Source organism: Nocardioides eburneus, from assembly GCF_040838215.1.
Lineage (GTDB): Bacteria > Actinomycetota > Actinomycetes > Propionibacteriales > Nocardioidaceae > Nocardioides > Nocardioides eburneus.
This window is the reverse complement of sequence record NZ_JBFPJR010000008.1, coordinates 1-112,944: the sequence shown is the minus strand read 5'-3', so window position 1 is coordinate 112,944 and position 112,944 is coordinate 1. Positions and strand designations below refer to the sequence as shown.

107 protein-coding genes, 3 tRNA genes and 1 pseudogene (1 of these 111 only partly in view) are annotated in these 112,944 nt (G+C 70.4%); 51 read left to right on the top strand and 60 right to left on the bottom strand.

Features of this window, described 5'->3' with window-relative positions; all coding sequences use genetic code 11:
• Positions 1–467, bottom strand: partial view of an ABC transporter ATP-binding protein gene (locus AB3X52_RS06550; RefSeq protein ID WP_367992489.1) — the 5' portion only. It extends 334 nt beyond the left edge of the window; 467 of the gene's 801 nt are visible here — the first part of the coding sequence; the start codon lies at positions 465–467; the stop codon falls past the left edge of the window.
• On the bottom strand, positions 464–1,264 hold the full coding sequence (locus AB3X52_RS06545; protein WP_367992487.1) for an ABC transporter ATP-binding protein: 801 nt from the start codon (positions 1,262–1,264) through the stop codon (positions 464–466). Before AB3X52_RS06545 ends, AB3X52_RS06550 begins: the two co-directional genes overlap by 4 nt.
• Before the next feature lie 157 nt (positions 1,265–1,421).
• Between AB3X52_RS06545 and AB3X52_RS06540 the strand changes: the two genes are divergently transcribed.
• The 6 genes from AB3X52_RS06540 to AB3X52_RS06515 all read left to right on the top strand — a co-directional run bounded on the left by AB3X52_RS06540 (position 1,422) and on the right by AB3X52_RS06515 (position 7,774).
• Positions 1,422–2,105 (top strand): IclR family transcriptional regulator, encoded by a 684-nt coding sequence (locus tag AB3X52_RS06540; protein ID WP_367992485.1) that lies wholly within the window; start codon positions 1,422–1,424, stop codon positions 2,103–2,105.
• 139 nt (positions 2,106–2,244) lie between these two features.
• Positions 2,245–3,105, top strand: coding sequence for an alpha/beta fold hydrolase (locus tag AB3X52_RS06535; protein ID WP_367992483.1), 861 nt, complete (start codon positions 2,245–2,247; stop codon positions 3,103–3,105).
• Positions 3,106–3,116: 11 nt separating this feature from the next.
• Positions 3,117–4,811: a bifunctional 3-(3-hydroxy-phenyl)propionate/3-hydroxycinnamic acid hydroxylase MhpA gene (gene mhpA, locus AB3X52_RS06530; RefSeq protein ID WP_367992481.1), complete on the top strand. Its 1,695-nt coding sequence runs from the start codon at positions 3,117–3,119 to the stop codon at positions 4,809–4,811.
• A complete protein-coding gene (locus AB3X52_RS06525; RefSeq protein WP_367992480.1) occupies positions 4,808–5,752 on the top strand; it encodes a 3-carboxyethylcatechol 2,3-dioxygenase in 945 nt (314 codons plus the stop codon). Before mhpA ends, AB3X52_RS06525 begins: the two co-directional genes overlap by 4 nt.
• A 119-nt stretch (positions 5,753–5,871) precedes the next feature.
• Entirely contained in the window at positions 5,872–7,050 is a 1,179-nt protein-coding gene (locus AB3X52_RS06520) for an acyl-CoA dehydrogenase family protein (protein ID WP_367992478.1), read from the top strand.
• A 46-nt stretch (positions 7,051–7,096) separates the two neighbouring features.
• Positions 7,097–7,774: a hypothetical protein gene (locus AB3X52_RS06515; RefSeq protein WP_367992476.1), complete on the top strand. Its 678-nt coding sequence runs from the start codon at positions 7,097–7,099 to the stop codon at positions 7,772–7,774.
• Positions 7,775–7,801: 27 nt separating this feature from the next.
• On the opposite strand, the gene AB3X52_RS06510 is transcribed toward AB3X52_RS06515, so the two are convergent.
• Positions 7,802–9,289, bottom strand: coding sequence for an NAD(P)/FAD-dependent oxidoreductase (locus AB3X52_RS06510; RefSeq protein ID WP_367992474.1), 1,488 nt, complete (start codon positions 9,287–9,289; stop codon positions 7,802–7,804).
• Between the two features lie 319 nt (positions 9,290–9,608).
• On the opposite strand from AB3X52_RS06510, the gene AB3X52_RS06505 reads away from it, so the two are divergent.
• From AB3X52_RS06505 to crcB, 4 genes are all read left to right on the top strand, one after another.
• On the top strand, positions 9,609–10,535 hold the full coding sequence (locus tag AB3X52_RS06505) for an ATP-binding protein (RefSeq protein ID WP_367992472.1): 927 nt from the start codon (positions 9,609–9,611) through the stop codon (positions 10,533–10,535).
• Positions 10,536–10,673: 138 nt separating this feature from the next.
• Positions 10,674–11,207, top strand: coding sequence for a fluoride efflux transporter FluC (locus tag AB3X52_RS06500; protein ID WP_367992470.1), 534 nt, complete (start codon positions 10,674–10,676; stop codon positions 11,205–11,207).
• The gene (locus AB3X52_RS06495) at positions 11,207–11,584 is read left to right on the top strand and encodes a DUF190 domain-containing protein (protein ID WP_367992468.1); all 378 of its coding nucleotides are present in this window, start codon (positions 11,207–11,209) and stop codon (positions 11,582–11,584) included. Before AB3X52_RS06500 ends, AB3X52_RS06495 begins: the two co-directional genes overlap by 1 nt.
• A complete protein-coding gene (crcB, locus tag AB3X52_RS06490) occupies positions 11,581–11,949 on the top strand; it encodes a fluoride efflux transporter CrcB (protein WP_367992466.1) in 369 nt (122 codons plus the stop codon). Before AB3X52_RS06495 ends, crcB begins: the two co-directional genes overlap by 4 nt.
• Positions 11,950–11,960: 11 nt before the next feature.
• Here crcB and AB3X52_RS06485 read toward each other — a convergent pair whose 3' ends face one another.
• The 5 genes from AB3X52_RS06485 to AB3X52_RS06465 form a co-directional block, all read right to left on the bottom strand.
• On the bottom strand, positions 11,961–12,311 hold the full coding sequence (locus AB3X52_RS06485) for a metallopeptidase family protein (protein ID WP_367992541.1): 351 nt from the start codon (positions 12,309–12,311) through the stop codon (positions 11,961–11,963).
• A gap of 35 nt (positions 12,312–12,346) precedes the next feature.
• Entirely contained in the window at positions 12,347–12,601 is a 255-nt protein-coding gene (locus AB3X52_RS06480; RefSeq protein WP_367992464.1) for a WhiB family transcriptional regulator, read from the bottom strand.
• 179 nt (positions 12,602–12,780) lie between these two features.
• Positions 12,781–12,854, bottom strand: a tRNA-Asp gene (locus AB3X52_RS06475).
• 113 nt (positions 12,855–12,967) lie between these two features.
• A tRNA-Glu gene (locus AB3X52_RS06470) sits at positions 12,968–13,040 on the bottom strand.
• Positions 13,041–13,096: 56 nt separating this feature from the next.
• The gene (locus tag AB3X52_RS06465) at positions 13,097–13,870 is read right to left on the bottom strand and encodes a sulfotransferase (RefSeq protein WP_367992462.1); all 774 of its coding nucleotides are present in this window, start codon (positions 13,868–13,870) and stop codon (positions 13,097–13,099) included.
• An 84-nt stretch (positions 13,871–13,954) separates the two neighbouring features.
• On the opposite strand from AB3X52_RS06465, the gene AB3X52_RS06460 reads away from it, so the two are divergent.
• Positions 13,955–14,028, top strand: a tRNA-Phe gene (locus tag AB3X52_RS06460).
• A 148-nt stretch (positions 14,029–14,176) separates the two neighbouring features.
• Here the strand turns inward: AB3X52_RS06460 and AB3X52_RS06455 are convergent.
• The 7 genes from AB3X52_RS06455 to AB3X52_RS06425 form a co-directional block, all read right to left on the bottom strand.
• On the bottom strand, positions 14,177–14,359 hold the full coding sequence (locus AB3X52_RS06455) for a hypothetical protein (RefSeq protein WP_367992460.1): 183 nt from the start codon (positions 14,357–14,359) through the stop codon (positions 14,177–14,179).
• A 329-nt stretch (positions 14,360–14,688) separates the two neighbouring features.
• Positions 14,689–16,080 carry a DUF3500 domain-containing protein gene (locus AB3X52_RS06450; RefSeq protein WP_367992458.1) on the bottom strand — a complete coding sequence of 464 codons (1,392 nt, stop codon included), beginning with the start codon at positions 16,078–16,080 and terminating at the stop codon, positions 14,689–14,691.
• A 126-nt stretch (positions 16,081–16,206) separates the two neighbouring features.
• Positions 16,207–17,037 (bottom strand): siderophore-interacting protein, encoded by an 831-nt coding sequence (locus tag AB3X52_RS06445; RefSeq protein WP_367992456.1) that lies wholly within the window; start codon positions 17,035–17,037, stop codon positions 16,207–16,209.
• Positions 17,024–17,824: an HpcH/HpaI aldolase family protein gene (locus tag AB3X52_RS06440; protein WP_367992454.1), complete on the bottom strand. Its 801-nt coding sequence runs from the start codon at positions 17,822–17,824 to the stop codon at positions 17,024–17,026. The genes AB3X52_RS06445 and AB3X52_RS06440 overlap by 14 nt, the downstream gene beginning before the upstream one ends.
• A complete protein-coding gene (locus AB3X52_RS06435) occupies positions 17,809–18,597 on the bottom strand; it encodes an FAA hydrolase family protein (protein WP_367992453.1) in 789 nt (262 codons plus the stop codon). Before AB3X52_RS06435 ends, AB3X52_RS06440 begins: the two co-directional genes overlap by 16 nt.
• A complete protein-coding gene (locus AB3X52_RS06430; protein ID WP_367992451.1) occupies positions 18,594–19,298 on the bottom strand; it encodes a GntR family transcriptional regulator in 705 nt (234 codons plus the stop codon). The genes AB3X52_RS06435 and AB3X52_RS06430 overlap by 4 nt, the downstream gene beginning before the upstream one ends.
• Positions 19,295–20,002 (bottom strand): RraA family protein, encoded by a 708-nt coding sequence (locus tag AB3X52_RS06425; RefSeq protein WP_367992449.1) that lies wholly within the window; start codon positions 20,000–20,002, stop codon positions 19,295–19,297. The genes AB3X52_RS06430 and AB3X52_RS06425 overlap by 4 nt, the downstream gene beginning before the upstream one ends.
• Before the next feature lie 127 nt (positions 20,003–20,129).
• Here AB3X52_RS06425 and AB3X52_RS06420 point away from each other — a divergent pair, with 127 nt between their 5' ends.
• On the top strand, positions 20,130–20,792 hold the full coding sequence (locus AB3X52_RS06420) for a GntR family transcriptional regulator (protein WP_367992448.1): 663 nt from the start codon (positions 20,130–20,132) through the stop codon (positions 20,790–20,792).
• Here AB3X52_RS06420 and AB3X52_RS06415 read toward each other — a convergent pair whose 3' ends face one another.
• The 5 genes from AB3X52_RS06415 to AB3X52_RS06395 form a co-directional block, all read right to left on the bottom strand.
• On the bottom strand, positions 20,793–22,151 hold the full coding sequence (locus AB3X52_RS06415) for a DUF3500 domain-containing protein (protein WP_367992446.1): 1,359 nt from the start codon (positions 22,149–22,151) through the stop codon (positions 20,793–20,795).
• Positions 22,152–22,164: 13 nt separating this feature from the next.
• A complete protein-coding gene (locus AB3X52_RS06410) occupies positions 22,165–23,214 on the bottom strand; it encodes an amidohydrolase family protein (protein WP_367992444.1) in 1,050 nt (349 codons plus the stop codon).
• Positions 23,215–23,238: 24 nt separating this feature from the next.
• Positions 23,239–24,750: a sugar ABC transporter ATP-binding protein gene (locus AB3X52_RS06405; RefSeq protein ID WP_367992442.1), complete on the bottom strand. Its 1,512-nt coding sequence runs from the start codon at positions 24,748–24,750 to the stop codon at positions 23,239–23,241.
• 77 nt (positions 24,751–24,827) lie between these two features.
• Positions 24,828–26,009 carry a sugar ABC transporter substrate-binding protein gene (locus AB3X52_RS06400; RefSeq protein ID WP_367992440.1) on the bottom strand — a complete coding sequence of 394 codons (1,182 nt, stop codon included), beginning with the start codon at positions 26,007–26,009 and terminating at the stop codon, positions 24,828–24,830.
• A 66-nt stretch (positions 26,010–26,075) separates the two neighbouring features.
• The gene (locus tag AB3X52_RS06395; RefSeq protein WP_367992438.1) at positions 26,076–27,119 is read right to left on the bottom strand and encodes an ABC transporter permease; all 1,044 of its coding nucleotides are present in this window, start codon (positions 27,117–27,119) and stop codon (positions 26,076–26,078) included.
• 392 nt (positions 27,120–27,511) lie between these two features.
• Between AB3X52_RS06395 and AB3X52_RS06390 the strand changes: the two genes are divergently transcribed.
• Genes AB3X52_RS06390 through AB3X52_RS06365 form a run of 6 tightly spaced genes read left to right on the top strand, consistent with a single transcriptional unit; the run spans position 27,512 to position 33,203 of the window.
• Complete coding sequence (locus AB3X52_RS06390) at positions 27,512–28,804, top strand: FAD-dependent monooxygenase (RefSeq protein WP_367992436.1); 1,293 nt, start codon at positions 27,512–27,514, stop codon at positions 28,802–28,804.
• The gene (locus tag AB3X52_RS06385; protein WP_367992434.1) at positions 28,804–29,295 is read left to right on the top strand and encodes a YybH family protein; all 492 of its coding nucleotides are present in this window, start codon (positions 28,804–28,806) and stop codon (positions 29,293–29,295) included. Before AB3X52_RS06390 ends, AB3X52_RS06385 begins: the two co-directional genes overlap by 1 nt.
• On the top strand, positions 29,292–30,140 hold the full coding sequence (locus AB3X52_RS06380; RefSeq protein WP_367992432.1) for a fumarylacetoacetate hydrolase family protein: 849 nt from the start codon (positions 29,292–29,294) through the stop codon (positions 30,138–30,140). Before AB3X52_RS06385 ends, AB3X52_RS06380 begins: the two co-directional genes overlap by 4 nt.
• Before the next feature lie 3 nt (positions 30,141–30,143).
• On the top strand, positions 30,144–30,542 hold the full coding sequence (locus tag AB3X52_RS06375; RefSeq protein ID WP_367992430.1) for a RidA family protein: 399 nt from the start codon (positions 30,144–30,146) through the stop codon (positions 30,540–30,542).
• Positions 30,539–32,008 (top strand): NAD-dependent succinate-semialdehyde dehydrogenase, encoded by a 1,470-nt coding sequence (locus AB3X52_RS06370; protein ID WP_367992428.1) that lies wholly within the window; start codon positions 30,539–30,541, stop codon positions 32,006–32,008. The genes AB3X52_RS06375 and AB3X52_RS06370 overlap by 4 nt, the downstream gene beginning before the upstream one ends.
• Before the next feature lie 10 nt (positions 32,009–32,018).
• Positions 32,019–33,203 (top strand): DUF3500 domain-containing protein, encoded by a 1,185-nt coding sequence (locus AB3X52_RS06365; RefSeq protein WP_367992426.1) that lies wholly within the window; start codon positions 32,019–32,021, stop codon positions 33,201–33,203.
• 43 nt (positions 33,204–33,246) lie between these two features.
• Here the strand turns inward: AB3X52_RS06365 and AB3X52_RS06360 are convergent, their stop codons facing one another.
• Positions 33,247–34,167, bottom strand: coding sequence for a LysR family transcriptional regulator (locus AB3X52_RS06360; RefSeq protein WP_367992424.1), 921 nt, complete (start codon positions 34,165–34,167; stop codon positions 33,247–33,249).
• A 236-nt stretch (positions 34,168–34,403) separates the two neighbouring features.
• On the opposite strand from AB3X52_RS06360, the gene AB3X52_RS06355 reads away from it, so the two are divergent.
• On the top strand, positions 34,404–35,324 hold the full coding sequence (locus AB3X52_RS06355) for a LacI family DNA-binding transcriptional regulator (RefSeq protein ID WP_367992422.1): 921 nt from the start codon (positions 34,404–34,406) through the stop codon (positions 35,322–35,324).
• A gap of 77 nt (positions 35,325–35,401) precedes the next feature.
• On the opposite strand, the gene AB3X52_RS19400 is transcribed toward AB3X52_RS06355, so the two are convergent.
• The 6 genes and pseudogenes from AB3X52_RS19400 to AB3X52_RS06325 form a co-directional block, all read right to left on the bottom strand.
• Positions 35,402–35,686 (bottom strand): dihydropteroate synthase, encoded by a 285-nt coding sequence (locus AB3X52_RS19400; protein ID WP_437440538.1) that lies wholly within the window; start codon positions 35,684–35,686, stop codon positions 35,402–35,404.
• A 76-nt stretch (positions 35,687–35,762) separates the two neighbouring features.
• A pseudogene (locus AB3X52_RS06345) lies at positions 35,763–35,990 on the bottom strand (tetrahydrofolate dehydrogenase/cyclohydrolase catalytic domain-containing protein); the annotation flags it as partial.
• A gap of 36 nt (positions 35,991–36,026) precedes the next feature.
• Complete coding sequence (purU, locus tag AB3X52_RS06340) at positions 36,027–36,932, bottom strand: formyltetrahydrofolate deformylase (protein ID WP_367992420.1); 906 nt, start codon at positions 36,930–36,932, stop codon at positions 36,027–36,029.
• Complete coding sequence (locus tag AB3X52_RS06335) at positions 36,929–37,747, bottom strand: methylenetetrahydrofolate reductase (protein ID WP_367992418.1); 819 nt, start codon at positions 37,745–37,747, stop codon at positions 36,929–36,931. The genes purU and AB3X52_RS06335 overlap by 4 nt, the downstream gene beginning before the upstream one ends.
• Positions 37,748–37,902: 155 nt before the next feature.
• On the bottom strand, positions 37,903–39,243 hold the full coding sequence (locus AB3X52_RS06330; protein ID WP_367992416.1) for a hypothetical protein: 1,341 nt from the start codon (positions 39,241–39,243) through the stop codon (positions 37,903–37,905).
• 158 nt (positions 39,244–39,401) lie between these two features.
• Positions 39,402–40,736 carry a hypothetical protein gene (locus AB3X52_RS06325; RefSeq protein ID WP_367992414.1) on the bottom strand — a complete coding sequence of 445 codons (1,335 nt, stop codon included), beginning with the start codon at positions 40,734–40,736 and terminating at the stop codon, positions 39,402–39,404.
• Between the two features lie 106 nt (positions 40,737–40,842).
• Between AB3X52_RS06325 and AB3X52_RS06320 the strand changes: the two genes are divergently transcribed.
• The 4 genes from AB3X52_RS06320 (at position 40,843) to AB3X52_RS06305 (ending at position 44,651) form a co-directional block, all read left to right on the top strand.
• The gene (locus AB3X52_RS06320) at positions 40,843–41,319 is read left to right on the top strand and encodes a MarR family winged helix-turn-helix transcriptional regulator (protein ID WP_367992412.1); all 477 of its coding nucleotides are present in this window, start codon (positions 40,843–40,845) and stop codon (positions 41,317–41,319) included.
• A 238-nt stretch (positions 41,320–41,557) separates the two neighbouring features.
• A complete protein-coding gene (locus tag AB3X52_RS06315) occupies positions 41,558–42,721 on the top strand; it encodes a sugar ABC transporter substrate-binding protein (protein WP_367992410.1) in 1,164 nt (387 codons plus the stop codon).
• A gap of 535 nt (positions 42,722–43,256) precedes the next feature.
• Entirely contained in the window at positions 43,257–44,015 is a 759-nt protein-coding gene (locus AB3X52_RS06310) for a hypothetical protein (RefSeq protein WP_367992408.1), read from the top strand.
• A gap of 201 nt (positions 44,016–44,216) precedes the next feature.
• On the top strand, positions 44,217–44,651 hold the full coding sequence (locus AB3X52_RS06305) for an aromatic-ring hydroxylase C-terminal domain-containing protein (protein ID WP_367992407.1): 435 nt from the start codon (positions 44,217–44,219) through the stop codon (positions 44,649–44,651).
• A gap of 53 nt (positions 44,652–44,704) precedes the next feature.
• On the opposite strand, the gene AB3X52_RS06300 is transcribed toward AB3X52_RS06305, so the two are convergent.
• Positions 44,705–46,246 carry an MFS transporter gene (locus tag AB3X52_RS06300; RefSeq protein WP_367992405.1) on the bottom strand — a complete coding sequence of 514 codons (1,542 nt, stop codon included), beginning with the start codon at positions 46,244–46,246 and terminating at the stop codon, positions 44,705–44,707.
• Between the two features lie 67 nt (positions 46,247–46,313).
• On the opposite strand from AB3X52_RS06300, the gene AB3X52_RS06295 reads away from it, so the two are divergent.
• Positions 46,314–46,757, top strand: coding sequence for a MarR family winged helix-turn-helix transcriptional regulator (locus AB3X52_RS06295; RefSeq protein ID WP_367992404.1), 444 nt, complete (start codon positions 46,314–46,316; stop codon positions 46,755–46,757).
• A 7-nt stretch (positions 46,758–46,764) separates the two neighbouring features.
• Complete coding sequence (locus tag AB3X52_RS06290) at positions 46,765–47,661, top strand: alpha/beta fold hydrolase (RefSeq protein WP_367992402.1); 897 nt, start codon at positions 46,765–46,767, stop codon at positions 47,659–47,661.
• A 190-nt stretch (positions 47,662–47,851) separates the two neighbouring features.
• Here AB3X52_RS06290 and AB3X52_RS06285 read toward each other — a convergent pair whose 3' ends face one another.
• The 4 genes from AB3X52_RS06285 to AB3X52_RS06270 all read right to left on the bottom strand — a co-directional run bounded on the left by AB3X52_RS06285 (position 47,852) and on the right by AB3X52_RS06270 (position 54,656).
• Positions 47,852–49,534 carry an MFS transporter gene (locus tag AB3X52_RS06285; RefSeq protein ID WP_367992400.1) on the bottom strand — a complete coding sequence of 561 codons (1,683 nt, stop codon included), beginning with the start codon at positions 49,532–49,534 and terminating at the stop codon, positions 47,852–47,854.
• A 58-nt stretch (positions 49,535–49,592) separates the two neighbouring features.
• Positions 49,593–51,752, bottom strand: a complete 2,160-nt coding sequence (locus tag AB3X52_RS06280; RefSeq protein ID WP_367992398.1) for a hydantoinase B/oxoprolinase family protein — start codon at positions 51,750–51,752, stop codon at positions 49,593–49,595.
• Position 51,753: 1 nt separating this feature from the next.
• On the bottom strand, positions 51,754–53,865 hold the full coding sequence (locus tag AB3X52_RS06275) for a hydantoinase/oxoprolinase family protein (RefSeq protein WP_367992396.1): 2,112 nt from the start codon (positions 53,863–53,865) through the stop codon (positions 51,754–51,756).
• 197 nt (positions 53,866–54,062) lie between these two features.
• Positions 54,063–54,656: a TetR/AcrR family transcriptional regulator gene (locus AB3X52_RS06270; protein ID WP_367992394.1), complete on the bottom strand. Its 594-nt coding sequence runs from the start codon at positions 54,654–54,656 to the stop codon at positions 54,063–54,065.
• An 85-nt stretch (positions 54,657–54,741) separates the two neighbouring features.
• Between AB3X52_RS06270 and AB3X52_RS06265 the strand changes: the two genes are divergently transcribed.
• The 4 genes from AB3X52_RS06265 (at position 54,742) to AB3X52_RS06250 (ending at position 57,778) form a co-directional block, all read left to right on the top strand.
• Complete coding sequence (locus tag AB3X52_RS06265; protein WP_367992392.1) at positions 54,742–55,569, top strand: DODA-type extradiol aromatic ring-opening family dioxygenase; 828 nt, start codon at positions 54,742–54,744, stop codon at positions 55,567–55,569.
• A 79-nt stretch (positions 55,570–55,648) separates the two neighbouring features.
• Positions 55,649–55,915 (top strand): hypothetical protein, encoded by a 267-nt coding sequence (locus AB3X52_RS06260; RefSeq protein ID WP_367992390.1) that lies wholly within the window; start codon positions 55,649–55,651, stop codon positions 55,913–55,915.
• 1 nt (position 55,916) lies between these two features.
• Complete coding sequence (locus tag AB3X52_RS06255; protein WP_367992388.1) at positions 55,917–56,795, top strand: alpha/beta fold hydrolase; 879 nt, start codon at positions 55,917–55,919, stop codon at positions 56,793–56,795.
• Complete coding sequence (locus AB3X52_RS06250) at positions 56,792–57,778, top strand: substrate-binding domain-containing protein (protein WP_367992386.1); 987 nt, start codon at positions 56,792–56,794, stop codon at positions 57,776–57,778. Before AB3X52_RS06255 ends, AB3X52_RS06250 begins: the two co-directional genes overlap by 4 nt.
• 328 nt (positions 57,779–58,106) lie before the next feature.
• Here the strand turns inward: AB3X52_RS06250 and AB3X52_RS06245 are convergent, their stop codons facing one another.
• Complete coding sequence (locus AB3X52_RS06245; protein ID WP_367992384.1) at positions 58,107–59,552, bottom strand: alpha/beta hydrolase; 1,446 nt, start codon at positions 59,550–59,552, stop codon at positions 58,107–58,109.
• 376 nt (positions 59,553–59,928) lie between these two features.
• On the opposite strand from AB3X52_RS06245, the gene AB3X52_RS06240 reads away from it, so the two are divergent.
• Positions 59,929–61,302: a hypothetical protein gene (locus tag AB3X52_RS06240; protein ID WP_367992382.1), complete on the top strand. Its 1,374-nt coding sequence runs from the start codon at positions 59,929–59,931 to the stop codon at positions 61,300–61,302.
• Positions 61,303–61,345: 43 nt separating this feature from the next.
• Here AB3X52_RS06240 and AB3X52_RS06235 read toward each other — a convergent pair whose 3' ends face one another.
• The 3 genes from AB3X52_RS06235 to purF all read right to left on the bottom strand — a co-directional run bounded on the left by AB3X52_RS06235 (position 61,346) and on the right by purF (position 64,467).
• Complete coding sequence (locus tag AB3X52_RS06235; RefSeq protein ID WP_367992380.1) at positions 61,346–61,522, bottom strand: DUF3073 domain-containing protein; 177 nt, start codon at positions 61,520–61,522, stop codon at positions 61,346–61,348.
• 184 nt (positions 61,523–61,706) lie between these two features.
• The gene (gene purM / locus AB3X52_RS06230) at positions 61,707–62,762 is read right to left on the bottom strand and encodes a phosphoribosylformylglycinamidine cyclo-ligase (RefSeq protein WP_367992378.1); all 1,056 of its coding nucleotides are present in this window, start codon (positions 62,760–62,762) and stop codon (positions 61,707–61,709) included.
• A 172-nt stretch (positions 62,763–62,934) separates the two neighbouring features.
• Entirely contained in the window at positions 62,935–64,467 is a 1,533-nt protein-coding gene (gene purF, locus AB3X52_RS06225; protein ID WP_367992376.1) for an amidophosphoribosyltransferase, read from the bottom strand.
• Positions 64,468–64,573: 106 nt separating this feature from the next.
• Between purF and AB3X52_RS06220 the strand changes: the two genes are divergently transcribed.
• Entirely contained in the window at positions 64,574–66,349 is a 1,776-nt protein-coding gene (locus tag AB3X52_RS06220; RefSeq protein WP_367992375.1) for a sensor histidine kinase, read from the top strand.
• Positions 66,349–68,148: a sensor histidine kinase gene (locus AB3X52_RS06215; RefSeq protein ID WP_367992373.1), complete on the top strand. Its 1,800-nt coding sequence runs from the start codon at positions 66,349–66,351 to the stop codon at positions 68,146–68,148. The genes AB3X52_RS06220 and AB3X52_RS06215 overlap by 1 nt, the downstream gene beginning before the upstream one ends.
• Positions 68,149–68,179: 31 nt before the next feature.
• Here AB3X52_RS06215 and AB3X52_RS06210 read toward each other — a convergent pair whose 3' ends face one another.
• Positions 68,180–69,544, bottom strand: a complete 1,365-nt coding sequence (locus AB3X52_RS06210) for a dipeptidase (protein ID WP_367992371.1) — start codon at positions 69,542–69,544, stop codon at positions 68,180–68,182.
• 54 nt (positions 69,545–69,598) lie between these two features.
• Entirely contained in the window at positions 69,599–69,982 is a 384-nt protein-coding gene (locus AB3X52_RS06205; RefSeq protein WP_367992369.1) for a sterol carrier family protein, read from the bottom strand.
• A gap of 94 nt (positions 69,983–70,076) precedes the next feature.
• On the opposite strand from AB3X52_RS06205, the gene AB3X52_RS06200 reads away from it, so the two are divergent.
• The 4 genes from AB3X52_RS06200 (at position 70,077) to AB3X52_RS06185 (ending at position 73,023) form a co-directional block, all read left to right on the top strand.
• Positions 70,077–70,643 (top strand): hypothetical protein, encoded by a 567-nt coding sequence (locus tag AB3X52_RS06200; RefSeq protein ID WP_367992367.1) that lies wholly within the window; start codon positions 70,077–70,079, stop codon positions 70,641–70,643.
• Between the two features lie 52 nt (positions 70,644–70,695).
• Positions 70,696–71,739, top strand: a complete 1,044-nt coding sequence (locus AB3X52_RS06195; RefSeq protein WP_367992365.1) for a hypothetical protein — start codon at positions 70,696–70,698, stop codon at positions 71,737–71,739.
• Between the two features lie 79 nt (positions 71,740–71,818).
• Complete coding sequence (locus AB3X52_RS06190; protein WP_367992363.1) at positions 71,819–72,568, top strand: hypothetical protein; 750 nt, start codon at positions 71,819–71,821, stop codon at positions 72,566–72,568.
• Positions 72,569–72,612: 44 nt separating this feature from the next.
• Positions 72,613–73,023, top strand: coding sequence for a hypothetical protein (locus tag AB3X52_RS06185; protein ID WP_367992361.1), 411 nt, complete (start codon positions 72,613–72,615; stop codon positions 73,021–73,023).
• A 46-nt stretch (positions 73,024–73,069) separates the two neighbouring features.
• On the opposite strand, the gene AB3X52_RS06180 is transcribed toward AB3X52_RS06185, so the two are convergent.
• The 3 genes from AB3X52_RS06180 to AB3X52_RS06170 form a co-directional block, all read right to left on the bottom strand.
• Entirely contained in the window at positions 73,070–73,612 is a 543-nt protein-coding gene (locus AB3X52_RS06180; protein ID WP_367992359.1) for a Uma2 family endonuclease, read from the bottom strand.
• A 132-nt stretch (positions 73,613–73,744) separates the two neighbouring features.
• Positions 73,745–76,045, bottom strand: a complete 2,301-nt coding sequence (gene purL / locus AB3X52_RS06175) for a phosphoribosylformylglycinamidine synthase subunit PurL (RefSeq protein WP_367992357.1) — start codon at positions 76,043–76,045, stop codon at positions 73,745–73,747.
• Between the two features lie 46 nt (positions 76,046–76,091).
• Positions 76,092–76,640: a TetR/AcrR family transcriptional regulator gene (locus AB3X52_RS06170; protein ID WP_367992355.1), complete on the bottom strand. Its 549-nt coding sequence runs from the start codon at positions 76,638–76,640 to the stop codon at positions 76,092–76,094.
• A 169-nt stretch (positions 76,641–76,809) separates the two neighbouring features.
• Here AB3X52_RS06170 and AB3X52_RS06165 point away from each other — a divergent pair, with 169 nt between their 5' ends.
• The gene (locus tag AB3X52_RS06165; protein ID WP_367992353.1) at positions 76,810–78,261 is read left to right on the top strand and encodes an MFS transporter; all 1,452 of its coding nucleotides are present in this window, start codon (positions 76,810–76,812) and stop codon (positions 78,259–78,261) included.
• A 196-nt stretch (positions 78,262–78,457) separates the two neighbouring features.
• Positions 78,458–79,849, top strand: coding sequence for a glycoside hydrolase domain-containing protein (locus AB3X52_RS06160; RefSeq protein WP_367992351.1), 1,392 nt, complete (start codon positions 78,458–78,460; stop codon positions 79,847–79,849).
• 96 nt (positions 79,850–79,945) lie between these two features.
• Here the strand turns inward: AB3X52_RS06160 and purQ are convergent, their stop codons facing one another.
• Together purQ and purS are read right to left on the bottom strand one after the other, a co-directional pair.
• Entirely contained in the window at positions 79,946–80,614 is a 669-nt protein-coding gene (purQ, locus tag AB3X52_RS06155) for a phosphoribosylformylglycinamidine synthase subunit PurQ (RefSeq protein WP_367992349.1), read from the bottom strand.
• On the bottom strand, positions 80,611–80,856 hold the full coding sequence (gene purS / locus AB3X52_RS06150; RefSeq protein WP_367992347.1) for a phosphoribosylformylglycinamidine synthase subunit PurS: 246 nt from the start codon (positions 80,854–80,856) through the stop codon (positions 80,611–80,613). The genes purQ and purS overlap by 4 nt, the downstream gene beginning before the upstream one ends.
• A gap of 69 nt (positions 80,857–80,925) precedes the next feature.
• Between purS and AB3X52_RS06145 the strand changes: the two genes are divergently transcribed.
• Positions 80,926–81,432: a YflT domain-containing protein gene (locus AB3X52_RS06145; RefSeq protein WP_437440537.1), complete on the top strand. Its 507-nt coding sequence runs from the start codon at positions 80,926–80,928 to the stop codon at positions 81,430–81,432.
• 69 nt (positions 81,433–81,501) lie between these two features.
• Here the strand turns inward: AB3X52_RS06145 and AB3X52_RS06140 are convergent, their stop codons facing one another.
• Positions 81,502–83,106: a long-chain-fatty-acid--CoA ligase gene (locus AB3X52_RS06140; RefSeq protein ID WP_367992345.1), complete on the bottom strand. Its 1,605-nt coding sequence runs from the start codon at positions 83,104–83,106 to the stop codon at positions 81,502–81,504.
• A 99-nt stretch (positions 83,107–83,205) separates the two neighbouring features.
• A complete protein-coding gene (locus AB3X52_RS06135; RefSeq protein ID WP_367992343.1) occupies positions 83,206–84,114 on the bottom strand; it encodes a phosphoribosylaminoimidazolesuccinocarboxamide synthase in 909 nt (302 codons plus the stop codon).
• A gap of 82 nt (positions 84,115–84,196) precedes the next feature.
• Between AB3X52_RS06135 and AB3X52_RS06130 the strand changes: the two genes are divergently transcribed.
• On the top strand, positions 84,197–85,183 hold the full coding sequence (locus tag AB3X52_RS06130) for a sulfotransferase family protein (protein ID WP_367992341.1): 987 nt from the start codon (positions 84,197–84,199) through the stop codon (positions 85,181–85,183).
• Positions 85,184–85,279: 96 nt separating this feature from the next.
• Here AB3X52_RS06130 and AB3X52_RS06125 read toward each other — a convergent pair whose 3' ends face one another.
• Both AB3X52_RS06125 and AB3X52_RS06120 read right to left on the bottom strand, forming a co-directional pair.
• Complete coding sequence (locus tag AB3X52_RS06125; protein ID WP_367992339.1) at positions 85,280–86,176, bottom strand: hypothetical protein; 897 nt, start codon at positions 86,174–86,176, stop codon at positions 85,280–85,282.
• A gap of 128 nt (positions 86,177–86,304) precedes the next feature.
• Positions 86,305–86,802, bottom strand: a complete 498-nt coding sequence (locus AB3X52_RS06120) for a carboxymuconolactone decarboxylase family protein (RefSeq protein ID WP_367992338.1) — start codon at positions 86,800–86,802, stop codon at positions 86,305–86,307.
• A 97-nt stretch (positions 86,803–86,899) separates the two neighbouring features.
• Here AB3X52_RS06120 and sigJ point away from each other — a divergent pair, with 97 nt between their 5' ends.
• Together sigJ and AB3X52_RS06110 are read left to right on the top strand one after the other, a co-directional pair.
• Positions 86,900–87,811 carry an RNA polymerase sigma factor SigJ gene (gene sigJ, locus AB3X52_RS06115; RefSeq protein ID WP_367992336.1) on the top strand — a complete coding sequence of 304 codons (912 nt, stop codon included), beginning with the start codon at positions 86,900–86,902 and terminating at the stop codon, positions 87,809–87,811.
• Between the two features lie 99 nt (positions 87,812–87,910).
• Entirely contained in the window at positions 87,911–89,341 is a 1,431-nt protein-coding gene (locus AB3X52_RS06110) for an MFS transporter (RefSeq protein ID WP_367992334.1), read from the top strand.
• A gap of 56 nt (positions 89,342–89,397) precedes the next feature.
• Here the strand turns inward: AB3X52_RS06110 and AB3X52_RS06105 are convergent, their stop codons facing one another.
• From AB3X52_RS06105 to AB3X52_RS06095, 3 genes are all read right to left on the bottom strand, one after another.
• Positions 89,398–89,784 carry an NUDIX hydrolase gene (locus AB3X52_RS06105; RefSeq protein ID WP_367992332.1) on the bottom strand — a complete coding sequence of 129 codons (387 nt, stop codon included), beginning with the start codon at positions 89,782–89,784 and terminating at the stop codon, positions 89,398–89,400.
• 44 nt (positions 89,785–89,828) lie between these two features.
• Positions 89,829–91,247, bottom strand: coding sequence for an adenylosuccinate lyase (purB, locus tag AB3X52_RS06100; protein WP_367992330.1), 1,419 nt, complete (start codon positions 91,245–91,247; stop codon positions 89,829–89,831).
• Between the two features lie 66 nt (positions 91,248–91,313).
• On the bottom strand, positions 91,314–91,853 hold the full coding sequence (locus AB3X52_RS06095; RefSeq protein WP_367992328.1) for a Uma2 family endonuclease: 540 nt from the start codon (positions 91,851–91,853) through the stop codon (positions 91,314–91,316).
• Positions 91,854–92,071: 218 nt separating this feature from the next.
• On the opposite strand from AB3X52_RS06095, the gene AB3X52_RS06090 reads away from it, so the two are divergent.
• Positions 92,072–92,233 carry a hypothetical protein gene (locus AB3X52_RS06090; protein WP_367992326.1) on the top strand — a complete coding sequence of 54 codons (162 nt, stop codon included), beginning with the start codon at positions 92,072–92,074 and terminating at the stop codon, positions 92,231–92,233.
• A gap of 107 nt (positions 92,234–92,340) precedes the next feature.
• Here AB3X52_RS06090 and purD read toward each other — a convergent pair whose 3' ends face one another.
• Positions 92,341–93,618: a phosphoribosylamine--glycine ligase gene (gene purD / locus AB3X52_RS06085; RefSeq protein WP_367992324.1), complete on the bottom strand. Its 1,278-nt coding sequence runs from the start codon at positions 93,616–93,618 to the stop codon at positions 92,341–92,343.
• An 85-nt stretch (positions 93,619–93,703) separates the two neighbouring features.
• Between purD and AB3X52_RS06080 the strand changes: the two genes are divergently transcribed.
• Complete coding sequence (locus AB3X52_RS06080) at positions 93,704–95,956, top strand: serine/threonine-protein kinase (RefSeq protein ID WP_367992322.1); 2,253 nt, start codon at positions 93,704–93,706, stop codon at positions 95,954–95,956.
• On the top strand, positions 95,953–98,049 hold the full coding sequence (locus AB3X52_RS06075) for a protein kinase domain-containing protein (protein ID WP_367992320.1): 2,097 nt from the start codon (positions 95,953–95,955) through the stop codon (positions 98,047–98,049). The genes AB3X52_RS06080 and AB3X52_RS06075 overlap by 4 nt, the downstream gene beginning before the upstream one ends.
• 84 nt (positions 98,050–98,133) lie before the next feature.
• On the opposite strand, the gene AB3X52_RS06070 is transcribed toward AB3X52_RS06075, so the two are convergent.
• On the bottom strand, positions 98,134–99,420 hold the full coding sequence (locus AB3X52_RS06070; RefSeq protein ID WP_367992318.1) for an adenylosuccinate synthase: 1,287 nt from the start codon (positions 99,418–99,420) through the stop codon (positions 98,134–98,136).
• 199 nt (positions 99,421–99,619) lie between these two features.
• Here AB3X52_RS06070 and AB3X52_RS06065 point away from each other — a divergent pair, with 199 nt between their 5' ends.
• Together AB3X52_RS06065 and AB3X52_RS06060 are read left to right on the top strand one after the other, a co-directional pair.
• Positions 99,620–100,519: a diacylglycerol/lipid kinase family protein gene (locus tag AB3X52_RS06065; RefSeq protein ID WP_367992316.1), complete on the top strand. Its 900-nt coding sequence runs from the start codon at positions 99,620–99,622 to the stop codon at positions 100,517–100,519.
• A 459-nt stretch (positions 100,520–100,978) separates the two neighbouring features.
• Positions 100,979–101,431 carry a hypothetical protein gene (locus tag AB3X52_RS06060; RefSeq protein ID WP_367992314.1) on the top strand — a complete coding sequence of 151 codons (453 nt, stop codon included), beginning with the start codon at positions 100,979–100,981 and terminating at the stop codon, positions 101,429–101,431.
• Between the two features lie 131 nt (positions 101,432–101,562).
• On the opposite strand, the gene AB3X52_RS06055 is transcribed toward AB3X52_RS06060, so the two are convergent.
• The 3 genes from AB3X52_RS06055 to AB3X52_RS06045 all read right to left on the bottom strand — a co-directional run bounded on the left by AB3X52_RS06055 (position 101,563) and on the right by AB3X52_RS06045 (position 104,860).
• The gene (locus AB3X52_RS06055) at positions 101,563–102,555 is read right to left on the bottom strand and encodes a helix-turn-helix transcriptional regulator (RefSeq protein WP_367992312.1); all 993 of its coding nucleotides are present in this window, start codon (positions 102,553–102,555) and stop codon (positions 101,563–101,565) included.
• Positions 102,556–102,837: 282 nt separating this feature from the next.
• The gene (lysS, locus tag AB3X52_RS06050; protein WP_367992310.1) at positions 102,838–104,355 is read right to left on the bottom strand and encodes a lysine--tRNA ligase; all 1,518 of its coding nucleotides are present in this window, start codon (positions 104,353–104,355) and stop codon (positions 102,838–102,840) included.
• Between the two features lie 91 nt (positions 104,356–104,446).
• Positions 104,447–104,860 carry a DUF3151 domain-containing protein gene (locus tag AB3X52_RS06045; RefSeq protein WP_367992308.1) on the bottom strand — a complete coding sequence of 138 codons (414 nt, stop codon included), beginning with the start codon at positions 104,858–104,860 and terminating at the stop codon, positions 104,447–104,449.
• 87 nt (positions 104,861–104,947) lie between these two features.
• Here AB3X52_RS06045 and AB3X52_RS06040 point away from each other — a divergent pair, with 87 nt between their 5' ends.
• Both AB3X52_RS06040 and AB3X52_RS06035 read left to right on the top strand, forming a co-directional pair.
• Positions 104,948–105,823: an MFS transporter gene (locus AB3X52_RS06040; protein ID WP_367992306.1), complete on the top strand. Its 876-nt coding sequence runs from the start codon at positions 104,948–104,950 to the stop codon at positions 105,821–105,823.
• Entirely contained in the window at positions 105,787–106,380 is a 594-nt protein-coding gene (locus tag AB3X52_RS06035; RefSeq protein ID WP_367992304.1) for an MFS transporter, read from the top strand. Before AB3X52_RS06040 ends, AB3X52_RS06035 begins: the two co-directional genes overlap by 37 nt.
• Positions 106,381–106,446: 66 nt before the next feature.
• Here AB3X52_RS06035 and fbaA read toward each other — a convergent pair whose 3' ends face one another.
• Both fbaA and AB3X52_RS06025 read right to left on the bottom strand, forming a co-directional pair.
• Positions 106,447–107,478: a class II fructose-bisphosphate aldolase gene (gene fbaA / locus AB3X52_RS06030; protein ID WP_367992302.1), complete on the bottom strand. Its 1,032-nt coding sequence runs from the start codon at positions 107,476–107,478 to the stop codon at positions 106,447–106,449.
• Positions 107,479–107,709: 231 nt separating this feature from the next.
• A complete protein-coding gene (locus tag AB3X52_RS06025) occupies positions 107,710–108,381 on the bottom strand; it encodes a TrmH family RNA methyltransferase (RefSeq protein WP_367992300.1) in 672 nt (223 codons plus the stop codon).
• Between the two features lie 31 nt (positions 108,382–108,412).
• On the opposite strand from AB3X52_RS06025, the gene AB3X52_RS06020 reads away from it, so the two are divergent.
• Positions 108,413–109,174: a DedA family protein gene (locus AB3X52_RS06020; protein WP_367992298.1), complete on the top strand. Its 762-nt coding sequence runs from the start codon at positions 108,413–108,415 to the stop codon at positions 109,172–109,174.
• 68 nt (positions 109,175–109,242) lie between these two features.
• Here AB3X52_RS06020 and pyrE read toward each other — a convergent pair whose 3' ends face one another.
• Positions 109,243–109,779 (bottom strand): orotate phosphoribosyltransferase, encoded by a 537-nt coding sequence (gene pyrE / locus AB3X52_RS06015; protein ID WP_367992296.1) that lies wholly within the window; start codon positions 109,777–109,779, stop codon positions 109,243–109,245.
• A gap of 33 nt (positions 109,780–109,812) precedes the next feature.
• Between pyrE and AB3X52_RS06010 the strand changes: the two genes are divergently transcribed.
• Positions 109,813–110,988, top strand: a complete 1,176-nt coding sequence (locus AB3X52_RS06010) for a pyridoxal phosphate-dependent aminotransferase (RefSeq protein WP_367992294.1) — start codon at positions 109,813–109,815, stop codon at positions 110,986–110,988.
• Positions 110,989–111,033: 45 nt separating this feature from the next.
• On the opposite strand, the gene AB3X52_RS06005 is transcribed toward AB3X52_RS06010, so the two are convergent.
• A complete protein-coding gene (locus AB3X52_RS06005; RefSeq protein ID WP_367992292.1) occupies positions 111,034–111,702 on the bottom strand; it encodes a hypothetical protein in 669 nt (222 codons plus the stop codon).
• Positions 111,703–111,723: 21 nt separating this feature from the next.
• Positions 111,724–112,818 carry a hypothetical protein gene (locus tag AB3X52_RS06000; RefSeq protein ID WP_367992290.1) on the bottom strand — a complete coding sequence of 365 codons (1,095 nt, stop codon included), beginning with the start codon at positions 112,816–112,818 and terminating at the stop codon, positions 111,724–111,726.
• Positions 112,819–112,944: the final 126 nt, after the last annotated feature.

The window sequence follows — 112,944 nt, the reverse complement described above, 5'->3', positions numbered from 1 at the left end:
AGGCCACCGATGCCGATGAAGCGGGCGATCTCGACGACCCGCTCGCGGTGGCGGCGCTCCTCTCGCCGCGCCGCCGGCAGGCCGAGCGCTGCGGCGACGTATCCCGTCCTCGTCAGGCGGTAGCGCGCGACCATGAGGTTCTCGAGCACCGGGTCCGTCGCCGTGAGGGCGATGTTCTGGAACGTGCGGCCCACGCCCAGCCGGGCGATCGCGTTCGGCTTCATCGTGGTGAGTTCGTGGTCGCCGTACCTCACGGTGCCGGAGGTGGCGCGATAGAGGCCGGAGATGACGTTGAACGTCGAGGACTTCCCGGCGCCGTTCGGCCCGATGACGGCGTGGACGGTCCCGGGCTCCACGGTGAAGGAGACGTCGGCGAGCGCCTTCACGCCACCGAACGCGAGCGTCACGCCCTCGACCTTCAGCGGGAGCGCACGGGTGTGGACCTTCGCCGGAGCAACCTCACTCATGCCGACCACCTCGCCAGGGTCCGCGGCGCGACGGCCGCCGCGTCGGTCGCGATCTCGGCCGCCGACTCGTCGGTGCCCGCGCCGAGGTAGAGGCGGCGTACGTCGTCGCTGGCCTGCAGCTCCGCAGCGGGGCCTTCGAGGACGACCCGGCCGCTCTCGAGGACGTAGGCGTACTCCACCACCGAGAGCGCGACGGCGGCGTTCTGCTCGACGAGCAGCACACCGGTCCCGGATCCGTGGATCTCCTTCACCGACGCAGCGATCTGCTTGACGATCAACGGGGCGAGGCCCAGCGTCGGCTCGTCGAGGATCAGCAGCCGCGGCTTGCTCATCAGGCCACGGCAGATCGCCAGCATCTGCTGCTCACCGCCGGAGAGGAGGCCCGCCGGCTGGCGCCGCCGCTCACCGAGAACCGGGAACCGCTCGTAGGCCTCGGCGATGAGGCGCCGGCGCTCGGCGCGGTCGCGGAGCACGATCCCCGCCGCCTCGAGGTTCTCCTCGACGCTGAGGTTGCCGAAGACCCGTCGGCCCTCGGGCACGTGCGCGATGCCTTCGCGCACGATCTCGGAGGCGCGGCGGTTGTCGATCCGGCCATCGCGCCAGGTGATGTCCCCGCCGACGACGCGACCACCGGCGGCGCGCAGCACGCCCGAGGCAGCGCGCAGCAGGGTCGACTTCCCGGCGCCGTTGCCGCCGATGATCGTGACGGCCTGCCCGTCGGCGACCGACAGCGTGGCGCCGTCAGCCGCGATCACACCGGCGCCGTACGTGATGCGTACGTCGCTGAGCTTCAGCATATGCTGCATTCCTCGTCCGTAGCGTGTATATACTGCACAATGTGATGCAGATAACGAGGATGGTGTCGGGGGTCACATCGTGTTGTCAACCCTCGCGCCGAGATCGCTCGTCAGCCGCACCGAGCCCGCGGCACCCGCTCCCCTACGCTTGGCCGCTATGAGCGCGACCCGCCCCGCCCCCGGGACCCAGACACTGGCTCGAGGCCTGCGCGCGCTCGAACTGGTGGCGTCGGCGTCCGAGGGCATGGCGATCCAGGAGCTCGCCGACGAGCTCGGGATCCACCGCTCGATCGCCTCGCGACTGCTGGCGACCCTGGGCGACTTCAAGCTGGTCGCCAGGGGCACCGACGGCCGCTACCGGATCGGCAGCGGCCTCGCCGCTCTCGCGTCAGGCATCCAGGCGACACTGCGAGCCACCGCCGATCCGATCCTGCGGGACCTGGCCGAGGAGGCCGGCGCCACCGTCACGCTCCTCGTCGCCGAGGGAGACGAGGCAGTCGCGCTCTCGGTCGTCTCGCCGGCCCGCGCGCAATACCACCTCGCCTTCAAGACCGGCGGCCGACACCCGATCAGCCGCGCCTCGGGCGGCGTCGCGCTCCAGGCCGCAATGCCGCCGACCCCGGGCGAGGCCACGCGTGTGACCGAGGCCCGCGAACGCGGCTATGCACGAACGATGGGTGAGGTCGAGCCCGGGGCGTACGGCGTCTCCGTGCCGGTGCCCCAGGTCGCCGGCATGCCGACGGCCTGCCTGAATCTCATCACGCATCGCGCCGAGATCGCGGACGCGGCGGCACCGGCGCTGATGAGGGCCGCCGCCCGGCTCGCAGACGCGCTCTCCTGACAGCGACCACAGCCCTCCAGGCGTCCGCCGGCCCCGCCGTCTTGACTTGCGGGGTGTGCGGGTGTGTCATGGCACACATCGCGACGTGCAGATATCGCCCGTTGCCGTGTAAATAACGCACACCTGCCAAGGAGGCCACGTGACGCCCACCAAGGAGCAGGCCGCCAGGGACATCACCCTCGCGTCCGGCACGCACATCCGCTACTACGAGGCCGGCGAGGCGGACGCGACGCCCGTCGTCCTGCTGCACGGCTCGGGTCCGGGCGCGACCGGCTGGTCCAACTTCTCCGGCAACATCGGCGCGATCGCCGACGCCGGCTTCCACGTCATCGCCCCCGACATGCCGGGCTGGGGCGACTCCGACGCCGTGGCCACCATCGAGATGGACCACGACAAGGACCTGGTCGAGCTCCTCGACGCCCTGGGCCTGGAGAAGGCCGCGCTGGTCGGCAACTCCATGGGGGCCCACACCGCCATCCGCTTCGCGACGCTCCATCCCGAGCGCCTCACCCACCTCGTCACCATGGGCGCGTCCCTCGGTCGCGGTCCGGCCAGCCTCTTCAGCGCCGGTGACGGTCCCAGCGAGGGCCTCAAGATCATCGTCAAGACCTACCGCGACCCGAGCCCGGAGAACATGAAGGCGCTGGTCGAGATCATGACCTACGACAAGGCGCGCTTCGCGACGCCGGAGCTCACCCAGGCCCGCTCCGAGGCCGCGCTCGCCCGCCCGGACCACCTCAAGAACTACGTCGAGGGCCTCGCGCACGGCGCGCCCATCCCGATCAAGGTCGACCGGGCCCAGATCCCCGACATCGCCGTCCCGACGATGCTGATCCACGGCAAGGACGACCGGGTGCTCCACTTCGAGGTGTCGCTCTGGCTGACCGCCAACATCCCGAACTCGCGGATGGTCCTCCTCAACCACTGCGGCCACTGGGCGATGATCGAGCACGCGGACGAGTTCAACCGGCTCGTCACTGATTTCCTCTCGCACAACTGAGGAAAGCACCGATGACCACCACCTCTCTCGACACCGACGTCCTCGTCATCGGCGCCGGCCCGGTCGGCCTGATCACGGCCAACCTGATCGGCATCCGCGGCCACCGCGCCACCGTCCTCGAGGCGCGCACCGGCCTGATCGACTACCCGCGCGGCGTCGGTCTCGACGACGAGTCGATCCGCACCCTCGTGGCGGCCGACCTGTGGCACGCCGTGGAGCAGTTCACCGTCCCGAACCACGTCTCCCGCATGGTGAACGGCGAGGGTCAGGTGCTCGCCACGAACGACCCGCAGACCACGGAGTTCGGCTTCCCGCGCAAGCATGGCTTCAACCAGCCGGTCATCGACGCCGAGCTCGCCCGCGGCCTCGACCGCTTCGAGGGAACCGAGCTGCGGTTCGGCCACCGCGTGGTGGGCATCGAGGACAACGGCGACCACGTCGAGGTCACGGCGGAGCGGGTCGACGAGACCGGCACCGTGACCGGCACGGTGACGCTGACCGCGCGCTACGTCGTGGGCTGCGAGGGCGGCAGCTCCTTCACCCGCAAGCAGATGGGCGTCGAGTTCGAGGGCAAGTCGCCCTCGACCCGCTGGGTCGTCGTCGACGTCGAGGACGACCCGCTCGGGACGCCCAACGTCTACCTCGGGGCCGACCCGAAGCGGCCCTACGTCTCGATCGGCCTGCCCCAGGGCGTGCGCCGCTGGGAGTTCATGCTCCACGACGACGAGCCGACCGAGCTGGTCGACGACCGCGAGTTCATGAACGGTCTGCTCTCTGGGATGGTGCCGGACCCGGCCTCGCTCTCGATCATCAACCAGCGCACCTTCACCCATCACGGCCGGATCGCGTCGACCTTCCGCAAGGGCAACGTCTTCATCGCCGGCGACGCCGCCCACCTGATGCCGGTCTGGCTCGGCCAGGGCTGGAACTCCGGCATGCGCGACGCCACCAACCTCGCCTGGAAGCTGACGGCCGTGCTCTCGGGCCAGGCCGAGGACGCGCTGCTCGACACCTACACGACCGAGCGGCACAAGCACGCCTCGGACATGATCGACGTCAACATGGCCGCCGGGACCGTCATGAAGATGAAGCCGTTCGGCGGCTGGGTCCGCGACCGGCTGGCCTCCGCGCTCAACCTCGTGCCGACGTGGAAGTCCTACTTCACCGAGCTCCGGTTCAAGCCGATGCCGCGGTATGCCGCCGGTGTCGTCGTCGACCAGGTGACGCTCACGCCGGGCAGGGCCGAGGCCACCTTCAAGGGCGGCAGGCTCCAGCCCTACGTCGACTCACCCGGCGAGCTCTCACCCGTCGGCCTGCAGTTCATCCAGCCGCGCGTGAACACGGCGGACACCACGGACGCGTTGCTCGACGACGTCACCGGCCACTGGTGGGTGCTGGCGACCTGGGGCACCAACCCGACGACGTACCTCACCGCCGACGACCTCGCGTTCTGTGCCCGCCACGGCATCACGCTGGTCAGCTTCATCCCCGAGACCCAGCGCGAATGGGCGGAGAAGAAGTACGCCGGCTCCCCCGCCCCGGTCACCGTCGTCGGCGACACCTCGGGCGCGCTCAAGCGCTGGTTCGACGTCCGCGCCTGCGGGGCGATCATCCTCCGCCCCGACCACTTCGTCGCCGCGGCGACGTTCAACCAGCAGGTCTCGGCCGCCCTGGCCGCCGTACGGAAGGCAGGAGCACTTCGATGACGCTCGCTCTGGTCACCATGTCCCACAGCCCTCTGCTGGAGTTCAACGACCCGGCGCCCGAGGTCAAGGCGAAGGTGGAGGGCGCCTTCGCGGCGGCCCGCTCCTTCGTGGCGGAGTACGCCCCGACGCTGGTCGTCTCCTTCGCGCCGGACCACTACAACGGCTTCTTCTATGACCTGATGCCGCCGTTCTGCATCGGCTACCAGGCCGAGGGCGTCGGCGACTACAACACCGCCGAGGGCCCGCTGTCGGTGCCGACCGAGCGGGCCGAGGAGTTGGCCGAGTGGGTCGCCGACCGCGACCTCGACATCGCGATCTCGCGCAAGATGGAGATCGACCACGGCGCCATCCAGCCGCTGGAGATCCTCTTCGGCGGCATCGACACCGTGCCCACCATCCCGATCTTCGTCAACGGCGTCGCCAAGCCGTTCGTGAAGATGAGCCGCGTCCGCCGGCTCGGCGAGGCGGTCGGCTCCTTCCTCGCCACGCTCGAGGACGAGCGGGTCCTCGTGATCGGCTCCGGCGGGCTCTCCCACGACCCGCCGGTGCCGCAGTGGGCGACCGCCGACGACAACGCCCGCACGCTGCTGCTCAACGGCCGCCACCCCACCGAGGAGGCGCGCAACGCCCGCCAGCAGCGGGTCATCGAGACCGGCAAGGCGTTCGCCGCCGGCACCGCCGCCATCCAGGACCTCAATCCGGAGTGGGACCAGGCCCTCATGGCGACGCTGGCCGCGGGCGACCTGTCGCCGATCGACGCGATGACCCCGGAGCAGATGGCGAAGGACGCCGGCAACTCCGCCCACGAGGTCCGCACCTGGGTCGCCGCGTTCAGCGCGCTCGGTGCCGTCGGGCCCTACGACGTCGACTACTCCTTCTACCGCCCCATCAAGGAGTACATCGCCGGCTTCGGCGTCATGACGGCACGCACCCGAGCCTGACCCCGGCTCGCCGCGCCCGCCCCGGCGCCGTCGGAGGACCATCCCCCGGTCCTTTGACGGCGCCGTCCGCGTTCCTCGTCGGCTCGATTAGTAGGACGTCCACGTATTACCGTGGACGCATGCCCTCACGTCACGTCGTCACCGCCGAGGAGACGGTCGAGCTCCTCCGTCTGGTGCGCCGGATCGCCACCGACGAGCTCGCCCCGCGCTCGGCCGCCGCCGAGGCGGACGAGCGCTTCCCCCGCGACATGTTCACGCTCCTGGGACGCACCGGCGTCCTCGGCCTTCCCTACCCCGAGGAGTACGGCGGCGGGGGCGCCGCCTACGCCGACTACCTCCGCGTCCTCGAGGAGCTGGGTTCGGTCTGGGCCTCGGTGGGGGTCGGCGTCTCGGTGCATGCGCTGTCCTGCTTCCCGCTCGTCCACCACGGCACCGAGGAGCAGAAGGGGCGCTGGCTCCCCGACATGCTCGGCGGCGAACTGCTCGGCGCCTACTGCCTCTCCGAGCCGCAGGCCGGCTCCGACCCCGCCGCGATGACGACCCGCGCCGTCCGCGACGGCGATGCGTGGGTCATCACCGGGACGAAGGCCTGGACGACCCACGGTGGGCACGCCGACTTCTACACCGTCATGGCCCGCACCGGCGAGAGTCGCGGCGCCATCTCCTGCTTCCTCGTCCCGGCCGACGCCGACGGACTCTCGGCGGACCCGCCCGAGCGCAAGATGGGGCTCACCGGATCCGTGACCGCCACGATGCGCTTCGACGGCGTACGCGTCGCCGGCGAGCGCCTCATCGGCGGGGAGGGCAACGGACTGCGGATCGCGCTCGCCGCGCTCGACTCCGGGCGGCTCGGCATCGGCGCCGTCGCCACCGGGCTCGCGCAGGGCGCGCTCGACCGAGCAGTCGCCTACGCCCGCGAGCGGGAGACCTTCGGCCGCCGGATCATCGACCACCAGGGCCTGGCGTTCGTGCTCGCCGACATGGAGGCCGCGGTCGTCTCCGCCCGGGCCACGCTGCAGTCCGCGGCGTCGCTGCGCGACCGCGGGCTGCCCTTCTCGACCGAGGCCTCGGTCGCCAAGCTGGTCGCGACCGACAACGCCATGAAGGTCACCACCGACGCCGTGCAGGTGCTCGGCGGCTATGGCTACACCCGCGACTTCCCGGTCGAGCGCTACATGCGCGAGGCCAAGGTCATGCAGATCTTCGAGGGCACCAACCAGATCCAGCGGATGGTCATCGCCCGGGCGTTGGACCGTGGCTCCACGGCGACGGGCGCAGGGACCATCGTCACCTCCTGACCCGAACTTCCTGCGGGCGCGGCGGGGCCGACCTACCCTGCCGATCATGGGGGACCTGTTCGATCGCTGGCTCGAGCATCACCAGAGCGATGACCTGGAGACACCGGCGGACGCGCTGACGGCGCCCCGGCCCGCGATCGCCCCGCAGCCGCCGCACGGCGACGCGCCGGAGGTCGTCGTCCCCGCTCCGCGCGCCGCCGAGCGCCCGGCGCTGGCTCCGCACACGATCTTCTTCCGGCCGCGCAAGCACGCCCGGCGGCTCTACACCCTGCTCCTCGTCGCCGGCCTGATCGCCTGCCTGGTGCTCGCCGCGCTGGCCTGGCGGCAACGCACCAGCACGACCTACGAGCTCGCCGGCCTCGCGCTCGGCCTGACGGCCATCCTGTACGCCGTCCGCGCCGGCTCCGCGACCGCCACGCTCACCGTGACCGGCGGCTCCCTCGAAGTCCGTCGCGGCGGCAGCCGGACCGTGTTCGACCTGACCAGTGCCCACACCGGGATCGAGGTCGTCGGGCGCCCCGGTGGTCGACGCTGGCGGGTCGTGCTCCGGCGACCGTCGCTGCCGGCGTACGTCATCGACGGCTCGATGGTCGAGCCCGCCGAGTTCATGCGGGTGCTGCGCTACTACCGCACGGACCTGCGCTCCGCCGACACCCGGCCGGCGACACCGGCGGCGGAGAGCGCCGACAGCGGAAGGGCGGTCACCGGCCCCTCGGACCGGTGACCGCCCTTCCGACGGCTCGGGACGCGGCTACTGCGCGGCGACGCCGCGCTCGTGCGCGTCGGTGAGGCGCGCCTCCTCGAGCGCCTGCTCCTCGAGCTCGCGTCGGCGCTCCTCCAACAGGGCGTCCATCTCGCCGGGCTCGGAGACGAGGCCGGCCGCACCGCCCTCGATGCGCTCCAGTGCCGAGCGGGCGAAGATCTGCTGCATCGTGGTGGTGCGCTCGGAGCGGTCACGGCCGATGAACGACATCAGCCAGTGCAGCACCGCGGTGAGGCGGTTGCGGAAGCCGGTGATGTAGGCGAGGTGGACGACGAGCCACATCAGCCACGCGATGAAGCCGGCCATCTTGATCTTGCCGACGCTGACGACCGCATTGAAGCGGCTGATCGTCGCCATCGAGCCCTTGTCGAAGTACTTGAAGGCGCCGGGCTCCGGCTTGCCGGCCAGGCGCGCCTTGATCGTCTTCGCGGAGTGCTTCGCGCCCTGGATCGCGACCTGCGCGACACCGGGAAGGTGGTTGAGGTTGATCATGTCGCCGACGACGAAGACCTCGGGGTGGTTCGGCAGCGTGAGGTCGCCGTTGACCGCGATGCGGCCCGCCCGGTCGAGCTCGGCCCCGGTCTGCTCCGACAGCGTCTTGCCGAGCTCGGAGGCCTGGACGCCGGCGGCCCAGATCTTCGTCACCGACTCGATCCGCTTGACCGTGCCGTCCTTGAACTTCATCTCGAGCCCGCGTTCGTCCACGGCCGTCACCATCGCGCCGAGGACGATCTCGACACCGGCCTTCTCGAGCGCGGCCTGCGACTTCTCGCCGAGCTTCTCGCCGAACGGCGGGAGCACCTGCGGTGCGGCGTCGACGAGGACCACGCGCGCCTTCTGGCTCTGGATGTGGCGGAAGTCCTTCTTAAGAGTACGACGGGCGAGCTCGGCGATCTGCCCCGCCATCTCGACACCCGTGGGACCGGCACCGACGACGACGAAGGTGAGCAGGTGGTCGACGTTCTCACCCCGGGCGGCACCGATCTCGGCGAGCTCGAACGCGCCGAAGATGCGGCCGCGGAGCTCCAGCGCGTCGTCGATGCTCTTCATCCCGGGGGCGAACTCGGCGAACTGGTCGTTCCCGAAGTAGGACTGCCCCGCCCCGGCCGCCACGATGAGCGAGTCGTAGGCCGTGACCGTCCTGCGGTTGAGGAGCTCGGAGGTGACGAGCTTGTTCGCCAGATCGATCTCCGTCACCTCGCCGAGCAGCACGGTGGCGTTCTTCTGCTTGGCGAGGATCTCCCGGGTCGGCGGGGCGATCTCGCCCTGCGACAGGATGCCGGTCGCCACCTGGTAGAGCAGCGGCTGGAAGAGGTGGTGCGTGGTCTTCGCGATCACCGTCACCTCGACGTCGGCGTGCTTGAACTCCTTCGCCGCGAAGAGGCCGCCGAATCCCGAGCCGATGATGACGACCCGGTGCTTGCCCGACCTCTGCGCAGGGGCCGCCTGCGAGATCTCCGGCTGGTTGGCTGCCATGCTCACCCTTCCCACGGGGGTTAGATCGTTCCAGTCACCATTCTGGCGCGTGCTCTCCACACTCGGTAACCCAGGGGCCCGTCTGCATCCTCACATCCGCCTCGCGGAATACGCACGCGCGCAGGCACAGACTTCTCACAGGTGTCCCGGATCGCGGCGCAAGGTCTTCACTTTCGGGTAAAGGAGCGCACAATGCCGTTTGTCACCCGCGCGCGGCGGGTGGGAGCACCCACGGCCCCGACCGCGCCGCCGCGCGGTTCCGACCGGGGTCCTGAACCTGATCCTGTCCTCGCTCACCGAACCGTCCGAAGGAGGCCCTGTGCCGCTCAACCGGCCGGCCCTCACACTGGGGCCGGGCTTCAGTGTGTCGGACGTCCGTGGCTGGATCGCGCAGGCATGCCGTGACATCGGCCGCGCCGAGCTCGTCGAGTGCGCCGAGCTCGGCGTCTCCGAGCTGATCGCCAACGCGTTGCTGCACGGCGAGGCCCCGGTGCAGGTTCGTGTGCGTGGCACTCGTGAGCATCCCCGCGTCGAGGTGCGCGACTCCTCAGTCCGGGAGCCGGTGCTCCCCTCCGCCGCCCCGTTCGACTCCGAGGACGACCTGCTCCTCACCTTCGGCCGTGGGCTGCGGATCGTGGCCCGCGTCTCCGACGCCTGGGGCGCCGAGATCGAGCAGGACGGCAAGGTGGTCTGGTTCGCCCCGGCCGCCCAGGTCTCCGAGCACGACGGCGCCGAGGGCATCATCAGCGGCTGGGCCCACATGCCCGAGCAGCGGGTCGAGGTCACCGACCCGGTCGACGTGCAGGTCCTCGGCATCCCTCTGGACCTCTACCTCGGCTTCCAGAACCACTTCCGCGAACTGCGCCGCGAGGTGCGGCTGCTGGCGATCGCCCACGCCGCGGAATACCCGCTCGCGAAGAGCCTGTCCGACCTGTTCACCGCGCTGGAGCGCCAGCTGCGCGACGGGATCGGCCGCCACGAGCTTGAGCAGGCACTCGACCGCGGGGCCACCACCGCCGACCTCCACGTCCGGATGCCGCGGGCCGCCGCCGACACCCTGCAGCGCTTCCTCGACCTCCTCGACGTCACCGACGAGTTCTGCCGCCAGGAGCGGCTCCTGACCCTCGCTCGCGAGGAGGAGCAGGTGGTCTTCCAGCACTGGTTCCTGGGTGAGTACATCCGCCAGTCCGCGGGCGCCGCAGCCACCCCGTGGCCCTACGAGAGCCGCCAGCGCGCGGCTCGCTGACGTCGCCTCGTCGGCCGTCTCCTGGTGCGGAACTAGACTGGGCCGCGATGGCGGTGGGGCTCGCCGACAACCGCGGCCCTGCAGCGGCAGGGCCGCCAACAGTCCCTACCCGACGACGACCCGTTAGGTAGGTGATCCATGCCCTCGGCACCGGAGACGACGACGCGCCGCCCCACCCTGGCCGCGCTCGTCCGCGCCCACGCCGACCTCTTGCCCGCCATCGGCGCGGGCGGCGCGATCGGCGCGCTGGCCCGCTGGGGCCTCGCGTCCGCCGTACCCCCTGCGGGGACGGGCTTCCCGCTCGCGACGTTCCTCACGAACCTGTCGGGGGCGCTGCTGCTGGGGCTGCTGATGGCGTTCGTGCTCGGCCCGTGGTCCCACACCCGCTATGTCCGCCCCTTCTTCGGCGTCGGTGTGCTCGGCGGCTACACGACCTTCTCGACCTACGAGCTCGACAGCCGCGGCCTGTTCGCCGGGGGCGCGTCGCTGACCGCGCTCGGCTACCTGATCGCCACGGTCGTCCTTGGCCTGGTCGCGGTCTGGGCCGGTGCCGTCGCCGGTCGGCTGGTGATCACGAGGCTCGAGCGACGCCACGGGCACGAGATCGCGTTCGAGCCCGCCCCGATCGACCCCGACCTCGACCCCGACGGCCCCGCTCCCCAGGAGGACTGATGCCCGCTCGACTCACGATCCACATCCGGGAGAACGACCAGTGGCACCACCGGCCGCTCTCGACCGAGATCGTCCACCGGGCCCACGCCGCGGGTCTCGCCGGCGCCACCGTGGTCCACGGCGAGGAGGGGTACGGCGTCTCCCAGCGGATCCACACGCAGCGGATCCTGTCGCTCGGTGACGACCTTCCGTGCCTGGTCATCATCGTCGACACCGCCGAGCGGCTGCGCGCGTTCGTCACCGACATCGCCGAGCTGGTCACGCGCCGGCTCGTCACGCTCGAGGAGGTCGAGGTCCTCGAGACCGGCCGGCCGAGCCCGACCGGTGCGGCCGCGGAGGCGGCGGACCCCACCGGGGCCCGGAAGGAGCGCGCGTGACGGCGTTGCTCGTGCTGCTCGGCGGCGCCGTGGGCGCCCCGGTGCGCTACCTCACCGACCAGTGGGTGCAGACCCGGCACGACACCGTGCTCCCGTGGGGAACCTTCACCGTCAACATCGCGGGGTCGTTGATCCTGGGGTTCGTGGCGGGCGCGGCCTCCACCGGCGCCTTCCCTTCCTGGGGACTCACCCTCGCGGGGACCGGCTTCTGCGGTGCCCTCACGACGTTCTCCACGTTCGGCTACGAGACCCTCCGGCTGGTCGAGACCGGCAGCTGGCGTACGGCGTTCCTCAACGTCGTCGGCTCGCTGGCGATCGGCCTCGGCGCCTGCGCGGTCGGCTGGGCGGTCGGCACCGCGCTCTGATCTTCCTCGTGTCAGGCCCAGCCGAGCTCGTGCAGCCGCTCGTCGGAGATGCCGAAGTGGTGGGCGATCTCGTGGACCACGGTGATCCGCACCTCGTCGACGAGCTCCTCCTCCGATTCGCACATCGCCAGCAGCGGCCGGCGGTAGACGAAGACGCGGTCCGGCAGTCCCCCGCCCCACATGTCGTTGCGCTCGGTGATTGCCACGCCGTCGTACAGCCCCAGCGTGTCCTGCGGGACGTCGGGCGGCGGCCAGTCCTCGACGAGGACGACGAGGTTGTGGACCTGTGCCGCGAGCTCCTCGGGGATCGCGTCGAGCGCCTCGTCGACGAGCGCGTCGAAGCGGGCGGGGTCCATCTCCATCACGCCGTCATTGTGCCCGTACGACGCACCGGCGCTCAGGCGACGACCGACTGCTTCCGCGGACGGCCGCGGCCGCGCTTGTGGGCGACGACCACGCCGTCGACGACGATCTCGCCGCCCCAGACTCCCCACGGCTCGCGGCGGACGAGCGCACCCTCGAGGCATCCTGACCGCACCGGGCACGTGCGACACAGCTCCTTCGCACGCTCCACAGCGGCCGGCGCCTCCGCGAACCACAGCTCCGGCTCCGTCCGGCACGCGATCTCGTCCCGCCGTCCTGCGTCGTACACCGACTCACCCCTACCCGACTGAGCCGCGGGCGCGGCCCGGCACCTCAGACTTCCCGCCTGAGGTAGCCGAGCGGATCGGGAGAACTCCCTATCCGGGGACTGACGGCGCGCCGCCGTGGCACCACGAGAAGCAGGAAGGCTCCAGGCTGATGCCTGGAGCCTTCCTGCTGTGTGTCGAGCGACCCCGACGGGACTTGAACCCGCGGCCTCCGCCGTGACAGGGCGGCGCGCTAACCAACTGCGCTACGGGGCCTTTGGCGCTCTCCGCAACCAACGTCTCGTTTGCGGGAGCGGTGAAACCATAACCGATCATGCCTCGCGGTTCCCAATCGGGAGCCACTCGCCACCTCGACGACGGTTCCGCCGTACCCCCTACCGGATTCGAACCGGCGCTACCGCCGTGAAAGGGCGGGGTCCTGGGCCGCTAGACGAAGGGGGCCACGGCCGCTCAGCATAGGGCTCCTCGACGGGCCCGGCCAAAGCACCGGTGCCCGCTCAGCACGGCGTCGCCGGGTCCCGCCACTCCGGCAGCTCGTCGGCCAGCAGTTCCCGCAACGCGTCGACGTCGTCACGCGTCCGGTCCCAGAAGGCACGGCGCAGGGAGAGCGGTACGTCGTCGGCGACCGCGCGCCCGCCGACGTGGCGCCGCTCCGCGAGCCCCGCATCCCAGTGGCCCGGATCGGCCCCGACGTGGGCGTAGAGAGCCGCGAGCTCGCACCGCCGCTGACGGTCGAGCCGCTCCTGGACCACGACGTGCAGCTGCTCGCGAGGGAAGCTCCGCAGGAACGGGGCGATGCGCTCGGCGTACCTGCCCCGGGCGACGTACTGGCTGCTCTCGTCGAGCAGCGCCTCCGCGAGCGGTCGCGCCTCCGTGCCGTCACGGACGTGGTGGCGCCACTGCGCCAGGGCCCGCGCAACCGGGTCACGGACGAGATAGACCAGGCGTACGCCGGGCACCAGCGCGGCCATCCGCGCGGCCGCCTCCGGCGCCGACGGCGAGGTGTAGCCCGGCGACGACTCGCCCCGGATCGGCGCCGAGGCCTCGAAGAGCGACGCGTACCAGCTCGCCCCGCGATGCCACTGACCCTGTCGCCACCACCGGTCCGGATCGGAGCCCGGCGCCTCATCCGGCCCGAAGAAGTAGTTGACCTCCTTGAGCGGCGTCATGGCGATCTGAGGGTGGGCGTCGAGGTAGGCATGGATCGCGCTCGTGCCGCACTTCATCGCACCCACGGCGATCACCGTGGGGAGCGCACCCATCTCGCCCATCACCGTCCACGCTAACGGCCGGATCCCGAAGAGCCGGCCGATTCGTGGACGCTCGGATCCTTCGGGTAGGGTGAGGCCTCGCTTGGGCAGGTAGCTCAGTTGGTACGAGCGTCCGCCTGAAAAGTGGAAGGTCGGCGGTTCGACCCCGCCCCTGCCCACAAGCACCGCAGGTCGCTGACCTGCACGAACGCCCCCGAGGCTCAGCCTCGGGGGCGTTCGTCATTCTCGGCCGGTAGCAATTCCGGTAGCAGTTCGCAACGACCCAGAACGTTCGCGGTGGTTTGTTCACCCGGTGCCCCGTGCCTTTTAGCCCCACCAGCCTGCGAGGTGACCAGCGCCGACGGCAATCAGTGCTGCTCCGATCGCAAGCAACGACCAAGCGGCACTGGTCTGCATCGTTCGGCGGAGATGAACGGCTTGGACCGCACTCCCGAGGAACACCAATATGGCGCCCATCGCGATCCATCCGTGGCTGATCGTCTCGGTCACGCCGGGGAGTCTCGCATCGACCGAACCAGGCGTCTGCCCGTCGGTTTGACCACCGAGCCTGCGGGTAGGCGGCGCTTCACTACGATTTCGGCTTGGCCGCCATCCCCTGAGTAGTTGTCGGCGACGGGATTGGACGACTCACGAAATGAGGATCAAGGAACTGACCGGGCGAGGCGCTCGCTGACTCGTCGAACTCACCTTCCGCGACGCGACGGAGCACATCGGGTAGGAACCCACGAGGACGCCGTCGCGCCCATGAACCTGGTGCGACGCGGTGATGCCTCCAGGTTGCCTCGTGCCGTCGCGAGCTCAGACGACCGGCGCTCGGGTCAGTGGTCCATCGCGAGGTGTAGCGCGAGAAGGTCCTTCCCGTAGTCGTTGCCGTTAGGGGTGCGGATGATGGTGTGGATATGCCGCTGACTCATCCCGGCCTTCCAGCCGGCCGCCTCCCCAACCGGCCCGAGGTCCTGGCAATCAAGCTCGATCAGGACCACAGGACTGTGGACGCGGAAATAGATCGGCGCGTTCTCCTTGGTCGTGCCGTGCCAGGAGAAGTGGGTCTCATCCTTGTGCTTCTTGATCTGGGCCATCGTGACCCTGGCGTGGCCGTCGTCGACGTTCCCGACGTACAACTCGACCAACTGCCAGAGCTTGGCAAGCTGCGTCGCATCGAGGTCGGTGGCCTTGATGCCTTCATAGGCGATGACCACGTTGTCCGAGTACGCGCCGGCCGTCAGGTCGCTCGGGGTTCCCTGCACGATGGCGACCGACTGCTGGTCGGCACTCAACGAGCGAATCAGGGCGTAGCCCGCGGCGAGCTCGTCCTGGAAGACCTTGGTGCCCTCATACGCGCTGTCGATGTTGTCGTTGGCGACGGTGGGTTCGGAGCCCATGAAGGTCGGAGTCATGACCACCTGGTCGCCCAAGACGAAGTAGTTGATCACCAGGTGGTGCCCCTCGAACTGCCAGCCCCACGGATCCGTGGTCGACGGCGTTCCCATGATCGTCATCCAATACAGCTCGTCGTTGAACCTATCGGTCGTCTTGGTGAGCTGGCCGCCGTAGAGATTGAGGTGCCGGACCTTGTCGGCGTTCTCGAGTCCGCGGGCGCTCATGCCGGCCTTGAGGATCGCCAGCGCCTTGGTGCGCTGTGCCTTCGTCATGTCCTGCAGGCTCATGCCCTCACTGCGGTCACCATCGACATTGGTCCACAAGCGCCACTCGTCCTTGGTGTAGTCCGCAGCCTTGACCGGGAACGTCACGGCCTTGCGTTGCGCCGCCGTCAAGGAGGCCAGCCACGCCTTGGCGGCAGCGACGACGCTGTCGGTGCTCACTCCGGTCTTGTGGATGCTGAACAGGTCTTTGATCACCGTGCCGTCGGTGGTGACACCCACGAACTTGTCAGTGATCCCGGGGCCGCCGTCGGCGCCGCCACCACCGCCGGGTCCACCGCCGCCGGGACCTCCCTCGCTCCCTGGGCCACCCTCAGGGCGACCAGGACCGGCTGCGGCCGCGCCCGACGAGGACGCCGTCGAGCTCGACGATGAGTCAGACGCACATGCGGCGAGCATCGTCGAGAACGCTGCGGCTCCCGCCGCAGCGAATGCCTGAGTCATCAACCTGCGACGCCCTACGAAGGCTGGCGACCCCGGCTCGTGACGACGATGTCCCGTGGCGTGTGAGTACTGATGCTCGAGCGGGTCGACCTGCGGGTCGGTCACGGGCTACTCCTCTGGGTCCTCTTGACGCACCTTGTGCTCTTGGTGCGGCCCCACCGTAGGAACCCGCGCTGTGTCGCGACTGTGGACCGGCCAAGCCGACACAACGGAACCGCCGCGCTCGTCCGGTCAGTCCTCGCCGAAGTCGTGGTCGGGGTGGTTGGCCTCGCCGACTCGCCAGTAGCCGCGAGTGGTCACGTGGTCCCGTGGCAACGATCGGACATCGAGAGCGTGGCTGCGGATCCGCCGTACGGCTGACGCCTCACACCCCGCCCAGAGGTACGCCGCCGGGCTCACGTCGTCGTCCTGCAGCGCCCGGACGAGCAGGTCGCCCGGCTGGGTGCCCGCCGGAGCATCTGCGCGACAGTGCCAGAGGAGCTCGATGCCGGGGTGCTCGGGCAGGGTCACGAGGTCGGCCGGCGAGTCGACCGGCGAGTCGACCTCGAGGTGGAATCGTGCGGTCGCCGTCTCCGGGAGCGCCTCGATGAGCGTCGCGATCGCCGGGAGGGCGCTCTCATCCCCGGCGATCCACCACGGGGAGGCGTCCGGGTCGAGCGTGAAGCGACCGCCTGGCCCGCCGATCGCGACCAGGTCACCGGGCGCGGCCCGCTCAGCCCAGGCCGAGGCAGGTCCCTCACCGTGCAGCACGAACCACACCTCGAGGGTGTTCGCATCGGCGTCATATCGCCGCGGCGTATAGGTCCGCATGGTCGGCCGGCCGTCGGGCCACTCGAGTCCGTCCGGACCGGCGACCGGAGCGTGCAGCCGTCCATCGGCGTCGGGCAGGAAGAGCTTGATGTGCGCCGTCGGCACCGGCTGCGGGAAGCCGCGGAGGGCCTCGCCGCCGAAGAGGATCGAGACCAGCCGGGGCGTGAGCCGCTCCTTGTCGACCACCTCGACCCGGCGGGGCGGCGGTCGATGGCCACGGCGACCGCCGCGTCCTGGGTCAGTAGCTGTCACGGACGTGTCCTTCTGTGTGGATGAATCGGGCGGCGAGTTCCTCGGACCCGCGTGCGAGCATCGCCACGTCGGCTCCGACGAGGATGAAGGACGCCCCGGCCTCGAGGTAGGACTCCGCGACGACCGGATCGAAGGCGTTGACGCCGACCGGCTTGCCGGCCGCGGTCACGCCGGCGAAGACCCGGCGTACGGCGGCGACGACGTCGGGGTGGCTCTGCTGGCCGATGAGCCCCATGGAGGCAGCGAGGTCCGAGGGTCCGGCGAAGACACCGTCCACGCCGTCGACGGCCGCGATCGCGGCCGCGTTCTCGACCCCGGTCGCCGACTCGATCTGGACGAACAACGAGACGTACCGCTCGGCGTCGGTGAGGTAGTCGTCAACACGGTTCCAGCGGGCGGAGCGTGCCAGGGCCGACCCGACGCCACGGATGCCGCGAGGCGGATAGCGCACTGCTCGGACCGCTGCCTCGGCCTGCTCAGCGGTATCGACCATGGGCATCAGGATGTTCTGCGCGCCGAGATCCAGCACCTGCTTGACCATCACCGGGAGGTAGCCGGGGACGCGGACGAGCGGAATGGCAGGGTACGGCGCCACCGCCTGGAGGTGGGCGAGGACGGATTCCAGGCCGTTCGGAGCATGCTCCATGTCGATGAGCAGCCAGTCGAGGCCGCTGCCGGCGCAGACCTCAGCGATCAGCGGGCTCCCACTGCAGACCCACATCCCGACCAGCGGCCGGTCGGAGGCGGCGAGAGCGTCGCGCAGTGTCGGGTTCATTCGAAGCGGCATGAGATCGTCCCCATCGGTCCGTAGTCGCACAGCACGCTGTCGCCGCGCGAGATCCAGGTCGGCCTGGTGAACGAGCCGGCCAGGATGAGCTCGCCGGCCTCGAGCCGGGTTCCGTGCTGGTGAAGCTTGTTGGCCAGCCAGGCCACGCCGGTGGCCGGGTGGTTCAGGACACCGGCGGCCACACCGGTCTCCTCGATGTTCTCGTTGCGGTAGAGCAGCGCAGAGATCCAGCGCAGGTCGATGACGTCCGGCGGGGTCGGGTTGCCGCCGACGACCAGTCCGCCGTACGCCGCGTTGTCCGCGATCGTGTCGACGATTGTGCGGCCCTCGAGCTCGAAGTGCGAGTTGAGCACCTCCAGCGCCGGGACGACGTACTCGGTGGCGCGGAGCACGTCGAAGATCGTGCACGCCGGCCCTTCGAGCGGGGCATTGAGCAGGAAGGCCAGTTCGACCTCGATGCGCACGTTGGAGAAGTCGTCGAACGGGAGGACAGCTCCGTTCTCCCAGACGGTGTCGTCGAACATCACGCCGTAGTCGGGCTCGGTGATCCCGGTTGCCGACTGCATCGCCTTGGAGGTCAGGCCGATCTTGCGGCCTACGAGGCGGTAACCGGCTGCCAGTCGCTGGTCTCGCCACACGCCTTGGACGGCATAGGAGTCCTCGACGGTGGCATCGGGATAGCGGGCGGTGAGCCGTGGGATCACCGCCCGATCTCGATGCGCCCCGGCGAGCTCCGCGGCGAGGTCGGCAATGGTGTCGGGGGGAAGCATCATGCTCCTTCAGTGGCGGGGACCGCCTCGGGGTGACGGTTGGTCAAGAAGGCCTCCAGGGATCCGTGCCGGTGTGACCGCACGGCTTGTTCGATCTCCTCCGGCGGCGCGCCCTGCTCGATGAGGTCGATGAGGGTGTCGTGCTCGCACACGGACGCGGGCGCGCGCTCGGGCACGAAGCTGAAGATGGAGTCACGGAAGTGACCGAGCCGGGCCCACTCCGCCTCCACCACCTCGAGGAGCCGCGGATTGGGGCACTTGGCGTACAGGGTGTGGTGGAACTCCTGGTTGAGCCCGCTGAACAGGCGGGAGTCCAGGTGCGCGAGGCCGCTGCGCATGACCTCGTTCAGGTCGCGCGCCCGGGCCACGTCCGCCGGCGTCAGGTGGGCGGCCGAGAGCGCCGTCGCCGCGCTCTCCACGACGCTGATCACCTGCATGGCATGGCGGTACGACGAGTCGTCGACCATCGCCACCCGGGCGCCGACGTGGCGCTCGAAGGTGACCAGGCCCTCCGCCGTGAGCTCCCGGATCGCCTCACGCACCGGGACGACGCTCATCGCGAGATCAGCGGCGAGGGAGCTCAACACCAGCCGGTAGCCAGGCGTGAACGCGCCCGTCGTGATCCGATCGCGAATCCAGTCATAGGCACGCCGCGACTTGCTGACGTCGGTGCCGCCGGCGCTTGCAGCACTGGCCGAGCTCACCGCTGCGCCCGCTCGGCGTCGTACCGCTCCCGCCAGGCGGCGTTCATCGGGAAGAGCCCATCCACCGGGTGCCCCGCGCGCACCTGGTCCGCGACCCACGCGTCCTCGTCCTCCTGGGCGAGCGTGGCGTCCACGACCTCCTCGGCCAGCGTTGGCGGGATCACGATCACGCCGTCGGTGTCTCCGACGATGATGTCTCCGGGCACGACGGTGGTGCCACCGCAGGCGATCGCCAGGTCGGTGTCCCACGGGACGTGCTTGCGACCGAGCACCGCGGGGTGCGCGCCGACCGCGTAGACGGGAATGCCGATCGCCGTCACCGCCTCGACGTCGCGCACCCCACCATCGGTGACGATCGCCGCAGCACCACGGGCGTGCGCCCGCAGAGCGAGGATGTCGCCGAGCGTGCCGGATCCGGTCTCGCCGCGGGCCTCGATGACGAGCACCTCGCCCTCGGCGACCGAGTCGAAGGCTTGCTTCTGCGCGTTGTAACCGCCGCCGTGGCTGCGGAAGAGGTCCTCCCGACCCGGGAGGAACCGCAGCGTCTTGGCGGTGCCGACGACCTTCCTCTCCGGCAGGAGCGGCCGAACGCCATCGATCGTGACGTTGTCCAGGCCGCGCTTGCGCAACTGGGCCGACAGACCGGCCACCGGCGCGTCGAGAAGCTTCGCGCGCAGCTCAGCAGTGAGCGCCACTACGGTCATGTCCGTTCTCCTCAAAGGTCGTATACGAAATCGCATGCGTCATTAGGTGCCAACTTGCAGTTGGCATTGCCGTAGGATGCAGCCGCAGCCGGTCAGGCGCCGGTCATCGTGGGGAAGGGTGGTCGTGATGGCCAGCAAGGCCGAGCAGGCGTTCGAGATCCTGAAAGAGCGGATCATGAACGGCACCTACGGTCCGGGCCATCGGTTGGTCATCGACCAGCTCGTACGCGAGCACGGCATCAGCTCGGTGCCGTGGCGTGAGTCCCTGCGTCGCCTCGAAGCCGAGGGTTGGGTGGAGATCGTCCCCAACGTCGGCGCCCTGGTGAAGACCTTCGACACCGACGCGTGGCAGCGCGGCCTGTGCCTGGTGGCACGACTCGGCGGCTACGCCACCGCCCTCTCGGCTCCCCGCCTCACACCGGAGGACCTCGAGCGGGCCCACACCCTCAACCGCCAGATGAGTGAGGCGCTGGCCAACTTCGACCCGGCCAGCTTCGGACGCCTCAACCGCGAGTTCCACGAGTTGCTCGCCTCTCGTGCCGAGGACCGGCGTCTGCTCGACATGGTCAAGAACGAATGGGCTCGGCTGGAGCTGATCCGCAAGTCGGCCTTCTGGTACGCCCCCGGCCGCGCCCAGGCCGCCCTCGCCGAGCACGACGGGATCCTCGAGCTCATCGAGGCCGGTGCCTCCGCCGAGGCCATCGAGGCCGCCGCGAAGCAGCACGAGCTCAACACCGTCGAGGCGGTCACCGCGTACGACGCCGAGCTCCACAGCCAGTCCCACTCCTGATCACTCCCCCGCCTTGCACCGGCGACCGTCGCGCCACTGGGCGATGAGCGCCTTGCCGTAGTCGTTGCCATGGGGGTGACGCAGCGTCGTGTGGACGTGGAAGCGCGCGGGCAGCGTGTTGCTCAGCCATACGCCGGCGTGGTCGTCGAACTCGGTGATGAGGACCGGGCTGTGGACACGGAAGTAGAACGGCTGGGAGCCGTCGGTTGCGCCGTACCACGACAGCCAGGTGTCGTCGATGTGCTCGTCGTACTCGGCCAGAGCGAGGGCATGCTGCGGTTCGGCCAGCAGGAGGAGAGCATCCGCGACGATCCGCCGCAGGAGACCGCGCTGGCGCTCGTCCAGCTCGCTGACCCGCATCCCCTCGTAGGGGATCACCCGGTTGTCGCGGAACGCGCCGGCGACATGGCGCTCGTCGGCCGGGTGGACGCGCCCCTCCGGCATCGAAGGGTCCAGCACGGAGGCATAGACGACCGCCTTCGACCGCTGCTCGGCTGACAGCGATCCGGCCAGCTCCAGCGCGAGGCGCTCGCGTGCCTCGAAGAGCGGCGTCCGTGCCACGTCGGCGTCGTCGGTGAGCGCCGGCTCCGCTCCGAGGAAGACCGGCGCGATGACGTGCCGGCCTCCCACGGAGACGAAGTTGACCGCGACGTGGTGGCCGAACAGCTGCCACCCCCAGGGCTCGACCGGGTCCGGGTCGCCGTAGAGCGCGAACCAGTACGACCGGTCGTTCATCACCGTGGGCAGGTCCACCAGCTCGCCGAGGTAGCCGTTGAGCGCCATCGCCTCGGTGACCCGGGCGTAGCCCTCAGGGCTGAGCGAGGCCGCCATGAGCCCGTGCACTGCCGCAACGGTGGCCTCGGAGGCCACCTCGAGGCGCAGCCCGACCCGATACACCACGAACTCCGGGTTGGACCACGCCCGCCAGTGCGGGTCGTCGATCGCGTGGCATACCGCGTCCCGCTCGCCGGAGGTGAGCGTGTCCAGCACGCCTCGCGCGGCGCGTACGGCGGCCTCGCCGGCAACCGAAGCGCTCGTCGGCTCGTCCGGCAGCCGGTAGAGGCCGTCGATCCGGACGCCGTCGGTGGTGATGCCGACGTACGGCTCGCGGTAGAGCTCGTCCCAGTAACTCAGCAGCTCGCGCAGGAAGGGCGCCTGGTAGCGGTCCTGGGCGAACTCCTCATAGGTCATCCCGCGTACGCCGGCCAGCTTGGGGTCCTCGAGCGGAAGGAGGAAGCTGCGGTAGCTGTCTTCGGTCAGCTCGACGGCCTCGTCCCGTCCGGCGACGCGCGCGGTGGTGAAGAACCCGTCGATGTCCTGCTCGCGCTCGTCGGGCTGGCGGTCAGCGCTGGTGGCCATGGTGCCGTCGCTCTCAGATGGGCAGGTTGAAGAGGCGCTTGGCGTTGCCGGCGAAGACCAGCTCGCGCTCCTCGTCGGTGATGTCGAGGTCGTTGTTGATGAACTCGACGCCCTGGCTCATCCAGCTGCGGAAGACCGGGAAGGAGGAGCCGAACATGAAGTGGTCGGCGCCGTTGATCTTGAGCGCTGCCTCGACCTGGTGCTTGCCCCACGAGTGCGGGTGCGTCATGTCGAAGAAGATGTTGTTCTCGAGGTAGCTCTTGATCTTCTCGCCGCCGGTCGGGTCGAGCCGGGTCAGCGACTCCTTCTTGTTCGAGGCGTGCGGGGTGAGCAGCTCGGTGTTCGCGAACCAGTTGCCGCCGAACATGGTGTGGATGAAGCGCAGGTTCGGGAACTCGTCGAACATGCCGCTGAACAGCTCGCGGCCGACCGCGGTGGCCTGGTCGACGATCCGGCCGTACTCGCGGCGCAGGTTGGTGTAGTCGATGACCGAGCGCCACTCGACCGGGAGCGGGGTGTGGTGCACGATCACCGGCACGTCGAGCTCGTTGAGCACCTTGAGGTACGGCTTGAACGCCTCGTCGTCGAGGTAGAGCTGCCCGTAGTGGCACGCCAGCTGCACGCCGACCGCGCCGAGCTCCTCGACGCAGCGCTTGACCTCGGCGATGTTCTCCTTGCCGCCCCACGGCGGCACGCAGGCGGTGGAGAAGAGCCGGCCGTTGGAGCGCTTCACGATGTCGGCAGCGTTGTCGTTGACCGCCTTGCACGTCTCCAGGTCGAGCCACTCCTGCCAGACCGGGACGCGCATGATGCCGTAGTCGACGCCGGCGTCGTCCATCGCGGCCAGCTTCGCCTCCGCGGAGTAGTCGCCGTCGACGTAGTTGAGGTTCTGGTAGCCCGCGGGCTTCTCCAAGATGAGTTGCTTCTTGCCGTCGTCGGCAGTGCCGACGCGGGCGATCTCGCCGAACCCGCGAGGGGCGGTGTTCAGGAAGCCGTTGAGGATCTTCTCGTTCGTGAACAGGTCCTCGGGCAGGTGGTGGATGTTGATGTCAACGACAGTCATGCTTCTTCCTTCGCTTCGGGTGGGTCACACGGCGCGCTGGCGCAACCGGTTGCGTGAGCCGTTGGTGTAGATCGAGCCGACGATGCGTTCAGGGGTGATGTCGCCGGTCAGCTCCTCGCGTACTGCTCCGCCGCTGAAGACCAGCACCCGGTCGCAGAGCAGCGCGAGCTCGTTCTCGTCCGAGCCTGCGACGATGACCGCTCGGCCCTCGCGCGCGGCCTCCCTGACGGCCGTCACGATGATGTGCCGGGCGCCGACGTCGACCGCCTGGGTCGGCTCGTGCAGCACCAGCAGGGTCGGATCGGTCGCAAGCCACTTGGCCAACAGCACCTTCTGCTGGTTGCCGCCGCTCATGTTCTTGAGCAGCGTCTGCGGGACGGGCGGCCGGACGTCGAGGCGGCCGATCCAATCCTCCGCGAGCGAGCGCTCGGAGGACGCCTTCACCGGCGCGACCAGTCCGCTGGTGATGCATGTCTGCGGGAAGGCGAGGTTCTCGGTGATGGTCATCTCCATCGCCAGGCCGGCGGCCTCGCGGCCCTCGGGTACGAGCGCCATCCCGGCCGCGATGGCCTTGGCCGGGGTCAGCCGGCGCACCTTCGTCGTACCGCTCGGGAGCGTGACGGTGCCCGCCTCGGCCGGGGTGACGCCGGAGAGCAGGTACGGCACGTCGTCGTACCCGGAGCCGCCCAGCCCGGTGAGGCCCAGCACCTCGCCCGGCCGCACACTGAACCCGATGTCGCGCACGCGCAGGCCGGTGAGACCCTCGACCACGACAGGCGGCGCATCGATCGTCTCGGCAGCGGTGCGGTGCTCGAGGTCGTCGGCCTGGCGGCCGAGCATGAGCGAGGCGAGCGCGGTCTTGTTCATCCCCTCCACCGGGCGTCCGGCTACGACGACCTGGCCGTCACGCATCACGGTGACCCGGTCGGCGGCGTCGATGACCTCTTCGAGCCGGTGGGTGATGAGGAGGACCGACGTGCCCTTGGCGACGATGCCGTCAAGCAGGCCGAAGAAGCGCTCCAACGCCTCCCGACCGAGCGCCCGGGTCGACTCATCCAGGATGATCAGCCCGCCGTCGGCCGGCAGGTCCTGCAACGCTCTCGCGATCGCCACGACGGCGCGCTCGTCCTCCCGCAGATCGGCCACCCGGGCGTCAAGCGGGATCTGACGTCCCATCCGCTCGAAGACCGCCTCCGTGGCGGCCCGCTCGCGCTTCCAGTCGATCCGTCGCAGGAAGCGCGACCCGGCCAGACGCCCGAGCCGGGTGTTCTCCAGCACCGTGGCGTCCTTGACCAGGCCGAGGCTCTGATGCACGACCGCGACGCCGCGGGCGCGAGCCTCGGCGGGTCGGAGAGGCAACTGGACCGCCTCTCCGTCGACGGCGACCCCGCTCCCCGTGTCGGGCGTGTACACCCCCGTGAGGATCTTGGCGAGCGTGGACTTGCCACATCCGTTCTGTCCGATGAGCGCATGGATCTCACCGGGAGCGACGTCCAGCGTGACGCCGCGAAGAACTCGTGCCGTTCCGAACGTCATCGAGACCGAGTCGACCGCTAGGCGAGGGGCAGCGGGCTCGGGAGCCTTCTCCCGCACCTCGGGGCGAATGGACTCGCTCACGCGACGCCCCACAGCTTCTTGAAGTCGTCGGTGAAGCTCGTCGGGCCGAACCACTCACCCGAGGCGAGTGCAGCCTCGGTCAACGTCAGCCCGGCAACGGAGTCCTTGGTGAACAGGCGCACCGGGATCTTGTAGTCAGGAGCGGTCGAACCGAGCATCATCCGCAGCACCGCGTCGACGTCCGCCCACGCCTGGTAGCTACCGTCCTGACCCGCGGCTGCCTGGATCTGGCCGCTCTGCAGTGCCTTGAGGCTGCTCAGCTCCGCCGCGCCCGTGATCACCTTGAGCCCGGTCTTGGAGGCGGACTGGATGCCGGCCTGCGTGGGCTGGAGGAACTGCTCGAACTGGCTCTGGACATAGGTGATGTTCGGGTCCTTGAGCAGGGCTGCGCTGGTCGAGGACGGCACCAGCGAGAAGTTGGCCGATGAGACGCCGTTGATGGTGACCTTGCAGCCGGGGCAGTCACTGGCGAAGACCTTCTTGCCGGCGGCTACGAAGGCCGGCTGCGACGGCCCGTCGGTGTTCTGGTTGATCAGGAGGTCGGCCTTGCCCTCGGAGTCCAGGATGGTCCACTTGGCCAGCGCTACCTGCTGGTCGGAGCCCGCGTTCTCCCCCACGTAGGCGAGCGTCTTGGAGGCCGGGTGACTGTTGTCGATGATCTGGCTGTTGATCACGACCGGGATGTTGGCCTTCTGGGCGGCGCCCAACGAGCTAGCGGCCAGGCCGTAAGGGATGGCGTCGGTGACGATCGCGGCGGCCTTGGCGGAGGTCGCCTGGGCAACACAGGCGTTGATGTCGGTCGGCGTGCCCTTGCCGTCGCAGACCTGGACCTTGAGACCGGCGGCCTCAGCGGCGGCGGTGAGCTCCTTCTGGGTCGCAGCGAACTGCGGGGCCTGCAACGTGATCGGGATGTAGTAGATGGTCTTGCCCGCCAGGGAGGAGACGTTCTTGATCGGCTCGCTCGGCATCGAGTAGGAGTCCAGCGGCTTGTCCAGCGCGGCCACCTCGCTGGCCAGCGCCGAGGTGTCGGTACTGGAATCCGAGGTGCCCGGCGCGTCGTCACCCTTGGCCCCGGCGTTGCTTCCGCAGGCGGCCAGCGAGGCCGCGAAGACGGTGGCAGTTCCGATGGCGGCCCAGTGGCGCGCGCGCCCGATGCGGCGAAGACGGGAGGTGGTCATAGCGGGAGTCCTTCTGTGGTGTCGGAATGGCCGATGTGGTGCCGTGGCGTCGGATGGCGTGCCACGTCACCGAGAGCGCTGGTGGAGCACGGTCGAGATGGTCACCGCGACCACCAAGACCCCGCCGTAGAAGACGTTGGAGACCCAGCTCGTGGCGCCCAGCAGTTGAAGCCCGAGCACGCCGGTCGCGAGGAAGAAGACAGCGATCAACGTGCCCAGAGGGTTGAAGCGACCCGGCTGCAGGACCGCGGTGCCGAGGAAGGTGGCAGCGAAGATCGGCAGCAGGTAGGCCTGCGAGGAGTTGGGGTCGAACCCTCCGGTCTGGGCGACGGCCAGGACGCCGCCGAGGCCGGCGATGAACCCGCCGATGGTGAAGGCACCCATTCGGATCCTGGTGACCTGGACACCGGCAAGCCGGCTGACTTCCCGGTTCTCCCCGACGAAGCGCATGTTGCGACCCAACGGGGTGACATGGAGCAGGTAGGCGAACCCGATCATCAGCAGCAGGCCATAGAAGAACCCGATCGGCAGGCCGAGGATCGGCTGTGTCGCGATCTTCTCGAACGAGGCCGGCAAGCCGCTGACCGGCATGAGATTGGCGAGCCAGAGCGCGATGCCGAGCAGCAGCGTGCCCATGCCCAGCGTCACCACGATCGTGTTCACGTTGACCCTCACGACGAGCCATCCGTTGATCGCTCCGACGGCGGTGGCGGCCACCAGTCCGATGAGCGCCGCCAGCCACACGTTCCAGCCGTGATTGACGTTGAGAACGGTGACGAGGGTGGCGGAGAGGCCGAAGTTGGAGGCGATCGACATGTCGACGAACTCGCCGACGAGGATCGTGCACAGCAGGGCCGCGGTGAGGAACACCAGCGTCGTCTGGCTGGAACCCCCCAGGATCGTCTTGAACGTACCCGTGGTCATGAAGGTGTCGGGCCTCAGCAGGCAGAAGACCACGACGAGCAGCGCCCAGACGCCGATCACGGCGAACCGGGCGGCGAACCAGCCGTAGCTGGAGCTCCGGACGGCGCCCGGAGCGACCGGTTCGGTCGGCTCGGCCGGCTGCACAGCCGGGCGGGCCTCGGTGGAGGTGGACGAAGTTTCGGACATGCGAACTGGGTGCTCCCGTCTTGCCTGGTACATCGTTGCTCTGTACGTCGTGCTCTGTGTGTCGCCCAGGCTGCGTCCGGACTGGTCCGGGCTCATCGCGAGGGCGAGGCACCTATGTGAAGACCCACATCGGTGTGTGACAGCGGTCACTCGCAGATCGTGTACGAAACGATATACGTAATTTGTTGTGGCGCAAGTCCCAAGTTGGAGCCTGTCAAATCATGGTTGAGATCGTACACGATTTCCCATAGGGTCCCTGCACAGCAGTCCTCCGCCCCCGGAGGTCTTCGCCTTACCACGCGCGCAGCGCTGCCCGGGCCTCGGCCGAGACCCTCCGACTCCTCGGCGAGCTTGCCGGGGAACGGCCCCTCCCCTGACACGAAGGACTCCTCATGACAGATCTCGACATCGCGATCATCGGCGCCGGCCCCGCAGGCCTGCTCACCGCACTCCGACTGCACCAGCAGGGCATCCGGCCGACCGTCTACGAGATCGTCCCCGAGCTCAAGCCGCTCGGCGTCGGCGTCGACATCAAGACCGTCGGCACGGCCGAGATCGACGACCTCGGCCTGCTCGAGGAGTTCCGGGCGATCTCCGTCGACGCCGAGGACTCGATCTTCTTCAACCACTTCGGCCAGGAGATCTACGCCGAGAAGTGCGGCGTCCACATGGGCTACGTGCACGAGCAGCGCTTCGTCCACCGCGGCATCCTCCAGATGCTCTTCTACAGGGTCGCGCTGGAGCGCCTCGGTGCCGATGCGTTCCACCTCGGTGTCGGCGTGACGGACTACTCGCAGGACGACGACGGCGTCACGCTCCGACTCCGGCACGCCGATGGGCGGACCGAGGAGGCCCGCCACGGCGCGGTCATCGCCGCGGACGGGATCAAGTCGGCCATCCGGGCGCAGATGTTCCCGCACATGGCCAAGCCGCACTTCTCCGGCATCACGATGTGGCGCGGCACCACGCTGATGGACGAGCCGCCCCGCGGCGGCCACACCATCCTGCACGTCGGTGACCCGAACATCTCCTCGCTGATCGTCTACCCGATCGCCGAGAACTTCGAGGGCACCGGCAAGACGCTGGTCAACTGGGTGGCCGAGACCAACGGCGAGGAGACCATCGAGGACTGGAACCAGATCGGCGACATCAGCGAGGTCATCCCGCTCTTCGACACCGTCAAGATCCCGTACTTCGACGTCCAGCAGATGATGCGCGACGCCCGCGAGGTCTATCTCTTCCCCCTCATCCGGCACGAGCCGCTCGACAACTGGGTCGACGGCCGCGTCGTGCTGCTCGGCGACGCCGCCCACGCGATGTATCCACGCGGCGGGAACGGCATCACCCAGGCGATGCTCGACGCGCGCGTCGTCGTGGACCAGCTGGTCGAGCATCCCGACGACCCGCACACCGCGTTCGTCGCCTACGACGCCGCCCGTCGCGAGGGCGTCAACCGGATCCTGATGAACATGCGCGGTGAGGGGTACGAGGTCATCCGCCGGATGGTCGCCGAGCGCACCGGCGGCAAGCCGTTCGACGACATCGAGGACGTGCTTCCGCTCGCGGAGGCCGATGAGATCTTCAGCAAGTACCACGCGCTGGTCGGCTCGCCGCGGCCCGGCCGTGAGGCCGGCGAGGCGACCGGCTTCCGCACCGAGTACGCGCAGACGAAGGCCACCTTCTGATGGCCGGCACGGAGAGACTCCACGTCGAGCCTGTGACGTACGCCGACGAGGCCACCCGCGCCGCGATCCTCGAGGTGGAGGAGCGCCGCCAACAGGCCCTGCTCGACGTCGACCTCGACACCCTGGCCGACCTCTACGACGACTCGCTGGTCCACACGCACGCACCCGGCCTGACGCACACCAAGGCGCAGCTGCTCGAGCACGTGGCGACCCGGGCGCCGTACAAGGGTTCGACGCGTGGCGAGCTCACCATCCGGGTGATCGGCGACGTCGCGATCATGACCGGCCGTCTCGTCAATCGGCTCGGAAGCCCGGACGGCTCCGAGCGGACCGTCGCTGGGCAGGTGATCCAGGTCCTGCGTCGCTGCGAGGACGGGAGGTGGCGCTTCGTGAGCTTCCAGATGACTCCGGACGGCGAGCACGTCTGGTCACCGACGGCCGAGGAGAAGGCCGGCCTCGACAAGATCGCGCAGGAAGAAGGGCAACGATGAAGATCGCACGTTTCCACGTCGCTGACGGGCCGACGCGGCTCGGGCGCGTCGACGGCGACAAGATCACCGACATCTCCGCGGAGGTCGGTACGTCGCTGCGCGGCATCCTGCCGGTACTCCCCGCACTCAAGCAGCAGATCCTCTCGGCTTCCGGGGAGACCTTGCCGCTCGCCGAGGTCGCTCTCGAGGCGCCGATCGACAACCCGCAGAAGTACCTGGGCATCGGCATGAACTACAAGGAGCATGCCGAGGAGGCCCGCCAGGCCGGCATCCCGATCCCGACCAGTCAGATGTGGTTCAACAAGCAGGTCAGCTGCATCGTCGGCCCCTACGACGGCATCGTGAAGCCGAACATCTCCGACGCGCTCGACTACGAGATCGAACTCGGCGTGGTGATCGGCCAGCGGTGCAAGAACGTCTCGGTCGAGAACGCGCGCTCGGTCATCGCGGGCTACCTGGTCACCAATGACGTGTCCGTGCGTGACTGGCTCCAGAAGCGCTCCCCCACCTTCACCCTGGGCAAGTCCTTCGACACCCACGGACCCATCGGCCCCTGGCTGACCACCGACGACGAGATCGAGGACCCTCTCGACCTCCAGATGCGACTCACGGTCAACGGCGAGGTGCGCCAGGAGTGGCCGACCAACGACATGATCTACGACATCTACGAGCAGATCGCCTACCTCACCCAGGTCTTCACGCTCATGCCTGGCGACATCCTCGCCACCGGTACGCCGTCGGGCATCGGCGCGCCGACCGGCAACTTCCTCAAGGTTGGCGACGTCGTCCGAGCCGAGATCGCCGGCCTCGGGGCGATCGAGAACACCGTGATCGCCGAGGGCTGAGGGATGGCGAGGCGCACCAGCATCCAGATCCCGGGATTCGCTCACGTCAACCCGATCCCGGCAGCGAGCCGGGTCGGGCCCTTCCTGGCCACCGGGGCCCTCACCGGCCGCGACCCGGACACGGGCGAGATGGGCACGGGGATCGACGCTCAGATGGCCCACGTCTTCGGCCATGTCCGCGCCGTCATGGAGGCGGCCGGCGGGTCGGTCCAGGACATCCTCAAGATGACCTTCCACCTCGCCGATCCCGACGACCGCGAAGCACTCAACCGGGAGTGGCTGGCGATGTTCCCCGACCCGTCATCGCGTCCCGCTCGGCAGGCGATCGCGGCCGATCTCGGTCGCGGTTCCCTGGTCCACTGCGACCTGCTTGCTGTGGTTCCCACGAAGGATGACCGATGACGATCTCCGAATCCGAGCTGCTGGCCGGCGTACCCGACGGCCTGCTGATCGGCGGCTCCTGGCAGCCCGCCTCCGACGGCGCCACCCTCGACGTGCTCGATCCCGCCACCGGCGAGACCGCCAAGACCGTGGCCAGCGCGTCGGTCCAGGACGGACTCGCCGCCCTTGACGCCGCCTGCGACGCCTTCCCGGGCTGGGCCGCGACCCCGGCGCGCCAGCGAGCGGAGATCCTCCGCCGGGCCTTCGACCTCCTGCAGCAACGCGCGGAGCAGTTCGCGCTCCTGATGACGATCGAGATGGGCAAACCGCTGGCCGAGGCGCGCGCGGAGGTGAGCTACGGCGGCGAGTTCCTGCGCTGGTTCAGCGAGAGCGCCGCCCACGTCCAGGGCCGGTACGGCGCCAATCCGGAGGGGACCGGCCGGATGATCGTCACCCACCATCCGGTGGGTCCGTGCTACCTCATCACCCCCTGGAACTTCCCGCTCGCCATGGCCACCCGCAAGATCGCGCCGGCGCTCGCCGCGGGGTGCACCGTGGTGATCAAGCCGGCCGAGTTGACGCCTCTCACCACGTCGTACTTCGCGCAGTTGCTCACGGACGCCGGCCTGCCTGCGGGCGTGGTCAACGTCGTGACGACGGCGTCCCCCGGGCCCATGTCGGAGTCGATCATCGCCGACCCGCGGCTGCGCAAACTCTCGTTCACCGGCTCCACTCCGGTCGGGCGGCGCCTGCTCGCCCAGGCGGCCGACGGCGTCCTACGCACCTCCATGGAGCTCGGCGGAAACGCGCCGTTCCTCGTCTTCGAGGACGCCGATCTGGACAAGGCCGTCGAGGGTGCCATGACCGCCAAGTTCCGCAACATCGGCCAGGCGTGTACGGCGGCCAACCGGTTCCTGGTGCACGCCTCCGTCGTCGGCGAGTTCACCGACCGGCTGACCGCCCGGGTCACGAACCTCGTCATGGGGCGCGGCACCGAGCCCGGCGTCACGATCGGCCCGCTCATCGACGACAAGGCCGTCGCCAAGACCAGCCATCTCGTCCAGGATGCCCTCGACCGCGGCGCCACCGTGCGTGCCGGTGGCACTGCGGTCGATGGGCCGGGCAGCTTCTTCCGTGCCACCGTCCTCGCTGACGTAGGCGCCGGGAGCGCCCTGCTGCGCGAGGAGATCTTCGGCCCGGTGGTGGCCATCGTGCCCTTCGCCGACGAGGACGAGGCAGTCGCGCTCGCCAACGACACCGAGTACGGCCTGGTGTCCTACGTCTTCACCGAGTCGCTGGCCCGCAGCCAGCGGATGGTCGAGCGGCTGCACACCGGAATGATGGGGGTCAACGTGGGCGCGGTGTCGAACGCCGCGGCGCCGTTCGGAGGCTGGAAGCAGTCCGGCCTGGGCCGTGAGGGCGGCGATGAGGGCATCCACGAGTACCTCCAGACGAAGTACACGCTCACCCCCGACCCCTTTGTCTGAGAGGACTCCCGTGACCACGCTTCCGCCGATGACCTATGAGGCTCCGCTGACCATCAAGCGGATGCTCTTCTCGACGTGGGCACTGCTCGACTCGCTGCGCCCCGACCTGAAGGCCCAGGCCTTCATCCCCGACATGGCCGACCCACGACGCGTCGACTGGGACTTCATCCCGAAGCCTGACCGGGCCGGCATCCCGATGCACGCCCTCGACCGCCACCAGAAGGTCCTCGCCCATGCCTTGCTCAAGTCCGGGCTGAGCATGCGCGGCTACAGCCAGGCCTTGTCGGTGATGGCGACCGAGGCGATGCTCCGCGAGCTCGAGGTCATCGAGCGCGGGTTCGGGGTCCTCGCCGGCGACTTCCGCGACCCCGAGGCCTACTGGTTCAGCTTCTACGGCCGGCCCGGGTTCGAGGACACCTGGGGCTGGCGGGTGATCGGCCACCACCTGTCGATCAACTACACGATCGTGGGGCAGCGCTACCTGACCGTCACGCCGCTCGCCATGGGTGCCCAGCCCGTTCCGGCCGGCGTACTCAACCCCCTCGGGGAGAACGAGGCACGGGCCCTGGACCTCCTCCACTCCCTCTCGCCGGACGCCCAGGCGCAGGCCGTCATCCACCATGTCGCCCCGGCAGACTTCGCGACCCGGCAGGTCCCCTACGTCGGCGCCGAGGAATGGCCTGACAACGTCGACCTCGGCATCGTCGGCTACACCACGACCGACGAGGACCGGGAGCGGCTGCGCTTCGTCAAGGCCGACCCGACGGGCATCAGCGGGGCCGATCTCACCGGTGAGCAGCTCCGGGCCGTCCGCGACCTGCTCCTCTACTACGTCGAGACCGGCCCGGACGAGATCGCTGCGCAGTACCGCGAACAGGTCATCGCCGAGGACCCTGCGAAGCTCCGCTTCGCCTGGGCCGGCGGCCTGGAGGCGAACACCGCGCACTACTACCGGATCTCCACCTCGGGCCTGCTCGTCGAGGCCGACAACGCCGTCGCCGCGGGCCAGCACGTCCACACCGTCTGGCGCGACCTCAACAACGACCTCGGCCACGACCTCCTGCTCGACCACTACCGCCACCACGGGCCCAACGGTGAGCATCTCCAGCGGAGGCTGGTCTCCAACCGCCCGACCGCGGATGCCCCGCTCGCCACCGAGTCCTGGTACGTGCCGCAGGTCTACGTGAAGCACTGAGCAGCGATGCCCCCGTCGTACGACGGGGGCATCGTCGTCATCCTCACGGGCCGCCGGCACCCTCGCCGAGGACTGGTGGCAGGAGTGGCATCGGATGCTCCTGGAGCCACTCGGCGACGAAGTCGAGAAGCGCGCCCACCTTGGGTGGAGCCGCCTCGCCGGGGCCGAAGACCGCCGAGAGCGACCGCCGGTGGACCTGCGCGCCGTCGAACAGTGTCTCCAGCCGACCGTCGATGACGTCCTGGTAGGCCGACGCCACCGGAAGCAGCGCGATCCCGCGTCCGTGCACGACCGCCCGCTGCAGCGCGAGATAGGAGTTGGTCGAGAACGAGCTCCGCGCGATCTTGTGTGTCCTCCGCCGACCGTGGACGTCGAGCTGCCAGGAGGATTCGTGCTCGTGCGTGAGGCAGTCGTGCGCGGCCAGGTCGGCGACGGCGACGGGGCGGCCCCGTGCGTCGAGATATGCCGGCGAGGCGCAGAGGACGAAGGGCAGGGTGGCGATCTTCCGCAGCCGCATCTGGGAGTCGCGGAGCGGGCGGGTCTGGAAGGACACGTCGAAGCCGTTCTCGAGGAAGGCATAGGAGCGTTCTTGGAGGCCGCCGAGCTCGAGCCGCACCTCGACGTCAGGATGGCGGACCGCGAAGGCGGCGACCGCGTCCCCCAGGGCGAGGCTCCCCAGCCACTTCGGGCAGATGATCGACAGCGGACCGGCGACGCTCTTGCTCAGCCCTGTCAGACGCCCGTCCTCCTGCTCGATCTCCTCGAGGATCCGTCGGGCGAAGGCACTGTAGCGGGCGCCGTACTCGGTCAACGTGACCGCCCGAGCCGTCCTGTTCACGAGTCGCGCACCGAGTTGCCTCTCGAGGTCGGCCACGTGGCGAGACACGGACGACGGAGAGGTGCGGAGCTGGGCCGCTGCGGTCGCGAAGCTCTCCGTGTCGGCGACGGCGACGAGGCTTCGCATCACCAGCAACCGATCCATCACCGCAACCCCGCCAGCCGTCGTACGCCTCGGACCACTCCATCGTGACCGGAATCACTAGATCGTGCAAGTAGTCGGCATCCATCGCTCGCCCCCTGTCCGGATGGCGTTCAGCACCTCGTCACTTGATCGTCCAAGTAGTAGCGTCGTCACGCTCCCGCAGAGCACGTCGCAGCTGCGACGTCGGGGGTTCGCAGGATCGTCCAGGGGAGAGTCCGATGAGCGAACGTCGCGTGACGATGCGGGACGTCGCCGCCGCAAGCGGCGTGTCCCAGGCAACGGTCGGCTTCGTTCTCAACAACACGCCGACCCAGACCATCTCCGCTCCCACTCGTGAGCGTGTGCTGCGGGCCGCCAAGGAGCTGGGATATGTGGTCGACGGCATTGCGCGCGCAATGCGTGAGGGGTCCTCACGCATCGTGGTGCTCAACATCGACGCGAGCCTCGAGGGCAACTACTCGCGCTCGTATATCAGCGGCCTGGACGACGAGCTCGCGAAGAACGACCACATCCTCGTGGTCAAGCACGGCCATCCGACCAAGCAGTCCACGACGCAGCTTCAACACATGGTCGCGCCGCGGGGCGTGATCGACTTCGCGGCCAACTACTCCAGCGGACGCGAGCTTGCCGATGGCGGGTGGACCGACGGCCTCGCCGCTCACACCGCCGTTCAGGTCGGCCATCTGGTCGATCACGGCCACACCCGGCTGGCGATGGCACTTCCGGAGGACGCGACCCGGTTCGCTCGCGTACGTCTGGAGTTCGCCCGGCAGGCGGCGGAACGGCTCGACCTGCCTCCGCTCGCCCCCTTGGTCCTGCCACACCCGGACGCCGGCGGCGTCGAGGCCCTCCGTGAGTTCCTCCTCGAGGCCCCCGTGACCGCGATCGCGGGGTTCAACGATGAGATGGCGCTCCGCGTGCTCAAGTGCGCGGAGAGTCTCGGCCTCCGCGTGCCGGAGGAGCTGGCCGTGATCGGCTACGACGCCACCGAGTACGCCGCGCTCTCCTCGCCCGGTCTGACCACGGTGCACATCGACGCCGACGCCCACGGGCGGAGAAGCGCGCGCGCGATCCTCGGCCTGGACGCGAGCGATCTCGTCGCGGCACCAGCGCTCGTCGTCGTCCGCGACTCCGTGTGAGGGGCTCCGGCTCGGTCAGTGAGCCGGAGCTGGTCGGGTCAGGGCGCCGGCCGCCAGCGACCCATCGAACGACCCGGTCACGATGACCGGCGTACCGCCCAGCCGGAGGCGACGCTCACGGCTGGCCTCGCCAGGCGGTCGCCACGGTGACCGCGTCCCGGCTCGACCGAGTGTCGTGAACGCGGATGCACGACGCGCCCCGCTAACACCCGTTCGGCGCCGGGGCGCGTCGACTCACCGCCCACGTCGACCGGATCTGCGCCCGAGCGGACCATGGCAAGCCCGTGCTCGACCGCACGGTCGAGATCGAGATAGCGGTTGCCGTCCGAGAAGGAGTCGGGGGTCACGTTGAGGATGCCCATGACCAGGCACCGGCTGCCGGTGATGCCTCGCAGGGGGAAGGAAGGCCGGTCGCTCAGGGCACACCGCGGCGAGCTCGCGCTGCGTCGTGCCGGCCGGGAGCGAGACGTGGAGGTCCTTCATCCCCGCTGCACGGATCGCCTTCCGCTTGGAGGCGACGTAGACGGCGCTTGCCGGGTCGTCACCGACGAGGATCGTCGCCAGTCCCGGCGCCTGCTCCGGATCGGGCCAGGTGCGCGCGACCTGCGCGGCGACCTCCGCTCGGACGCGAGCCGCGATCGCGCGCCCGTCGATCGTGTACGTCATGTGCTTGTCCCCTCTGCCCCTTCTCTGCGAGAGCTCTCAGGCGAAGACGATGGTGTGGTTGGCGTGTCGGATGATCCGGTCTTCGGCGTGCCAGGCCACCGCACGCGACAAGACGGCGCGCTCCACATCGGCGCCCCGGCGCTGCAGATCAGCTGCCGTGTCCGCATGCGTCACCCGCACCACGTCCTGCTCGATGATCGGGCCTTCGTCGAGGGCCTCGGTCACGTAGTGCGCCGTCGCACCGACCAGCTTCACTCCGCGGTCCTTGGCCTTGGCGTAGGGACCGGCACCGATGAAGGCCGGCAGGAAGGAGTGGTGGATGTTGATGATCGGCACACCGACCTTGGCGATGAAGTCGGCGGAGAGGATCTGCATGTAGCGGGCCAGGACGACGAAGTCCACGTTGCCCTCCAGCAGACGCAGATGCTCGGCCTCGGCGGCGGACTTGTCCGCCCCCGCCGAGGGCACGTGGAAGAAGGGGATCCCGAAGGACCTGACCTCCTCGGCGGTGTCGGGGTGGTTCGAGATCACCATCGCGATGTCGACGGGAAGCTCGCCTCGTCGGTGCCGCCACAGCAAGTCGAGCAGGCAGTGGTCGGACTTGGAGGCGAAGATCGCCACCCGCTTCGGCAAGGACATGTCCCGCAGCGTGTACTCCAGATCGAAGTCCGCGCCCAGTGCCTCGGCCAGGTCGGCGTCCAGCTTGGGCAGGGCGACGGCGAGGTCCTCGAGGCGGAACACCGTGCGCTGGAAGAACGAGCCGCCCTGGGGGTCATCGGAGTACTGGTCGAGCGCTTCGATGTTGGCGCCGTATCGGCTCAGGACCGACGTCACCGCCGCGACGATGCCGGGCCGGTCGTTGCCCTTGATGATCAGCGTGGCTTGGTTCACCTTCTCCGGGGCGTGGCGCCCCCGACGTGGTGCCTCCTGCGCGAGGGTCATCGCCGCGCCTCCTTCTCGTAGTTCTCGTCGAAGTCACTGATCCAGCGCGAGGTCGCCCCGAGGCCACCGAAGGTGTAGAAGTGCAGACGCACCTCGCCGTGTCGCTGCCGGTCCAGCCGTCCGGCAAGCTCTCCGATGAACCGGTCGGGGCCGGCGCTGCCCAGCAGGTTCGTGAGGGAGAAGCCGTACTTCTTCGCGATGCTGGCGCTGGTGCCCACGCCGAACCGGCTGGCGTAGCGCATCAGCCTGCGGACACCGGCCGGGCCTGGCACCCCAATGCGGATCGGGAGCTCGATCCCACGCTCGCGGACCTGCTCGATCCAGGTCATGACCGGGTCGACGTCGAAGCCGAACTGAGTGATGATCCCGCCCGAGAGCCCCTGGTCGCCCAGCGCGGCGGCCTTGTCGGTCAGCGCCGCCCAGAGATCGGGCTCGGAGATGTCGGGGTGCCCCTCGGGATATCCGGCGATGGAGACGCTCTGCACGCCGTACTGCTGACATAGCCCGGACTCGATGATCGAGAGCGCGTCGGCGTAGGGCCCGTGCGGGGTTGTCGGGTCACCACCGACAGCGAAGATCTGGGCATTCGCGCCGATCTCCTGCAGGGCCCCGAGGTACTCCTCCAACGCCGTCCGCGAGGAGAGCCGACGAGCCGACACGTGCGGCACAGGGACGAAGCCGCCCTCGTTCACGGCCCGCGCGGCGGCGAGCCGCACGTCCATGTCCTCGTTCTCCAGGAAGGTGACGTTGATCCGGGTGCCCTGCGCGATGGCGTCACGAGCGTCCAGAAGATGCGGAACGTCTTTGCCCGTCATCTCCAAGGAATGATCAGACAACAAGGCGTGTACGTCGGCCGGCGTGACCGTCGGGCTGGACATTTGTAGTTCCTCCAGTGGTGGTCGAGGGCGCGAGCGACCGCCGCGGCGGCCCTCAGGCCGCCGCGTGCGGGGTGGTCGCGGAGGTGCTGTGGTCAGGCGTCCTGGCGGTAGATGGTGCGGGAGACCTCGTTGTAGGGGCAGGCCTGCACGGTGGCGCGCAGGCGCGGGAAGCCGAGGTCAGCGTCGGGCGCGGTGCCTGCGCCGGGGTGCTGACCCCACACGACCACGACCTCGGTGCCGGGCGTGGCCTGCTCCTTGTTCACCAGAGTGAGCGCCATGACGGTGCCCACCGGGTCGTAGATGTCGGTCTGGAAGGTCGTACCCACCAGGGTGCCGTCGGGCGTCTCGACCCGGTTGCGCCAGTAGTGGTGCACGAAGCCGGGGTCCTCGCCGAGCACGCGGTTGACGTCCTCACGCTCGAAGACCAACGTCACCTTGGTGCGCGGGGCGTCGTCCTTGGCCTTCATCAGAGCGTCGCGACCGATGAAGTCGTGGTTGAACGAGATCGAGCGCCCGTAGTCCAGCTCGTAGGGCGAGCAGTAGTAGTCCTCGATCTTCGGCGAGTAGAAGCTGCCCTGCAGCGGCTTCTGGCCCTCGTAGGAGAACAGCGAGATCCACTGCCGGTAGTCCTTGAGGGAGGGGTCGGTGTAGATCGCCGGCGTCGGCGAGGGGATCCAGCCGCTGCCCATGCTCGCGGTCGGGTAGGACCAGGCGCCCTGGTGGACGAGCCCGTACTGGCGACCGGCCTCGAGCAGTGCGTCCTTGACCACGGCGGCGTCCTTCCACTCGCCGATGAACTCGGCGCCGGCCTGGCCGGCCATGCCGTGGCGCAGTGCGCGCACGGGGCGGCCGGCGATGGTGACCATCGCGGAGTGGAAGAACTTGATCTCCGGGAAGGGGCCGCCGAGAACGTCCTCGATCAGCTGGCCCGCCAGCGGTCCCTGGATCTGGTAGCGGAAGAGGGCCGGGTTGCTGCCGTCGCGGCGGGCGGAGGTCTCCCGGTTCATGGTGAACTCGACGTCGAGGCCCTGCTGCTGGGCGTGGTAGATGACCCAGTTCTGGGCCGGCGGCGGGCCGCTGAGGGTGTATTCCTGGTCGCCGGTCCGCAGCAGGATGCCGTCGGTGATGATGTTGCCGTCCTCGGCGACCGGAACGAACTGCTTCGCCTGGCCGATGGCGAACTTCTCGTAGTTGTTCGCGCTGGTCAGGGCGAGAGCCTTGGTGGCGTCGGGGCCGGAGATGAACGTGTCGGACATGTGGAACGACAGGTCTGCGATCGTCACGGTGTCGTACCAGGCGTGCTGCTCGGTCTTCCACCCGGCGTACTCCGGCAGTACGACCTCGGGGATCCAAGGCGCGGCGCCGGGCTTCCACAGGAGATTGACGGCCGACCCGGCCCTGTCGATGCCGTCCTGAACGCTGGGACCACTCATATCGCTCGTTCCTCTCACTGCGGTCGGTCGTTGTGATCGCCGCTACTAGATCGTCCTAGTGACCGTAGTTCGGGCCGACGGGGAGTGACAAGCGCCACTCCCCGCGTCCGGCGCATCCATTGGTTGCATCAGCCGCAGGCAACCACGCCGGCGACCGATCAGCCCTGGCGGTAGCCCGACCGCGCGAACTCGTTGTAGGGACACGGCTGGACCGTGGCCCGGATCCGCGGGAAGCCCAGGTCGGCCTCGGCTGCGACATCGCCGCCCGGGTGGTTGCCCCAGACGACCTCGACCTCCGTGCCGGGCTTGGCCGACTCCTCCGAGACGAGCGCGAGGCTCAGCATCGTGCCGTAGGGATCGTTGTAGGCGGTGTACTCGGTGTTGCCGACCAGCGAGCCGGCGATCTCGACGCGCTGCTTGGCGAGCGTGTTGACCGGGCCTCGTTCGAGGTCCACCGCCTTGGCCACCTGCTCGGCGTCCATGACGAGGGTGACCTTGTGACGGCGGGGCGCGTCCTTCATGGCCTGCAGCGCGTCCCGACCGAGGAAGTCGTGGTTGAAGGAGATGGATCGGCCGTAGTCCAGCTCGTACGGGGTGACGTAGTAGTCGGCGATGTCGGGCGAGTAGAAGCTTCCGTTCAGGGGCTGGAGGCCGTCAGGGGTATGCAGCGGCAGCCAGGCTCGGTAGGCGCTCTGGTCGGGGGTGTCGTCGTAGATGGCCGGGATCGGCGCAGGCACCCAGCCGCCCTCGGCCTGGGCGGTCGGGTACGCCAGCGAGCCGACCAGCTCGAGTCCGAACTGCTCCCCCGCCGCCACGAGCGCCGCCTTGACGGTCGCATGATCGGCGTGATCGCCGATGAACTCATAGCCGGGCTGGCCAGCCATGCCGTGACGCAGGGCGCGGAAGGTCGTGCCCGCGAGCGTGACGTTCGTGGCGTGGAAGAACTTGGTCTCCGGAAGCGGGCCACCGAAGGCCGCCTCGATCAGCTGCTGGGCGAAGGGGCCTTGGATCTGGTAGCGGAAGAAGGGCGGGATGTGCTGGGGGTCGCGCGAGCAGTCGGGGTCGCTGCTCAGCTCGACGTCGTACCCGCGCTGCCCGGCGTGGTAGGTGAGCCAGTTCTGCGCGGTAGGGCGGCCCGTGACGACGTAGTCCTCCTCACCTCGCCGGAGCAGGATGGCGTCTCCGACCAGGTAGCCGTTCTCGTTGACCACGACGAGCTGCTTGGCCTGATTGATGGCGAAATTCTCGTAGTTGTTCGCGGTCAGCTCGCCGAGCATCCTGGTCGCATCTGGACCGGAAACGAAAAGATCGAACATGTGGTAAGAGAGATCCATCAGAGCCACGCCGCTCTGCCAAGCGGCCTGCTCCTTGCGCCAGCCCGAATACTCCGGGGCCACGACCGGCGGGGTCCAGAACCGAGGCTCCGCGGTCCAGCGCAGATTGACCGCGGAACCGGCCTTCTCGATGCCGTCCTGGAGGCTGGGGGTTGTCATGTGGATTCCTCTCGTTGGTGGCTCTTCGCTCTCGAGCCCGCTGGTTGACAGACATATGTCAACATAGAAGACATCTGTTAACAACCGCTTCAGGGAGAATGCCCGCGTGACAAGAGCCGTGACGTCCTGGGATGACGAGTTCACGCACGTGCTGTGGCGCGCGCAGAACGCCGTACACCGACGCGTCCAGGAGGCGTTGGACGAACTCGGCGTCACCGCCACTCAACTCGGACTCGCGGTTCATCTCGAGCAGCTCGGGCCGCTGTCCGCGGCGGACCTGTCTCGCGGGTTCCATATCGCACCGCAGAGTGTCGGCACCGCGCTGAGCCGCCTCGAGAAGCTGGGCTGGGTGAGCCGCCGGGCACACCCCGTCCACGGCCGGGTGGTCCTGTACGAGCTCACCGATGCCGGCACCGAGAGGACCGCCCGCGGCAAGAAGGCGATGTCGGCGGTCAACGTCGCAGTCACCGCCGACCTCACCGACGGCGAGCTCAGCGCCCTGCTCGAGATGCTCCGCAAGATCACCACCCGCATCGACGGCCCCGACTCCCCCGTGACGACGGCCTGGCCGATCCGTCCCTGACCGCCTCGCGCAAGAGGCTCTGGGCCCGGGCCATCGCAGAGCCGTCGCCCCGGGCCCCAGCAGCTGCAAGTTGAGGTTGCGAAAACCGCACGCCTGGAACCGTCAGGACCGTATAGCTTTTCCTACACGATGTAGTGACCTTGATCACACATCAACGGGTTCGGCGATGTGTCTCCCCCTTCTCGGTCGTCGTGCCCGCTCCTGCCGCACTCGCTCGTTTCGAAGGAGATACGTCCTCATGGGCACAACCCACCCTGCACGGCGCCGTACCGGTCTCCGCGTTGCCCTACTGGCACTGTCGGCGGTAGTAGCCCTCACCGCCTGCGGTGGCAACGCCGGTCAGGCGAGCTCCGGCCCTAGCACCGCGGCCACCACCGGCAAGGCGCTGGACGCGGAGATCGCTTCGCTGACCAAGCCGCTCGACTCTTACCCCGTCCCGAGCGGTGCCATCAGCGGCGTCGCCTCGCTGAAGGGCAAGACGGTCTACTACGTGCCGGTGACGGCACAAGCGCCGGCCCTTGCGGTGACCGCCAAGGCCTTGGGCGCCGCGCTGAAGAGCGTCGGGATCAAGCTTCAGACGTGTGACGGCAAGGGCACGCCCACCGACATCAGCGCCTGTATCAACCAGGCCACCTCGGCGAGGGCCGGGGCGGTCATCGCCGATTCCATCGCCTACGGACTGGCCGGGTCGGCGTTCGATGCGGCGCAGGCCGCCGGCGTACCGGTCGTGATCAGCAACCAGCTGCCCGACGACAGCCACCCGGCATCCAAGACCCTCGCCTACGTGCCGCCTGGTGGTTCCCAGATGGATGAGGCGCTGGCCAAGTGGATCATCAGAGATTCTGACGGCAAGGCCCAGGTCCTGATCAACGAGAGTGTGGACGGGCCCTCGCCGGCGGCCTACGTCGCCGCCGGCCGCAAGGTGTATGCGCAGGACTGCCCGGATTGCAAGGTGACGATCAACAAGATCTCGGCCGCCAACTTCTCGCTGATCCCCTCATCGACCAGCGCAGCAGTGCTCAAGGACTCCGAGATCGGCTATGTCGAGGCGCAGTTCGGCCAGTACACCCAGGCCACGCAGGCCGGCGTCCAGCAGACCTCACGACCCGGCATCAAGGTCGTTGTCGGGGCGGCCGGTCTCTCCGACCTCAAGGCCGTCGCGAACGGGCAGATCGCTGCCGCTGCGGGCCAATCGGATGCCTATCAGGGTTGGATCGACGCCGACGCGGCGCTGCGCATGATGGGGGGCCAGAGCGTTCCGGACTACACGATCCCGGTGCGGCTGTTCACCAAGGACACCATGTCCGACGTGACGCTCACCGAGCAGGCCGACGCGTCGGGCGAATGGTTCGGTCCGACGACCTTCACCGATGACTTCGAGAAGCTGTGGGGTCTCACCTGATCCCCTAGGGCACCTCTCGTGGGCGCGTTGGCGTCCCCTGACGGGCCGGGCCCGGCGTCGGTTGACGCCGGGCCCGGCGTCAACCGACGTGGACGACGCACCAGGACCGCCGTGACTCGCACGCAGTCGTCCTCCATCACTGTGAAGGGCTTCATCGCGGGCGCCGTCTGCTGATAGCTGGCTCCGACCGCCGGTAGGCGGATCTCATGGACGTCGGCGAGGCCTCGCGTCTCACGGATTCCCGAGTCACGCATGAAGACGTTCGTGCTGTACGCGAACGCGGCGTTCGGGTAGTCGAAGAAGTCATCCAATCCTGGCGTGGGATCGGCAGGGTTGGTGGTCGGTGCGGTTCCACCACCGAACGTACCTGGGAGGCCATCCGCGGAGCCCGGCCCGTAGACCGCTATCGGTCCGGCTAGCGTGTCGCCCTGGGCGGGCGCTTGGAACCCACCGAGCTGTCCGGAGTGACACGGCATCAGGGGCAAGTCGGGTGTGCGTCCCTCGGGCGCTGCGGCTTAGGCCATAGGATCACCAGGTGAAGCGTCGTCACATGGTGCAAGCGGCGGTTGCCGTCGTTCATGCCGTCGCAATCGTCGTGTGCTGGCTGCTGTGGACCGGCAGCGAATCCGCCGAGCTTCGATGGCTCGTCGCGCTCAACAGCATCGCTGCGGTGGCCGGGTTCGCGCAGCTGTTCTCTGGGCTTTACCTCGCGGTGCCCGACTCTTTCTCCCGCAGGTTGCGCTTGGACAGCATGGACCTCCGCCCCGTCGGCACGGCCTTCTGGTTCGCGGCCGTGGCGTCAGCCATCGGCACCGTGATCGGGGCGTTGACCGTGCCGGCAGACTACGTCAGCGACGCCTTCCACACCGGTCGATGGGGAATGGCCCCGATCGGCTGGCTGCTACCCCTCGGGTCGTGGATAGCCGGCTGCATCGCGTGCGCCGTCATCGTCCTACCGGCGGGCTGGGTGCTGTCGACGGTGGTTCGCGACAGTTCTGGCCGTGAACACCGAAACGACTTTGCCGTGATGAGTGCGGAGGAGCGCCTCGTCGGGGCACTCCTCGTCCTCGACGTCGCCTACGTGCTGACCGTCGGCGTCTTTCACGCGATTGCCGACACCGGGTTCGAGTGGCACTGGGTATGGCTCTACGGCGTTGCCCTCGCGATCGCACTGATCGGCGTGATCTGGGAGCGCGCTGCTGTCCGCCGGCGTGCCGCACGGGGCGTCCACACCCAATGGGACGAGGGTCTGCCGCCGGCTCTACGGAGAGACATCACCCGCTTCCTGGGATGAGCGTCTCGTCAGCGGGCTCGGGGAGTCTCCCGGCTACCGAGCCGACGAAGCGCCACCCGCCGCCGGGTACGCAGAACGGCAGCCGGCCAGCCCGGCTCTAGGGTCGCCTCCAAGGGGCTGGCCGAGGCGCTGCGGCTGCAGGACTACAACTTCAACGCCCTCGGCACCGAGCTCGGCCAGCGCTACACGTCGGACGCGGTCGTGCCCGACGGCGCGCCGTTCCCGAGCGGCGAGGACGCTGCCCTGTTCTACGTCGCCTCGACGGTTCCGGGCTCGCCTCTCTCCCACGCCTGGCTGGCCCGCGGAACCGAGACGATCTCCTCCCTCGACGCCGTTGGACGTGGTCGCTTCACGCTGCTCACCGGCATCGGCGGCGCCACCTGGACGGTGGCGGCGCAGGAGCTGGCCTCCCACCTCGGCATCCCTCTCGACGTGGTGTCCATCGGCCCCGGCCTCGCTATCGAGGATCCCTATGGCGAATGGGCACATGTGCGCGAGATCGCCGAGGACGGTTGCCTCCTCGTCAGACCCGACCGACACATCGCCTTCCGGGCCCGGCACGCCGTCGACGACCCGGCCACAGTGCTCTCCGACGCATTCCGTCGCCTCCTGGGCCGTGCGCCGCATCGTGCCTGACTCTCCGGTGGAGGGGCACCGCGCGGAGCCCAGGCCCCTCCACCGCGAGGTGCTCAGAGGTGACCGGCCTCGCCTTCGACGGTCTCCTCGAGGACGGTCTCGAAGTCGTGGTGCCCACGGTCCTTGACCGTGATGAAGACGAGCACGGCGACGACCACGGCGAAGAGGGCGCAGACGGCCATGCCGATGTGGAGGCCGCTCATGAAGGCCTCGTTGGCCTCCGGGAGACCAGGAACCGGTACGCCGGCGGCGGCCGCCTCCTCGAGGCCGGGCTTGAGATCGATGCCGGTGAGCGCGGAGGAGATCCGCCCGGACACGATGGCCGAGAGGACAGCGGTGCCGATCGCGCCGCCGACCTGGAGGCAGGTGGTCTGGAAGCCGCTGGCCACGCCGGCCAGGTGGAGCGGGGCGCCACCGACGATGAGGTCGGCGCCCGAGGGGATGGCGAACCCGGAGCCGAAGGCCAGGACCGCGAACGGCACCGCCATCAGCCAGTACGACGACCCGGGCTCGACCTGGGTGAGGGCGGCGAGCGCGACCGCCATGAGCAGCAGACCGAGCGCGGCGACGCGCCGGGGACCCAGCTTGGCGGTGAGTGCCGCACCCAGCGGCGCCGCCGGGACCGCGACAGCGCTGAGCGGCAGCATGCGCACGCCCGCCGCGACGGTGGTGTGACCCAGCGTGTTGAGCAGGAACAGCGTGATCAGGAAGGTGAGGCCGAGCATGGCGAAGAAGTTGGCGACGAAGACCAGCCCGCCGACGCTGACGCCGGCCGAGCGGAACAGGCCCAGCGGCAGCAGCGGGTTGCGGACCCGGCTCTCGGTGATGACGAAGCCGGCAAGGAGGATCACCGCGAGCACCAGGGTGCCGAGGGTCTTCAGGCTGCCCCAGCCCCAGGACTCGGACTGGACGACCGCGAAGACGAGGGCGAAGAGGAAGGCGGCCAACAGGACGACACCGGCGAGGTCGAACCTCTCCCGCTGGCGCTCGGTCTCGGTGATGACGATCGCACCGAAGATCAGGCCGATCAGCGCGATCGGGGCGTTGATGTAGAAGACCCACTCCCAGCTGGCCTTCTCCACCAGGACTCCGCTGACGAGGGGCCCGGCCGCGATCGCGACCGAGGAGACGCCGCCCCAGATCCCCACGGCCATGCCGAACCGCTCCCGGGGGAAGGTCGCCCGGAGAAGGGCGATGGTCTGCGGCATCAGCATCGCCGCGCTCAGCCCCTGCAGGGACCGCAGCGCGATGACGCCCTCGATGCTCCCGACAAGGCCGATGGCGACCGAGGCGACGCCGAAGAGCACCACGCCGGTCAGGTAGAGCCGCTTGCGACCGATCCGGTCGCCCAGCTTGCCGCCCAGGATGAGGAAGACGGCCACCGCGAGCAGGTAGGAGTTGATGATCCACTGCAGCTCGGCGAACGACGCGCCGAGGTCCGCCTGGATCGCCGGATTCGCGATGTGCACGACGGTCGAGTCGAGGCCGACCATGAAGAGGCCGAAGCAGACGGCGACCAAGGTCGGCCCGGGGCGGCCGGCCAGACGGCGCCGGCCGGCGGGGATGGGCGTGGGGGTGGCCACGGGTGTGCTCACACAGACTCCTCGAAGAACAACTACTGATTATGTTTATGAAAACATACATCACCGCTAGGATCGGCGCATGCCGGCGCGCAGCAAGGTCACCGACGCCAGGCTCGCCGAGTTGGCCGACGCCGTCCTCGAGCTGGCCCGGAAGCTCGACGTACGCCGCCCGGAGGTGCGCGACGTCGTCCCGCTCACCGGCACCGAAGTGGCGGTGATCCGTCAGGTCGAACGCCACCCGCGCATCAGTCCGACCCAGTTGGCCGCCGCGACCGGGCTCCAGCGCAGCAACATCAGCACCGCCGTGCGCAGTCTCGAGGCCCGCGGGATGCTTCTGCGGGAGCATCCCAGCGGGGACGGTCGGGCCGTCGAGCTGCTGGCGACCGAGCTTGCGATCGAGAACATCGGCCGCCTCAAGGCCTTCTGGGCCGACCGGCTGCGCCAGGTCGACCCGGAGCTGCTCGCCGACGGGGTGGCCGCGTTGGCCGTCGTACGCCGGCTCGGCGATGCCCTCGCCGAGTGAGCATGGCGTGGACGACACGACCGACACGACGCCACCGGAGTGGTTCCACACCGCGCTCTCATCACCGCCGCGGCGCGGCGTAACGGTGGTCGAGGGCTGCGAGATCGTGCACCACACCTGGGGTGAGCCGGCCGGGCCGCGCACCCCACCGGTGATCCTCGTCCACGGCCGTGGCGCGCACGGGCTGTGGTGGAGCCACCTCGCGCCCTTCCTGAGCGCCGGCCACGCGGTCGTCGCGCTCGACCTCTCCGGGCACGGCGACAGTGGCCGTCGGGATGCCTACGACATCGCGCAGTGGACGCGTGAGATCACGGCTGTCGCGGCCGACGTCAGCGCGGTGCCGCCCATCCTGGTCGGGCACAGCATGGGCGGGACCGTCTGCCTCACCATCGCCGCCGGCCGCGGCATCGCCCTGACGGGCATCGCCGCCATCGACTCGCCGATCGGGGTGCCGCATGGGCGGCGCCCCACCGGTGCGGGTTCGACGCGGCGCGCGACAGCGCCGGCGGCGTACGCCTCTCGCGAGGAGCTCCTCACCCGCTTCCGGCTCGTGCCCGACGACCCCTGGGCTCTCGGCTATCTCGTCGAGCACGTTGCGGCGCTGACCGCGCGCGAGACCCAGCGCGGCTGGGCCTGGAAGACCGACCCTGCCGCGCTGGTGCCTGTCCTGGTCACGCCGGAGGAGCTGGGACCGGCGGCCTGCCCGGCCGCGCTCGTGCGCACCGAGCACGGGCTGGCCACGTTGGAGACGACCGCCGCGATCGCCCGCCGACTCGGCGTCGACGTGCGTACGGCGGAGATCCCTGCGGCCGGTCACCACGTCCTGCTCGATCAGCCGCTCGCGGTGGTGTCCGTGCTGCGGATGCTCCTCGCCGACTGGGCCGGCCCGGGTCCTTCGACGTGACGACGGATCAGCGCATGTTCGTCGCCGTGCGCGTGGCGTTCACGCACGCCTGCGTGAACATCGAGGCGCCCTCCTTCCCCGTCAGACCCTTCACCGACCCGGTGACGTAGCCGCCCACCGAGCACGCCCCCGGTGGGAAGAGCAAGGCCGGGGCCCCGCGTCAGCGAGGGCCCCGGCCTTGGGTGACTTCTCAGGCGACGAGCTCGGCGAGCTCGTCGTCAGTCACCGGAACGTTGCTCCGCTCACCGATGAGCAGGGTGAGCACAGCGCAGACCGTGGCGGCGATCCCGGCAATGAGGTAGACCGTGCCGAAGCCGGAGCCGAGGGCGGCATCGGCGGCGCCCTGAATCGCGCCCTTCGTGGCGGGGTCGTTCAGCGTGGCAACCAGGCCATTGACCGACGCCTGCGGCGCACCGGAGGCGCTGACCTGAGCGGAGAACTGGCCGATCACGCCGTCCCAGCCCGAGAGCCACCCGAGCGGCGGCACCTGAGAGAGGCCCGCGACCGCGTCGGCCGGCAGCTTGGCGCCGGTGAGGATGCCGCCGATCTTGGTGCCGAACTGCGAGCCACCGAGCGAGAAGGCGACGACCGAGCCGATGACCGGGCCCAGGGTGAAGCCGAGGTCGCGCATCACACTGGTGGTGGCGCTCGCCATGCCGATCTGGTGCGGCGCCACGTTGTTGATCGCGACGGCGGTGATCGAGCCCGCGGTCAGGGCGAAGCCGATGCCCAGGAGGAGAAGCGGCGCGATCCAGGCGGTCCACGCGGGGCCGCCGAACGCGTGCGGCACGCCGAGGGTGAAGGAGGAGAGCCAGTACGCCGCCACCGCGATGAAGGCGAAGCCGGCGGTGAGCACCCAGCGCGGCGAGGCGTGGTGGATCAGCCAGCCGACGAGGGGGCTGAGCACGAACGCCGGGCCCTGGATGAAGACGAACAGCACGCCCACCGCCCAGACCGGTGCCTGCGCGAGCGCGCCGACGGTGATGGAGGTGGAGAAGCAGGCCGCCAGGAAGGCGAACATGCCGATCACCGCGACGACCGACCCGAGGGAGAAGTCCTTGTTGGCGAAGAGCGACAGGTCCAGAAGCGGGCTCGGGCTGCGCCGCTCCACGACGACGAAGGCGACCAGAAGCAGTGCCCCGACGACGTACCCGACGATGACCTTGCCGTCGCCGAAGCCACTGTCGACGGCCGTCACGGTGGCGTAGAGAGCGGCGATCAGGCCGAGCGCGAACGTGACCTGGCCGGGGATGTCGAGGTGTCGACCGGCGGGCGCCGAGGAGTCGCGGGTGCCGAAGGAGATCGCCACCAGGAGCAGGGCGACCGCGACGATGATCCAGTACGTCACCCGCCAGCCGTCGTAGCTGGCGGTGGTGAAGTGCAGCTGGGTCTGCGTCGAGAGCACCGGGGAGATCACCGCACCGAGGGACAGGAAGCCCGCCCAGGTGGCGATGATCCGGGACCGCCGGCCGTGGTCGTCGGTGAGCGCCGCGACCATCGAGAGGCCGATCGGGAAGAGCATGCCCGACCCGATGCCGATCACGGCCTGGGCGAAGATCATGAACCCGGTGGTGGTGGCGATCGCCGAGAGCACCGCGCCGACCACCACGAGCGCCGAGCCGCCGATGAGCAGCCGCTTGCGACCGAAGAGGTCACCGAGGAGACCGAAGGTGAGCTCGAAGGCGACGATGCCGAGCTCGAAGATCGCCGTGATCCAGGTCAGGCCGGCGCCTGAGGTGTGGAACTCGGTGGTGAAGGTGCCGTTGAGCGCACCGGGGATCGCATAGGCGGTCATCGCCAGGGCGACGGAGAGGTAGGCGGCCGCGTAGGTGAGACCGGTCGACCCCTTCTGTGAGACGACGGTGGTGTTCATGACATGCGTTCTCCCTTGAACGGGTGGGTGGGATGCCCGAGATGAAGAGCTCGTGAGATCAGGCGAGGGCGATGGCGCGCAGCGGCTCGTCGTCACGGCGCCGGATCTCGACACAGAGCAGTCCGCCGCACCCGGGGCAGGCGTAGGCGTCCGCGACGAGGTCGGCGTGCAGGCGCACCTTCTCGCCGAGCTGATCGGCCGTCAGCGCGGTACGGCCGGCGTACTGCTTCCAGTCGGCACCGGCCGGCGACAGCGTGCGGCCGCACTCGCAGGCGAAGTGGTCGGCAACGATCCTCAGCTTGTCGCCGACGACGCGTGCCTCGCCGCTCACCGGAGCGAACTCCTCGACCACGGTGCGGTTCCACTCCGTGCGTCGACGGCGCAGGTCGGCGCGGGTGGCGGTCGTGGCGGCCTCGTCGACCTCACCGTCGGCGAGGACGACGCCGTAGTGGCGGAGCGCACCGGCCTCGGAGACGCGGCCCTCGCGCACGTCGGCGGCGATGCCCTCGGGGTCGGCGTCGAGCGCGTCGCCCCAGCCGCCGCCCCCGTGGAACGACCAGTCCATGACGTCGCCGGGGAAGAACATCTGCTCCCCGGGGTTGGTGTCGAAGACGGTGACCTCGCCCTCAAGGTCGGCCGAACCGGTCACGGCCCGGCCGGCGGCCAGCGCCTCGTTGACGTCGGTGCCGCGGACCACCGTGACCGCGTGGGTCGAGCCAGGCAGGCCGCCGTGCAGGCCGGTGGAGGCCGGCATGGACATCGAGTGCGCCATGTGGACGCCGTGCACGAAACCGGCGTCGTGGACGGTCCAGGCCGCCGACAGCGAGGTGCCACCGTGGCGACGACCCGCACCGCCGGAGTCGGTGTTGAACTCGCGGCGCAGCCAGAGCAGCGGGAACGCGACCTCCTCGCCCTCCACGTTGTTGAACTGGTAGGAGAGGATCTCGTGCGGGCCGACGAAGTCGGCACCGTCGGCCTCCGGCGTGGCGCCGCCACCACCGCAGAGGGCCTCGGTGAGCGCGCCGCCGAAGCCCACGCCGTACTGGTTGACGCCGCCGATGTGCAGCACCTGGATCGCGCCGGTCGACTCCGCCATTGCGTCCGACCGGCTGACGTCGTCGGTGCCGGCCAGGGTGGAGACCGCGGCGTGGGCGGTGTTCTTGACCATGTAGGCGCCCCCCACCGTGGCCGAGCCGCACGGAGCGGGCTTGGCGCAGTTGACGATGAGCCCCTCGGGCGCCTCGATCTCGATGGCGCGCATGACGCCGGAGTTCCACGGGATGTCGGGGGCGATCACCGGGAGCACCGAGGCGAACACGCCGCCGCGCAGGCCGGCGATCGTGCAGTTGACGATGGACGGCACCTGCTCGGCCGACTTCGAGTAGTCGAAGACGAGCGTGTCGTCGCGCTTGGTGAGCTCGACCTCGACGCGGTGCAGGCCGGGGTTCTTGCCGTCGGTGTCGAAGTAGTTGCGAGCCTGGAAGACGCCGTCGGGCAGCGCACGCAGCCGCTCCCGGGTCGCGGTCTCGGACTTGTCGAGCATCGTCGCCATGACCGCCTTGACCACGTCGACGCCGTAGCGGTCGACGAGGCGGAGCATCCCCTTGCGCGCGTGGGTGTTGGCCGCGATCATCGCCTTGAGGTCCAGGCCGAGGTTCGGCGCGAGCCGCGACGCGGAGAGGATGAGGTTCCAGACGTCCGAGCGGGTTCGGCCGCGCTCGACGAGCTTGGTCGGCGGGAGGATCAGGCCCTCCTGCACGTTCTCCGTGGCGTCGGGGCACCAGGACGACGGCGTCATGCCGCCGATGTCGAGGACATGGCAGCACGAGCCCACCCAGCCGATGCGCTCCCCGTCGACGATGACCGGCTCCACCATGGTGACGTCGGGCAGGTGCAGAGCGCCCGAGTAGGGGTCGTTGGTGATGAAGATGTCGCCCTCGTCGATGCCACCGTCGTTCTCGAACTGCTCGATGATGTTGCCGACGACGAGCTCCATGGAGCCGGAATGGAAGACGATGTGCGGGCCCATCGCGGCGATCTGGCCATCGGGCAGGTAGACGCCGGTGTTGCAGTCGTTGGCCTCGAAGACGAGCGGCGAGCCGGAGACGTTCTTCAGCACGGCGGACTGCTGGGCGACAACGGCCAACAGGCGGTGGCGGACGACCTCGTAGGTGATCGGGTCGACGGGCGCGGCGACAGTGGTGGCGCTGGCGGTCATCTCAGCTCTCCTTCGTGGTGATGACGGTGTTCTCGAGCCGGTCGATGGCGGCCTGCTGTCCCTCGCCGATGAAGATGGTCGTGCCCGGGTGCTCGATGATCGCGGGCCCGTCGACGATGTCCCCGGGCTTGAGCCCGGTGCCGCGTACGACGTCGGCGTCGATCCATCCGCCGGGCAGATAGACCTTGCGGGTGGCGGGACGCTCGAGATCGAGCGCCGAGCCGCCGGAGATCACCGCACTGATGGCGGGCTTCCTCAGCTCGCCCTTCGCCTGGACGCGCACCGAGGGGATCTCGACGCCGGCGCCGGTGAAGACGGCCTCGGCGCCGTACGTCTCCTCGAACTGCGCGACGAAGGCGTCGAGCAGGCCCTGCATGTCGGTGGCGGTCAGCTCACCGGCCGGCAGTGCGACCGGCAGCGACTTCGACTGCATCCGGAAGCGGACCTCGGCGTAGCGCTGCACGTGGATCCGGTCCGGCTCGGCACCGGAGTCGAGCAGCTGCTCGCGCACCTGGGCCTCGAGTCGGGCGAGATTCTCCGCGATGCGGGCGGCGGGCAGCATCTCGGCAGCGCCCTCCCAGACCGGGGTGGCCAGCGGGTCGGAGAGCTCGGCCGCGACGTGGAGGTCGCTCATCACGGCGCCGAAGGCCGAGTGGACGGTGGCGGTGGAGGGCACCACCACCGACTGGACGCCGAGCTCGTGCCCGAAGCCGTGGCAGTGAGCGCCGCCGGCACCGCCGTACGCGTAGACGACGAAGTCGCGCGGGTCGTGGCCCTTGCCCACGGTGAGGGTGTCGAGCAGGTCGGCCATCTTGTGGTCGGCGATCTGCTTGATACCGGCCGCGGCGTCCTCAACCGAGATGCCGAGCGGGTCGGCGACGTGCTCCTTGACCGCCTGGACGGCGGCCTCGCGGTCGAGCTGGAAGGTGCCGCCGAGGAAGTAGTCGGGGTCGATGATGCCGAGCACGACATCGGCGTCGGTGACGGTCGGTCGGGTTCCGCCGCGCATGTAGCAGGCCGGGCCGGGCACGGAGCCGGCCGACTCGGGGCCGACGAGGAGCTGGCCGTCGATCACCTGGGCGATCGAGCCGCCGCCGGCGCCGATCGCGGTCACCTGCACCGCGGGCTTGAGCACGTGGTAGCCGTTGACCTCCTGGCGGGGGCTGACGACCGGCTCGTAGTCGAGGATCATGCCGACGTCGAACGAGGTTCCGCCCATGTCGGTGGTGAGGACGTTCGGGGTGCCGAGCTGCTCGGCGAGCTTCGCGGAGGCGAGGACGCCTCCGGTCGGTCCGGAGGTGAGCACGGAGACGGCGGTCTGGCCGCAGCGCTCGGGCGTGATCACGCCACCACCGGAGTCGAGGATGCGCAACGTGCCGGTCATGCCGCGCTGGTGCAGTGACTCCTGCAGCTGGTTCATGTACCGCTGGACGTGCGGACCGAGGTAGGCGTTGAGTGCCGTGGTCGCCGTGCGCTCGTATTCGCCGAGCACCGGCGCAAGGTCGGAGGAGACCGAGAGATAGACGTCGGGCGCCAGCTCGCGGACGATCTCGGCGACACGCTGCTCGTGTGCGGGGTTCCGGAAGGACCACAGCAGGACGACGGCGATGGCCTGCACACCCTGGTCGAGGAGCCCCCGCACGGCGGCGCGGACCGACTCCTCGTCGAGCGGAGCCACGACGGCGCCCTTGTAGTCGACGCGCTCGACGACCTCGGCGATGAGTTCACGAGGCACGACCGGCTGCGGATGCTCACGGGTCGAGAAACGGGTGATCTCGTGCAGCTCCTTGCCCGCCCAGTGGCCCATGCCGCGCTGGATCAGCAGCGTGTCGCGGAAGCCCCGGGTCGTGAGGATGCCGGTCTTGACGCCCTTGCGCTCGATGAGTGCGTTGGTGGCGACCGTGGTGCCGAGGCCGAAGTAGTCGACCTGGGAGAGGAGCGAGCCCTCGGCGAAGCCGAGCTCCCTCTCCGCCAGGGCGAGGGCGTTGTTCACACCCCGGGCCGGGTCGTCGAGGGTGGTCGGCGTCTTGAGCAGGCGCGCCACCCCCTCGTCGTCGAGGAGCACGGCGTCGGTGAAGGTGCCGCCGATATCGATACCGACGTAGTAGCTCACGGGTGCCTCCGATGCAGATGTGATGGCGATCACGAGATGTGTGGCGCACATCATGCAGAGTCACTCGACACGCTGTCAATCGAAACGACGACGCGAAGGCACACGAGGGCGGCGACGGCTCGCGCAGGCGCGCGCCGCCACAACGAACTCTCGAGTCGGCGCCCGCCCCGCGCGATCAGGCCAAGATCAGGGCGTGATCAGCCGACGAGCAGCGAGTGCCACGAGTCGGTGAGGACGTGCAACGCGGTCTGGCGCGTGACCAGTTCGGTCCACCCGCCGACGTGCGCCCAGCGACGCGAGTAGTACTCCAACTGACCGAAGGCGGCCAGCGCCCGGGCCCGGCGGGTCTCCGGCGCGAACCGGTCGGCGAGCGTGAGCCCCTCGGTGATCTCACCGATCGCACTCTCGTGCCAGCGGTCGACGAGCGCCTGGATCGAGGGCTCCACGTCCGCTGCCTGATTGGCGGCCACGACGTACGGCATCATCTCGGGCCACTGATCGAAGCGCCGGGCGAAGAACGCCTCGATCTTGCCCCGCTCGCCGGAGACGACGACGTCGGTCAGCGTGGGCTTGTCGGTCGAGACGACCAGCTCGTTGACCTCGCCGATCAGCGCCGCGACCAGCTCCGACTTCGAGGAGAAGTGCAGGTAGAACGTCGCTCGGTTGGCGCCGGCGCGCACGGCGATGTCGTCGACCGTCGTGCCGACGTACCCCTTCTCGCCGAACACGGCGAGGGCAGAACGCATCAGCAGGTCCCGGGTCATCTGCTTCTGCGCACTGCGGAGGCTCATGCCGCCAGAATAGGCGCCCGCATACTCACACGACACTGCGTCGTCTCACTTGACGGTGAGGAGGGTCACATGTCACCGTGCACGCATGGGTTCACTCGTCTTCGCCGGCACCACGTCGCACGTCAGCGGCATCGTCCGCGACCCGAGCACCGACTCCGAGCACGGTGCCGCACTGGCCACCGCCTGGGACTCGATGGCCGCCGACATCGCGGCCGCCGACCCCGACGTCGTGGTCCTCGTCGCCCCCGACCACCAGGAGGCCTTCGGCCTGGAGAACCTGCCGATCTTCGCGGTCGGCTCGGCCGAGACCCACCGGGCTATCCGAGAGCACGGCATCCCGGTGGACGACGTCGCCGGCGACCCGAAGGCGGCGCAGGTGCTGCACGCCTCCCTCGTCGCCCAGGAGTTCGACGTCGCGATCGCCCACGAGATGCCGCTCGACCACGGCTTCCTCGTCCCGGTGAAGCGGCTCGGGCTCCAGGAGCGTCACGTCGTCCCGCTCTACGTCAGCTGCAACCAGCCGCCACTCCCCACCCTCAACCGCTGCCGCGCCCTGGGCGTCGCCCTGCGCCGCGCGATCGCGGAGCTGCCCGAGGAGACGACGGTGGCCGTGCTCGGCCTCGGCGCCCTCTCCCACTGGGTGGCCATCCCGCGGATGGGCGAGATCAACGAGGAGTGGGACCAGCGCGTCCTCGGCTGGTTGGAGGACGGCGACCTCGACGCGATCGCGACGATGACCGATGCCGAGATCCTCGACGAGGCCGGCAACGGCGCCCTCGAGATCCGCACCTGGCTGCTGGCCGCCGCCTGTGCCGGCGGGAAGGCCCGCACGCTGGCGTACGCGCCGATGGACAACTGGGTCACCGGCATCGGCATCACCGAGCTCGAGGTGGCAGCGGAGGTGACGGCGTGAGCGAGCGTCAGCGAGCGACCATCGGGGCTCTCACGGCGCCGCGTCCGTATGCTTGCCTCTTCGCGACGGAGGTGGCGGCGTGAGCCTCGTCGCCCTCGGTCACCTCGCCCACGACCTCGACCGGCAGCCGACCGCCAAGCACGAACTGCTGGCGGATCCCGCTGAATTCCTGGCGCGCTACGACCTCACCGACGCCGAGCGCACCGCCGTCATGGCTCTCGACGCCCAGGCACTGGTCGACCTCGGCCTCAACCCGATGCTGATGTGGAACATCCTCGGCGCGGCGGGTGTGGGCCCCAAGGACCTCTACTCGCACACCATCACCATGAAGGAAGCAGGACACTGACATGACACTGTGGACCGATGCGCTGGGCGCACAGATCCGGTATGTCCAGGCGGGCCCGTGGCGAACCCGCGTGCTCGAGGCGGGCGAGGGTGACCGGCACGTCGTCCTGCTCTCGGGCATCACCGGCCACGTCGAGGGATGGACGCGCAACGTGCAGGCCCTGGCCGCGCAGGGCCTGCACGTGTGGGCCATCGACCTCATCGGTCACGGGTTCAGCGACAAGCCGCTCGACGTCGACTACGTCGCGCCGACGTTCGCCCAGCACGTCGTCTGTTTCCTCGACGCGATCGGCGCCGAGAAGGCCGATCTCGTCGGCCAGAGTCTCGGTGGTTGGGTGGCGTTGTACGTCGCCAAGACCCACCCCGAGCGGGTCAACCGTCTCGTGCACGTCACCGGCGCGGGCCTCGGTCTCGACGAGAGCGGCGGCCAGCAGCAGGCGAAGGGCGTGGGCAACAAGGTGGCTGCTGCGACCACCAAGGCCCTCGCCGAGACCACCCGGGAGACGGTGCGCAAGCGCCTGGAGTGGCTCATGCTCGACCCCGCCACCGTCACCGACGAGCTCGTCGAGGTGCGCTACCAGATCTACATGCTCCCCGACTCGAAGGCCGCGATGCCCAAGCTCGTGGAGCAGGCTCCGGGCGAGGAGGGCCACAAGTACCTCCTCTCCGCCGACGATCTCGCCGCGCTGCCGCACGAGACCCTCATCCTCTGGTCGGACCACAACCCGACCACGCCGCCAGAGGTCGGCAAGCGCGCCTCGGAGATCATCCCGAACGCCAGCTTCGACATGATCGCCGACGCGGGCCACTGGCCGATGTTCGAGCAGCCCGAGGCCTTCAACAAGGTCGTCGGCGCCTTCCTCGCCGGGGGCAACCGGTGACGATCCGCCTCACGCTGGCCTGCGAACGCTACGACCGCACCGAGGCGCTGCGCGACGGGCGCGTGCGTCCCGCCGGCGTCGACCTCACCTACCTCCCGCAGCAGGTGGAGGAGACCTTCTTCCGGATGGCTCGCTTCCGGGAGTTCGACGCCTCGGAGATGTCGCTGTCCAGCTACGCCCTCGGTGTGGCCCGGGGCGACTCCCCCTTCGTGGCGATCCCGGTCTTCCCCTCCCGCTTCTTCCGCCACTCCGGCATCTACGTGCGCTCGGGCTCGTCGGTCACGCATCCCTCCGAGCTCAAGGGTGGCGTGGTCGGCGTCGCCGAGTGGCAGCTGACGGCGAACGTCTGGATCCGGGGCATCCTCGAGGACGTCTACGATCTCCCGGCCGACGCGGTGTCCTACCGCACCGGCGGGCTGCTCGAGCCCGGTCGACCGGAGAAGCTCAAGGTCGACCTCCAGGGCCGCTTCGACGTCACGCCGATCGAGGACACCCAGACCCTCTCGGCCATGCTCGCGGCAGGTGAGATCGACGCGATCTACAGCCCGCGCGCACCCGAGGGGTTCGAGCCGGGTGGCCCGATCCGGCGCCTCTTCGCGGACTCCCGCGCAGCCGAGGTCGACTACTTCCGCGAGACCGGCATCTTCCCCACGATGCACGTGGTGGCGATCCGCCGCGACGTCTACGAGGAGAACCGCTGGGTCGCCCGCTCGCTGTTCAATGCCTTCGCCGAGGCGAAGCGGCTCGCCGAGGAGAACTTCGAGGAGACCGCGGCGCTGCGCGTCATGCTGCCGTGGTACCTCGACGAGGCTGCCGCCACCCGCGAGCTGATGGGCGACGACTTCTGGTCCTACGGCCTCGAGCCCAACCGTCACGTGCTCGAGACGTTCCTGCGCTACCACCACCAGCAGGGACTCTCGGCCCAGGAGCTCAAGCCCGAGGAGCTCTTCGCCCCCGAGACGCTCGAAACCACGCTCGTCTGACCAGCACCGCCAAGACCGCGCCCCACCGTCGACTCCACGGCGGTGGGGCGTTCGTCGTCCGTCGCGGGCCACCCGCAGGGCGGGTCCTTCGCCCCATCCCCGGATAGCCCGACGAGGTAGACGGCAGCCCGTTCGGGGGAACCTGACCCCAGACGGCAGCGCACCACGGGTCAGCCGTTCTTTACTTGTCCTGTCCCTCGGCGGACCTGGCGCGCGGCCTCCTCGTCGTACCCCTCCCTCGGGCCTCGTCGGCACGGCTGCCCTCACAGCCGCGACATCTCAGGCCGGACGAGGAGGCGCGCGCCACGCGGCGCCGACCATCTGGTCCTCAGCGGGTCGCCAGCGTCGCGTCCGTGATCACGTGGCGGAGCTGGCCGAGGCGGTCGGACCTGCTCGCACCGACCGGCGCCTTCTGCGCCGAGGCGGCCGTCACCGGCGTGGGAGTCGGCGGCGGAACAGGGTCACACTTCAGGTCGGACCGGTTGTTGCCGGGCAGCCGCTTGGGCAGCGCCCCGGTGAGCAGGTAGCTCGCGATCGTGTCGTCGGTGCAGGCGACGCCGGAGAGCGAGCCCGCGTGCGTCGTACCTCCGACGCCCTCGATCAACCTCGCCCCCGGGAACCGCTTGCGGACCTCGATGGCGCCCGACCACGGCGTCGCCGCGTCGTTGGTCTCCTCGATGAGCAGGATCGGCGGCGCGTGCTTGCCGCTGACGGTGACCGGACGGCTCGGCTTGGCAGGCCAACTCAGGCACGGCGCGTTGTACCACGTGTTGTTCCATGCAAGGAAGGGCGCGTACGACGCGATCCGGGTGGCGTCACGCTGCTGCGTCCGCCAGCCCGGCCACGCCGCATCCGTGCACTCGACGGCCATGTAGGTGGCGTAGGTGTTGTCCGAGCCCGGGCCGGTCGGGTCGCCGTACCACTCCTTCGCCGGGCCGAGGTCCCCCTTCTCCGCTGCCGCGAGGATATGGGCGAAGTCGTCCCAGTAGTAGACGTAGTAGGCGGCGCCGACGAAGACGTCGTTCCAGTCCGACGCGCTGAGGTTCGGATCGGGGTCGTCGGTCAGCTGGTCGAGCGTGTCGTCGTAGATCCGCCGGACCGCCTTGCCGTCGGTGCCGAGGTGGTACGACGCATCGTTGTCGGCGACCCAGTCGAAGAAGGTGTCGATATTGGGATCGAACTGCCTCTCCTGCGCCAGGTTGCCCTCATACCACACATCGCGTGGGTCGACGACGCCGTCGAAGACGAAGCGCCGGACCCGGTCCGGGTGCAGCGTCGCATAGACCTGACCGAGGTAGGTGCCGTAGGAGAACCCGTAGTAGTTGATCTTCCGCGCGCCGAGCGCCTTGCGGATGCTCTCCATGTCGTTGACCCAGTCGGTGGTCTTGTCGTGCTGCAGCAGCCGGCGTGCAGTGGTACCGCAGTCGGCGGCGTACCGGGCGGCCTTCGTCAGCCAGTAGCGCGTGATGCCGGGGCCGGGCTCGTAGGGCTTGCGGGTGCCCGCGGCGAAGTAGTCCGGGTCGCAGGCCAGCGACGGCACGCTGCTGCCGACCCCGCGCGGGTCGAAGCCGATCCAGTCGTAGGGGTCGCCACCACCGTTCGGGACGTAGGCGCCGAGCCGCGACAGCGTGAGCCCGGAGCCGCCGGGGCCACCCGGGTTGACCAGCATCGGACCCTGGGCGTCGGCGTCCGAGGTCTTGTGCGCGATCCGCGAGACGGCGAGCTGGATCGTGGTGCCGTGGGGCTTCGTGTAGTCGAGCGGCACGGTGAGCATCCCGCACTCCGCGCCCGCAGCCTGAAGGCTCGCGGAAGAGCAGGCGCCCCAGTGGATCGGCGGCGGGGTGTAGGCGGGGGCGGGCCTGTGCTGGGACCGCGGGTGAGCGGCCTTGTGGTGCGTCGGGGACTGGTGTGTCGCGGACTGGTGTGGAGCGGACTTGGCCTGAGCGGGCGCAGCATGAGCGCCCGCCGTGGCGAAGCCCGAGCCGACCACGGCCACCGCCGCGATCAGGCCGAGAGACTTCCGCATCGAGGAACCTCCGAGTAGTTCTCCTGGGGCCGATCGGCCCCTGCAGCCTCACTCAACACGCCCGGCACGCGGCCTGGGAAGCCCCAGGTCGGGGAGATCCCGCTCCTTTGGGCAGACTGGCCCGGTGGACCCGTCGCCGCAGGTGCTCTCCGCCCGCTTCGAGACCGCCCGCCTCCTCCGTCCCGTCGACCTCGTCGCGCCCGGCCTCGTCCAGGTGTCCCTCGACCTCCCGGGCGGCTCGTCGACGACCCCGTGCCCGCAGCCGGCGCCGAGCGCGGCCGTGGAGGCCCGCTGCGACGGTCCGGCGCGCCTGGCCTGGGAATCGGGCATGGTCGCCCTCACCGGCGCGTACGACGGCCGTACGACGTTCCTGGAGGTGACCGTCGATGGGAAGACGCGTCGGCACCGCAGCCGACGCCTCGGCCGCCCGGCCGGACCGGTCGCGCGGCTCGCGCTCACTCTCACGGGCACGCACCTGACCCTCTTCACCACCGCCGGCGGCGAGGACACCTGGACGGCGCGCGCCCGGGTCGACCTGGCCGGCATCGTGGACACGCGCGACGCCACCTGGCTCGCCGGTCTGCACGTGTCCCACCAGGGGTCCGTGGCGGACCTTCGTGCAGGCGCGTTCGGCCAGCTCGGGCTGCGCGATCTGCGGCTCGTGACCTGGGCCGACGGGACGCCGTACCTCCTCGACGACGGGCGGCCGCTCCTCACCGCGACCAGCGCCGGGCCGGGCTTCTTCGACACCGCCCACACCTCGGTCTGGGAGCTCGACACCGAGACGATCACGCTGCGCCACCGCGCCGACCTGTTCTTCCGGCGGGGCGGGCAGGTGTACGCCGACCACGCGACACACCTGCTCCGCGACGGCGAGGAGTGGTTGGTCGCGACAAGCACCTGGGGCGACTTCGACCGTGGCCGGGCGGACGCGAGCGTCGAGGTGACGCTCGCCCGCAGCCGCGTGGACCTGCTCGTCGGCCGTCACGTGCTCGACAGCGACCCGCTGCCGCTCCCCACGACCGGACTGGCCTCGGTGGGCGTCTGGGACCCGCACCTCGTCCGGACGGACGAGGGCTGGCTCGTCGGCTACGTCAGCGCACGCCGGTTCTTCGACTTCCACCCCGTGCTCGCCAGCGGCCCGTCATTGGACTCGCTGACGCTGCGGGCAGCGGCCACGGACCGTCGTGCCACCGAGGGCACGACGCTCACGCGGCTCGCTCCCACACGCACCGGAGCACGGCCCGAATGGGCCGTGCTCGCCAGTGACGGCCGCGACAACCCCCGAGGGTCGCGCGCGGCGTACCCCGTCTTCGACCTCGACCTACGGCAGACCGGCGAACTCGCCGCGCCGTACCCCTCGAACATCCCGTGGCCCACCTTGGTGCCCGCCGGCGAGCAGTGGCTGCTCGTCGGCTTCGACGGCGAGGCGTACGGCGGCAGCCTGCTCGGCTACGGCACGCACGGCTCGGTGGTGGTGTCGAGGAGTGTCGAGTGACTCACCTGGTGCCGCGGGTCAGGAAGGGTGACCCGCGGCGGTGTCAGTCGCGCGAACGGGCCTCGTAGTCCGACCACTCGTCGTAGTCGTCCTGCGGTTCGGTGTCGTCACTCTCGCCGTGCAGCTCCTTCGCGAGCGCTCCGAAGTCCGTCTCGTGGGTACGGTACTTCAGGTCGCGCGCGACCTTCGTCTGCTTGGCTTTCGCTCGGCCGCGCCCCATAGGGTCCAGCCCCCTCGCACACTTGGCCGGGAAGAATCCCGGGCTGACTCAAAGGTTTCTCGTGGGGACAACGCTACCTGTTGGAAACCCGATCTGGCACACCCGGGTGTCGAAAATGCGTTCGCGCGCCGCGAACGTAACGGACCTCACATCCGCGGGCGCACGCATTTCACCCGGAGACGCCTCACCAGCCCGGGTGGGTCCCCACCAGCTCGACCGTGCCGCCGGGCGTGGCGGTGACCTCGCCGGCCGCCCAGGAACGGATGCCGTAGCCCTCCAGGACCCTCACGGCGGCGTCGACGTCCTCGGGGTCGAGGAGCGCCACCATGCCGACCCCGCAGTTGAGGGTCATCTCGAGATCGGCGAGGGCGATGTCGCCCGTACGCCGGACCAGGTCGAAGATCGGCTGAGGCGTCCAGGTGGCCCGGTCGATCGTCGCGGAGAGCTTCTCCGGCATCACCCGCTCGAGGTTGGCCGCGAGCCCGCCACCGGTCACGTGGGACATCGCATGGGTCCGGGTCGCGCGCGCCAGCTCGAGGCAGGCCTTGGCATAGATCCGAGTCGGGACGAGGAGCTCCTCGCCGAGGGTGCGGCCCAGCTCGTCGATGTGGGCGTCGAGCGCGAGACCACCCTGCTGGAGCAGGACGTGGCGCACGAGGGAGTAGCCGTTGGAGTGCAGGCCCGAGGCCTCCATCGCGAGGACGACGTCGCCCTCGCGGACCAGCTCGGCGCCGAGCAGCTCCGACGCCTCGACCACACCGGTGGTGGAGCCGGCGACGTCGTACTCGTCTGGACCGAGCAGACCCGGATGCTCCGCGGTCTCGCCGCCGATCAGCGCGCAGCCGGCCTCGACGCAGGCCTCGGCGATGCCCTTGACGATCGCCGCGATCCGTTCGGGCACGACCTTGCCGGTCGCGATGTAGTCGGTCACGAAGAGCGGCTCGGCACCGCAGACCACGAGGTCGTCGACGAGCATGCCGACCAGGTCGAAGCCGATCGTGTCGTGCTTGTCGAGAGCCTGCGCGATCGCGACCTTGGTGCCGACGCCGTCGGCGGAGGTGGCGAGCAGCGGTCGCTCGTAGGCCTTGAACGCCGAGGCGTCGAACAGGCCGGCGAAGCCGCCGATCCCGCCGAGCATCTCTGGTCGCCGCGACTTCTCGATCCAGACCTTCATCAGGTCGACGGCGCGGTCTCCCGCATGGATGTCGACTCCCGCGGCGGCGTACGCGTTCTCCACCACTACCAACTCCTGATGTCTCGAACTCGGCTGGCCGGCAGCGTGGCGCCCGCCGCGAAGCGGCCCGGGCGAAGCCCGGTTGCGACACGCTCGGCCAATTATGCAGGCCGGCAGCGTGGCGCCCGCCGCGAAGCGGCCCGGGCGAAGCCCGGTTGCGACACGCTCGGCCAATTAACTAGGGATTGTTGAGGACCGGGAGGGCCTTGCCGACGGTCGGCGACTGCAGGCTGACCTCGAGGAGGTGCTTGCCGAGCAGGCTCTCGTCGGGGAGCTGCACGGGGTATTCCCCCGTGAAGCAGGCGGTGCACAGCGCGGAGCGCTCCTGCTTGGTCGCCGCGATCATGCCCTCGAGCGAGATGTAGCCGAGCGAGTCGGCGCCGACCGAGTTGGCGATCTCATCGACGTCGAGCCCGTTGGCGATCAGCTCCGCGCGCGTGGCGAAGTCGATGCCGTAGAAGCACGGCCACTTCACCGGCGGACTGGAGATCCGCACGTGGACCTCCGCAGCACCGGCCTCGCGCAGCATCCGGATCTGAGCGCGCTGGGTGTTGCCCCGCACGATCGAGTCGTCGACCACGACGATCCGCTTGCCGCGGATGACGTGCTCGAGGGCGTTGAGCTTGAGCCGGATGCCGAGCTGGCGCAGCGTCTGGCTGGGCTGGATGAAGGTCCGGCCGACGTAGGAGTTCTTCACGAACCCTTGGCCGAACGGGATGCCGCTCTCCTCGGCGTAGCCGGTGGCGGCCGGCGTCCCCGACTCGGGGACGGGGATGACGAGGTCGGCCTCGACGGGGAACTCGCGGGCCAGCTGACGGCCCATCTCGACCCGCGCCTCGTGGACATTGCGGCCGGCGATGGTGGCGTCAGGACGCGCGAGGTAGACGTATTCGAAGACACAGCCCTTGCGCTCCGGCTCCGCGAAACGGTGGGTGCGCAGACCGGACTCGTCGATGGCGACCATCTCGCCCGGCTCGATCTCGCGGACGACGCTCGCCCCGACGGTCGCCAGGGCGGAGTCCTCCGACGCGACGACCCAGCCACGCTCCAGCCGGCCGAGGACCAGCGGGCGGATCCCCTGCGGGTCGCGGGCGGCGTACAAGGTGTCCTCGTTGATCCAGACCAGCGAGAAGGCGCCCTTGACCTGCGGCAGCAGCTCGAGCGCCCTCTGCTCCAGGGAGCTGTCGGGGTGGTGCGCCAGCAGCTCGGTGAGCAGGGAGGTGTCGTTCGTCGAGACCGGGTTGGACCGTCCGCCGGTGTGCTCCGGCAGCTCGGCGGCCCAGTCACGCAGTTCGTGGACGTTGATGAGGTTGCCGTTGTGGCCGAGCGCGACCGACCCCTCACCGGTGGGGTGGAAGATCGGCTGGGCGTTCTCCCAGACGCTCGCGCCCGTCGTGGAGTAGCGGGCGTGGCCGACGGCGAGATGGCCATGGAGCGAGTCGAGCGTCGCCTCGTCGAAGACCTGCGACACCAGGCCCATGTCCTTGTAGACCAGGATCTGGCGGCCGTTGCTGACGGCGATGCCGGCCGACTCCTGACCGCGGTGCTGGAGCGCGTAGAGACCGAAGTAGGTCAGCTTGGCGACGTCCTCGCCCGGCGCCCATACTCCGAACACCCCACAGTGGTCCTGTGGACCCTGGTCGTGGGGGTCGAGCGCTGCAGTGAGCCGTCCGTCGCCCCGGCGCCTACCAGAGCTGGTGAGGTTGACCACGGATCCAGTCTACGGGCGCGCCGACGGATCGGACGAAACGTCGCTCCACGGCCGTTCATGCCTCAGGCTGGGGACACCGCACGACCGCCGTCCCTCCGAAAGAGCCATGACCGACCAGACCAGCGCGCCGTCCGCGGCCCCGCTGCCGCTCACCGACGACGTCACCCTGTCCTCCTTCCAGCTCGTCGCCGACGCGGTCACCGAGCTCGCCGGCTTCGGCGTCGCTGTGATCAACGTCATGGCCGACGACGGGCTCCTCCACACCCTGGTCGTCGCCGGGAGCGAGACCGCCCGCGCCGAACTGCTCGGCACGACCAGCCGGCTCGACCTGCTCGCGCGCGAGCTCGACCGGTCCGACGACTGGGGCCTGTTCCGGTTCGTGCCGGCGGAGCGGGTCGGCGAGGACGAGCAGCCGTGGGGCTGGGTGCCCGACGTCTCCCCGAGCGACGACGCGGACGCCTGGCACGCCCTCGACCTGCTCATCGCGCCGTTGCTCGACGGCGACGGCGTCCTTCGCGCGACGCTGGCGCTCGACCTGCCGGCGAACGGTCGACGGCCCAGCCCCGAGGATCGGCCCGCACTGACGAGGTACGCCGATCACGCGGCCCGCATCATCCTGGCCACCCTCGAGCGCGAGCGCCTGCGCGAGGAGGTCCGGCTCCGCAGCCTCACCCGGGAGATCGTGCAGCAGGCAGCCGGCCGGTCCACCCCCCAAGGCGCCCTGCAGTCGACCGCCGACGCGCTCGTGCGCGACTTCGACCTGCTCGGTGTCTGGCTCTGGCTCCTCGGCGACGGTGGCCAGCGACACGTGACCGCCGCGGTCGCCGGCGTCTCCCTCACCTGGGACGCGAGCGTGCGACCCTACGTCGAGCGCGCCGCTCGGCGACTGTGGGCCAGGCAGCAGTTCGGCATCCTCGGCCAGACCGAGGCCGTGAACGCGGAGGGTACGCCGGAGGAGCTCACCCACCTCCGCAGCGTGCTCGCCGCCCACGGCGTCGAGTCGTCTCTCTACGCGCCGGTCGGCGCCAGGCACGTCCCGTTGGGGATGCTCTATCTCTACCGCGGCCCGGAGGGTGCGCCGTGGAGCGAGGCGGAGTGCCGTGCCGTCCAGGAGATGGGCCACGACCTCGGGACGATGATCGAGACCGCCCAGGAGCTGCGCCGCGAGCACCGGGTCGCGCGCGACCTGCAGGAGCTCGATCACGCCCGCAGCCGGCTCACCGCCACCGTCTCCCACGAGCTCAAGAGCCCGCTCATGGCCGTGCGTGCCAACGTCGAGCTCCTCGAGGAGGCGCCCGGTGACCCCGAGCTCCACGAGCACGCCCTCTCGGCCGTCGCGCGAGGGACGGAGCGGCTGCAGCGGCTCGTCGACGGGCTGCGGCGGTTCTCCCGGCTGGGCGACCCCCGCGAGGCACGGGTACGCCGTCTTGTCGACCTCGCGGCCGTGACCGAGCAGGCGGTCGCGCTCTCCGCGGCGACCGCGACGCACCGAGGCGTCGCCCTCTCCCACCATCGGGCCGCGGCCGTCGTCCTCGGCGATCCCGACGAGCTCGACCAGGTCGTGCTCAACCTCGTCGACAACGCGGTCAAGTACACGCCTCGCGGCGGCCAGGTCCTGGTCACGACGGCCCGGCACGGCCATGACGTCGAGCTCTCGGTGAGCGACACCGGCATCGGCATCAGCGAGGAGGACCAGGCGCGGCTCTTCACCGAGTTCTTCCGCTCCACCGACAACGCCGCCCGCCTCGAGCCTGGCACCGGCCTCGGGTTGTCGATCGTCGACCGCATCGTGCGCGCCCACGACGGCCGGATCGACGTCGAGTCGGCGCTCGGCGTCGGCAGCACCTTCCGCGTGACGCTTCCCGCCTTCGAGGACGCCTGATGCCCTGGCGTGACGCCTGGCGCCCGTCGCCGGACACGGGCGACCGTCGTACGTTCCAGCTCATCGCACTCGGGCTGACCCAGCTGGTCGGGTTCGGTGCGGCGATCGTGAGTGTCGTCCGCGGCGACGAGCTGGAGGTGGTCGCCGTCGCCGCGGAGCGGGCCGATTCGGCCGGTGATCCCGAGGGCGGGCTGGGCGGTGACGACGAGCAGATCGGTGTCCGCTGGCCCGTCGCCGTCCTCGACGAGGCGCTCGCGACCGGCGAGCGCTGGGGCCGGTTCTGCTTCGTCCCCCACCGGGCGGATCCCCAGGCCGGCGCGTCACACGGCGCGCCGGCCAGCGGCACGGCCAGCGACCCGGCCAGCGGCACGGCCAGCGACCCGGCCACCGACACGGCCGGCGGTGGACACCTCTGGCACCCGGGCGACCTGCTGGTCTCGCCGGTGTATGACGGCGACGGCGTCCTGCGGGGAGCGGTCATGCTCGACGACCCGGTCGGCGGCCGACGCCCGAGCGGAGCGCGGCTCCGCTTGATGGACAAGTACGCCGCCCAGGCGGAGCGGGTCATCGTCACCGCGCTCGAGCGGGAGCGTCTGGCGGCGCAGACGCGGCTGCTCGACGCCGCGCGCCTCGTCGTGCGTCAGGCGTCGCGGGAGCGGTCGCTCGACGCGGTGCTGCGGGAGACCGGAGAGACGCTGCGTGAGGCCTTCGGCGCCGCTGCGCTCTGGACGCGGGTGTTCGCGACGGGCGACGAGGCGCCCGAGGTCGTGCAGTACTTCGCCGACGGCGACCTCCGCCGCGACCTCCGCCTGGCCGAGATCGGCGAGCGAACGGCGCGCCGGTTGTGGGAGCTCGACGACGCCGCGGTGATCAGCCTCGCCACGACGTCGAACCCGGCCCTTCCGCAGGTGGACGTGGACTACGTGCGCGGGTTCCTCGAGCGCGGGGAGTACTCCGCCGTTCTCTGTGCGCCGCTCGGCGCCGGTCCCGAGTGCCTCGGGTCGCTGGCGATCCTGCGACCGGTCGACGCAGCGCGCTTCCGCGGCCTCGAGATCGCCGCCGCCCGCGACATCGGTCGTGACCTCGGACGCCTCCTGCTCACCGCCCGGACCTTCCAGGAGGAGCAGCGCCTCGTCGCCCGCCTGCGCGAGCTGGACGCCTACAAGTCCCAGCTCGTCGCCCGGATGGCGGACGAGCTGTCAACGCCGCTGAAGGCGATCGTCCACTGCGTCGACGAGCTGCGTACGTCGAACGCGACCGACCCGGCGCTCGTCCGCGAGCTGCGCGAGCGGTCGGACCGCATGGCGCGCCTCGTCGACGACCTGCTCCTCCTCGCGCGGGTCACCGACCGGCCGCTCGACGGCACCGCCCTCGACCTCGCAGCAGCGGTCGCCGACGTAGCCAACCGGCTCGAGGGCGACGGCAGGATCCTCCCCGGACGGCTCGACCTCGCGCTCGCGCCCGCGACGATCACGGGCGATGACGCGGCCCTCGAGCGGCTGGTGACGACGATGCTCGAGACCGCCATCGCCTTCTCCGACGGCGCCCCGGCCCGGGTCGCGGTCCGGCCGCGCACCGGCGAGGTGGAGCTCGTGGTGACCGCCGGAGGAGGCGACACCGACCAGCTCCGGGGACTGCTGCTCCGCTATTTCGGCGTCACCGATCCGCGTGTCCTGGATCGCCCCGGCACGGGCATCGGGCTCACCCTCGTCGACGCCATCGTCCGCCAGCACGGCGGTCGGATCACCGTCACGACGGGTCCCGACGCCGGGTTGTGCGTCACGTTCCCGGCCCGCTGAGCCTGGACCGGCCTGAGCGGGCCGGGACGGCTCAGAGCCGGCCGAGCTCTGCGAGCATCAGCGCCTCGGCCGCGACGACCCGCTCGAACTCCGCGAGGTGGAGGCCCTCGTTGGCGCCGTGAGCGCGGGTGTCGGGATCCTCGACACCGGTCACCAGCACGCTGGCCTGCGGGAACGCCTCGAGGAACTCCGCGATGAACGGGATGGAGCCGCCGACGCCCATGTCGATCGGCGCCGTGCCGTCCCACGCCGCCGTGAAGGCCGCACGCGCCGCGTCGTACGCCGGACCGCTCGCCTCGATCTGGGTGGCCTCGCCGGTGTCGACGACGGTCGTGGTGAGCGTGGCGCCCCACGGGACGTGCTTCTCGAGATGTTCCTGGAGCCGGGCGACGGCGTTGCCCGTGGTGTCGCCCGGGGCGATCCGCATCGAGATCCGGCAGGAGGCCGACGGGACGAGCGTGTTCGACGCACCGGCGACCTTGGGAGCGTCCAGTCCCGTGATCGAGAGCGACGGCTTCGTCCACAGCCGCTCGACGGTGGAGCCGGAGCCGATCCACTCGATGCCGGGGGCGGCGCCCGACTCGGCGCGGAGCCGCTCCTCGGGATAGTCCACGTCGGCGGCCGGGCCGCTGTGGAGACCGGCGACGGCGACGTTGCCCTCGTCGTCGTGGAGGGTGCTGATCACCCGGGAGAGCGTCATCAACGCGTCGGGGACCAGACCGCCCCACATGCCGGAGTGGACGGCGTGGGTGAGGGTGCGGACCTCGACGTCCATCCGCACGAGGCCGCGCAGGCTGGTGGTGAGCGCCGGCACGCCGATGTCCCAGTTGCCGGAGTCGGCGATCACGATGACGTCGGCGGCGAGCCGGTCCTGGTAGGTCCTCAACAGCGCGGGCAGCGTCTCGGAGCCGACCTCCTCCTCCCCCTCGATGAAGAGCCGCAGCGTGACCGGGAGCTCGTCGTCCTCGGCGAGCCCGGCGAGAACGCGCACCGCGCCGACGTGGCCGGCGATCCCGGCCTTGTCGTCGGCGGCACCGCGGCCGTAGAGCCGCTCACCGCGCTCCGTGGGCTCGAACGGCGGGGTGTCCCAGTCGGCGTGGTCGTTCTCCGGCTGGACGTCGTGGTGGGCGTAGAGCAGGACGACCGGAGCGCCCTCCGGTCCCTTCCGCTCCCCGATCACCGCCGGCGGCGCACCGTCGTGGGCGCGCACGATCTCGACCTCGAACCCCTCGGCCGCGAACAGCTCCGCGGTCTTCGCCGCGCTCCTCTCGACCTCACCCAGGCGGGCGGGGTCGGCGCTCACCGACTCGATGCGGACGAGGTCCTCGAGGTCGCGGCGGATGCCGGGAAGCAGCTCGGTGACCTTGGCGCGGATCTCGGCGATCGAGGAAGTCATGGTGGCGAGGTTAATCCGGGGTTCGGCGCCTCGGTACGCCGGGCCAAAGAGCGCTCAGCGGCCCGCGCCGTCGGGCGGCCGGAGGAGCGGCAGGTACGGCGTCAGGTCGGTGCGCTCGCCCGAGGCCGAGACCCGGCCCTGCGCGACGGCCTCGGCCCAGGCCAGCTCGCCGGTCGCGACGGCGATCCAGGTGGTCGCGTCCGTCTCGACGACCGCGGGCGGGGTCCCCCTGGTGTGCCGTACGCCCTCGATGCACTGGACCGCGGCGTACGGCGGGACGCGCACCTCCACGCTCCTCCCGGGCGCGCGCTGCTCGAGCAGCGCCAGATAGTGCTTGGTGAGCAGCCGCAGGTCGGCCCGCTCCCCTCGACCGGCACGCACGCGCGCGAGCGCGTCGGCGACCTCGGCGGCGGGCGCGGTCCTCAGGCGAGCGGTCACGACGACCAGCCTAGAAGGATGCCCTCGAAGCCACCGCTCCGCCCGGGTCGGTCCCTGTCATAGGGTCGAGCCCATCTCGGCTCGAGGAGAACCCGTGGAGAAGCCCAGCACCAGCAAGCCCGTGCGGCCCAGGATCGACCTCACCAACCCTGGCAAGGGTCCACTGATCGCCGCGATCATCCTGATCCTGATCGGCGGCGCGATCCCCATCGCGCGCTACGTCGACACCAGCACCGGCCACAAGACCGTGACCGCGACGGTCGACAAGGTCTCCTCGGACCCGGGTCGGCGGATGTCGCGCCGCGGGAAGGACGTCGAGTTCACGCTGCCGGACGGCACCACCGGGTCGACGTACCTCACCAAGCGAGCGAACTACCCCGACCCGGGCGACAGGATCGAGCTCTACCGCGACGGCGACTACTGGCGGAGCACGGAGGAGTTCGGCTGGGGCTCGGCGGTCGGCGGCGCGCTCGCCGTGCTCGTCGGCCTCCTCATGATCGTCGGGTGGTTCAAGATGCGGTCCGCGCACCGACGGGCGACCGAGCCCGATCCTGCCCTTGCCGAGCCCGACCCGGTGCGGCTCGCCGCGGAGCGTGACGTCCGCGAGTCACATGGACGAGGCGAGGCGCGCGGGGCGGCGGACCGCGACTCGGAGGTTTAGCCCGACGGTCCTCGCGGCAGGATGGCGGCATCCCGTCCGAAAGGTCACACCCGTGAACGACTTCCGAGTCGACCCCGACAGCCTGGTCGCTGCCAGCAGGCTCGCGCAGCGACAGCACGGCCACATCGCCGACGTGTCCACCTACATCCAGACCGCCTGCAGCAAGACCGGCGCCTTCACCGGAGTGATGAACCTCTTCCAGGGCAGCTACGAGTCGGCGCTCAACACGGCCACCCAGGGGATGGACGACTCGATGGCGGTCGCCCACAAGGCGAAGAGATCGTTCCGGCTCGCCGCGACGGCCTACCGCGACCATGACCGCGAGGCCTACGAGAAGGCGCGCAAGGCCCTCGGCCCGCTCGGCAAGCTCAACCCCTACACCCCGGTCGGCAGCGGCGTGACGACTCCCGGCGGCCCCACCGAGGACCCGCTGCAGCCGCCGAAGGCCGACGACGACTCGCCGTTCCAGATCAAGAACGTCCTCAAGCTGCCCGAGCCGGACCTGCCCTGGGCGGTCGACGGCGTCAAGGACACCGCATCCGACGCCGTCGACAACGCCTTGCCGGACTCCGACGCCCCCGACGCCCCCGCCTGGACGGATCCGGCTGGGACGGTGAAGGACCACGTGACCGACACGGTGCTCTCCAACCTCAAGCGCCACGAATACCTCGCGCTCCGCCACAGCGGGCTGAGCCACGAGGACGCCATGAAGCAGCTCTTCCCCGACGCTGACACCCGTGCCAACGCGCTCGAGGACCTGCGCACCAGTCAGGACTCGGTGCGCAACTACCGCGACGTCTACGACCAGCGCATCGCCGCCGGCGACGACCCGGCCACCGCGACCCGGCACGCTCAGGACGCGGCCGACACGACCCGGCACTACGCCGACGAGGACCGCCGCCAGCGGACGAACGTCGATCACCACGCCGCCAATGCGAAGGGGGCGTACGACGCCGCCACGACGGCCGTGGACAACGTGAACCAGACGATCGACTCGGTCGACAACATCATCGACAACGTGAAGGACGCCGAGCGCTACCGCGACTACCAGGACGGCGACCACGACCGCGACGCCGAGGAGTGGGCAGGCCGATGAACCACCCGATGAACCACCCCAATCGGTTCTTCGTCTCCCCCGCTCCGCTCCTCCGCCGAACAACCGATCGGGGACCCCGATGAGTGCGATCACCGAGCTCTACGACCCGGGCTACCACGTCAACGGTGGCACCCCACCCGGGACGATGGGCGAGACGATGGAGAAGCTGAAGAGCGACTGCGGCTGGATCATCGACGGCATCGACTGGGTCATCACGAAGTTCTGGCACACCAGTCTTCGCGAGGCGATCATCACCAAGCTCGCCGGTGACTTCAACGCGATGTCCTCGATGCAGACCGCGTGGAGCGACGTGGCCCTCGCGCTGCAGGAGCTGTCCGAGAACTACGGCGGCCTCTCCGGGCAGCTGCCGGCCGTCTGGGAGGGCCAGGGTGGGGAGACCGCAGTCAGCCGGATGGACGACATCCGCGACATGCACGCCGACCAGGCCGAGGCGGCCGGCCTCATCCACGACCAGCTCGGCAACCTGATCGACGTCTCGGTCGCCGCCGCCGAGGTCGTGGTCGGCGCGCTGCACCTCATCAACGACATCGCTCAAGAGCTCATCTCCGACGCCGCCGTCCCGTTGGTCGGCTGGGGGAAGGCGCTCCTGACGGGGGCGGGCAAGGTCAAGCGCGCGATCTCCCTGATCCACAAGTGCCTGGAGGCGATCGAGAAGATCACCACGGCGATCAAGATCGCACTCAAGGGCTTGACGTGGTTCAACGCCGGGATGACCGTCCTCAACTCGTTGCTGAAGATGGGCGAGGTCGGCACCGCCGGCTACGACGGCAGCAGCGTCGACCGCACCGCCGAGGCAGGATTCGGCTGACCGCCGCCCCGACGCAACCACCTCTCGACCGACAGGAGACGCCGATGGCCCGCAACCCCGGGATCCGAGCGGCCCGTGAGGCCACCCGACGTGAGACGCAGGACCTGATCGCCACGCTCCGGCGCGAACGCGACGACCTGCAGCGGCAGCGTGAGGCCTACCGTCGCCAGAAGGCCGCACGGGACGCCGAGCGGGCGGAGGAGCGACGACGCGGCGACCACGGTCCCGACCTCCAGGCCGTGCAGCGCCGGATCGACGCTGGGCAGACCACCTGGGACGACGTCGTCGCGGGACGCGACGACCACCCCTCCGCCCAGGCGGTCCGGGCCAACGTCACCCAGAACCTCGACCAGCTGAGCCGTCATCTCGCCGACGACCCGGACTTCGTCCGCGACGCGGACGCCCTCCGCGATCTCAACGACCAGATCGACCGGGACAGCCACCGCGGCCGCTGACCCGACGGGGCGACCCGACGGGGCGGGTCTCCCGGCGCGATCGCGATCAGTCGTCCAGCAACCGCCGCGGCGTGATCTCGACTCGGAACGGCCGCTCGAGGACCAGCGTCTCCTCGCCGACCGCCTCGCCGGCCTCGACGTAGCGCCCGTCGACGAGCTCCCAGGCCGCGACCGACGGCTCGTCGGGATCGGCGAACCAGACGTGCTGGACGCCGAACTGCTCGAACCAGCTGAACTTGCGGATCAGGTCGCGGCTCCGGATGCTCGACGAGAGGATCTCGACCGCCAGGAGCGGTGGCTCCTCGAAACCTCGAGGCAGGAACAGCTCGCGGCGGGCAACGAGCAGGTCGGGCTCGAGGATGGTCCGGTCGCTGATGTGGACGTCGATCGGCGCATAGCGCACCCTCATCTCCGCGGGTGCGGCGGCGCACAAGGCGAGGAACAGCCCGGCGGACATGTCCTGATGGGCCATGCTCGGCATCTGCATCTCGACCAGCTCACCGTCGAGCAGCTCGGTCTTGCACCGATGCTCGGGCAGCTTCTCCCAGTCGGCCCTCGTGAGCGAGCGGTCCGGCGCGGTGGTCGTCATGAACGTCATGGTAGGTCTCCTTCTCGGTGATGAAGACCAGCGCAGCGGCCCGCACCGACGACGTACGACGGCCGCCCGCGCGCCTGTGGAGACAGGCGGCACGAGCGGCCGCTGTGGACGAAGAGCGGCGCGTCAGGCCAACGCGTTGCGCAGCGTGGACCGCCAGGCGTCGGCGAGCTGGTCGAGCGGGATCTCGAAGGAGCCTCCCTCGAAGGCGACGGCGTACGACGACCCGCCGGTGGTGCCGAGCTCGGTGACGGGCACCCCGTGGCGCTCCGCGAGCGCGACCAGGCGCGACGCCTCGCTCGCGGCGATCGTGACCACCGCGCGGGCCGTCGACTCGGCGAACAGCGCGACGAAGGCGTCGCCCGGGAGGGTGACCGAGACACCGATGCCCGAGACCATGGCCGGCTCGGCGAGCGCCTGCATGAGACCCCCGTCGGAGACGTCGTGGGCGGAGCTCACGAGGGTGCGGGCCTCGTGGAGCAGCTCGGCGAGCGCCTTCTCGGCCGCGAGATCGACCTTCGGCGGAAGCCCGCCGAGGTGGCCGTGGACGACATGGGCCCACTCCGAGCCGGAGAGCTCCTCGCGGGTCTCACCGAGCAGCAGGATCGTCTCGCCCTCCGCCTGGAAGGTCGACGGGACGCGCTGCGTGACGTCCTCGATCACGCCCAGCGTCGCGACGACCGGCGTCGGCAGGATCGCGAGATCACCGGTCTGGTTGTAGAGCGACACATTGCCGCCGGTGACCGGGACGCCGAGCTCGAGGCAGGCATCCTTGAGGCCGCGGCAGGCCTCGGCGAACTGCCACATGACGTCGGGGTCCTCCGGGGAGCCGAAGTTGAGGCAGTCGGAGATCGCGAGCGGGATCGCACCGCCGGTCGCCACGTTGCGGTAGCTCTCCGAGAGGGCGAGCTGGGCGCCGGCGTACGGGTCGAGCTTGGCGAACCGCCCATTGGCGTCGGTCGCGACCGCGACCCCGAGGTTGGTCGACTCGTCGACGCGGATCATGCCGCTGTCGGCGGGCTGGGAGAGGACGGTGTTGCCGCGGACGTAGCGGTCGTACTGGTCGGTGATCCAGGACTTGTCGCACAGGTTCGGCGAGGCGACCAGCGCGAGGACCGTCTCGTGGAGCTCGTCGGCCGTCACCGGACGCGGGAGCTTCTCGGCGACGTCCGCCTGAAGGGCGTCCTGCCAGGCCGGACGGGCGAACGGTCGCTCGTAGACGGGACCCTCGTGGGCCACCGTCCGCGGGTCGACGTCGACGACGGTCTCGCCGTGCCAGTCGACGCGCAGCCTCTTGTCCTCGGTGACGACACCGATGACGGCGGCCTCCACGTCCCACTTGGCGCAGATCTCCATGAAGGTCGCCTCGTCCTCCGGGGCGATGACGGCCATCATCCGCTCCTGGCTCTCGCTCATGAGGATCTCCTCGGGCGCGAGCGTGGAGTCGCGCAGCGGCACGCGCTCCAGGTGGACGTGCATGCCGCCGTCGCCGGCCGCGGCCAGCTCGGAGGTGGCGCAGGAGATGCCGGCCGCGCCGAAGTCCTGGATGCCGCGGACGATCCCGGCAGCGAAGAGCTCGAGGGTGCACTCGATGAGGAGCTTCTCCATGAACGGGTCGCCGACCTGCACCGAGGGGCGCTTGGCCGGGCCATCCTCGTCGAACTCGACCGAGGCGAGGATCGAGGCGCCACCGATGCCGTCGCCGCCGGTGCGCGCGCCGTACATGATGACGAGGTTGCCCTCCCCGGACGCCTTGGCCAGGTGGAGGTCCTCGTGGCGAAGCACCCCCACGCAGAGCGCGTTGACGAGCGGGTTGCCGAGGTAGGTCTCGTCGAAGACCGCCTCGCCACCGATGTTGGGCAGGCCGAGGCAGTTGCCGTAGCCACCGACGCCGGCCACGATCCCGGGCAGCACCCGGTGGGTGTCGTCGGCGTCGAGCGGGCCGAAGCGGAGCGGGTCCATGACGGCGACCGGGCGGGCGCCCATCGCCAGGATGTCGCGAACGATCCCGCCGACCCCGGTCGCGGCGCCCTGGTAGGGCTCGACGTACGACGGGTGGTTGTGGGACTCGATCTTGAACGTGACGGCGTAGCCCTGACCGACGTCGATGACGCCGGCGTTCTCCCCGATGCCGGCCAGCATCTTGCCGGCCTTGGTCGCCTGGGGGATCTGACCGAACTGCTTGAGGTGGACCTTCGAGCTCTTGTAGGAGCAGTGCTCCGACCACATGACGGAATACATCGCGAGCTCCGAGGAGGTCGGCCGACGGCCGAGGATCTCCTTGATGCGGAGGTACTCGTCCTCCTTGAGTCCCAGCTCAGCCCACGGCTGCTCGCGGTCGGGGTCGCCGGCGGCGTGGTGGACGGTGTCCAGCGCGGGCAGGTCGGCGGAGGTGGTGGGGGCAGCGGACGAGGAGCTCGCGGTCACACGCCCAATCTAACGGTCCGGGCGCCCCTTCACCGAGTCGGCGCCGTCAGCGCAGCACGCCGTCGGCGACGACCTCGAGCATGGGGCGTACGGCGTCGGCCGGGAGGCTGCCCTGGTCGGCGACCGTCGCCACGCCGCCGACGAGCCGGAGCACCTGGAGCGCGTCGACGCCGTCGCGGACGGCGCCCTCCTCGCGAAGCGTCTCGACGACGCGCGCGTTGGCCGCCGAGTAGATCTGGCACTTGCCGGCGATCGGCGAGCTCTCGTCGCCGAGCGCGGCCGTGATCTTCGCGGCACTGCCGCGGTGGCTCCGCAGGCGGTCGGTGTAGTCCTCGAACCACGCCATCAGCCGTTCGCGCGGCCCGCCCTCGTGGGTGAGCGCCTTGTCGGCCGCCTCGTTGACCTGGTCGACCCAGGCCTGCATCACGGCGTCGATGAGGTTCTCGCGGGTCGGGAAGTGACGGTAGAGCGTGCCGGGGCCGACGCCGGCCCGCTTGGCGACCTCGTCCAGCGGAGCGTCGTACCCCTGCTCCCGGAAGATCTCGCGCGCGACCTCCACCAGCCGGTCGCGGTTCCGCTTCGCGTCCGCTCGCATCGTGCACTCCTCCTGGCTCCGCGCCGTCTGCAGACCGCCACGACCTGCACGACCGAACTGTAAGGCCTTGCAAACCGGAGATACTCTCCGGTACTGTCGAGGAGAAGCGGAGCAACTCTCCGCTAATAGTACGTCGGCCGCTCCGGCCAGAACAGGAGAACCCACCCTCATGTCTTCGACCCTGCTTCCGCGCGCCCAGAATCCGGGCCTTCCGACACAGCTGCCGCCCGACGCGGGCCGGGCGGCCGCCGGCATCCTCATCGTCCTCGTCGCCCAGCTCATGTTCATCCTCGACGCCACCGTCGTGAACGTCGCGCTCCCGGGGATCGCGACCGACCTCCACTTCGGCCCGGCGTCGCTGTCCTGGGTCCTCAACAGCTACACCCTCGCGTTCGGCGGGCTGCTGCTCCTCGGTGGCCGCCTCGGCGACGTCTTCGGTCGCCGCCGCGCGTTCTGGACCGGCATCAGCGTCTTCACCCTCTTCTCGCTCCTCGGCGGCCTCGCGCCGGCCTCGGGGCTCCTCGTCGCGTTCCGCGCCCTGCAGGGCGCCGGCGCTGCGATCGCCGCGCCCCAGGTGCTCGCGCTGCTCACCACCAGCGCCCCGGACGAGGCCGCGCGCAACCGCGCCCTCGCGCTCTTCGCCGCCGTCTCGTCCGGCGGAGGCACGCTCGGGCTGATCCTCGGCGGCCTGCTCACCGACGTCGCCTCCTGGCGCTGGACGCTCTTCATCAACGTCCCGATCGGCCTGACCGTTCTCGCCCTCGTGGGTCGGTTCGTGAGCGAGACGCCGCGACGGCCCGGCCGCTTCGACATCGTCGGCGCGGTGACCGCGACCGGCGGCGCGGGCGCGGTGGTGTGGTCGCTCATCGGCGCCCCCGACCACGGCTGGGGCTCAGCCCGGACCATCGGCGGCCTCGTCCTCGGCGCCGTCCTGATCGGCGCCCTCGTCGTCACCGAGCGCCGGGTGGCCCATCCGCTCCTGCGACTCGGGCTCCTCCGCAACCGGTCGCGCGTCGCCGGGCTGGTCCTCATCGCGAGCGTCGTCGGCGCGCAGTTCTCGATGTTCTACCTCCTCGTGCAGTACCTCGAGAACGACCTCCGCTACGGCCCGCTCGCGACCGGCGTCGCGTTCCTGCCCCTCACGGCCGGCATCTTCACGATGTCGCGGGTCACCCCGCGGCTGGTCGCCCGCTTCGGTGCCGCACCGCTCATGGTGGTCGGCGCGCTCGGCGCGGTCGTCAGCTTCGCCCTGCTCAGCGACATCGGCTCCGGCAGCAGCTACGCCGGGGCGGTCCTCCTGCCGATGCTCGTCAACGGCCTCTCCGCGGGCCTGGTGTTCATGCCGACCACCTCGCTGGTGCTCGCCGGGGTCGAGCCGGAGCACGCCGGCTCCGCCTCGGGACTTCTGCAGACCATGCAGCAGTTGGGCGGCGCCGTCGGCCTCGCCGTCATCGCGTCGGTCTATGCCGCCAACGCCGTGCCGGGCGAGTTCCTCCCCGGCGTCCACGAGGCGTTCCTGGCAGCGGCGATCCTCGCGGGTCTGGGCCTGGTCAGCGCGCTGACCCTGGTCCTCCGCCGTCCGTCGTACGCCGGCGGCCCGGTCGGCACCCAGCCGGACTGACCCCACAACGATCCGCGCGAGGCGTCGTGCGGCCGGCGGTCATACCCGCCGGCCGGGCGGCGCCTTGCGCCCATCCTTTTTTCGGCGATATTCGGGATCCGCGAGAATTACATTCTTGTGATTCGCCGAATTACAAAGATGTAATTGTCATCGCCGGCTGTTACTGATGTTATTTCTGTGGTTATCGTGACTCGCCATGTTGGGAGTCACGCCTCGCCGCACCTTCGCCGCCGGCCTCGGAGCACTGCTCGCCGGGGTCCTCGCCGCGACCCTGCTGCTCGCTCCCGGGACACCGCGCCCGGGGCCGGACGGCCTGCGCCTCGCGGCGGCCTCCAATCCGGTCACCCCGGGGGCGTTCACCGGCCACGGGTTCGACCAGTGCCAGGCCCCGTCGCAGAGCGCGATGAACACCTGGCTGAACTACTCGCCCTACCTCGCCGTCGGGATCTACATCTCCGGCAAGTCGCGCGGCTGCCGCAACCAGACCTACCTCGATGCCGCCTGGGTCCGCACTCAGCTCGCCAAGGGCTGGAAGCTGCTGCCCATCACCCTGGGACCGCAGGCGTCCTGCAACCCGCGCTTCCCGCGCTACGGCGACGACCCGCGGATCAACCCGTCGTCGTCGAACACCTACTACAAGGCCCGGATGCAGGGCCGCGCCGAGGCGAAGTCGGCCATCGCCGCCGCCCGCTCCCTCGGGATCGTGGCAGGCAGCACCCTCTTCTACGACCTCGAGGGCTTCACCTTCGACAACACCTCCTGCCGCGAGTCGGCGCTGTGGTTCCTCAACGGCTGGACCTCCGTCGTCCACAACAACCACTACAAGTCGGGGCTCTACTCGAGCGCCGGCTCCGGGATCAAGGCGGTCGACAACGCCCGCGTCTACCGCCCGACGACGTTCAAGCTGCCCGACCGGCTCTGGATCGCCGACTGGGACGGGAAGGCGAACACCTCCTCGACCTACGTCCGCAACGACGGCTGGCAGCCGGACCGCCGGATGAAGCAGTACCAGGGCGGCCACAACGAGACCTACGGCGGCGTGACGATCAACATCGACCGTGACTACGTGGCGTTCGGCCAGGACGCGTCGGCCGCCAGCCACTGCGGCGGCATGAACGTCACCTTCGACCACTACTACGCCGTGAAGCCGCCCACGAAGACGGCGAAGCCCAACCCCGCTGTCGTCAAGGCGCTCAAGTGCCTGCTCAAGGAGCGCGGCACCTTCACCGGCTCGATGAACGGCACCTACGGCAGCGGCCTCCGCTCGGCGATCAACGCCTGGCAGCGCGCCCACCACATGTGGGTCAACCCGATCTTCGGCCGGAAGAACTGGATGGCGCTCCACACCGCCACGAGCCACCCGGTCCTCAAGACCGGCTCGGCCGGCGAGTCGGTCCGCAACCTCCAACGTGCGCTCGACGCCGTCGACGTACGCCTCAAGCTGCCCGTCAACGGGGTCTTCACCAGCGCGACGAAGAAGGCGCTCGTCGCCTACCAGAAGAGCCTCGGGTGGAGGGGTGACGGCATCGCCCGGTCGTCCACCTGGACCGCGCTCTCGACGGGCCGCTACGGCGGCCCGATCAGCTGACCGGCTGACGCGCTCGGCCGCCACGACCGACGCTCCGGCGAAAGACCACAGGGCCGGCCCCGACGGGGCCGGCCCTGTGGCGTGGTCAGCGCGAGCTCAGGCGAAGACCTTCTCGACGAGCGAGGTGAAGAAGCCCAGCCCGTCGGTCCCGGAGCCGGTGAGCTCCTCGACGGCGTGCTCGGGGTGGGGCATGAGCCCCACGACGTTGCCGGCCTCGTTGGTGACGCCGGCGATGTCGCGCAGCGAGCCGTTGGGATTGACGTCGACATACCGCGCGACGATCCGGCCCTCGCCCTCGAGCCGGTCGAGCGTCTCGGCGTCGGCGACGAACTGGCCCTCGCCGTTCTTGAGGGGTACGACGATCTCCTGGCCCTGCGCGAACGCGGAGGTCCACGCGGTGGCGGCGTTCTCGATCCGCAGCCGCTGGTCGCGGCAGATGAACTTGCGGTGGTCGTTGCGGATCAGCGCACCCGGGAGCAGGTGGGACTCGCAGAGGACCTGGAAGCCGTTGCAGATGCCGAGCACGGGGAGCCCCTTGCCGGCGGCCTCGATCACCTCGGTCATGACCGGGGAGAAGCGGGAGATGGCGCCGCAGCGGAGGTAGTCGCCGTAGGAGAAGCCGCCCGGCAGGATCACCGCGTCGACGCCCTTGAGGTCGTGGTCGCCGTGCCAGAGCGAGACCGCCTCGTTCCCGCCGATGCGGACGGCCCGGGCGGCGTCGATGTCGTCGAGCGTGCCGGGGAAGGTGACGACGCCGATCTTCACTTGTCCTCCACCCGGACGGTGAAGTTCTCGATCACGGTGTTGGCGAGGAAGGTCTCGGCCATCGTGGAGATCTCGGCGAGCACGTCGTCGTTGACCTCGTGGACCTCGAGCTCAAACCGCTTGCCCTGCCGCACATCGGTCACCCCGGTGAACCCGAGCCGCGGCAGGGCGCCGAGCACGGCCTTCCCCTGCGGGTCGAGGATCTCGGGCTTGGGCATGACGTCGACGACGACTCGAGGCATGGCCCGGATTCTAGGTGGTCCGGCGCCGCGCGTCCGCATCCGCGCTCGCCCGTCGGGCAGACTGAAGACATGAGCATGCCGTCCTCCCACCCCCGCGCCACGTCGCCGCTGAAGCTGCAGTTCCCGCAGTCGCTGGCGACGTACGACGACTATGCGGCGGCCCAGCGCACCGTCGACTTCCTCTCCGACCACGAGTTCCCGGTCGAGAACTGCATGATCGTCGGCACCGACCTCAAGCAGCTCGAGCGCATCACCGGCCGGCTGACCTGGAACCGGGTCGCCATCGCCGGCCTGGTCTCGGGTCTGTGGTTCGGGCTGTTCGTCGGGATCGTGCTGTCGCTGTTCAGCAACGACGCCTGGCTCGGGGTCGTGATCTCGACGATGCTCTTCGGGGCGATCTTCGGGCTGATCTGGTCGCTGGTCGGCTTCGGCGCCACCCGAGGCCAGCGCGACTTCTCCTCCGTCACGCAGGTCGTCGCGACGAAGTACGAGGTCCTCGTCGAGCACAAGGTCGCCGCCCAGGCCCGCGAGCTCCTCGCCCAGCTCCCCGGCGCGCTCCCCAACCCGTTCCAGTGACCTCTGCGCCGACTCGACGGACCCGCGGCGCCGAGTCGGCGTCCAGGGACGCCGACTCGGCCGTCGGGGTCAGGAGAGCTCGCGCTTGAGGATCTTCCCCGTGGCGGTCATGGGCAGCGAGTCGACGATCTCGACGATGCGGGGGTACTTGTACGCCGCCATGGTGTCCTTGCTCCACGCGACGATCTCCTCGGGCGTGGCGGTGGCGCCGGGCTTGAGGATGACGACCGCCTTGACCTCCTCGCCGTGGCTGTCATGCGGGACACCGATGACGGCGGCGAGCGAGATCGCCGGGTGGGTGAGCAGGACCTCCTCGATCTCGCGCGGATAGACGTTGAAGCCGCCGCGGATGATGAGGTCCTTGGTGCGGTCGACGATGGAGTACCACCCGTCGGCATCACGCGTGCCGAGGTCGCCGGAGCGGAACCAGCCGTCCTCGCTGATGACGGCCGCCGTGGCCTCGGGGCGCTTGTAGTAGCCCTTCATCACGTTGGTGCCGCGGATCGCGATCTCCCCCACCGCGTCCGGCGTCCACGCGACGGGCTCCCAGCTGTGCGGGTCGATGAGCTCCATCTCGCAACCGGGCACCGGCACGCCGATCGACCCGGGGCGGGCGGGCTCGCCGTACTTCGAGAAGGACGCCACCGGCGAGGTCTCCGACAGCCCGTACCCCTCGAGGATCGTGACGCCGAAGCGGGCCTCGAACTCCTTGTGGATCTCGACCGGGAGCGCCGAGCCGCCGGCCACGGCCACGCGCAGGTTCTCCTTGAGCGCGGCGAGGTCGACCGCCCCAGAGTCCGACGGAGCGTCGAGGGCGCCGAGGAGGCCCCAATACATCGTCGGCACGCCGGCGAAGAAGCTGACCTTCTCGGCCAGCATCAGCTGCAGCGCGGCCTGCGGCTCGAAGCGCGGCAGCATCACGATCGTGCCGCCGTAGGCGAGTGCGCCGTTCTGGCAGACGGTCTGGCCGAAGGCGTGGAAGAGCGGCAGCACCGCGAGGAAGGTGTCCGGGTTGTCGCCCGAGGCCCCGAAGAGCGCGTCGCCGATCAGGGCGTTGTCGCGCAGGTTGCGGTGGCGCAGCTCCGCCCCCTTGGGCTGCCCGGTGGTGCCGGAGGTGTAGAGGATGACCGCGGTGTCGTCCTCGTCGGTCGCCACCGTCGCGAACGTCGGCGCGGCCTGCACGGCACCGAGCGCCCCGAAGAGCGTCTCCGCCGGACGGTCGGGGGTGCCCTCGATCGGCGAGGCGGCCGACGGGTCGGCCGTGATCACGAAGAAGTGCTCACAGGAGTCGGTCTGCGAGAACCCGTCGTACGCCTCCTGGCCGATCGCCAGCTCGGGCGTGCCCTGGAAGGCGAAGATCGCCTTCGCGTCGGAGTCCGCCAGGTGGTAGGCCACCTCGCGGTCCTTGAGCAGGACGTTGAGCGGGACCACGGTGGCGCCGGCCTTGAGGATGCCGAAGTAGACCATCGTGAAGTACGGCAGGTTCGGGCTCATCAGCGCGACCTTGTCGCCCGGCTCGATCCCGCGCGCGACGAGCAGGTTGGCGACCTGGTTGGCGAGCGCGTCGACCTGCCCGTAGGTCAGCCGCGTGTCGCCGAGGACGACGGCGTCGCGGTCGGGGTGGGCGGCGGCGCCCTTCTCCAGCAGGGACGACAGGTTGTACGACGTGCTCACGCGGCCTCCATCACTCGGCATCACTCGGACGTGCGCCGACAACCTACCCGCGAGTTACATATCCGGGGAGGGTGTCCCACCAACTTTGTGCGGGCCGACTCAGAACGAGTGGCCGGTGAGCTTCTCGTAGGCCTCGACGTACTTCGCGCGGGTGCGCTCGACGGTCTCGGCCGGCAGCGGGGGCGGGGTGGCGCCGCTCTCGCGGTCCCAGCCGGCCTCCGGGGAGAGCAGCCAGCGCCGGATGACGTCCTTGTCGAACGACGGGATGGCGTGGCCGGGGTTCCACTGCGCCGCGTCCCAGTAGCGCGACGAGTCGGGCGTGAGGACCTCGTCGGCGAGCACGATCGTGCGGATGCCGAGGTCGTCTTGGCGGACGCCGAACTCGAACTTCGTGTCGGCGAGGATCAGGCCGGCGCCGCGCGCGATCTCCTCGGCGCGGTGGTAGACGTCGAGCGTCAGCCGGCGCAGCGCCGCCGCGTCGTCCTCGCCCACCTGGCGCACGACGTGCTCGTAGCTGACGTTCTCGTCGTGGTCGCCCAGCTCGGCCTTCGTCGCCGGAGTGAAGATCGCCGGGTCGAGCCGGGAGCCGTCGACCAGCCCGTGCGGCAGGCGGATCCCGCAGATCTCGCCGGTCGCGTCGTACTCCCGCAGGCCGGAGCCGGTGAGGTAGCCGCGGGCGACGCACTCGACCGGGAACATGTGGAGCTTCTGGCAGATCACCGCCCGGCCCTTGACCTCCTCGGGCACGTCGGTGGAGACGACGTGGTGGGGCACCAGGTCGTCGAGCTGCTCGAACCACCACAGTGAGAGCCGGGTCAGGATCTCCCCCTTGTCGGGGATCGTGGTGTCGAAGACGTGGTCGAACGCCGAGATCCGGTCACTGGCCACCATGAGCAGATGACCGGCGTACGGGCCCTCCTCGATCTCGTAGAGGTCGCGGACCTTGCCGGAGTGGAGGTGTCGCGCACCGGCGATCGCAGGGGCAGGCGGAATGTTGAGGTCGGCCACGGGCACAGCCTAGGAGATCGCGCTTGAGCAGGATCTAGTCGCGTAAGTACACTGAGTCACGTCACTTATCCGAGGAGGGCGGATGACACGTCGCGTCGGACCCGACCGCGGGCCAGACTTCCTGATCATCGGCGCCCCGAAGGCCGGAACCACCGCGCTCCACTCCGCGCTCGCGCAGCATCCGCAGGTGTTCATGTCGCAGCCGAAGGAGCCGAAGTACTTCCTCTGCGACGACGCCCCGCCGCCCCACTGGCGCGGCCCCGGCGACCAGCACTCCCAGCAGGAGTGGGTGTGGCACGGCGACGACTACGCACGACTCTTCGCCGACGCCCCGGAGGACCGGGTCCGTGGCGAGAGCACGCCGTTCTACCTATGGAGCCGCGGCGCCCACCGCCGCATCGCCGACGCCCTCCCCGAGGCGAGGCTGATCGCCGTCGTCCGCGACCCGATCGACCGGGCCTACTCCAACTGGATGCACCTGTGGTGTGACGGCCTCGAGCCCGTGTCGGACTTCCTCACCGCCTTCTCCCTCCAGGACCAGCGCGTCCGGGACGGCTGGGCGCCCTTCTGGCGATACCGCGAGCTGGGGATGTACGGCGAGCAGTTGGCGCATCTCCACCAGCACGTCGACCCCGAGCGGGTGCTCCTGCTGCGCTACAAGGAGCTCGTCGACGATCCGTCCGGAGCCGTGGACACCGCCTGCCGGTTCCTCGGGATCGAGACCGGCCTGGTCACGAGCATCCCGCGCGACAACTCGCGGTCCTACGTCGAGCCCGGCTGGCGCCCGCGCACCCTCGGTCCGGTCGTGCGCGCCGGCGCCTGGCTCGGCCAGTTCGCGCCGCCCGAGGCCTGGCGACGCGCCGCCCCGGCGCTGCTGCGCCACCTCGCCGGCCCCGACGAGGCACACCGGCCGCTGCTCACGCCGCAGCAGCGCGAGCAGCTGGCCCCCTGCTTCGCCGACGACATCAAGCTGCTCTCCGCGGTCAGCGGCCGAGACTTCGGCGACTGGCTTTCCACGACGAGCCGCGGCTCCTTCGCCCAGCGATCCACCCAGCGCACCTCCGCCTGACCGTCGGGCCGGCACACCCGGCGCGCCGAGTCCGCCTACATGGACGCCCGGCGATGGGATCCTGCTCGCTGAGCGACGTGGCAGTGGGGACGTCGGCTATCGCACCACGGTGACCAGGTCGTGGGCGCCGTCCGGACGCGCGGCCTCGACGTAGAACCGCGTCCGACCGTCGGGCAGCGGCACGGCCGAGGCGTAGCGGAACGCGCCGTCGGCGTACGGCGACGCGATCGGCGGCCGGTCGGGATCGGCCACGAGGCGCGCGCCGTCCGCATGCGCGACCCCGGTCGTCTCGAACCAGTTCGAGGCGGCATCGGGACGGCCGTCGTACAGGACGACCAGAGGCTCGCGGGAGAGCACCGTCGTGACCCGCGCGCCCCGGGCGTCCCACTCCCCCGGCCGTCCCGCGAGCACCACCCCCTGATCCTCCCAGCGGAGTCCGTCGACGCTGGTGAGCCGGCGGGTCGTCATCCGGTCCTCCTCGCCAGGCGCGGTCAGCGGGTGGCAGCACAGCCACATCTGCCACTCGTCGGTGTCCGGATCGATGTCGATGACCGGGTCCTTCACCGCCGTCGCGTCGTCCCCGGTGAGCACCATCCGCCGAGCGCCCCGAGGCAGCTCCTCCGGGGTCGAGGCGGTGAGGCTGTCCACCCACCAGTGCTTGGACCCCCAGGTGGCACAGGAGAGGTAGAGCCGCCAGCCACCCTCCGGCAGCGGCACGAGGACGGGTCGCTCGAGCGACTCGCAGCCGAGCTGGTCGCGGTGAACCTCGGCGACGGTCTCGAAGGCGACACCGTCGAGCGAGCGGGCGACCGACACGCTCACGCCCCGCCCGACGCCGAGCGGGCGGCGGTTGCGCCAAGCGAGCCAGAAGACGCCGTCGACGAGGACGGCACTGGCCGCGCCCGCCCAGTTGCCAGGGCCGGCGCCGGGCGCGGGGACGACGAGCTCAGCGCCGTCGTACGACGGCAGGGAGGGCAGCACTGCGGTGGTCATACCGACATCATAGTCTACTTTTTCAGTGCACTATTAGATATTCGTCCGTCTCGCTGCGGTCCGACCGCACCGATCCCCGGATCGCACCGCGGCGTGCGATCGAGCTGGTGGTCTCTCGGGACGAAGGCTCACGGAGCGACGGGGTAGTGACTGGCGACGGCGAAGCGGTTCCACGTGTTGATCGTGATCGCGACGAGGACGATCGCGGCGATCTGCTTCTCGTCGAGCACACCCTCGATGTCGACCGTCGGGGCGGGTGCGGTGTGCTCGTCGCCGATCCGGGTGATGCGCTCCGCGAGGGTGAGGGCCGCTTGCTCCTGGGCGGTGAAGTACTGCGACTCCCACCAGGCCGCCACCAGGGCGAGTCGGTCGGCCGTCTCGCCCTTCTCCAGGGCGTCCCGGGTGTGCATCCGGAGGCAGAACGCGCAGCCGTTGAGCTGCGAGGCGCGGATCTTCACCAGCTCGACCAGCAGGGGGTCGAGCCCGGCAGTCACGACCGCCTCCTGCGCCGCCTTCTCGGCAGCGAGCTGCGCCTCGTAGGCGGCCGGGAAGAGCTTGCTCAGGTTGACGTGCGGCAGCATGACCACTCCTTCGTCGTACGTCGCCCGTCGGGCGCGGGCGCTCACCGACTCTGACGAGACGACCGCGGTGGATGTGAGGTCCTCACAGTCCGGCGGGCCGCGTCGTCAGACTGGTGAGGCGCGCGAGAGTGGAGGAACGCCGATGAACGAGCCCGACCCGTCGACGCCGGCGCAGATCCCCGAGGTGATCGCGGAGCGGCGGCGGCTGCTCGCCCTCGCCTACCGCCTCCTCGGCACGCTCGAGGAGGCGGAGGACGCCGTCCAGGAGACCTACCTCCGGTGGTATCGCCTCTCCGCGGAGGAGCGGGCCGCCGTCGCCAACGTCCAGGGCTGGCTGACCCGGGTCGCCGGCCGCGTCTGTCTCGACGTGCTGAAGTCGGCGCGCGTCCGCCGGGAGCAGTACGTCGGCGAGTGGCTGCCCGAGCCCGTCCCGGCGGGCCTCCTCGGCGACGGCCGGGCGCCGGACCCGGCCGATCGGGTCACGCTCGACGACACCGTCAGCACCGCTCTGCTGGTCGTCCTCGACGCGATGACCCCGGCCGAGCGGGTCGCGTTCGTGCTGCACGACGTCTTCACGCTGCCGTTCCCGGAGATCGCCGAGATCGTGGGGCGCTCGCCGGCCGCCGTGCGCCAGCTGGCGACGTCCGCACGGCGACGGGTCGCCGACCACCGCAACGTCGCGGCGCGACCCGCGGAGCACGACGCCGTCGTGCGTGCGTTCGTCGCGGCCGCGGGTGGCGGCGACCTCGGTGGCCTCACCGCGCTGCTCGACCCGACGGTCACGCTCCGCTCGGACGGCGGTGGCGTCGTCAGCGCGGCCAGGAACCCCGTGGTGGGGCCGCGCAACGTGGCGCGGTTCCTGCTCGGCGTACTCACGAAGCGGCCGAGCTGGGCCCTGGCGGAGCGGGCCACCGCGGACGGGCTCGGCTTCGTGCTCACGGAGACGGGTGAGGTCCGGGCGGTGGCCAACCTGCGCGTCGTGGGCGGACGCGTCACGGACGTGTGGCTGGTGGTCAACCCCGGCAAGCTGACCGGCTGGCGCGCCCGCCGGTGACGCCCGTCGGCCGTCAGGCGGAGCCGTGCTCCCCGCGTCGGCGCCGCCACGGTGGGGTCCGGCGTACGACGCCCTTGACCGCTCCGGAAGAGTGGACCCGTGAGCGAGGAGACCGCCGAGGCGGAGCAGCGGACGTCGTCGGACGCCGACGGTCCCGACCCACGACGCTGGCGCATCCTCGGGGTGTCGCTGCTGGTCGGCTTCATGGCGCTGCTCGACGTGTCGATCGTCAACGTTGCGGTGCCGTCCATGCAGGAGGGGCTCCACACCAGCGCCGGTACGGTGCAGTGGGTGGTGTCGGGCTACGCCCTCACCTTCGGGCTCACGCTGGTCGCCGGCGGCCGGCTCGGCGACGCCTACGGACGGCGCCGGCTGATGCTGGTCGGCCTCGTCGGCTTCACCTGCTCGAGCGCGTTCGTGGGGCTGGCGCCCAGCGCCGGCGTCGTGGTCGCGGCACGCCTGCTGCAGGGAGCGACCGCCGGACTTCTCACTCCGCAGAACTCCGGCCTGATCCAACAGCTCTTCCGTGGCCCGGAGCGCGGTCGGGCGTTCGGTCTCTTCGGCTTCACCGTCTCGGTCTCCTCCGCGGTCGGCCCCGTCCTCGGCGGCCTGATCCTGAGCATCGCCGGGCCGGAGAACGGTTGGCGCTACCTCTTCCTCATCAACCTGCCGCTCGGCCTGGTGGCGCTCGTCCTCGTCGCGCGGCTCGTCCCGGGGCGCGCGGCCGCCGCGGGCGACGCCCGCATCGACGTCGTCGGTGCCGCCCTGCTCGGCGCGACGGTCATCACCGTCCTCTTCCCGGTGGTGAGCGTCGAGGGCGAGCGCTACTGGCCTCTCGCGCTGCTCGTCCTCGCCCCCGTGTGCGGATGGGGCTTCGTCCGCTGGGAGCGCCGGGCCGTCGCGCGTGGCCGGCCTCCGCTGCTGGACGTGTCGCTGCTGCGCCGCGTCCGGGGGTACGCCGGTGGGCTCGCCATCGGTGGGCTGTACTTCACCGGCTTCACCGGCACGCTCCTGGTCACGTCGTACTACCTCCAGGACGCCCTCGGCTTCGGGCCGCTCCACGCGGGACTGCTGCTCTCGCCGTTCGCGGTCGGCGCCGCGCTCAGCGCGCCCGCGGCGGGGCGGGTGGTGAACGACGTCGGCCGGCTGATCACCGTCATCGCGCTCACCGTCGTCGCCCTCGGCGTGGCGGTCACCGCGCTCGCGCTGCCGCTGCTGAGCCCTGGTCACCTGTGGTGGGTCTCCGTGCCGGCGCTCCTGGTCGCCGGGCTCGGCGGTGGCGCCGTCGTCTCCCCCAACATGGTGCTGAGCCTCGACCAGGTCCCGCCCCGGATGGGCGGCGCGGCCGGCGGCGCGCTGCAGACCGGACAGCGGATCGGCTCCTCGGTCGGGGCGGCGCTCATGATGACCGTCTACACGTTCGCCGGGCTCCACGTCGCGGAGTCGCAGGCGCTGCGGATCGCGCTGCTCTCCGCCGTACTCCTGCTGCTGGCGGCGCTGGTCATGGCCGTCCGCGACTGGCGCTCCTAGGCTGCGGCCCCGTGGCGCGCGGCGCGTGCCCGGGTCAGCGCCGGGTCAGCGCCGGGTCAGCGCAGTGCGGGCACGACGTGGTCGCGGGTGAGCGCCGCGACCGACGGGTCCGACGACAGCTCCTCGAGGGACGCCCAGCGCAGCTCGGCGATCTCGGCGGCGGCACACGGCGTGATCGCGGCCGGGTGCGTGAACACGGTGGAGCGGACGACGTGGTCGGGCTCGTTGGCGGCGGCGGCCTCGAACTCGCCGAGCAGGGTCAGCTCGTCCGGCGTCACGCGTACGCCGAGCTCCTCCTGCACCTCCCGCGCGGCCGCCTCCGCGGGCGACTCCCCGGGCTCGAGCTTGCCGCCCGGGAGCAGGAACCGGTCGGTGCCGCGCTTGCGCACCGCGAGCATCCGGCCGTCGGCGTCGCGGAACACCACCGCGGCCACGGTGATCACGCCGGCCGGACCGGTCCCGGTCCCGGGGCCCGTCGAGACGCCGCTCAGAGGATGTCTCCCGGCACGTAGGCAGCGGCCTCCGGATGCGCGGCGACGACCGCCTCGACGCGGCGCACGACCTCCTGGACCTGGGCGACGGCCGCCCCCGTGAAGGTGATCGGCTCGGCCACGAGAGCGCCGAGCTGGTCGGCGGAGAGCCCGAGGCGAGGGTCGGCGGCGAGGCGAGCGAAGACGTCGTTCTCCGCCTGGCCCTGGCGCATGTCGAGGGCGGTGCCGACCGCGGCCTCCTTGATCGCCTCGTGGGCCGCCTCGCGACCCACGCCCTGCTTGACCGCGGCCATGAGCACCTTGGTGGTGGCGAGGAAGGGCAGGTAGCGGTCGAGCTCGCGCTGGATGACCGCCGGGAAGGCACCGAACTCGTCGAGCACCGTCAGGAAGGTCTGGAAGAGGCCGTCGGCGGCGAAAAAGGCGTCCGGCAGCGCGACCCGGCGCACGACGGAGTCGGAGACGTCGCCCTCGTTCCACTGGTCGCCGGCAAGCTCGCCGATCATGGAGAGATAGCCGCGCAGGACGACAGCGAGACCGTTGACGCGCTCGGTGGAGCGGGAGTTCATCTTGTGGGGCATCGCCGAGGAGCCGACCTGGCCCTCCTTGAAGCCCTCGGTGACGAGCTCGTTGCCGGCCATGAGACGGATGGTCGTCGCGAGGTTGGACGGCGCGGCGACGAGCTGGACCAGCGCGGAGAGGACGTCGAAGTCCAGCGAGCGCGGGTAGACCTGGCCGACGCTGGTGAGGACCCGGTCGAAGCCGAGGTGGGCGGCGACGCGCTGCTCCAGCTCGGCGAGCTTGGTCTCGTCACCGTCGAGCAGGTCGAGCATGTCCTGGGCCGTCCCCATCGGGCCCTTGATGCCGCGCAGCGGGTAGCGAGCGATGAGCTCCTCGACGCGCTGCAGCGCGACCAGCATCTCGTCGGCGACGGTCGCGAACCGCTTGCCGAGCGTCGTCGCCTGCGCGGCGACGTTGTGGGAGCGGCCGGCCATCACGGTGGCCTCGTGCTCACCGGCGAGCCGGGCGAGCCGGGCGAGGGTCGCCACCGCACGGTCACGGACGACCCTGAGCGAGGACAGGATCTGGAGCTGCTCGACGTTCTCGGTGAGGTCGCGCGACGTCATCCCCTTGTGGATGTGCTCATGCCCGGCGAGCGCGGAGAACTCCTCGATGCGCGCCTTCACGTCGTGTCGGGTCACCCGCTCGCGCGCGGCGATCGAGGCGAGGTCGACCTTGTCGACGACGTCCTCGTAGGCCTCGACGACACCGTCGGGGACGTCGATGCCCAGGTCCTTCTGGGCCTTGAGGACGGCGATCCAGAGCTGCCGCTCGAGCACGATCTTGTGCTCGGGGCTCCAGATCCCGACCAGGTCGGGCGCGGCGTAGCGGGTTGCCAGGACGTTAGGCACAGTCACGGCGCCGATTGTCCCACGCACCGCCCGACGCCACGAACGCGTCCGTCGGGCCTGAGCCCGAGCGCGCTAGGCGACCGTGCCGAGCACGTCCCCGAGATCCAGGGATACGACGTGGCCCGCGACCGTCACCTCGCCGATCGGACGCGCCTCGTCGAGGTGGAGGAGCGGCTGCCAGGCGCCGTCGCGGTTGGCGTGGATGTCGAGCGCGCGGAGCTCGGGGTCGAGAATCCAGTACTGCCCGACGCCTCCGGCGGCGTACTCCATCGATTTGCGGATGGTGTCCTCGGACCTGGTGCTCGGCGAGAGCACCTCGACGACCAGGACCGGCGGGTCCGTGACGAACCGCTCATCTGTGCGGTGCTCGACGACCATGAGGTCGGGTGCCCGCACTCGGTTGCGCGGCAGCCGGACGCCCACCTCCGTCATCACCACCAGGCCGGGCAGACACTCCAGGAGGCGCGCACCCAGTCTGAGCGTCGAGACGCCGTGTGGCTGCCCGACAGGCGGGCTCACGACAACCTCACCGTCGACCCACTCCGCCTTCGGCTTCTCCGGCAACTGGAGGTATTCCTCCCACGACATGCGGAGGTGCTGCAGCGTCTCCACAGCACCTCCCGACAGCGGCATCGACACATCGACCGTCCTTCCATTCTGACCGCGTTCGGGCGCAGAAGGAAGCGTCGCAGCAGTCGCTGACCTCCCGTCGCCGTCATCCACAGACGCCGGAACCGGCCGCCACCAAGGCCAGCGGGGCGCTACCGTGCTGCCACTGTCCGATCGACGAGTCGGACCGGTTCGACCAGACCTGCTCAAGGAGTGCGCGCATGACCGAGATCGAGAACGTCGAGGCCCCTGGTTTCACCGGCTTCGAGGAGAACCACTACCAGCATGGCATGCACACGCTGGCCTACATCTCACTCTGGCTGATCGTGATCGCCGGCGTGGCGTGCGGCGTCTTCGGCTTCATCTGGGGTCAGAGCCACTGAGCCTGAGCCAGGAGGCCCGCCGAGTCGGCGGATCCGGTAGCCGACCCCGCAGACGCGCCTGACCGGTCGGCGTCCATGGACGCCGGCTCGGCAGCCTGTCCTCACCGTCAGCGCAGCGAGGCGCCCTCGACGACGCCGAGCGGCTCGGCGGCGATGTCGGAGCGGCGCTGCATCCCGTCGAACGAGATGAGGTCGGCAGCGGCGTACGCCGTGGCGCGCGCGTCGGCGACGTCGCGCCCCGTCGCGCGTACGGCGAGCACCCGACCGCCGGCCGTCACGAGCTCGCCCGTCGGGGAGATCGCGGTGCCGGCGTGGATGACGTCCACGCCCGGCCGGGCGGCGGCGTCCTCGACGCCGGTGATGACATCGCCCTTCGAGGAGGACTCCGGATAGCCGGCCGACGCGAGGACGACGGTCACGGCCGCCTCGGCGCGGAAGCGGGGCGCGGCCACCTCGGCGAGCCGGCCCTCGGCCGCGGCCGCCAGCAGCTCCCCGAGGGAGGAGTCGAGGACCGCGAGCACCGGCTGGATGTCGGGGTCGCCGAAGCGGCAGTTGAACTCGATGACCCGCGGTCCCTTGGCGGTGAGCGCCAGGCCGACGTACAAGCAGCCGACGAACGGCGCGCCACGTCGACCCATCTCGGCCAGGGTCGGACGGACGACGGTCTCGAGCACCACCTCGGCGAGGTCGTCCTGGGTCCAGGTCAGCGGTGTGTAGGAGCCCATCCCGCCGGTGTTGGGTCCGCGGCCACCGTCGAAGATCCGCTTGAAGTCCTGCGCCGGCTGGAGGGCGTAGGCGGTCGTCCCGTCGCAGACCGCGAACAGCGACATCTCCGGCCCGTCGAGGAACTCCTCGATGACCACCCGCTCGCAGGCGGCGGCGTGCGCGAGGGCGGCGTCGCGGTCACGGGTGACGAGGACACCCTTGCCCGCGGCGAGGGCGTCGTCCTTGACGACGTACGGCGCCCCGAACTCGTCGAGCGCGGCGGCGGCCTCCTCGGGCGTGGTGCAGGTGCGCGACCCCGCGGTCGGGACGCCGGCCGCGGCCATGACCTCCTTGGAGAAGGCCTTCGAGCCCTCGAGCTGCGCGGCCGCGCGCGACGGCCCGAAGACCGCGACGCCACGCGCCCGGACCACGTCGGCGACGCCGGCCACCAGCGGGGCCTCCGGGCCGACGACGACCAGGTCGACGCCGAGCGACACCGCCAGGGACGCGACCGCCTCGCCGTCGAGCGGGTCGACCTCGTGGAGCGTGGCCACGGCGGCCATGCCGGGGTTGCCGGGCGCGGCGTGGACGACCGCGCCCTCCTCCGCGGCGAGTGCGAGGACGAGCGCGTGCTCGCGCCCGCCGGTGCCGACGACCAGGACGGTGAGGGGGCTCTTCACAGGCCCCAAGGGTAGGGCCCACGACGCCGGTACCGAATTTCGGCGCGGGAGGGTTCAGCCGGGCGCCGGCGGGTAGGAAGCGGCCATGCCCCTGCTTCCCTCCCCCGGTGACCAGTTCGGCCGCTACCGGATCGACAGCCAGCTCGGCTTCGGCGGTATGGGCGTGGTCTACACCGCGACCGACACCGACCTCGGCCGCAAGGTCGCCCTCAAGGTCGTCTCGGCGGCGCTCGGCGAACAGGAGTTCCTCGAGCGCTTCCGGCGCGAGGCCGAGGTGCTCGCCAAGCTGAACTCGCCCCACGTGATCGCGATCTACGACGTCGGCGAGCACGACGGCGCGCCGTTCATCGTCACCCAGCACATCGGTGGCGGCGACCTCGGTGCGCTCATGCGCCGCCGCGGCCCGATGCCGCCGCAGCTCGCGGCGCTGGTCTGCGCCGAGGTCGCCGAGGCGCTCTCCGACGCCCACCGCGCCGGTGTCGTCCACCGCGACATCAAGCCGAGCAACGTGCTGCTCCGCGACCCGGACTCCACGCGCGACCCGATGGTCTACCTCTGCGACTTCGGCATCGCCCACACCGAGACCGACGGCTTCGCCCGCGGCGGCACGGTCTCCGGGACGTGGAGCTACCTCTCCCCCGAGTGCGGCCGCGGCGAGCCCGGCACCCCGGCCGCCGACATCTACGCCACCGGCTGCCTGCTGTGGGCGGCGCTCACCGGCCGGCCGCCGTACGCCGGCACCGACGTCGAGATCGCGGTGGCCCACCAGACCGCGCCGATCCCCCAGCTCGCCGGCGACGACCCGTTCAGTGCGACCGCCAACGCGATCCTCCTGCGCGCGATGGCGAAGGACCCCCAGGCGCGCTACCCCTCCGCCGACCAGCTGCGCGACGACCTGATGACGCTGCGCCGCCAGCCGGCGCCGCCAGCCGGGATCGTGCCGGCCGGCGGCGCGCCGCTCGCGGCGGGCCCCGCTCCGACGGGCCAGACCCCGCTCTCCGGTCTCCCCGTCCCGCCGCCGACGGCGGCGCGCCGCGGGGCGGTCGTGGCGACTCCTCCCACGCCGCTCACCCCGCGTGTCCCCGGCCGCAGCCGGGCCCAGAGCCTGCTGCTGGCCGGTGCGGTCGGCGTCGGGGCGATCGTGGTCGGAGGCGGCGCCGCGCTCGGCGTCACCCGACCGTGGTCCCACGACGACGGCGCGTCCGCCGCGGCGGCGGGCGGTTCGGGCTCCGGCGCGAAGGCCGCGGCGGCGCCGAAGGGCCCGATCCTCGGCGACGGGAACGGCGACGGCAAGGGCGACGTCGTCGCCTATCCCTACGTCGACGACGACTTCGCCAAGACGTCGACGTACGACGTCACCACCTGGACCTCGGACGGCACCAAGCTCACGGGGGCCGACGAGCGCATCAAGGGGAAGTTCAACCTCTCGGTGTGGCGCTTCACCGGCGACTTCGACGGCGACGGGAAGGGCGACACCCTCACCATCCGCCACGACTATGGCAAGAAGAAGCCCTTCCCGGTGACGTCGAGCACCGGCGCGCTCTCCGGCGACCTGACCTACCCCGCGGCCGAGTGGACCCACAAGACGTCGTCCGCGCTGCGGTGGTACGCCCTCGACTTCGACGGCGACGGCCGGACCGACATCGTCCAGGAGTACCTCGACGTCGACGCGAAGACGAACGGCAACACGTTCAAGGGCGTCATGCGGCTCTGGGTCCACCACAACAACGGCTCGGGCTTCGACAAGCCGATCAAGGCGCTGCAGGTCGAGGACGACCACTTCGAGAAGACCGCGGTGGGCGACGTGAACGGCGACGGCAGGGCCGACTACCTCGACCTCGACCGGGCGCCGAGCAAGCAGAACGCCTACCACACCCGGGGCGTCTCGAAGGTCAACACCTGGATCCAGCAGGACGACGGCACGTTCGTGCAGCAGCAGCCGGTCGACGTACGCCACCAGTACGTCGACGGGCTCGGCATCGCCGACGTCGACGCGGACGGTCAGAACGAGCTCGTCCTCGTCTTCAGCGACCTGGTCAACCAGCGGTTGCGGGTCAGCGAGTTCAAGGACGGCGTGCTGCAGGCCCCGCAGCTGTTCGGCACCCTGTCCCAGCCGAGCACGTTCAGCGACGTGCTCCACCCGATCTTCCTGAGCGACGTCAACGGCGACGGCCGGGCCGACCTCGGGACCTTCACAAAGGACGAGCAGTCCGACGACTACACCATCTCGGTCGCGCTCGCGGGCGACGGCGTGTTCCTCAACGCCCAGACATGGGCCACGTGGAGCGGTGGTCCGGCGGCCCTGCACACCTACCAGCTGAACGGAGTGCTCCCGTGACCCAGCCATCCGACGCCACCCTTCCGCCGAACGCCGGCACCCCGCCCCAGATCGGCACCCGGATCGGTCCGTACCGCATCGACGCCGTGCTCAGCCAGGGCGCGATGGGGATGGTGTACGCCGGGACCGACACCCGCCTCCACCGGCCCGTCGCGATCAAGGTCGTCATGGCGACGCTCGCCCAGTCCCCGGAGTTCCTCGCGCGCTTCGAGCGCGAGGCGACGGTCATGGCCCGGCTCGAGTCGCCCCACGTGATCGCCGTCTACGACCACGGCGTGCACGAGGGGTGGCCCTACCTCGTCTCGCAGTACGCCGCGGGCGGCGACCTCGCCCGACTCATCCGGGAGCACGGCGGCATGCCGACCACCCTGGCCGCCGACGTCTGCGCTCAGGTCGCCGACGCGCTCGCCGCCGCGCACGCCGTCGGGGTCGTGCACCGCGACGTGAAGCCGGAGAACGTCCTCCTCCGCGACACCGACCTCACCCGCCCGCACGCCTACCTCGGCGACTTCGGCGTCGCCCACACCGACTCCTCCGGCCTCACCCAGCCGGGTTCGGTGGCCGGCACCTGGAACTACCTCGCGCCCGAGCGCGCCGAGGGCGACCCCGGCTCCCCCGCGGGCGACCTCTACGCGCTCGGCTGCCTGTTCTACGAGGCCGTGACCGGGCGGGCGCCGTACGCCGGGAGTGACGTGGAGGTGGCGCTCGCCCACCTCCACGGCGACGTCCCGCAGCTCCCCGGCGACGACGACGTCACCCGGCAGGCCAACGTCATCCTCGCCCGGGTCCTCGCGAAGGACCCTGCCCAGCGGCCGGCCACCGCGGTCGAGGTCCGCGACCAGCTCCAACTGCTCTCCGGCAGCGACCAGACGTACGCCGCCGGGGCGACCGTTCGCACCCGGGGTGGCCTCACCCGGAAGACGGTCGCCGTGGGTGCGGCCGGCGCCGTACTCCTCGCGGCGCTCGCCGGCGGTGGCGTCTGGCTGGGCACGCGGCACGGGTCGGAGAGCGAGCCGGCCGCGGCAGCCACGACGACGAAGCGGGGGGTCGTCGGCGACCTCGACGGCGACGGCAAAGGTGACGTGCTGCTCGGCGCCGGGTTCGGCCTCGTGGAGAACACCTTCAACGACCCCGACGCCGACATGCTCTTCACCTCGACCGGGACGGGCTTCGCCGCCGGGAAGGCGCCCGCGACGCTGCCCCAGGCGGAGGTCACGGGCGACGTCGACGGTGACGGGCGGACGGACCTGGTCGCGGTCAGCGGACAGAAAGGGGCGTTCCAGCTCCGCACCGACGCCGCGGGGGTGCCCGGGTCGATGATCCGGCTGCCCTACTGGGACAAGCCCGTGGCGGTCTTCACCGCCGACGTCAACGGTGACGGCCGCGACGACGTCGGCATCGCGTCCCGCGGTGACGGCAAGAACCTCAGCGGGGTCTACGACGACCCGGGCGACCTGTCGCTGCGGATCTCCGTGCTGGAGTCCCAGGAGGGCGGCGGGTGGTCGAAGACCATCCGGATGTATGACGCCCCGTGGACCGCCGGCGACGCCACGATGAGCCTCGACCCGGCCGACGTGGACGGCGACGGCGACGACGACCTCGTCTTCGGCTTCGAGGTCGAGGGCCAGGGTGCCGGCGTCTTCATCTCCGACGGCACCACGCTGACGCCGAAGGACCTCAGCCTTCCCGAGGACGTCGGCACCGCCAACTGCGCACACAGCCTGGTCACCGATCTCGACCAGGACGGTGTGCCGGAGCTGGTCTGCTACATCGCCTCCGAGTTCGACGTCCTGGAGTACGACGCCGGCGGCACCTGGACCACCACCGACTGGAAGGTCAGCGGTCTGGACACGGAGGGCTCCCACTCGCCCGCCATGCCGAGCGCCACCGACGTCGACGGGGACGGCGACACCGACCTGGTCTTCACCGACTACGACTTCGGCGGCGACGAGGGGAAGCTCCTCGACCATCTCATCGTGCTCGTCGCCGACCCGGCGAAGAAGACGCTCACCGCCGAGGAGCGACCGGCGCCCGGCGTCACCACGGTGAGTTCCACGGCCTTCGGGGTCGGCCGGTCCGCCTCCGGCTCCTGAGGGTCGAGTCTCGGGTCTGGCGCGTCGAGTCCCGGGTTGTGTACGGCCGTGGCCGTCACGACCCGGGACTCGACGCAGGTGGGGTCAGGCCGTGAGGTCGTGGATGACGACCGTCTCGTCGCGCTTCGGGCCGACGCCGACGACGGAGATCCGCGCGCCGGACATCGCCTCGACCGCCTTGACGTAGTCCTGGGCGTTCTTCGGCAGCTCGTCGAAGGAGCGGCAACCAGAGATGTCCTCCCACCAGCCGGGGAGGTACTCATAGATCGGCGTCGCGTGGTGGAAGTCGGTCTGGTTGACCGGCATCTCGTCGTGGCGGATGCCGTCGACGTCGTAGGCCACACAGACCGGCACCTGCTCGAGGCCGCCGAGCACGTCGAGCTTGGTGAGCACGAAGTCGGTGACACCGTTGACGCGGGCGGCGTACCGCGCGATCACCGCGTCGAACCAGCCGCAGCGACGCGGGCGGCCGGTGGTCACGCCGTACTCCGCGCCCGTCTTGCGGAGGAACTCGCCCATGTCGTCGTGGAGCTCGGTCGGGAACGGCCCCTCGCCGACACGGGTGGTGTAGGCCTTGACGATGCCGACCACCTTGTCCATCCGGGTCGGCGGGATCCCCGAGCCCGTGCAGGCGCCGCCCGAGGTGGCGTTGGACGAGGTCACGAACGGGTAGGTGCCGTGGTCGACGTCGAGCAGCGTCGCCTGGCCGCCTTCGAGGAGCACCGTCTCGCCGCGGTCGAGCGCCTGGCCGAGCAGCAGACCGGTGTCGCAGACCATCGGGGCGAGCCGGTCGGCGTAGGACAGCAGCTCCTCGACGACGGCGTCGACGGTGAAGCCACGGCGGTTGTAGATCTTGGTGAGGATCTGGTTCTTGAGCTCCAGCGCACCCTCGACCTTGCCGCGCAGGATCTTCTCGTCGAAGAGGTCCTGGATCCGGATGCCGATGCGGTTGACCTTGTCGGCGTACGTCGGCCCGATGCCGCGGCCGGTGGTGCCGATCTTGCGCGAGCCGAGGAACCGCTCGGTGACCTTGTCGAGCTGGCGGTTGTAGTCGGCGATGACGTGCGCGCTCGCGCTGACGCGGAGCCTCGAGGTGTCGATGCCACGGGCGTCGAGTGCGTCGAGCTCCTCGAAGAGGACCTCCGGGTCGACGACGACGCCGTTGCCGATCACCGGCGTGACGCCGGGGCTGAGGATGCCGCTGGGCAGGAGGTGGAGGGCGTACTTCTCATCGCCGATAACGACCGTGTGGCCGGCGTTGTTGCCGCCGTTGAACTTCACGACGTAGTCGACGCTGCTGCCGAGCAGGTCGGTCGCCTTGCCCTTCCCCTCGTCGCCCCACTGGGCACCGATGATCGCGATCGCGGGCATGTGTGCTGCTCCTTCACTACGGACGGAGTCCCTCCGGCCGCTGGGGACCGGCTGCTCGACGCACCTTGGTTTGCTGTTCCACATGCAAGGAACCCCGGCAAGAAACCGGGGCTCTTGCGACCGCAAACTACCAAACATGACGCCGCGGTCCCCGATCGTCACGTCCGGGGACCGGCGTCCACCCGGTAGGTTCGCGACCGTGGCACGGCGATGCGACCAGGTGACCTACCTCGTGGTGACCAACCCCGGCACGGACGAGGTCGCGCTGGACCGTGCGATCACGACGCTGCGGGCTGCGGGCGACGTACGCCGGGCGGTGACGTCATCGGCGGACGAGCTCGACGCGGCTCTGGACGGTCGGCGCGGTGCGACCGTCGTCGTGGCCGGCGGTGACGGGACGATGCACGCGGTGATCGCCGCCCTGCATCGGCGCGGTGAGCTCGGCGAGGTGACCGTGGGCCTCGTGCCGCTCGGGACGGGGAACGACTTCGCACGCGGGAACGGCATCCCCCTCGATCCGGCGGCCGCGGCCCGGGTCGTCCAGGCCGGCCACAGCCGGGCCATGGACCTGCTGGTCGACGACCGCGGCGAGGTCGTGGTCAACAGCGTCCACGTCGGGGCGGGCTCCGAGGCGGCCCGCCGGGCCGAGCGCTGGAAGGAGCGGCTCGGCCGGGTCGGCTATCCCATCGGAGCCGCACTCACGGCGCTCCGGCCGCCGACGCTGCGGCTGCGGGTCGAGGTCGACGGCGACGTCGTCGGCACGCCCGACCACCGGGTCCTCCAGGTCGCGGTCGGCAACGGACCGCAGGTGGGCGGTGGCACGCCGCTCGTCCCCGAGGCGGAGCCGCACGACGGCCGGCTCGACGTGATCGTCTCGCGGCCGGTCGGCGCGCTCGCCATGGCGGCGTACGCCGTCGACCTGGTGCGCGGGCGGCACCACCGTCGTCGGGACGTGCAGGACCTGCGGGGCCGGGAGGTCACCGTGGCCGGGGAGGCGTTCTGGTGCAGCGCCGACGGTGAGACCTACGGCCCTGTGCGTCAACGGACCTGGCGCCTCGAGCCGGCGGCGTACGCGCTGCTGGTCCCTGCCACCGCCTGAGCCCTCGGCAGCGACGCCTCGGGTTTGGGGCCGGGTGGACCAGGGGATGGTGTGCTCGTCGCTGACGTCAGGAGGTCTCGGGTGACTCGTCATGCCATCACTGCCGCAGCAGCGCTCACGCCCATGGGAATGCTGCTCGTCGGCTGCGGCAGCAGCCAGCCTTCCCGTACACCGACCTCCAGCCCCGGCTCGGCCAGCACGCACCCGTCCCCTTCGCTCTCGCCACAACCCTCCGGGGAGACCGTGAGCGTTCCTCACGGCGAGGTCACGGTACGGCACCTTCACCGACGGCTACCTCATCACCGTCACCTTCGACGTCGACCTCAACTTGTGCACGAAGAAGTGGATCGAACCGCGGATCGACCAGATCATGTCCACCTTCAGCCTCCGCTGATGGCCGGCACCGGCGCACGCACCCGCGCCCGCACAGTCGCGGCCCTGCGTCCGAAGGGTTGAGTCATGACTGCGACCCGATCGGGACCGCGCGTCGACCGAGCGGCCCGCTACGGCCCGTGGATCTTCCTGATCCCGTTCCTCGTGATGACGATCCTGTGCGGGCAAGGCGTCGAGGAGTACGTCTCGGACCACTCACCGGGCGTGCCGATGCAGCAGGCCACCGTTCGCAGGTGCGAGGGCGTGCACGTGAACGGCATGACGACGGTCTGTGCCACCACCCCCGACGGCACGAACGTCGCCTTCTCGTGGGGCGGCCACCTCGTGTCCCCACGGGTCGGCTCGCACATCGCCGTCTTCGACAAGAACGGCGTCTGGCATGCGCGCGACGAAGACGGGCTGCCGATCTGGCCCCTCGTTCTGGGAGTGATCTGCGCGGCCGTCTCACTCGCGCTCATCAGCCTGCTGATCGGGCGCTTCCGACGATGGCTCCGCGGTCTGGGGCGGGGGCATCGGTAGCAACCGACGGCGACGCCTGCTCCAGGAACCGGCCGGCCGGGAGTTTGGTCCGGCGGTCGGCCGCGACACAGCCGCGTCACGCGCCGACAGTCACAGCGCAGCGCAGCGGCCCACAGGGAGCGTCGATGCGCTCAGAGCCAGCCGCGGCGGGCTGCCTCGGCGCCGGCCTGGAAGCGTGAGGTCGCACCGAGCTCGGTCATGAGCTCGGCCACGCGCCGGCGCACGGTGCGGAGGCTGATCCCGAGCCGCCGCGCGATCTGCTCGTCCTGGGCCCCGGAGGCGAGCTGCTCGAGGAGGAACGACCGCTGCGCGGCGCCGTGCCGGGCCCGTTCGAAGTCGGCGACCGGAGTCCCGGCCGCCCACAGCCGCTCGAAGAGCAGCGTGAGCGCCTCCACGATCCCGCGCTGGCGAACCATGATCCGCGGTGACGACGTGTTGCCGAGCGGCTCCGGGATGATCGCGTGGGTGCTGCCGATGACGAGCAACCGGGTCGGTACGTCGGCCAGCAACCGGATCTCCTCCCCCGCTCGCGCCCGGGCCGCCATCGCGACCGGCGCCTCCGCCATCGCACGCACGGGGTAGATCGCCCGGCAGCGTCGGCCGTTGGCGATCGCCTCCGCCACCATCGCCGTCGTGTGGTCCTCCCACGGCATCGCCCACTGGTCCGGACGCAGCCAGAGCAGGTCGCCGGTGCTGCCGCCGACGAGCGCCTCGAGCGTCTCGGGCATGTAGCGGGAGGAGAACAGCTCACCATCGAGGGGCTGCTCGTCGGCCGGCTGCGCGGCCGCGGCGCGGGCGACCGTGCCGGCGACGTACGGCATCGCCTTCGAGATGTTGAGGAGACGGTCGTGGGCCACGCTCGCGCGCTCCGCGGTGATCGCGAGCATGCGCGCCACGACCTCGGTCTGGTTGAGGACCGTCAGCGTCCCGTCCGCGAGACTCACGATGTCGAACTCGGCGAGCGGCTCCAGGTCGCGACGCAGACGCTCGACGCTCGTCGCGAGCGAGCTGGCCACCTCGTCCACCGGGCGCCCGGCGAGGGGCAGCATCCGGTCGTAGAGCCGCCCCGTCTCAGGCCTGAAGCCGAGCGTCGTCATCAACGTCTCGGAGCGGCTGCTCTCCATGACGGCACCTTAGTGCCACCGGCCGGTGCCGGCCGCCGCTCGGCCCAGCGCCGTCCGACGAGCGCCCGCAACGCCGGCAGCGCCGTCCGACGCGCGCGGCGCCAAGGCGGGGGGCGCGAAGGCGACCTTCAAGGGCGGAGCCGGTCGTCGAGCGCCCGCAACGCCGGCGACGCACCGTCCGACGCGCGCGGCGCCAAGGCGCGGGCGCGAAGGCGACCTTCAAGGGCGGAGCCGGTCGTCGAGCGCCCGCAACGCCGGCGACGCGCCGTCGGGTGGCGCTGGTTATGCCTCGGGCTTGAGGAGGGGGAAAAGGATGGTCTCGCGGATGCCGGCGCCGGTGAAGAGCATGACGAGCCGGTCCATGCCGAAGCCGAGGCCGCCCATGGGCGGTGCGCCGTACTCGAGCGCGCGGAGGAAGTCCTCGTCGAGCTGCATCGCCTCGGGGTCGCCGCCGGCGGCCAGGAGCGACTGCTGGGTGAGGATCTCGCGCTGGACCATGGGGTCGATCAGCTCGGTGAAGCCCGTGCCGCGCTCGACGCCGCCGATGATGAGGTCCCAGGCGAGGACCTGACGCGGCTCCTCGTCGTTGAGCCGGGCGAGCGGCTGGGCCAGGGCCGGGAAGTCGCACAGGAAGGTCGGCTGGAGCAGGTGCGGCTCGACGAGCTCGCCGCAGAGCTCCATGACGAGCTTCTGGGCCGGCCAGGCGGCGTCGTACTCGACCTCGTGCTTGTCGGCCAGGTTGCGCAGGGTCTCCAGGTCGGTGTCGGGCGTGATCTCCTGCCCGACCGCCTCCGAGACGCCCTGGTAGACCGGCAACCAGCGCCACTCGCCGTCGAGGTCGATGGTGCCGGCCGGCGTCTCGATCTGATGAGTGCCGACGGCGTCCGCGGCCGCCAGGAAGAGCCGCTTGAGAACCTCGGCGATGGTGAACTGGTCACCGTAGGCCTCGTAGGCCTCCACCATCGTGAACTCGGGGCTGTGGGTCGAGTCGACGCCCTCGTTGCGGAAGATGCGGCCGATCTCGAAGACCTTGTCGACGCCGCCGACGACGGCCTTCTTGAGGTTCAGCTCCAGCGCGATGCGGAGCGTCATCTCCTGGTCGAAGGCGTTCATGTGGGTCCGGAACGGTCGCGCGTGGGCGCCGCCGTGGATCAGCTGGAGGACCGGGGTCTCGATCTCGAGGAAGCCCTCGTCCTCGAGCTGGCGGCGCACGGCGCTGGTGATCGCGGCCCGGGTCCGCACCATGTCGCGCGCCTCCTGGCGCACGATCAGGTCGGCGTACCGCTGCCGGACCCGCGACTCCTCCGACAGCTCCTTGTGGAGCACCGGCAGCGGCCGCAGCGCCTTGGAGGCCATCTCCCAGCGGGTGGCCATGACGGAGAGCTCGCCGCGCTTGGAGCAGATGACCCGGCCCTCGACGAAGACGTGGTCGCCGAGGTCGACCAGGCTCTTCCACGCCGCGAGTGAGTCCTCGCCCACCTCGGCGAGGCTGAGCATCACCTGGAGGCGGGTGCCACGGTGCCCATTCGTTTGGCCATCCTGAAGGGTGGCGAAGCAGAGCTTGCCGGTGTTGCGCACGAAGATCACCCGGCCGGCGACACCGACGACGTCCTGGGTCTCCTCGCCCGCCTCGAGGTGGGCGTAGGTCTCCCGGATCTCGGCGAGCGTGTGGGTGCGCCCGATCATGGTCGGGTACGGCGCCTTGCCCTCCGCCAGCATCCGCTCGCGCTTGGAGCGACGGACCTGGCGCTGTTCGTCGAGGTCCGGCTCGGTCACAGGGAGGTCAGGCGTCTTTGGCACGGGTCAAGGCTAGGCGATCCGGGGCCTCCTGCTCGATTCGGAACGGACGCAGGGCCCATCGGTGTGCCCGACGGACCCCGCCGTCCGTGGCTCACGCCAGCAGGGTGTCGTACGCCGTCTGGCTGCTCTCCCGCAGGAAGGCGCTGCAACGCTCCCACTCGTCCGTCTCGCCGATCGTCCGGGCGGCGCCGGCGAGCAGGGCGAGACAGGTGAGGAAGCCGCGGTTGGGCTCGTGCTCCCACGGCACCGGCCCGTGGCCCTTCCAGCCGTTGCGACGGAGCAGGTCGAGGGAGCGGTGGTAGCCGACGCGCGCGTAGGCATAGAGGGTCACGTCCGCCGCACCGGTGTCACGCGCCTCCTCCGCGAGGGCGGCCCAGGCCGCGGGCGAAGCCGGGTGACGGCGTACGACGTCGGCGGCGGTGCTGCCGGCGGCCAGCTCGTCCGACGCGGGGTCGGCGGGCAGGAGGGTCGGGGGCGGGCCGGCGAGCAGGTCCTGATGAGTCATGGGTCCATTGTGGCGGGCGAAGGCATGAGTGATGACATGAGGAAGGGCACGGGCGCGACGTCGGTGCGCGGTGCTTGACTGATCCTCATGACCCAGACGACCGCCCCACCCGCCGGCGCCTCCGCGGAGGTGCGGCCATGGCCGGCGCTCATCGCGCTGTGCATCGGATTCTTCATGATCCTCGTCGACATGACGATCGTCACCGTGGCGACGCCCGACATCATGAAGGAGCTCGACGCCTCCACCAACGAGGTGCTGTGGGTGACGAGCGCCTACCTGCTGGCCTACGCCGCGCCGGTGCTGATCACCGGTCGGCTCGGTGACCGGATCGGCCCCAAGTGGATGTATCTCGCAGGCCTCACGGTCTTCACCCTCGCGTCCCTGTGGTGCGGCCTGTCCGGGAGCATCACGATGCTCATCACCGCGCGTGTGGTGCAGGGTGTGGGCGCCGCGATGATCACGCCTCAGACGATGGCGGTGATCACGCGGATCTTCCCGCCCGAGCGGCGCGGGCAGGCGATGGCGCTGTGGGGTGCCACTGCCGGCATCGCGACGCTCGTCGGACCGATCCTCGGCGGTGCCCTGGTCGGGATCGGCTGGGAGTGGATCTTCATCATCAACGTGCCGGTCGGCATCGTGGCCTTCGTGCTCAACTGGCGGCTCGTGCCGGTCCTCGAGACCCACGAGCACACCTTCGACTGGCTCGGCGTCGCGCTGAGCGCGGTCGGCATGTTCGGTCTCGTCTTCGGCCTGCAGGACGGCGAGCAGCGCGGCTGGGACGGCCTGATCTGGCTGCTGATCGTCGGCGGCCTGGTCTTCCTCGGTCTCTTCGTCTGGTGGGAGGCGCGCAACCGGAAGGAGCCGCTGGTCCCGCTGGGATCTTCGGCGACCGCAACTTCTCCGTCGCCAACCTCGGCATCACGTGCATGGGCTTCGCCGCCACCGCCATGGGCTTCCCCCTGATGCTCTACGCCCAGCTGGTCCGGGGCTACTCCGCCTTCGAGGCGTCGCTCCTGATGGTCCCGATGGCCGTGATCTCGTTCTTCATGGCGCCGGTGGTCGGCCGGTTCACCGACAAGGTCCACCCGAAGCTGCTGGTCACCGCGGCGTTCGCGGTCTGCGCCATCGCGGTCTTCTGGGTGTCGACGCCGATCACCTCGACCTCCCACGTGTGGGAGCTCCTCGTGCCGATGGGCCTGCTGGGCCTGGGGATGTCGGGCGTGTGGGCGCCGCTCGCGGCGACCGCGACCCGGAACCTCCCGATGCACCTCGCCGGCGCCGGCGCCGGGGTCTACAACGCCACCCGGCTGGTCGGCTCGGTGATCGGGTCCGCCGGCATCGCCGTGCTGATGGACAGCCGCATCACGGCCGAGCGCGCCTACACTGCGACGGGCAAGGTCAACCCCGATGGCCTGAGCTCGGCCATGTCGCAGTCGATCCTGCTGCCTGCGGCCGTGCTGGCGCTCGGGTTCGTCGCCTCCCTGCTCTTCGCGACACCGAAGCACATGCAGAAGGCCTGACCTGCCAGGCGTTCCCGACGTGAGGACGCCGGCGCCGCTACTCCTGCGGCGGGCGCCCGGTGAGACTCAGCCGATGGACTGACCGGCGGAGCCGAGGTGCTGGGCGCCCTCGACGACACGAGCCGCCATACCGGCCTCGGCGGCCTTGCCCCAGCTTCGCGGGTCGTAGGCCTTCTTGTCGCCGACCTCGCCGTCGACCTTGAGGACGCCGTCGTAGTTGCTGAACATGTGGGCCGCGACCGGGCGGGTGAAGGCGTACTGCGTGTCGGTGTCGATGTTCATCTTGACGACGCCGTAGGAGACGGCGGCGGCGATCTCCTCGGCGCTCGAGCCGGAGCCGCCATGGAAGACCAGGTTGAACGGCTTGCTGCCGGCGGCAAGGCCGAGCTTCTCGCTCACGGCGTCCTGGGCGTTCTTGAGGATCTCCGGACGGAGCTTCACGTTGCCGGGCTTGTAGACACCGTGCACGTTGCCGAAGGTGAGGGCGGTGAGGTAGATCCCCTCGGCGCCGGTGCCGAGCGCCTCGACCGTGGCGATCGCGTCCCCCGGGGTGGAGTAGAGCTTCTCGTCGATCGCGCCGACGATGCCGTCCTCCTCACCGCCGACGACACCGACCTCGATCTCGAGGACGCACTTCGCGGCGGCGGCCTTCGCGAGCAGCTCCTCGGCGATCTGGAGGTTCTCGTCGAGCGGCACGGCGGAGCCGTCCCACATGTGGGACTGGAAGAGCGGCGCCTCGCCCCGCTTGACCCGCTCGGTGGAGAGCTCCAGCAGTGGCCGGACGAACCCGTCGAGCTTGTCCTTGGGGCAGTGGTCGGTGTGGAGCGCGATGTTGACGTCGTACGACTTGGCCACCTCGGCGGCGTAGGCTGCGAAGGCGACCGAGCCGGTGACCATGTTCTTGACCGTGGGGCCGGAGAGGTACTCCGCACCACCGGTCGAGATCTGGATGATGCCGTCGGAGCCGGCCTCGGCGAAGCCGGCCAACGCGGCGTTGAGCGTCTGGGAGGAGGAGACGTTGATCGCCGGGTAGGCGAACCCCTTCTCCTTGGCGGTCGCCAGCATCTCGGCGTACTTCTCGGGGGTGGCGATGGGCATCGCGGAACTCCTCGCGCATCGGGGTCGAGCATTCGGCTGGTGCGGCCACAGTAGTGCGGCCCGGCGACACCCTGGGCTTGGATCGATCCAGCCGTCTTGACACCCGAACTGACCGGCACCGATGACTTCGCGTCCACCTGGACGTCAGCGTGGCAGTGGAAGCGTGGCGACCACGTCGTCGTCTGCCTCGCTCAGGTCTGACCGAGACGACTGCCACGAGGAGGCCGGGCGCTATCCCCGCCAGACCTCCTCGTGGGACAGGTCGGCGTACGCCCGGATCCAGGAATGCATGGCGATCGCGGCCGCGGACGAGGCGTTGATCGACCGCGTGGAGCCGAACTGCGCGATCGAGAAGGTCCCGTCGCAGGCCGCCCGCGCCTGCTCGGAGAGACCAGGCCCCTCCTGCCCGAAGAGGAAGCAGACGTCGCGGGGCAGCTCCATCGTCTCGAGGTGGAGCGATCCGGGCAGATTGTCGATGCCGAGCAGCCGGACGCCCTTGTCGTGGAGGTACGCCGCCAGCGACGGCACGTCCGCGTGGTGCCGGACATGCTGGTAGCGGTCGGTGACCATCGCACCGCGGCGGTTCCAGCGCCGGTTGCCGACGATGTGGACCTCGGCGGCGAGGAACGCGTTGGCGGTGCGGACGATCGTGCCGATGTTGAAGTCGTGCTGCCAATTCTCGATGGCGACGTGGAACGCGTGGCGCCTGGTGTCGAGGTCGGCGACGATCGCCTCGAGGCGCCAGTAGCGATACCGGTCGACGACGTTGCGCCGGTCTCCGTCGCGCAGCAGCTCGGGGTCCCAGTGGTCGCCGTCCGGCCATGGTCCTTCCCAGGGTCCGACGCCGACCTCGGGGCGGCCATGGGGCATCGGGTCGTACGGCGCCCGCTCGTCCTCGATCATCGGATCAACCCTAGACACCTCGAATTCATGCATGTCCGACTACTGTTTCGTTGTGCACGATCTCCTCGTCCAGCTGCCGACCATGTCGATCGGCCTTCATGACTTCACGCAGTGGCTCAGCCCGGACTTCCTTCTCCACAAGTTCGGCGCGGCCCTGTTCTGGCTGGGCATCCTCGTGCTGTTCGTCGAGTGCGGACTCTTCTTCCCGTTCCTCCCCGGTGACACTCTGCTCTTCGCGATGGGCCTCTTCATCGCCGAGGGGAAGGTCGACATCATCCCGGGCGGCCACCACGCCGACCTGAGCTTCGCGCTGGTGGTCTATATCGCCGCGGCCTTCGCCGGCAACGTCGTCGGCTACCTGATCGGCGACCGGATCGGGCCGCGGATCTATCACCGCGACGGCAAGATCATCAAGCGGAAGTATCTCGACCAGACGTCGGCGTTCTTCGACAAGCACGGTCACACCGCGCTCGTGATCGGCCGCTTCGTGCCCTTCGTCCGCACCTACATCACCCTGGTCGCGGGCGTCACGCGCATGCGGCGACACACGTTCTTCGTCTGGAGCGCGGTCGGCGCCGTCGGCTGGGTCGTGTCGATCACGCTGATCGGCTACATCCTCGGTCGCACCTTCCCGTCGCTGGGCAAGTACATCGACCTGGTGACCTACGGCCTGCTCGGCGTCACCGTCGTCGTCCTGATCATCGAGTGGATCCGCAAGCGGCACGAGGAGGACCCGGGCCTGCCGTCGTCCTACCGCGACGAGGAGGCGCGCGCCGGAGACCGCCCGAGCTGACGCCTGGCACGGCAGGACTGCCGTCCCGGCCCCGCACGCCGCCGACCGCGCAAACCTCGGCGGTGGTGTCAGCCGTGTACGGCGTCCAGGTCTGCCTTGGTGAGGACCGACCGCAGCTCGAGGTCGACGTCGGCGAGCGGGTTCTCCTCCGGGCCGCCCGGGCTGCGGTCGATCGCGCAGACGACGGTGGCGACACTCGCGCCGTACTCACGGAGGGCGACGGTGGCGTTGCGGACGGCGCCACCGGTGGTGATGACGTCCTCGATGAGCGTGATCCGCTTGCCGGCCACCTCGGGGCCCTCGGCGAGCTTCATGGTGCCGTACTCCTTCGCCTTCTTGCGGACGAAGAGCGCCGGCAGACCGGTCTTGGCGGACACCATGGTCGCGATCGGGATGCCACCCATCTCGAGACCGCCGAGCAGCTCGGTGTCGGCCGGCAGCAGGTCGACCATCTGCGCGGCGACCCGCTCGAGGAGCGCCGGCTGCGCCTCGAAGAGGTACTTGTCGAAGTACTCGGTCGCGATCTGGCCGGAGCGGAGCACGAACTCCCCGGTCAGGCGGCAGATGGCGTCGATGTCGGCGGCGAGGGCGGCGTCAGTGGTCACGGCGCTACTTTAGGGTCGGCCTACCCTGGGGCCGTGGTCGCCTCTCGCCTGCATGGCATCCCGCCGACGATCTTCACCGAGATGTCCGCCCTCGCGCTGGCGACGGGGGCGGTCAACCTCGGCCAGGGCTTCCCCGATGTCGACGGCCCCGAGGCCGTCATCAAGCGGGCGGTCGAGGCGCTGGAGACCGGCGCCAACCAGTACGCGCCCGGCCCCGGCGTCCCCGCCCTCCGGGAGGCGGTCGCCCGCCACCAGCGGCGCCACTACGGCCTCGACCTCGACCCGATGACCCAGGTGGCGGTCACGACGGGCGCGACCGAGGGGATCGCCGCGGCGATGCTCGGGCTGGTGGACCCCGGCGACGAGGTGATCGTGCTCGAGCCCTACTACGACAGCTATGTCGCGATGATCCAGATGGCCGGCGGCGTACGCCGCGCGGTGACGCTGCGGCCGTCGGCGTCCGGCGGGTTCCGCCTGGACCCCGACGAGCTCCGTGCCGCCGTCACGTCGCGCACCCGGCTGATCCTGCTCAACAGTCCCCACAACCCGACCGGGACCGTGCTGACCCGCGAGGAGCTGACCGCGGTCGCCGCGGTCGCGATCGAGCACGACCTCGTGGTCGTCACCGACGAGGTCTACGAGCACCTGACGTACGGCGAGGGCTCCGACGCCCCGCGCCACGTCCCGATGGCGACGTTGCCGGGGATGTTCGAGCGCACCCTGACGCTGTCGAGCCTCGGCAAGTCGTACTCGTTCACCGGCTGGAAGGTGGGCTGGGCGAGCGGGCCCACCGCGCTCGTCGGCGCGCTGCTCGCGGCCAAGCAGTGGCTCACGTTCACCTCCGGCGCCCCGCTGCAGCCGGCGGCGGCGTACGCCCTCGACGCGCTCGACACGTGGCCCACCGAGCTCGCCGCGGAGCTGCGCACCCGCCGTGACGCGCTCTGCGCGGGGCTCGCCGAGCTCGGCCTCGGCGTCACCGTGCCGGACGGCACCTACTTCACCGTGACCGACATCGCCGGGCTCGGCTGGGAGGACGGTACGACGTTCTGCCGGGCCCTGCCGGAGCGGGCCGGCGTCGTCGCGATCCCGCTTCAGGGCTTCTACGACAGCGACGCCGGACGCCACCTCGTGCGCTGGACGTTCTGCAAGCGGCCCGCGGTCATCGCCGAGGCGCTCGACCGGCTCGCGCGCAGCGACCTGCGGGCCTGACCGTGCGGGAACACCACCCACACCACCCCGGTCACCAGTAGCGGGTCAGTAGTAGCCGGGCCCCTGCCCGAACGGCCTGACCACCGGCTTCGGCCGGAACCATTCGTTGGCGCCGCCGACGAAGAGCAGCACGATCGTCGCGATCGCCGCCCCCAAGGTGAGGATCGGGAAGATCCCCGTGATCGAGACCAGGCTGGCGACGATCGTGAGCCCGGAGAGCACCACGAGCACGATGCGTGCCACCTGGGAGCGGCGTAGCGCGAAGACGGCACAGAGGATGCCGCCCCCGGACATCGCCAGCGTGACGAGGCACATCACGACGAGGAACACCACGAAGGTGGTGCCGTCGTCGGTCCCATTCTCCTGGACCTGGTCGGCGAACCACGACCGCGCCGCGATGCCCGCGATGACCATGACCAGGCTCAGCAGCGCGACGAGCGACGACGAGACGATCGCGATGATCCCGGCCGCCAGGACCGTCCCGGGCCGCCGGTTGGGGTCGCGCGGGACACCGCCGTACGGATGGCCGTACGGCGGCTGCTGCTGACCGTACGGCGGCTGGCCGTGCGGGGACTGAACCTGCGGATGCGGTGCGTACGGCTGCTGCCCGTAGCCGGGCGGCGGAGAAGGCTGGCCGTACGGCGGTCGCTGACCGGCGAACGGGGCATCGCCGTACGGGCTGGGCTTCTCGAAGGAGCCGTAGGGGTCCGACATGGGCGGGACCCTACCCGCTGGTCAGCGGTCGAACCGGTGGAACCAGGCTCTGGTCTCCGGGCGCAGCAGCAGGGCGAGCGTCACGGCGGCCAGGCTCAGACCGGCGACCATCACCGGCGCCATGAGGGAGGCGATCAGGAGGAGGGCGATGGCGATCGCGACGAGCACCACGAGGGTGACCCGCGCCCAGGCGACGCCCCGGGTCGTCAGGTAGGCCATCACGGCCGTGAACGCGATGGCGGCGAGCCCCATCACGACGCCGATCCACATCGAGGCCACCACGAGGTCCTCGGTGAGGCCCTGGCCACGGAGCTCCGGGTTCTGCCGCATCATCTCGTCGTAGAACGGCCCGGGATCGGCCGTGCAGATCACCCCGACGGCGAGGAGTCCGAGGGCGCCGAGCGCGCACAGGATCCAGGTCAGCACCGCCGCCCAGGTCACCGTGGCCGGCCTCGACTGCGGCGGCTGCACCGGCTGCCCGGTCCGCACGGGCGCGGCGGGATGCGGCGTACCGGCCAGCCAGGAGGGGTACGGCGGCGGGGTCGGTGCGCCCTGAGGTGCGCCCTGAGGTGTGCCCTGCTCCGGGGCCTGCTGAGCGTAGGGGCGCTGGCGCGGGTTCGGACCGAGCTGCTGGCTCGACCGCGGCTCACCGGGCGCCTGCGACGGGCCGGCGGGCGGCGCCTCGCGGGCCGGGATGCCGCGGAACCAGTCCCGCGACTGCGGGACCCAGAGCAGGACGACGGCGACGGCCACGAGGGTCGAGAAGAATCCGCCGCTGGCCATGCCCGAGAGCAGCAGCGGGACCGCCAGTACGGTGAGCACGATGCGGGAGGCCTGATGGCGGCGCAGGACGTGCCAGCCGAGGACGACCGCCGCCGCGGCGAACGCGCCGGTGACGAGCGCGAGCACGTGCATCGTGTCGAGGACGGTGCCGACGTCGACACCGAGATGGTCGAACGGCGGCTCCGCGAGCGTCTTCTCGATCGACTCCCGGGTGTCGAGGCTTCGCAGCCGCGACAGCTGGGAGTACACCGTCGCCAGGACGCCGAGCGAACCGCCGACGATCAGCCAGCCGGCCAAGGTCACCTGGCTGGGCCGCGGGAGCTTCTCGGACATGTCTCCATTCCACCAAGTCATCCCTCGGAACCGCGAGTCGGCGCCTGTGCGTGACCACGGGCGCCGGCCCTTCTGCGGCGCCCGTGCCCGGCCGGGTCGGCCGGGTCGGCGTACCTGCACGCCGAC

What these genes read in the sequence shown, in the direction of transcription:
- AB3X52_RS06005 (WP_367992292.1), bottom strand. Translation starts at nt 111,702, where the DNA reads ATGTCGGACCCCTACGGCTCCTTCGAGAAGCCCAGCCCGTACGGCGAT.
- AB3X52_RS06270 (WP_367992394.1), bottom strand. Translation starts at nt 54,656, where the DNA reads ATGAGCCTCCGCAGTGCGCAGAAGCAGATGACCCGGGACCTGCTGATG.
- AB3X52_RS06465 (WP_367992462.1), bottom strand. Translation starts at nt 13,870, where the DNA reads ATGGGCGAGATGGGTGCGCTCCCCACGGTGATCGCCGTGGGTGCGATG.
- AB3X52_RS06285 (WP_367992400.1), bottom strand. Translation starts at nt 49,534, where the DNA reads ATGAACACCACCGTCGTCTCACAGAAGGGGTCGACCGGTCTCACCTAC.
- AB3X52_RS06540 (WP_367992485.1), top strand. Translation starts at nt 1,422, where the DNA reads ATGAGCGCGACCCGCCCCGCCCCCGGGACCCAGACACTGGCTCGAGGC.
- AB3X52_RS06235 (WP_367992380.1), bottom strand. Translation starts at nt 61,522, where the DNA reads ATGGGGCGCGGCCGAGCGAAAGCCAAGCAGACGAAGGTCGCGCGCGAC.
- AB3X52_RS06165 (WP_367992353.1), top strand. Translation starts at nt 76,810, where the DNA reads ATGTCTTCGACCCTGCTTCCGCGCGCCCAGAATCCGGGCCTTCCGACA.
- AB3X52_RS06060 (WP_367992314.1), top strand. Translation starts at nt 100,979, where the DNA reads ATGACTGCGACCCGATCGGGACCGCGCGTCGACCGAGCGGCCCGCTAC.
- purS (WP_367992347.1), bottom strand. Translation starts at nt 80,856, where the DNA reads ATGCCTCGAGTCGTCGTCGACGTCATGCCCAAGCCCGAGATCCTCGAC.
- AB3X52_RS06040 (WP_367992306.1), top strand. Translation starts at nt 104,948, where the DNA reads ATGACCCAGACGACCGCCCCACCCGCCGGCGCCTCCGCGGAGGTGCGG.
- AB3X52_RS06495 (WP_367992468.1), top strand. Translation starts at nt 11,207, where the DNA reads ATGCCCGCTCGACTCACGATCCACATCCGGGAGAACGACCAGTGGCAC.
- AB3X52_RS06055 (WP_367992312.1), bottom strand. Translation starts at nt 102,555, where the DNA reads ATGGAGAGCAGCCGCTCCGAGACGTTGATGACGACGCTCGGCTTCAGG.
- AB3X52_RS06265 (WP_367992392.1), top strand. Translation starts at nt 54,742, where the DNA reads ATGGGTTCACTCGTCTTCGCCGGCACCACGTCGCACGTCAGCGGCATC.
- AB3X52_RS06160 (WP_367992351.1), top strand. Translation starts at nt 78,458, where the DNA reads ATGTTGGGAGTCACGCCTCGCCGCACCTTCGCCGCCGGCCTCGGAGCA.
- AB3X52_RS06245 (WP_367992384.1), bottom strand. Translation starts at nt 59,552, where the DNA reads ATGCTCACCGTGCCGCTCGACTACACGAAGCCCCACGGCACCACGATC.
- AB3X52_RS06330 (WP_367992416.1), bottom strand. Translation starts at nt 39,243, where the DNA reads ATGAGTGGTCCCAGCGTTCAGGACGGCATCGACAGGGCCGGGTCGGCC.
- AB3X52_RS06090 (WP_367992326.1), top strand. Translation starts at nt 92,072, where the DNA reads ATGACCGAGATCGAGAACGTCGAGGCCCCTGGTTTCACCGGCTTCGAG.
- AB3X52_RS06335 (WP_367992418.1), bottom strand. Translation starts at nt 37,747, where the DNA reads ATGACGGGCAAAGACGTTCCGCATCTTCTGGACGCTCGTGACGCCATC.
- AB3X52_RS06440 (WP_367992454.1), bottom strand. Translation starts at nt 17,824, where the DNA reads ATGCCGCTTCGAATGAACCCGACACTGCGCGACGCTCTCGCCGCCTCC.
- AB3X52_RS06130 (WP_367992341.1), top strand. Translation starts at nt 84,197, where the DNA reads ATGACACGTCGCGTCGGACCCGACCGCGGGCCAGACTTCCTGATCATC.
- AB3X52_RS06520 (WP_367992478.1), top strand. Translation starts at nt 5,872, where the DNA reads ATGCCCTCACGTCACGTCGTCACCGCCGAGGAGACGGTCGAGCTCCTC.
- AB3X52_RS06000 (WP_367992290.1), bottom strand. Translation starts at nt 112,818, where the DNA reads ATGTCCGAGAAGCTCCCGCGGCCCAGCCAGGTGACCTTGGCCGGCTGG.
- AB3X52_RS06425 (WP_367992449.1), bottom strand. Translation starts at nt 20,002, where the DNA reads ATGACCGTAGTGGCGCTCACTGCTGAGCTGCGCGCGAAGCTTCTCGAC.
- AB3X52_RS06315 (WP_367992410.1), top strand. Translation starts at nt 41,558, where the DNA reads ATGGGCACAACCCACCCTGCACGGCGCCGTACCGGTCTCCGCGTTGCC.
- AB3X52_RS06390 (WP_367992436.1), top strand. Translation starts at nt 27,512, where the DNA reads ATGACAGATCTCGACATCGCGATCATCGGCGCCGGCCCCGCAGGCCTG.
- AB3X52_RS06420 (WP_367992448.1), top strand. Translation starts at nt 20,130, where the DNA reads ATGGCCAGCAAGGCCGAGCAGGCGTTCGAGATCCTGAAAGAGCGGATC.
- AB3X52_RS06180 (WP_367992359.1), bottom strand. Translation starts at nt 73,612, where the DNA reads ATGACGACCACCGCGCCGGACCGCTCGCTCACGAGGGCCGACTGGGAG.
- AB3X52_RS06360 (WP_367992424.1), bottom strand. Translation starts at nt 34,167, where the DNA reads ATGCGAAGCCTCGTCGCCGTCGCCGACACGGAGAGCTTCGCGACCGCA.
- AB3X52_RS06435 (WP_367992453.1), bottom strand. Translation starts at nt 18,597, where the DNA reads ATGATGCTTCCCCCCGACACCATTGCCGACCTCGCCGCGGAGCTCGCC.
- AB3X52_RS06415 (WP_367992446.1), bottom strand. Translation starts at nt 22,151, where the DNA reads ATGGCCACCAGCGCTGACCGCCAGCCCGACGAGCGCGAGCAGGACATC.
- AB3X52_RS06125 (WP_367992339.1), bottom strand. Translation starts at nt 86,176, where the DNA reads ATGACCACCGCAGTGCTGCCCTCCCTGCCGTCGTACGACGGCGCTGAG.
- AB3X52_RS06210 (WP_367992371.1), bottom strand. Translation starts at nt 69,544, where the DNA reads ATGACTTCCTCGATCGCCGAGATCCGCGCCAAGGTCACCGAGCTGCTT.
- AB3X52_RS06070 (WP_367992318.1), bottom strand. Translation starts at nt 99,420, where the DNA reads ATGCCCGCGATCGCGATCATCGGTGCCCAGTGGGGCGACGAGGGGAAG.
- AB3X52_RS06295 (WP_367992404.1), top strand. Translation starts at nt 46,314, where the DNA reads ATGCCGGCGCGCAGCAAGGTCACCGACGCCAGGCTCGCCGAGTTGGCC.
- AB3X52_RS06035 (WP_367992304.1), top strand. Translation starts at nt 105,787, where the DNA reads ATGGGCTTCGCCGCCACCGCCATGGGCTTCCCCCTGATGCTCTACGCC.
- fbaA (WP_367992302.1), bottom strand. Translation starts at nt 107,478, where the DNA reads ATGCCCATCGCCACCCCCGAGAAGTACGCCGAGATGCTGGCGACCGCC.
- sigJ (WP_367992336.1), top strand. Translation starts at nt 86,900, where the DNA reads ATGAACGAGCCCGACCCGTCGACGCCGGCGCAGATCCCCGAGGTGATC.
- AB3X52_RS06280 (WP_367992398.1), bottom strand. Translation starts at nt 51,752, where the DNA reads ATGACCGCCAGCGCCACCACTGTCGCCGCGCCCGTCGACCCGATCACC.
- AB3X52_RS06380 (WP_367992432.1), top strand. Translation starts at nt 29,292, where the DNA reads ATGAAGATCGCACGTTTCCACGTCGCTGACGGGCCGACGCGGCTCGGG.
- AB3X52_RS06500 (WP_367992470.1), top strand. Translation starts at nt 10,674, where the DNA reads ATGCCCTCGGCACCGGAGACGACGACGCGCCGCCCCACCCTGGCCGCG.
- AB3X52_RS06515 (WP_367992476.1), top strand. Translation starts at nt 7,097, where the DNA reads ATGGGGGACCTGTTCGATCGCTGGCTCGAGCATCACCAGAGCGATGAC.
- AB3X52_RS06170 (WP_367992355.1), bottom strand. Translation starts at nt 76,640, where the DNA reads ATGCGAGCGGACGCGAAGCGGAACCGCGACCGGCTGGTGGAGGTCGCG.
- AB3X52_RS06395 (WP_367992438.1), bottom strand. Translation starts at nt 27,119, where the DNA reads ATGTCCGAAACTTCGTCCACCTCCACCGAGGCCCGCCCGGCTGTGCAG.
- AB3X52_RS06190 (WP_367992363.1), top strand. Translation starts at nt 71,819, where the DNA reads ATGAGTGCGATCACCGAGCTCTACGACCCGGGCTACCACGTCAACGGT.
- AB3X52_RS19400 (WP_437440538.1), bottom strand. Translation starts at nt 35,686, where the DNA reads ATGGGCATCCTCAACGTGACCCCCGACTCCTTCTCGGACGGCAACCGC.
- AB3X52_RS06355 (WP_367992422.1), top strand. Translation starts at nt 34,404, where the DNA reads ATGAGCGAACGTCGCGTGACGATGCGGGACGTCGCCGCCGCAAGCGGC.
- AB3X52_RS06025 (WP_367992300.1), bottom strand. Translation starts at nt 108,381, where the DNA reads ATGATCGAGGACGAGCGGGCGCCGTACGACCCGATGCCCCATGGCCGC.
- AB3X52_RS06405 (WP_367992442.1), bottom strand. Translation starts at nt 24,750, where the DNA reads ATGACGTTCGGAACGGCACGAGTTCTTCGCGGCGTCACGCTGGACGTC.
- AB3X52_RS06525 (WP_367992480.1), top strand. Translation starts at nt 4,808, where the DNA reads ATGACGCTCGCTCTGGTCACCATGTCCCACAGCCCTCTGCTGGAGTTC.
- AB3X52_RS06400 (WP_367992440.1), bottom strand. Translation starts at nt 26,009, where the DNA reads ATGACCACCTCCCGTCTTCGCCGCATCGGGCGCGCGCGCCACTGGGCC.
- AB3X52_RS06145 (WP_437440537.1), top strand. Translation starts at nt 80,926, where the DNA reads ATGAGCATGCCGTCCTCCCACCCCCGCGCCACGTCGCCGCTGAAGCTG.
- AB3X52_RS06545 (WP_367992487.1), bottom strand. Translation starts at nt 1,264, where the DNA reads ATGCTGAAGCTCAGCGACGTACGCATCACGTACGGCGCCGGTGTGATC.
- AB3X52_RS06020 (WP_367992298.1), top strand. Translation starts at nt 108,413, where the DNA reads ATGTCCGACTACTGTTTCGTTGTGCACGATCTCCTCGTCCAGCTGCCG.
- AB3X52_RS06255 (WP_367992388.1), top strand. Translation starts at nt 55,917, where the DNA reads ATGACACTGTGGACCGATGCGCTGGGCGCACAGATCCGGTATGTCCAG.
- AB3X52_RS06220 (WP_367992375.1), top strand. Translation starts at nt 64,574, where the DNA reads ATGACCGACCAGACCAGCGCGCCGTCCGCGGCCCCGCTGCCGCTCACC.
- AB3X52_RS06080 (WP_367992322.1), top strand. Translation starts at nt 93,704, where the DNA reads ATGCCCCTGCTTCCCTCCCCCGGTGACCAGTTCGGCCGCTACCGGATC.
- AB3X52_RS06375 (WP_367992430.1), top strand. Translation starts at nt 30,144, where the DNA reads ATGGCGAGGCGCACCAGCATCCAGATCCCGGGATTCGCTCACGTCAAC.
- AB3X52_RS06385 (WP_367992434.1), top strand. Translation starts at nt 28,804, where the DNA reads ATGGCCGGCACGGAGAGACTCCACGTCGAGCCTGTGACGTACGCCGAC.
- AB3X52_RS06045 (WP_367992308.1), bottom strand. Translation starts at nt 104,860, where the DNA reads ATGACTCATCAGGACCTGCTCGCCGGCCCGCCCCCGACCCTCCTGCCC.
- purU (WP_367992420.1), bottom strand. Translation starts at nt 36,932, where the DNA reads ATGACCCTCGCGCAGGAGGCACCACGTCGGGGGCGCCACGCCCCGGAG.
- AB3X52_RS06485 (WP_367992541.1), bottom strand. Translation starts at nt 12,311, where the DNA reads ATGGAGATGGACCCCGCCCGCTTCGACGCGCTCGTCGACGAGGCGCTC.
- AB3X52_RS06370 (WP_367992428.1), top strand. Translation starts at nt 30,539, where the DNA reads ATGACGATCTCCGAATCCGAGCTGCTGGCCGGCGTACCCGACGGCCTG.
- AB3X52_RS06185 (WP_367992361.1), top strand. Translation starts at nt 72,613, where the DNA reads ATGGCCCGCAACCCCGGGATCCGAGCGGCCCGTGAGGCCACCCGACGT.
- AB3X52_RS06215 (WP_367992373.1), top strand. Translation starts at nt 66,349, where the DNA reads ATGCCCTGGCGTGACGCCTGGCGCCCGTCGCCGGACACGGGCGACCGT.
- AB3X52_RS06510 (WP_367992474.1), bottom strand. Translation starts at nt 9,289, where the DNA reads ATGGCAGCCAACCAGCCGGAGATCTCGCAGGCGGCCCCTGCGCAGAGG.
- mhpA (WP_367992481.1), top strand. Translation starts at nt 3,117, where the DNA reads ATGACCACCACCTCTCTCGACACCGACGTCCTCGTCATCGGCGCCGGC.
- AB3X52_RS06410 (WP_367992444.1), bottom strand. Translation starts at nt 23,214, where the DNA reads ATGACTGTCGTTGACATCAACATCCACCACCTGCCCGAGGACCTGTTC.
- AB3X52_RS06325 (WP_367992414.1), bottom strand. Translation starts at nt 40,736, where the DNA reads ATGACAACCCCCAGCCTCCAGGACGGCATCGAGAAGGCCGGTTCCGCG.